Source organism: Streptomyces scopuliridis RB72 (assembly GCF_000718095.1).
GTDB classification, from domain to species: Bacteria; Actinomycetota; Actinomycetes; order Streptomycetales; family Streptomycetaceae; genus Streptomyces; species Streptomyces scopuliridis.
Map to the genome: position 1 here is coordinate 1 of NZ_JOEI01000003.1, position 114,329 is coordinate 114,329.

Annotated in this window: 101 protein-coding genes, 4 tRNA genes and 3 pseudogenes (1 of these 108 running past the window's edge); 57 read left to right on the forward strand and 51 right to left on the reverse strand. The window is 69.2% G+C overall.

Annotated features, from left to right (window positions below):
* Positions 1-129: 129 nt before the first annotated feature.
* The 5 genes from IF11_RS0103235 to IF11_RS0103255 form a co-directional block, all read right to left on the reverse strand.
* A complete protein-coding gene (locus IF11_RS0103235; protein ID WP_030349854.1) occupies positions 130-609 on the reverse strand; it encodes an NUDIX domain-containing protein in 480 nt (159 codons plus the stop codon).
* Between the two features lie 52 nt (positions 610-661).
* On the reverse strand, positions 662-1,555 hold the full coding sequence (locus tag IF11_RS0103240) for a LysR family transcriptional regulator (protein WP_030349855.1): 894 nt from the start codon (positions 1,553-1,555) through the stop codon (positions 662-664).
* 253 nt (positions 1,556-1,808) lie between these two features.
* Positions 1,809-2,951 (reverse strand): cystathionine gamma-lyase, encoded by a 1,143-nt coding sequence (locus IF11_RS0103245; RefSeq protein ID WP_420894547.1) that lies wholly within the window; start codon positions 2,949-2,951, stop codon positions 1,809-1,811.
* Entirely contained in the window at positions 2,948-3,472 is a 525-nt protein-coding gene (locus tag IF11_RS0103250; RefSeq protein ID WP_030349857.1) for a low molecular weight protein-tyrosine-phosphatase, read from the reverse strand. The genes IF11_RS0103245 and IF11_RS0103250 overlap by 4 nt, the downstream gene beginning before the upstream one ends.
* A gap of 8 nt (positions 3,473-3,480) precedes the next feature.
* Positions 3,481-3,861 carry a phage holin family protein gene (locus IF11_RS0103255; protein ID WP_030349858.1) on the reverse strand — a complete coding sequence of 127 codons (381 nt, stop codon included), beginning with the start codon at positions 3,859-3,861 and terminating at the stop codon, positions 3,481-3,483.
* A 15-nt stretch (positions 3,862-3,876) separates the two neighbouring features.
* On the opposite strand from IF11_RS0103255, the gene IF11_RS0103260 reads away from it, so the two are divergent.
* From IF11_RS0103260 to IF11_RS0103275, 4 genes are all read left to right on the forward strand, one after another.
* On the forward strand, positions 3,877-4,194 hold the full coding sequence (locus tag IF11_RS0103260) for a cupin domain-containing protein (RefSeq protein ID WP_030349859.1): 318 nt from the start codon (positions 3,877-3,879) through the stop codon (positions 4,192-4,194).
* A gap of 195 nt (positions 4,195-4,389) precedes the next feature.
* A complete protein-coding gene (locus tag IF11_RS0103265; protein WP_030349860.1) occupies positions 4,390-4,614 on the forward strand; it encodes a DUF5326 family protein in 225 nt (74 codons plus the stop codon).
* Between the two features lie 302 nt (positions 4,615-4,916).
* Complete coding sequence (locus IF11_RS0103270) at positions 4,917-5,687, forward strand: IclR family transcriptional regulator (protein ID WP_030349861.1); 771 nt, start codon at positions 4,917-4,919, stop codon at positions 5,685-5,687.
* A gap of 101 nt (positions 5,688-5,788) precedes the next feature.
* On the forward strand, positions 5,789-6,223 hold the full coding sequence (locus IF11_RS0103275) for an SsgA family sporulation/cell division regulator (RefSeq protein ID WP_030349862.1): 435 nt from the start codon (positions 5,789-5,791) through the stop codon (positions 6,221-6,223).
* A 22-nt stretch (positions 6,224-6,245) separates the two neighbouring features.
* Here IF11_RS0103275 and IF11_RS0103280 read toward each other — a convergent pair whose 3' ends face one another.
* Positions 6,246-7,658, reverse strand: coding sequence for a YibE/F family protein (locus IF11_RS0103280; protein ID WP_206300561.1), 1,413 nt, complete (start codon positions 7,656-7,658; stop codon positions 6,246-6,248).
* Between the two features lie 209 nt (positions 7,659-7,867).
* Here IF11_RS0103280 and thiC point away from each other — a divergent pair, with 209 nt between their 5' ends.
* Positions 7,868-9,694, forward strand: a complete 1,827-nt coding sequence (gene thiC / locus IF11_RS0103285; protein WP_030349864.1) for a phosphomethylpyrimidine synthase ThiC — start codon at positions 7,868-7,870, stop codon at positions 9,692-9,694.
* A 68-nt stretch (positions 9,695-9,762) separates the two neighbouring features.
* Here thiC and IF11_RS0103290 read toward each other — a convergent pair whose 3' ends face one another.
* The 3 genes from IF11_RS0103290 to IF11_RS0103300 all read right to left on the reverse strand — a co-directional run bounded on the left by IF11_RS0103290 (position 9,763) and on the right by IF11_RS0103300 (position 13,353).
* A complete protein-coding gene (locus IF11_RS0103290; RefSeq protein WP_030349865.1) occupies positions 9,763-10,608 on the reverse strand; it encodes a membrane protein in 846 nt (281 codons plus the stop codon).
* A gap of 147 nt (positions 10,609-10,755) precedes the next feature.
* Positions 10,756-11,871 carry a metallophosphoesterase gene (locus tag IF11_RS0103295; protein WP_244888223.1) on the reverse strand — a complete coding sequence of 372 codons (1,116 nt, stop codon included), beginning with the start codon at positions 11,869-11,871 and terminating at the stop codon, positions 10,756-10,758.
* 369 nt (positions 11,872-12,240) lie between these two features.
* A complete protein-coding gene (locus tag IF11_RS0103300) occupies positions 12,241-13,353 on the reverse strand; it encodes a LacI family DNA-binding transcriptional regulator (RefSeq protein WP_030349867.1) in 1,113 nt (370 codons plus the stop codon).
* Positions 13,354-13,722: 369 nt separating this feature from the next.
* Here IF11_RS0103300 and hisC point away from each other — a divergent pair, with 369 nt between their 5' ends.
* The 5 genes from hisC (at position 13,723) to IF11_RS0103325 (ending at position 23,123) form a co-directional block, all read left to right on the forward strand.
* On the forward strand, positions 13,723-14,817 hold the full coding sequence (hisC, locus tag IF11_RS0103305; RefSeq protein ID WP_030349868.1) for a histidinol-phosphate transaminase: 1,095 nt from the start codon (positions 13,723-13,725) through the stop codon (positions 14,815-14,817).
* A 260-nt stretch (positions 14,818-15,077) separates the two neighbouring features.
* Complete coding sequence (locus IF11_RS0103310; protein ID WP_030349869.1) at positions 15,078-16,586, forward strand: cytochrome ubiquinol oxidase subunit I; 1,509 nt, start codon at positions 15,078-15,080, stop codon at positions 16,584-16,586.
* A 14-nt stretch (positions 16,587-16,600) separates the two neighbouring features.
* Positions 16,601-17,596, forward strand: coding sequence for a cytochrome d ubiquinol oxidase subunit II (gene cydB / locus IF11_RS0103315; protein WP_030349870.1), 996 nt, complete (start codon positions 16,601-16,603; stop codon positions 17,594-17,596).
* Between the two features lie 110 nt (positions 17,597-17,706).
* A complete protein-coding gene (cydD, locus tag IF11_RS0103320) occupies positions 17,707-21,399 on the forward strand; it encodes a thiol reductant ABC exporter subunit CydD (RefSeq protein ID WP_030349871.1) in 3,693 nt (1,230 codons plus the stop codon).
* 20 nt (positions 21,400-21,419) lie between these two features.
* Positions 21,420-23,123 (forward strand): sensor histidine kinase, encoded by a 1,704-nt coding sequence (locus IF11_RS0103325; RefSeq protein ID WP_030349872.1) that lies wholly within the window; start codon positions 21,420-21,422, stop codon positions 23,121-23,123.
* 49 nt (positions 23,124-23,172) lie between these two features.
* On the opposite strand, the gene IF11_RS0103330 is transcribed toward IF11_RS0103325, so the two are convergent.
* Positions 23,173-24,108: a Cof-type HAD-IIB family hydrolase gene (locus IF11_RS0103330; RefSeq protein WP_030349873.1), complete on the reverse strand. Its 936-nt coding sequence runs from the start codon at positions 24,106-24,108 to the stop codon at positions 23,173-23,175.
* A 173-nt stretch (positions 24,109-24,281) separates the two neighbouring features.
* Here IF11_RS0103330 and IF11_RS0103335 point away from each other — a divergent pair, with 173 nt between their 5' ends.
* Positions 24,282-25,181 carry an LLM class flavin-dependent oxidoreductase gene (locus IF11_RS0103335; protein WP_030349874.1) on the forward strand — a complete coding sequence of 300 codons (900 nt, stop codon included), beginning with the start codon at positions 24,282-24,284 and terminating at the stop codon, positions 25,179-25,181.
* A 73-nt stretch (positions 25,182-25,254) separates the two neighbouring features.
* On the opposite strand, the gene IF11_RS0103340 is transcribed toward IF11_RS0103335, so the two are convergent.
* From IF11_RS0103340 to IF11_RS0103360, 5 genes are all read right to left on the reverse strand, one after another.
* Entirely contained in the window at positions 25,255-25,809 is a 555-nt protein-coding gene (locus tag IF11_RS0103340) for an RNA 2'-phosphotransferase (RefSeq protein WP_030349875.1), read from the reverse strand.
* Between the two features lie 132 nt (positions 25,810-25,941).
* Positions 25,942-26,898, reverse strand: a complete 957-nt coding sequence (locus IF11_RS0103345) for a MerR family transcriptional regulator (RefSeq protein ID WP_030349876.1) — start codon at positions 26,896-26,898, stop codon at positions 25,942-25,944.
* Positions 26,899-26,900: 2 nt separating this feature from the next.
* Complete coding sequence (locus IF11_RS0103350; RefSeq protein ID WP_030349877.1) at positions 26,901-27,824, reverse strand: metal-dependent hydrolase; 924 nt, start codon at positions 27,822-27,824, stop codon at positions 26,901-26,903.
* Complete coding sequence (locus IF11_RS0103355; protein WP_051745449.1) at positions 27,821-29,620, reverse strand: SDR family oxidoreductase; 1,800 nt, start codon at positions 29,618-29,620, stop codon at positions 27,821-27,823. Before IF11_RS0103355 ends, IF11_RS0103350 begins: the two co-directional genes overlap by 4 nt.
* Entirely contained in the window at positions 29,617-30,447 is an 831-nt protein-coding gene (locus tag IF11_RS0103360; protein WP_030349879.1) for a M24 family metallopeptidase, read from the reverse strand. Before IF11_RS0103360 ends, IF11_RS0103355 begins: the two co-directional genes overlap by 4 nt.
* 232 nt (positions 30,448-30,679) lie before the next feature.
* Here IF11_RS0103360 and IF11_RS0103365 point away from each other — a divergent pair, with 232 nt between their 5' ends.
* From IF11_RS0103365 to IF11_RS0103390, 6 genes are all read left to right on the forward strand, one after another.
* The gene (locus tag IF11_RS0103365) at positions 30,680-31,696 is read left to right on the forward strand and encodes an ABC transporter ATP-binding protein (protein WP_051745451.1); all 1,017 of its coding nucleotides are present in this window, start codon (positions 30,680-30,682) and stop codon (positions 31,694-31,696) included.
* A complete protein-coding gene (locus tag IF11_RS0103370; protein ID WP_030349881.1) occupies positions 31,686-32,597 on the forward strand; it encodes an ABC transporter permease in 912 nt (303 codons plus the stop codon). The genes IF11_RS0103365 and IF11_RS0103370 overlap by 11 nt, the downstream gene beginning before the upstream one ends.
* Complete coding sequence (locus IF11_RS0103375; protein WP_030349882.1) at positions 32,594-33,505, forward strand: ABC transporter ATP-binding protein; 912 nt, start codon at positions 32,594-32,596, stop codon at positions 33,503-33,505. The genes IF11_RS0103370 and IF11_RS0103375 overlap by 4 nt, the downstream gene beginning before the upstream one ends.
* A gap of 25 nt (positions 33,506-33,530) precedes the next feature.
* On the forward strand, positions 33,531-34,250 hold the full coding sequence (locus IF11_RS0103380) for an ABC transporter permease (protein WP_030349883.1): 720 nt from the start codon (positions 33,531-33,533) through the stop codon (positions 34,248-34,250).
* A 290-nt stretch (positions 34,251-34,540) separates the two neighbouring features.
* Positions 34,541-35,236, forward strand: a complete 696-nt coding sequence (locus IF11_RS0103385; RefSeq protein WP_030349884.1) for a hypothetical protein — start codon at positions 34,541-34,543, stop codon at positions 35,234-35,236.
* A 300-nt stretch (positions 35,237-35,536) separates the two neighbouring features.
* Positions 35,537-35,621 (forward strand) — tRNA-Ser (locus IF11_RS0103390).
* Positions 35,622-35,626: 5 nt separating this feature from the next.
* Here the strand turns inward: IF11_RS0103390 and IF11_RS0103395 are convergent.
* From IF11_RS0103395 to IF11_RS0103435, 9 genes are all read right to left on the reverse strand, one after another.
* A complete protein-coding gene (locus IF11_RS0103395) occupies positions 35,627-36,421 on the reverse strand; it encodes an HAD family hydrolase (protein WP_030349885.1) in 795 nt (264 codons plus the stop codon).
* Between the two features lie 92 nt (positions 36,422-36,513).
* The gene (gene serS, locus IF11_RS0103400; protein ID WP_030349886.1) at positions 36,514-37,791 is read right to left on the reverse strand and encodes a serine--tRNA ligase; all 1,278 of its coding nucleotides are present in this window, start codon (positions 37,789-37,791) and stop codon (positions 36,514-36,516) included.
* A gap of 605 nt (positions 37,792-38,396) precedes the next feature.
* Positions 38,397-39,332 carry a prephenate dehydratase gene (gene pheA / locus IF11_RS0103405; RefSeq protein WP_030349887.1) on the reverse strand — a complete coding sequence of 312 codons (936 nt, stop codon included), beginning with the start codon at positions 39,330-39,332 and terminating at the stop codon, positions 38,397-38,399.
* A gap of 73 nt (positions 39,333-39,405) precedes the next feature.
* Positions 39,406-40,665, reverse strand: coding sequence for an iron uptake transporter deferrochelatase/peroxidase subunit (gene efeB, locus IF11_RS0103410; RefSeq protein ID WP_244888224.1), 1,260 nt, complete (start codon positions 40,663-40,665; stop codon positions 39,406-39,408).
* 84 nt (positions 40,666-40,749) lie between these two features.
* The gene (locus IF11_RS0103415; protein ID WP_030349889.1) at positions 40,750-42,717 is read right to left on the reverse strand and encodes a copper resistance protein CopC; all 1,968 of its coding nucleotides are present in this window, start codon (positions 42,715-42,717) and stop codon (positions 40,750-40,752) included.
* A gap of 14 nt (positions 42,718-42,731) precedes the next feature.
* Positions 42,732-43,226 carry a copper chaperone PCu(A)C gene (locus IF11_RS0103420; RefSeq protein ID WP_030349890.1) on the reverse strand — a complete coding sequence of 165 codons (495 nt, stop codon included), beginning with the start codon at positions 43,224-43,226 and terminating at the stop codon, positions 42,732-42,734.
* Positions 43,223-43,903, reverse strand: coding sequence for an SCO family protein (locus IF11_RS0103425; protein ID WP_037726954.1), 681 nt, complete (start codon positions 43,901-43,903; stop codon positions 43,223-43,225). Before IF11_RS0103425 ends, IF11_RS0103420 begins: the two co-directional genes overlap by 4 nt.
* Positions 43,904-44,046: 143 nt before the next feature.
* Entirely contained in the window at positions 44,047-44,703 is a 657-nt protein-coding gene (locus IF11_RS0103430) for a YcnI family copper-binding membrane protein (RefSeq protein WP_051745487.1), read from the reverse strand.
* 213 nt (positions 44,704-44,916) lie between these two features.
* Complete coding sequence (locus IF11_RS0103435; RefSeq protein ID WP_037726956.1) at positions 44,917-45,744, reverse strand: hypothetical protein; 828 nt, start codon at positions 45,742-45,744, stop codon at positions 44,917-44,919.
* Positions 45,745-46,050: 306 nt separating this feature from the next.
* Here IF11_RS0103435 and IF11_RS0103440 point away from each other — a divergent pair, with 306 nt between their 5' ends.
* Positions 46,051-46,506 (forward strand): ATP-binding protein, encoded by a 456-nt coding sequence (locus IF11_RS0103440; protein ID WP_030349894.1) that lies wholly within the window; start codon positions 46,051-46,053, stop codon positions 46,504-46,506.
* A 68-nt stretch (positions 46,507-46,574) separates the two neighbouring features.
* Here IF11_RS0103440 and IF11_RS0103445 read toward each other — a convergent pair whose 3' ends face one another.
* The gene (locus IF11_RS0103445) at positions 46,575-48,056 is read right to left on the reverse strand and encodes an aminopeptidase P family protein (protein ID WP_030349895.1); all 1,482 of its coding nucleotides are present in this window, start codon (positions 48,054-48,056) and stop codon (positions 46,575-46,577) included.
* Between the two features lie 95 nt (positions 48,057-48,151).
* Positions 48,152-49,690 (reverse strand): PP2C family protein-serine/threonine phosphatase, encoded by a 1,539-nt coding sequence (locus tag IF11_RS0103450; protein WP_030349896.1) that lies wholly within the window; start codon positions 49,688-49,690, stop codon positions 48,152-48,154.
* 627 nt (positions 49,691-50,317) lie between these two features.
* Here IF11_RS0103450 and IF11_RS0103455 point away from each other — a divergent pair.
* Both IF11_RS0103455 and IF11_RS41840 read left to right on the forward strand, forming a co-directional pair.
* Positions 50,318-51,001, forward strand: a complete 684-nt coding sequence (locus IF11_RS0103455) for a bifunctional DNA primase/polymerase (RefSeq protein ID WP_030349897.1) — start codon at positions 50,318-50,320, stop codon at positions 50,999-51,001.
* A 467-nt stretch (positions 51,002-51,468) separates the two neighbouring features.
* Positions 51,469-51,888 carry a hypothetical protein gene (locus IF11_RS41840; RefSeq protein ID WP_051745453.1) on the forward strand — a complete coding sequence of 140 codons (420 nt, stop codon included), beginning with the start codon at positions 51,469-51,471 and terminating at the stop codon, positions 51,886-51,888.
* Positions 51,889-52,092: 204 nt separating this feature from the next.
* On the opposite strand, the gene IF11_RS0103465 is transcribed toward IF11_RS41840, so the two are convergent.
* The 3 genes from IF11_RS0103465 to IF11_RS0103475 form a co-directional block, all read right to left on the reverse strand.
* Positions 52,093-53,058, reverse strand: coding sequence for a DUF5926 family protein (locus tag IF11_RS0103465; protein WP_030349899.1), 966 nt, complete (start codon positions 53,056-53,058; stop codon positions 52,093-52,095).
* A gap of 319 nt (positions 53,059-53,377) precedes the next feature.
* Complete coding sequence (locus IF11_RS37645) at positions 53,378-54,064, reverse strand: ATP-binding protein (RefSeq protein ID WP_051745455.1); 687 nt, start codon at positions 54,062-54,064, stop codon at positions 53,378-53,380.
* A 76-nt stretch (positions 54,065-54,140) separates the two neighbouring features.
* Positions 54,141-55,046 carry a glycerophosphodiester phosphodiesterase gene (locus tag IF11_RS0103475; protein ID WP_030349901.1) on the reverse strand — a complete coding sequence of 302 codons (906 nt, stop codon included), beginning with the start codon at positions 55,044-55,046 and terminating at the stop codon, positions 54,141-54,143.
* 216 nt (positions 55,047-55,262) lie between these two features.
* Here IF11_RS0103475 and IF11_RS0103480 point away from each other — a divergent pair, with 216 nt between their 5' ends.
* On the forward strand, positions 55,263-56,837 hold the full coding sequence (locus IF11_RS0103480; RefSeq protein ID WP_030349902.1) for a S1C family serine protease: 1,575 nt from the start codon (positions 55,263-55,265) through the stop codon (positions 56,835-56,837).
* 46 nt (positions 56,838-56,883) lie between these two features.
* On the opposite strand, the gene IF11_RS0103485 is transcribed toward IF11_RS0103480, so the two are convergent.
* Both IF11_RS0103485 and IF11_RS0103490 read right to left on the reverse strand, forming a co-directional pair.
* Positions 56,884-58,308, reverse strand: coding sequence for a cation:dicarboxylate symporter family transporter (locus IF11_RS0103485; protein ID WP_051745457.1), 1,425 nt, complete (start codon positions 58,306-58,308; stop codon positions 56,884-56,886).
* 323 nt (positions 58,309-58,631) lie between these two features.
* Entirely contained in the window at positions 58,632-59,375 is a 744-nt protein-coding gene (locus IF11_RS0103490) for a DUF4232 domain-containing protein (RefSeq protein WP_030349904.1), read from the reverse strand.
* A gap of 481 nt (positions 59,376-59,856) precedes the next feature.
* Between IF11_RS0103490 and IF11_RS0103495 the strand changes: the two genes are divergently transcribed.
* Positions 59,857-61,986, forward strand: coding sequence for a WD40 repeat domain-containing serine/threonine protein kinase (locus IF11_RS0103495; protein ID WP_030349905.1), 2,130 nt, complete (start codon positions 59,857-59,859; stop codon positions 61,984-61,986).
* Positions 61,987-62,493: 507 nt separating this feature from the next.
* Here IF11_RS0103495 and IF11_RS43395 read toward each other — a convergent pair.
* The 3 genes and pseudogenes from IF11_RS43395 to IF11_RS0103505 form a co-directional block, all read right to left on the reverse strand.
* A pseudogene (locus IF11_RS43395) lies at positions 62,494-62,834 on the reverse strand (IS3 family transposase); the annotation flags it as partial.
* Positions 62,835-62,881: 47 nt separating this feature from the next.
* Positions 62,882-63,136, reverse strand: a pseudogene (locus IF11_RS43105) (DUF3987 domain-containing protein); the annotation flags it as partial.
* 228 nt (positions 63,137-63,364) lie between these two features.
* The gene (locus IF11_RS0103505; protein ID WP_240627518.1) at positions 63,365-63,826 is read right to left on the reverse strand and encodes a hypothetical protein; all 462 of its coding nucleotides are present in this window, start codon (positions 63,824-63,826) and stop codon (positions 63,365-63,367) included.
* A gap of 228 nt (positions 63,827-64,054) precedes the next feature.
* Between IF11_RS0103505 and IF11_RS0103510 the strand changes: the two genes are divergently transcribed.
* On the forward strand, positions 64,055-64,516 hold the full coding sequence (locus IF11_RS0103510; protein ID WP_030349908.1) for an NUDIX hydrolase: 462 nt from the start codon (positions 64,055-64,057) through the stop codon (positions 64,514-64,516).
* 76 nt (positions 64,517-64,592) lie between these two features.
* Here the strand turns inward: IF11_RS0103510 and IF11_RS36330 are convergent.
* Both IF11_RS36330 and IF11_RS0103525 read right to left on the reverse strand, forming a co-directional pair.
* A pseudogene (locus tag IF11_RS36330) lies at positions 64,593-64,881 on the reverse strand (UTRA domain-containing protein); the annotation flags it as partial.
* A 345-nt stretch (positions 64,882-65,226) separates the two neighbouring features.
* Positions 65,227-65,544, reverse strand: a complete 318-nt coding sequence (locus IF11_RS0103525; protein WP_133243178.1) for a hypothetical protein — start codon at positions 65,542-65,544, stop codon at positions 65,227-65,229.
* Positions 65,545-65,737: 193 nt separating this feature from the next.
* Between IF11_RS0103525 and IF11_RS0103530 the strand changes: the two genes are divergently transcribed.
* Positions 65,738-65,824 (forward strand) — tRNA-Ser (locus IF11_RS0103530).
* Between the two features lie 162 nt (positions 65,825-65,986).
* Here the strand turns inward: IF11_RS0103530 and IF11_RS0103535 are convergent.
* Positions 65,987-66,742: a GntR family transcriptional regulator gene (locus tag IF11_RS0103535; protein ID WP_030349910.1), complete on the reverse strand. Its 756-nt coding sequence runs from the start codon at positions 66,740-66,742 to the stop codon at positions 65,987-65,989.
* A 78-nt stretch (positions 66,743-66,820) separates the two neighbouring features.
* On the opposite strand from IF11_RS0103535, the gene IF11_RS41850 reads away from it, so the two are divergent.
* The 4 genes from IF11_RS41850 to IF11_RS0103555 all read left to right on the forward strand — a co-directional run bounded on the left by IF11_RS41850 (position 66,821) and on the right by IF11_RS0103555 (position 68,895).
* Entirely contained in the window at positions 66,821-67,099 is a 279-nt protein-coding gene (locus IF11_RS41850; protein WP_030349911.1) for a hypothetical protein, read from the forward strand.
* Between the two features lie 526 nt (positions 67,100-67,625).
* Positions 67,626-67,850, forward strand: a complete 225-nt coding sequence (locus tag IF11_RS39900) for a hypothetical protein (RefSeq protein ID WP_106979095.1) — start codon at positions 67,626-67,628, stop codon at positions 67,848-67,850.
* Positions 67,847-68,590: a GntR family transcriptional regulator gene (locus tag IF11_RS0103550; RefSeq protein WP_030349913.1), complete on the forward strand. Its 744-nt coding sequence runs from the start codon at positions 67,847-67,849 to the stop codon at positions 68,588-68,590. Before IF11_RS39900 ends, IF11_RS0103550 begins: the two co-directional genes overlap by 4 nt.
* On the forward strand, positions 68,587-68,895 hold the full coding sequence (locus IF11_RS0103555; protein WP_030349914.1) for a hypothetical protein: 309 nt from the start codon (positions 68,587-68,589) through the stop codon (positions 68,893-68,895). The genes IF11_RS0103550 and IF11_RS0103555 overlap by 4 nt, the downstream gene beginning before the upstream one ends.
* A 158-nt stretch (positions 68,896-69,053) precedes the next feature.
* Here the strand turns inward: IF11_RS0103555 and IF11_RS38390 are convergent, their stop codons facing one another.
* From IF11_RS38390 to IF11_RS0103560, 4 genes are all read right to left on the reverse strand, one after another.
* A complete protein-coding gene (locus IF11_RS38390; protein WP_078490403.1) occupies positions 69,054-70,994 on the reverse strand; it encodes a DUF3732 domain-containing protein in 1,941 nt (646 codons plus the stop codon).
* Entirely contained in the window at positions 70,991-71,497 is a 507-nt protein-coding gene (locus tag IF11_RS40665) for a three component ABC system middle component (protein WP_133243177.1), read from the reverse strand. Before IF11_RS40665 ends, IF11_RS38390 begins: the two co-directional genes overlap by 4 nt.
* Positions 71,494-72,678 carry an ABC-three component system protein gene (locus tag IF11_RS40670; RefSeq protein WP_133243176.1) on the reverse strand — a complete coding sequence of 395 codons (1,185 nt, stop codon included), beginning with the start codon at positions 72,676-72,678 and terminating at the stop codon, positions 71,494-71,496. The genes IF11_RS40665 and IF11_RS40670 overlap by 4 nt, the downstream gene beginning before the upstream one ends.
* A gap of 483 nt (positions 72,679-73,161) precedes the next feature.
* Complete coding sequence (locus tag IF11_RS0103560; RefSeq protein ID WP_030349915.1) at positions 73,162-73,626, reverse strand: NUDIX hydrolase; 465 nt, start codon at positions 73,624-73,626, stop codon at positions 73,162-73,164.
* An 18-nt stretch (positions 73,627-73,644) separates the two neighbouring features.
* On the opposite strand from IF11_RS0103560, the gene IF11_RS0103565 reads away from it, so the two are divergent.
* From IF11_RS0103565 to IF11_RS0103620, 12 genes are all read left to right on the forward strand, one after another.
* Positions 73,645-74,424, forward strand: a complete 780-nt coding sequence (locus IF11_RS0103565) for a GntR family transcriptional regulator (protein WP_030349916.1) — start codon at positions 73,645-73,647, stop codon at positions 74,422-74,424.
* A 139-nt stretch (positions 74,425-74,563) separates the two neighbouring features.
* Entirely contained in the window at positions 74,564-74,923 is a 360-nt protein-coding gene (locus tag IF11_RS0103570) for an SCO3933 family regulatory protein (protein ID WP_030349917.1), read from the forward strand.
* Positions 74,924-74,925: 2 nt separating this feature from the next.
* A complete protein-coding gene (locus IF11_RS0103575; RefSeq protein WP_030349918.1) occupies positions 74,926-76,278 on the forward strand; it encodes an FtsK/SpoIIIE domain-containing protein in 1,353 nt (450 codons plus the stop codon).
* 80 nt (positions 76,279-76,358) lie between these two features.
* Positions 76,359-76,544 carry a hypothetical protein gene (locus IF11_RS0103580; protein ID WP_030349919.1) on the forward strand — a complete coding sequence of 62 codons (186 nt, stop codon included), beginning with the start codon at positions 76,359-76,361 and terminating at the stop codon, positions 76,542-76,544.
* Complete coding sequence (locus tag IF11_RS0103585; RefSeq protein ID WP_030349920.1) at positions 76,544-77,209, forward strand: DUF2637 domain-containing protein; 666 nt, start codon at positions 76,544-76,546, stop codon at positions 77,207-77,209. The genes IF11_RS0103580 and IF11_RS0103585 overlap by 1 nt, the downstream gene beginning before the upstream one ends.
* An 18-nt stretch (positions 77,210-77,227) precedes the next feature.
* Positions 77,228-77,413 carry a hypothetical protein gene (locus tag IF11_RS0103590; protein WP_030349921.1) on the forward strand — a complete coding sequence of 62 codons (186 nt, stop codon included), beginning with the start codon at positions 77,228-77,230 and terminating at the stop codon, positions 77,411-77,413.
* 5 nt (positions 77,414-77,418) lie between these two features.
* Entirely contained in the window at positions 77,419-77,610 is a 192-nt protein-coding gene (locus IF11_RS0103595) for a mobile element transfer protein (protein WP_030349922.1), read from the forward strand.
* 12 nt (positions 77,611-77,622) lie between these two features.
* Positions 77,623-77,778 carry a hypothetical protein gene (locus IF11_RS39905; RefSeq protein ID WP_098894951.1) on the forward strand — a complete coding sequence of 52 codons (156 nt, stop codon included), beginning with the start codon at positions 77,623-77,625 and terminating at the stop codon, positions 77,776-77,778.
* A gap of 27 nt (positions 77,779-77,805) precedes the next feature.
* On the forward strand, positions 77,806-78,120 hold the full coding sequence (locus IF11_RS0103605) for a hypothetical protein (RefSeq protein WP_030349923.1): 315 nt from the start codon (positions 77,806-77,808) through the stop codon (positions 78,118-78,120).
* 87 nt (positions 78,121-78,207) lie between these two features.
* Positions 78,208-79,614: a replication initiator protein RepSA gene (gene repSA, locus IF11_RS0103610; RefSeq protein ID WP_030349924.1), complete on the forward strand. Its 1,407-nt coding sequence runs from the start codon at positions 78,208-78,210 to the stop codon at positions 79,612-79,614.
* 2 nt (positions 79,615-79,616) lie between these two features.
* The gene (locus tag IF11_RS0103615) at positions 79,617-79,838 is read left to right on the forward strand and encodes a helix-turn-helix domain-containing protein (protein ID WP_030349925.1); all 222 of its coding nucleotides are present in this window, start codon (positions 79,617-79,619) and stop codon (positions 79,836-79,838) included.
* On the forward strand, positions 79,838-80,998 hold the full coding sequence (locus IF11_RS0103620; RefSeq protein WP_030349926.1) for a tyrosine-type recombinase/integrase: 1,161 nt from the start codon (positions 79,838-79,840) through the stop codon (positions 80,996-80,998). Before IF11_RS0103615 ends, IF11_RS0103620 begins: the two co-directional genes overlap by 1 nt.
* Before the next feature lie 41 nt (positions 80,999-81,039).
* On the opposite strand, the gene IF11_RS0103625 is transcribed toward IF11_RS0103620, so the two are convergent.
* Complete coding sequence (locus IF11_RS0103625) at positions 81,040-81,261, reverse strand: hypothetical protein (protein ID WP_240627665.1); 222 nt, start codon at positions 81,259-81,261, stop codon at positions 81,040-81,042.
* Positions 81,262-81,784: 523 nt separating this feature from the next.
* On the opposite strand from IF11_RS0103625, the gene IF11_RS0103630 reads away from it, so the two are divergent.
* A complete protein-coding gene (locus tag IF11_RS0103630) occupies positions 81,785-82,450 on the forward strand; it encodes a histone deacetylase (RefSeq protein ID WP_206300652.1) in 666 nt (221 codons plus the stop codon).
* Positions 82,451-82,665: 215 nt separating this feature from the next.
* A complete protein-coding gene (locus IF11_RS0103635) occupies positions 82,666-83,793 on the forward strand; it encodes an asparaginase (protein WP_030349929.1) in 1,128 nt (375 codons plus the stop codon).
* A gap of 29 nt (positions 83,794-83,822) precedes the next feature.
* Here the strand turns inward: IF11_RS0103635 and IF11_RS0103640 are convergent, their stop codons facing one another.
* A complete protein-coding gene (locus IF11_RS0103640) occupies positions 83,823-84,764 on the reverse strand; it encodes a bifunctional DNA primase/polymerase (protein ID WP_030349930.1) in 942 nt (313 codons plus the stop codon).
* A 325-nt stretch (positions 84,765-85,089) separates the two neighbouring features.
* On the opposite strand from IF11_RS0103640, the gene IF11_RS0103645 reads away from it, so the two are divergent.
* The 3 genes from IF11_RS0103645 (at position 85,090) to IF11_RS0103655 (ending at position 88,381) form a co-directional block, all read left to right on the forward strand.
* Positions 85,090-85,404: a hypothetical protein gene (locus tag IF11_RS0103645; RefSeq protein ID WP_030349931.1), complete on the forward strand. Its 315-nt coding sequence runs from the start codon at positions 85,090-85,092 to the stop codon at positions 85,402-85,404.
* A gap of 437 nt (positions 85,405-85,841) precedes the next feature.
* Positions 85,842-86,507, forward strand: a complete 666-nt coding sequence (locus IF11_RS0103650; protein WP_078490407.1) for a SigE family RNA polymerase sigma factor — start codon at positions 85,842-85,844, stop codon at positions 86,505-86,507.
* 227 nt (positions 86,508-86,734) lie between these two features.
* On the forward strand, positions 86,735-88,381 hold the full coding sequence (locus IF11_RS0103655) for a long-chain fatty acid--CoA ligase (protein ID WP_030349933.1): 1,647 nt from the start codon (positions 86,735-86,737) through the stop codon (positions 88,379-88,381).
* A 180-nt stretch (positions 88,382-88,561) separates the two neighbouring features.
* Here IF11_RS0103655 and IF11_RS0103660 read toward each other — a convergent pair whose 3' ends face one another.
* Both IF11_RS0103660 and IF11_RS0103665 read right to left on the reverse strand, forming a co-directional pair.
* A complete protein-coding gene (locus IF11_RS0103660; RefSeq protein ID WP_030349934.1) occupies positions 88,562-93,001 on the reverse strand; it encodes a hybrid sensor histidine kinase/response regulator in 4,440 nt (1,479 codons plus the stop codon).
* 377 nt (positions 93,002-93,378) lie between these two features.
* Entirely contained in the window at positions 93,379-93,894 is a 516-nt protein-coding gene (locus tag IF11_RS0103665) for an SSI family serine proteinase inhibitor (protein WP_030349935.1), read from the reverse strand.
* 256 nt (positions 93,895-94,150) lie between these two features.
* Between IF11_RS0103665 and IF11_RS0103670 the strand changes: the two genes are divergently transcribed.
* Both IF11_RS0103670 and IF11_RS0103675 read left to right on the forward strand, forming a co-directional pair.
* Positions 94,151-94,241 (forward strand) — tRNA-Ser (locus IF11_RS0103670).
* Positions 94,242-94,485: 244 nt separating this feature from the next.
* Positions 94,486-94,558: transfer RNA gene (locus IF11_RS0103675), tRNA-Arg, on the forward strand.
* A 243-nt stretch (positions 94,559-94,801) separates the two neighbouring features.
* On the opposite strand, the gene IF11_RS0103680 is transcribed toward IF11_RS0103675, so the two are convergent.
* The 3 genes from IF11_RS0103680 to IF11_RS38400 are packed head-to-tail and all read right to left on the reverse strand — an operon-like array spanning position 94,802 to position 96,834.
* Complete coding sequence (locus tag IF11_RS0103680) at positions 94,802-95,953, reverse strand: HTTM domain-containing protein (protein WP_106979097.1); 1,152 nt, start codon at positions 95,951-95,953, stop codon at positions 94,802-94,804.
* A complete protein-coding gene (locus IF11_RS38395; protein WP_420894552.1) occupies positions 95,943-96,389 on the reverse strand; it encodes a DUF5819 family protein in 447 nt (148 codons plus the stop codon). The genes IF11_RS0103680 and IF11_RS38395 overlap by 11 nt, the downstream gene beginning before the upstream one ends.
* Positions 96,277-96,834, reverse strand: coding sequence for an ice-binding family protein (locus IF11_RS38400; protein WP_420894553.1), 558 nt, complete (start codon positions 96,832-96,834; stop codon positions 96,277-96,279). The genes IF11_RS38395 and IF11_RS38400 overlap by 113 nt, the downstream gene beginning before the upstream one ends.
* Positions 96,835-97,414: 580 nt before the next feature.
* On the opposite strand from IF11_RS38400, the gene IF11_RS0103690 reads away from it, so the two are divergent.
* From IF11_RS0103690 to IF11_RS0103735, 10 genes are all read left to right on the forward strand, one after another.
* Complete coding sequence (locus IF11_RS0103690) at positions 97,415-98,884, forward strand: FAD-binding oxidoreductase (RefSeq protein WP_240627509.1); 1,470 nt, start codon at positions 97,415-97,417, stop codon at positions 98,882-98,884.
* 111 nt (positions 98,885-98,995) lie between these two features.
* Positions 98,996-99,547 (forward strand): hypothetical protein, encoded by a 552-nt coding sequence (locus IF11_RS0103695; protein WP_030349939.1) that lies wholly within the window; start codon positions 98,996-98,998, stop codon positions 99,545-99,547.
* Positions 99,548-99,962: 415 nt separating this feature from the next.
* Positions 99,963-100,850 carry a DUF2797 domain-containing protein gene (locus IF11_RS0103700; protein ID WP_030349940.1) on the forward strand — a complete coding sequence of 296 codons (888 nt, stop codon included), beginning with the start codon at positions 99,963-99,965 and terminating at the stop codon, positions 100,848-100,850.
* A gap of 17 nt (positions 100,851-100,867) precedes the next feature.
* Positions 100,868-101,857 carry an amidohydrolase family protein gene (locus tag IF11_RS0103705; protein ID WP_037726962.1) on the forward strand — a complete coding sequence of 330 codons (990 nt, stop codon included), beginning with the start codon at positions 100,868-100,870 and terminating at the stop codon, positions 101,855-101,857.
* 90 nt (positions 101,858-101,947) lie between these two features.
* Positions 101,948-102,703, forward strand: a complete 756-nt coding sequence (locus IF11_RS0103710; RefSeq protein ID WP_030349942.1) for a response regulator transcription factor — start codon at positions 101,948-101,950, stop codon at positions 102,701-102,703.
* Positions 102,700-104,583 (forward strand): sensor histidine kinase, encoded by a 1,884-nt coding sequence (locus IF11_RS38405; protein ID WP_078490408.1) that lies wholly within the window; start codon positions 102,700-102,702, stop codon positions 104,581-104,583. Before IF11_RS0103710 ends, IF11_RS38405 begins: the two co-directional genes overlap by 4 nt.
* 25 nt (positions 104,584-104,608) lie before the next feature.
* Positions 104,609-106,012, forward strand: coding sequence for a bifunctional glycosyltransferase family 2/GtrA family protein (locus IF11_RS0103720; protein ID WP_078490409.1), 1,404 nt, complete (start codon positions 104,609-104,611; stop codon positions 106,010-106,012).
* Complete coding sequence (locus tag IF11_RS0103725; RefSeq protein WP_030349945.1) at positions 106,009-108,225, forward strand: glycosyltransferase family 39 protein; 2,217 nt, start codon at positions 106,009-106,011, stop codon at positions 108,223-108,225. Before IF11_RS0103720 ends, IF11_RS0103725 begins: the two co-directional genes overlap by 4 nt.
* A 163-nt stretch (positions 108,226-108,388) precedes the next feature.
* Positions 108,389-109,930, forward strand: coding sequence for an MFS transporter (locus tag IF11_RS0103730; protein WP_030349946.1), 1,542 nt, complete (start codon positions 108,389-108,391; stop codon positions 109,928-109,930).
* Positions 109,931-110,125: 195 nt separating this feature from the next.
* Positions 110,126-110,977 carry a TetR/AcrR family transcriptional regulator gene (locus tag IF11_RS0103735; RefSeq protein WP_051745460.1) on the forward strand — a complete coding sequence of 284 codons (852 nt, stop codon included), beginning with the start codon at positions 110,126-110,128 and terminating at the stop codon, positions 110,975-110,977.
* Positions 110,978-111,014: 37 nt separating this feature from the next.
* On the opposite strand, the gene IF11_RS0103740 is transcribed toward IF11_RS0103735, so the two are convergent.
* The 3 genes from IF11_RS0103740 to IF11_RS0103750 form a co-directional block, all read right to left on the reverse strand.
* Positions 111,015-111,479, reverse strand: a complete 465-nt coding sequence (locus IF11_RS0103740) for a PPOX class F420-dependent oxidoreductase (RefSeq protein WP_030349948.1) — start codon at positions 111,477-111,479, stop codon at positions 111,015-111,017.
* Positions 111,480-111,668: 189 nt separating this feature from the next.
* Positions 111,669-112,550: a YceI family protein gene (locus IF11_RS0103745; RefSeq protein ID WP_030349949.1), complete on the reverse strand. Its 882-nt coding sequence runs from the start codon at positions 112,548-112,550 to the stop codon at positions 111,669-111,671.
* 179 nt (positions 112,551-112,729) lie between these two features.
* Positions 112,730-114,329 carry the 3' portion of an MFS transporter gene (locus IF11_RS0103750; protein WP_478212515.1) on the reverse strand. It continues 857 nt past the right edge of the window, so 1,600 of the gene's 2,457 nt are visible here — the last part of the coding sequence; its start codon lies off the right edge, out of view; its stop codon occupies positions 112,730-112,732.

Below are 114,329 nucleotides of genomic sequence, written 5' to 3' on the forward strand. Positions count from 1 at the left end.
CGCGAACTACAGACCCTCCTCGCAACCTGGACCGGCGCCTGCCCCACCTGCCACCGCGACATACCCACAGCAACACCAACCTGACCAAGCACTACTAGGGCCCAAACCGGCGTGGCCGGGCCGGTGGTCTCAGCCCAGGTCGGGGGCGTGCATCGCGCGTACGCCCTCGATATTGCCGTCCAGGTAGTGCCGTAGCGACAGCGGTACGAGGTGGACGGCGGCGATCCCGACGCGGCTGAAGGGCACCCGCACGATCTCGTACTCCCCGTAGGGCTCCTCGATCTCGGGGCCGTGCCGTAGCGAGGGGTCCATCGACGCCAGCCGGCAGACGAAGAAGTGCTGCACCTTGACGCCGGTCACGCCGCCGTCGGCGATGTGTTCCACGGTGTCGACGAAGCAGGGCACCACATCCATGATCTTGGCGCCGAGCTCTTCGTGTACTTCGCGGTGGAGTGCGTCGACGACGGTGGTGTCCGTCGGCTCCACCCCGCCGCCGGGGGTGAGCCAGTAGGGATCGACTCCCGGCTTGGTGCGTTTGATCAGGATCAGTTCGTCGCCGTCGAGCAGGATGGCGCGTGCGGTGCGCTTGACCACGGGCCTTTCGGTCATGGGAAGAGGTTCGCCCGGGATTCCCCTTCTGAAACTCCCGCCGGTTCTTCCCTCACCACTCCTCCGCGGCGCGCAGCAGCCATTCGTGCGCCCGCGCGACCGGGGGCAGGGTGAGCGTGCCGGTGCGTACGACCAGGAAGTAGGTGCGCAGCGGGGGTACGGGCGGGTCGAGCAGCGCGACCACTTCTCCGCGTTTCAGCGCCCCTTCGCAGAGGTAGCGGGGCAGTACGGCCAGTCCTGCACCCGCCGCCGTGCATTCGAGGACGGCTCGCAGGTCGGGGGCGATGACGGTTCCTGCGGCGGCCGGCTGGGACTCGAAGACGGTCGCCCAGTAGCGGGAGACGAGCGGGAGGGACTCGTGCACCTCCACCACCGGCAGCTGCTCCAGCACCACCTGCCCCTCGCGCAGCACGTCATGGCCGAGCCGGGCGGCCCAGCGGGGTGCGGCGATCAGTACGTGTTCCTCGTCGCAGAGCGGAGTCGAGGTGAGCAGTCCGCCGCGTGGCCGGGCCGTGGTGATGGCCAGATCGTGGTGTCCGGCGGCCAGGCCCTCCAGGGTCTCTTCGGGGCTGCCGAAGAAGGAGGTGCGCAGGGCGAGGCCCTGGGTGGTGAGCGGGGTGAGCGCTGGCAGAGCGCGCAGGGAGGTGAACTCCGGTGGTCCGGCCAGGTGGAGCGTCCTTATGCCGGATTCCTCGTCGAGTCCGGTCTCGGCGATCTCGACGAGCGCGTCGAGATGGGGCGCGGCCCGCTGGGCGAGTTCGTCGCCGATCGTGGTGGGGGTCACGCCGCGGGCCTGGCGCAGGAAGAGCGGCCGGCCGAGCTGTCGTTCCAGGGTTCTGATCTGGCCGGTCACCGCGGGCTGGGAGAGGCCGAGCAGCGCTGCGGCGCGGGTGAAGGAGCCCGCGCGGTGCACGGTGACGAAGGTACGCAGCAGGGCCAGGTCCATGTTCCCGCTCTCCCGTCTTGAGCCTCGGCCCCCGCGGCAACTCCGGACAGTCAACTATAAATAAGTCGATAGGTCGCTGTCGCTACTGTGATTGGACACTGACGCAGAGTCAACTAGCCTTGGGCAAATGGTTCTCCGCGCGTGGAACCTGGGACGGTCCGAGCCATGAGGGGGGAGGCTCGGACCGTCCGCCCGGAGGACCCGGAGGACCCGGAGGACCCGGAGGGATGGGTGGAGCGGCGTCACGTACCCGTCAGGAAGCCGCCTCGTCCAGGGCCCGCAGCACGTCCGCGACCAGGTCTTCGGGATCCTCGGCCCCGACGGAGAACCGGATGAAGCCCTCCGGTACGGCGTCGCCGCCCCACCGTCCGCGCCGTTCCGCCGTGGACCGTACGCCGCCGAAACTCGTCGCGTCGTCGACCAGCCGCAGTCCGTCCAGGAAGCGCTCGGCCCACTCCCGGTCGGGGAGCACGAACGACACCACGGAGCCGAAGCGCCGCATCTGCTGGGAGGCGATGCGGTACGAGGGGTCGCCGGGCAGACCGGGGTAGCGCAGCCCGTCGACGTCGGCGCGTGCCTCCAGCGCCCGCGCCAGTATCAGCGCGCCGGCGCACTGCCGGTCGACGCGCAGCTGGAGCGTGGCCAGTGAGCGGTGCGCGAGCCAGGCCTCCATCGGCCCGGGAATCGCCCCGACGACCTTGCGCCAGCGCCGTACGCCCGCCGCCAGCTCCGGATTCCCGCTGGTGACGTGGCCGAGCAGGATGTCGCCGTGGCCGGTCATGCCCTTGGTGTCACTGGCCACCGAGAAGTCTGCGCCCAGTTCCAGCGGCCGCTGGCCGAGCGGCGTGGCGAGGGTGTTGTCGACGGCGACCAGCGCGCCCGCGGCGTGCGCTTCCTTCACCAGCCGCCGGATGTCGCAGACGTCCAGGCCGGGGTTGGACGGTGTCTCGATCCAGAGCAGCCGCGCCCCCTCCAGGACGCGCAGCTGGGCATCGGCGGCGGTCGGCGCGGTCCGTACCGTCACGCCGTACGCCTCCAGACGTTCCCGCAGCAGCGGCAGGGCCTGATAGCCGTCGTCCGGCAGGACCATCGCGTCACCGGCCCGCAGCTGGGAGAAGGCCACCGCCGAGATCGCGGCCATCCCGGAGGCGAAGACGACGGTCTCGACCGGCTCCCCGGGTGCCTCCAGCTCGCTGATGGCGCGTTCCAGGTGGGTCCAGGTCGGGTTCTCGTCCCGGCCGTAGGTGTACGGTCCTGTCGGCTCGCCCGGCAGGTGGTAGTGGGCGGCGAAAACCGGTCCTGGCAGGGTCGGTTCGTACTTCACGGGGTCGGGCAGCCCGGCCCGTACCGCTCGGGTGCCGTCCCCGATGTTCATGCCGTCTCCTGGGTTGTTCATGCGGCCTTCCCGATCGCGTTCCGTACGGTGGCGAGCAGACCTTCGCTCGCCGCTTCCGCCATCTCCAGGCATTCCTCGAAGTCGGCGTTCCCTCCGTAGTACGGATCGGGCACGCCGAGACCGCCGGACGGTTCGTCCGGGACGTCGGGGGAGAGAGCGAGGGAGTGGTCGTAGGAGCGCAGCAGGTGCACCTTCGCCGCGTCCGCGGGTGTCGGTGCGAGGCGCCGTAGCTCGCGCAGATGCCCTTCGTCCAGTGCGATCACCAGGTCGAGCCGTGGGAACCACGAGGCGTGGAACCGCCGCGCGGTGTGGTCGCTGTCGTAGCCGTGCGCGTCGAGTACGGCGACGGCGCGAGGGTCGGCGCTGTCGCCTTCGTGCCAGCCGTCGGTGCCCGCGCTGTCCGCCTCGACCAGGCCGTCGAGGCCGGCTTCCGTCAGCCGTGCGCGGAAGACGGACTCGGCGATGGGTGAGCGGCAGATATTGCCGGTGCAGACGAAGCAGACGCGATACGGAGAGGTCATGGGGCCGCTCAGTCCTTGCCGTCGGGGAGCACGACGTTCAGCGCCCACGACACGATCGAGATGACCAGGCCGCCGAGCACGGCCGTCCAGAAGCCGTCGACATGGAAGCTCAGGTCGAGCTTGTCCGCGAACCACGAGGTCAGCAGCAGCATCAGGGCGTTGATCACCAGCGTGATCAGCCCGAGTGTCAGGATGAACAGCGGCAGTGTCAGCAGCTGCACCACCGGCTTGACTATGAAGTTGACCAGGCCGAAGAGCAGTGCGACGAGCACCAGCGTCAGGACCTTCTTGCCGGTGCTGTCGCCGGTCAGGGTGATGTTCTGGATGAGCCAGATCGCGACTGCCAGGGCGCCCGCGTTGGCGATCGTCTTGACTAGGAAATTCTTCATGTGTCTGATCGTGGCATGAAGGCATTCCGACTGGATGAGCTGGAGGCGGAACGTGCCGCCAACGACGGGGCATATCTGCAGTTTGTGCGGGAACGCAACATGTCTGTGGGCCTGTACGCGCTGGACGCCGGAGCGAGTGACCCGCAGCAGCCGCACCGGCAGGACGAGGTGTACTTCGTCGTGAGCGGCCGCGCCTCGCTCACCGTCGGGATGGAGACCACGCAGGTCAGCCGCGGAAGCGTGGTGTACGTGCCGGCCGGAACCGCGCACAAGTTCCATCACATCACCGAGGATCTGCGGGTGATGGTCGTGTTCTCCCCGCCCGAGGGCTGACCGCCGCCCCTCCGCCCCCTGTCCCTCCCCTCGTCCCCGCCCCACCGCCCCCGTCCGCCTCCCGACCCTCAGGTCCGCCTCAGGGTCGGATCAGGGGAGATCGGGGGCCGCGGGGCCTCCGCGAGCGCTTCCGCACCTCTAGCATCGAAGGAGTAGGACGGATACTCGGGCTCTCGGCGAAGCGAGGTAAGGACGATGGCGGTTCGGGACGTACTCACAGGACTGCCCTGGTGGGTGAAGTGGATCGCGGTTCCCGTGATCGTCCTCGTCGTGTTCGGCGGACTGATCACGGCGGTCATCTCGATCGTGGTCGGCCTGCTCTTCAAGGTGCTGATCCTGGTGGCTCTGGTCGGTGGACTGGTTTATGTCGTACGGAAGTTCATGTCTTCCTCGTCCTCCTCGTCGCGCGGCGACTGGTAAGGGGCCCGCGCAGCGGGCGCGGCTCGAACGGCCGTTAGCCCGCGCGGGGGAAAGGTGAAGGGGAAACCATCCCTCGCCCCGGGCTGCCCCTAGAGTGGCAAACCACTGCCGCGCCCTGGGAAAACACCATCCACGATCGCTCTGACCATTGGGTTGTGCGACTTTTCTGGGCGGGACCTCAAGGTTCCTCGGGTCCGCCTCAAGGTTCCTTCGGTTCCTCGGTTCCCTCAGGGGTGCGGCGGGCGCGCGGGGGCGGCCCCCGCGGGCGGGCTCTCGCCCGTCAGCACGCCTGGGGGTGACCTTTGGCCACAGCTACACGTACCGCAGCCCCAACTCTGATCGGTTCGGTACAGCGAGCGCTGCGACTGCTGGAGTCGGCGGGCTCTCATCCGGACGGGGCTCCCGCGAAGCAGCTCGCACGCGAGGCCGGACTCCCGCTTCCCACCGCCTACCATCTGCTGCGCACGCTGGCGCACGAGGGCTATCTCCGCCGCGAGAAGGGCGTCTTCGTACTCGGCGACGCCGTACAGCGGCTGGCACACGGCGACGGCCCGCAGAATCGTCGCAGCAAGATCACCGAGTCGCTCGTCCGGTGGCACGACGCGACCGGCGTCCCGGTGTACTTCGCGGTCTACGACGACGGTGAGATCGATCTCGTCTCCGTGGCGGACAGCCCCGCGGCCCCGGCGGTCGCCGACGGGGCGGACATCCGCGAGACGGGGCACGCCCACGCGCTCGGGCAGTGTCTGCTCAGCCGGCTCGACGCGGAATCCCGCCACGATCACCTCGACCGCTATCCCGTCCGCCCGCTCACGCCCTACTCCGTGCCGGACCGCGGGACGCTGCTGGAGCGCCTCGGCTCACTGGGGCCGGCCGAGCCGGTGGTGGAGCGACAGGAATACCGGCTCGGCACCGTCTCCGCGGCCGTACCGATCGAGGCCGGAGCCACCGCGGGCGCCGTGGCCATTTCCGTACCACTCCATCAACAGGAACGACTGCTCCCGGCGATCGAACGGTTACGCATAGAGATGGCGTCGCTGGCGAGCTCCCTCGCCTTCTCTATCAGTATCTGAAAAATTACTCCTTGTGATCTGCTAGCGCTTACAGGACGATTGCGTCAAGAGGGTCCACGGGATCATTCCCAGCCACTGCTTCATCTACTCCGGAGTACACGATGCGCGAGTCGGTCCAGGCCGAGGTCCTGATGAGCTTCCTCGTCTCCGAGGAGCTCTCGTTCCGAATCCCGGTGGAACTCCACTACGAGGTGAGGGATCCCTATGCCGTGCGGATGACCTTCCATCTGCCCGGCGATGCCCCTGTGACCTGGACTTTCGGCCGCGAGTTGCTGCTCGACGGAATCAATACGCCCAGTGGGGACGGCGATGTGCATATCGCGCCGACCACGCCGGAGGACCTCTCCGACGTCCATATGCGGCTCCAGGTCGGCGACGACCACGCGCTGTTCCGGGTCAGCGCGGCGCCGCTGGTGGCCTTCCTCGACCGTACGGACCGGTTGGTTCCGCTTGGTCAGGAGCGCACGCTCAGTGACTTCGAGGGCAATCTGGAGGAGGCGCTCGGCCGCATCCTCGCCGAGGAGAACGCCGGCTGACCGGCCACCCGGCTCCGCGCCGTCACTTCTTGCGCCGGCGTCCCCTGCCACCGAGCTTGCGGGCCAGCGCGTTCTGTGCGGGCAGCGAGGGGGTCGGCGCGGATTCCGGCCCAGGCGCTGAAGCCGGGCCGGGGCCCGGGCCCACGGGTGCCGGGTACGGTGCCGCGGCGGGCGTCTCCGGGGCCTGCCGGTCGGCGGAGACCACCAGCGCCGCGAGCGCCGTCGTGACCGGCACGGAGGCGACCAGACCGATCGAGCCCACCAGGGTCCGGACGATCTCCTCCGCCACCAGCTCGCTGTTCGCGACCGTTCCCATGCTCGACTGCGCGATCGAGAAGAGCAGCAGAAGCGGCAGCGCGGCGCCCGCGTAGGCGAGGACGAGCGTATTGACCACCGAGGCGATATGGTCCCGGCCGATCCGGATCGCCGCCCGGTAGAGGGCACGTGGCCCCATGGTCGGATCCGCCTGACGCAGCTCCCAGACCGCCGAGGTCTGGGTCACCGTCACATCGTCCAGCACGCCGAGCGAACCGATGATCACGCCCGCCAGCAGCAGACCGCTCATATCGATCTCGGGATACAGGCCGTGGATCAGACCGGTGTTGTCGTCGGTGTTGCCGCTCAGACTCGCCCAGCCGATGAAGACCGACCCCAGCAGTCCGATCAGCAGCAGCGAGATCAGCGTGCCCAGGACCGCGACCGAGGTACGCGCCGTCAGACCGTGGCAGAGATAGAGGGCGATCAGCATGATCGCGCTGGCTCCGACGACCGCCACGATCAGAGGGTTCGATCCCTGCAGAATCGCGGGCAGGATGAAGAGCGTCAGAATGGCGAACGAGGCGATGAGCGCGACCAGCGCCATGACACCGCGCATCCGCCCCACCACGACCACCGCGAGCGCGAAGATCCCGGCCAGCAGCGTCAGCGGGAACTTACGGTCCACGTCCGTCACGGAGTACTGGAGATCCCGGGGCGCATCGGGTGCGTATGCCACCACGACACCCTGTTTCACGTGAAACTGCCGCGGCGCGTCCGGCTGGACGACCTCGACGAAGGTCCGTCCCTTCTCCTTGCCGGTCGTGACCTCGACCGTGGCCTTCTTGCACTCCCCGGTCTCCGCCTGCTCCGCCTCGCGCCCCTGGGGCTGTGTGGTGTCGCCGGTCGACGGCAGCTGGGAGGCGTTGACGTCCTTGCAGTCGACCCGCTCGATCCGTACGACCTGGCCCTGTTCTGTCTGCCGGTCGAAGCCCACACCGGTGCGCTCGTGTGCCGGGGTGCCGCCCGGCCAGAGCACGGCGAGGCCGACGGCCACGGCGGCCGCGAACGGGATCAGGACCGCCGCGATGACCTTGCGGAGGTGCTGGGAGACCGGAGCGGCGGGCCCGTGGCTGTGCGAGTGGCCGTGCGCTTCGTGAGTCTGCTGGGGAGGGGTCACCGACCGATCATCGCAAGAAGGAAGGGGCCCTCTGTTCAGCACGCCGGATATGACGCTAGCGTGGAGGCAACCTTTGCACACGCGGGAGCTCGGAGCACCGGGCTGAGAGGGCGCTGACTGTGTGGTCCCGGGGTCATTCCCCCGGACACCTGCGCTGCGCCGACCGCTGAACCTGTTACCGGGTAATGCCGGCGTAGGGAGTAGGTCTCATGACCGTTCAGGACGCACATCCGTCTGCCTCCGACTCGGGGAATCCGAGCGAGACCGGAAAGTCCATCGGCTGGCACAAGGGATATGTCCAGGGTTCGCGCCCGGACCTCCAGGTGCCGGTCCGCCAGGTGCATCTCACCAACGGCAAGGACGTGACGCTGTACGACACGTCGGGTCCGTACACCGATCCCGGCGTCGAAACCGACGTACGCCGTGGTCTCGCACCGCTGCGCGAGAACTGGATCATCGGTCGCGGTGACACCGAGGAGTACGCGGGCCGGCCGGTCCGTCCCGAGGACGACGGGCTCAAGCACACCTCACCGCGCGGGGGGCTGCTCCGGAGCGGATCGACCGATCTGCGGGGCCTCGACGCGGTCTTCCCCGGCCGGCCGCGCCAGCCCCGGCGGAGCCGGAACGGGCAGCCGGTGACCCAGCTCGCGTATGCCCGTCGCGGTGACATCACCCCGGAGATGGAGTACGTCGCGATCCGCGAGAACGTGTCCCCGGAGGTCGTCCGCGAGGAGATCGCCGCCGGGCGGGCCGTCCTGCCGGCCAATGTCAATCACCCGGAGATCGAGCCGATGATCATCGGCAAGCGGTTCCTGGTGAAGGTCAACGCCAACATCGGCAATTCCGCCGTCACTTCCTCCATCGAGGAGGAGGTGGAGAAGATGACCTGGGCGACCCACTGGGGCGCGGACACGGTCATGGACCTCTCCACGGGCCGCAATATCCACACCACCCGGGAGTGGGTGCTGCGCAACTCCCCCGTCCCCATCGGCACCGTCCCGCTGTACCAGGCGCTCGAAAAGGTGGATGGCAAGGCCGAGGAGCTGACCTGGGACATCTACAAGGACACGGTCATCGAGCAGGCCGAGCAGGGCGTCGACTACATGACGGTGCATGCCGGAGTGCTGCTGCGGTACGTGCCGCTGACGGCCCGTCGCAAGACGGGCATCGTCTCGCGCGGCGGTTCGATCATGGCCGCCTGGTGTCTCGCGCACCACAAGGAGTCGTTCCTGTACGAGAACTTCGAGGAGCTGTGCGAGATCCTCGCGGCCTACGACGTGACGTACTCCCTGGGTGACGGTCTGCGGCCCGGGTCCATCGCGGACGCCAACGACGAGGCGCAGTTCGCCGAGTTGCGCACGCTGGGCGAGCTCAACTCGACCGCGAAGCGGCTGGGCGTACAGACGATGATCGAGGGCCCGGGGCATGTCCCGATGCACAAGATCAAGGAGAACATCGACCTTCAGCAGGAGATCTGCGAGGAGGCGCCGTTCTACACGCTCGGCCCGCTGACGACCGATGTGGCCCCGGCGTACGACCACATCACCTCCGGCATCGGCGCGGCGATGATCGCGTGGTGGGGCACGGCGATGCTCTGCTACGTCACTCCCAAGGAGCACCTCGGCCTGCCGGATCGCGATGATGTGAAGACCGGTGTCATCACGTACAAGATCGCGGCCCATGCGGCGGATCTCGCCAAGGGGCATCCGGGGGCGCAGGAGTGGGACGACGCGCTGTCCGATGCCCGGTTCGAGTTCCGGTGGGAGGACCAGTTCAATCTGGCCCTCGACCCGGACACGGCCCGGGAGTTCCATGACGAGACCCTGCCGGCCGAACCGGCGAAGACGGCGCATTTCTGCTCGATGTGCGGCCCCAAGTTCTGCTCGATGAAGATCTCGCAGGACATCAGGCGCCGGCACGGCGGCGAGATGGAGTCGGCCGGGATGGAGTCCGCCGAGATCGAGGCGGGCATGGCGGAGAAGTCCAAGGAGTTCGCCGCGGCGGGCAACCGCGTGTATCTGCCGCTCGCGGACTGAGTAAGCATCCGTCGCCGGGGCGCCCGTCGCGAGGCGCTTCCGCGGTGGGACCGCGCACCGGCCGGGGGCTACTCCGGCCGGTGTTCCGGGCCGCCGAAGTCGGGGCTGGAGAAGTCCGGGCTGCTGAACGTCGGGCGCTGGCCGGCGGTCGAGCCCTCGTCCGGGCTGGAGAAGTCGGGGCGGCTGTAGCCGATCTTGGGCAGGTGCTTCACCGGCTGCGCAGGGCGCGGTGCGGGCGGTGCGGCCGGAGTGCCGGCGCTCGGGGCGGCCAGCGCGGCCCGCAGGAAAGGCAGGATGCCGCGCTCCAGCAGGGCCTGGCGCCAGGCTTCCCGCGCGCGGGCCACCTCGTCGGGCAGCTCGCCGCCCCACGGTTCCTCGGCGGGAAGCTGGGTCGCGGTGTTGCGCAGTGCCGTGACGAGCAGGCCTATCGCGGCGACCAGGATGCCGACGACGGTGACGGCGGTGAAGAACCACCCGACCGCGACCAAGCTGCGGGCGAAGGCGGGCGGCGGGCTGAGCGCTTTGAGGAGGTAGCCGACAAGCAGGAAGATGACCGCCGCGGTGCCGCCGAGGACCGGGGCCAGCACGGTGATGACGGCCGCGAGCCCCGCCCCCGCGTCCGGAGTCTCGCTCCCCGACGCGGGCGAGGCGGCGTCATGGACCGACGAGGAGGAGGGCGCCGGTGAGCGGAATTCCTCGCGGATCTTCGCGAAGTGCTCGTACTCGGCGGCGGCGGACGAGGTGATCAGCGCCGTGGCGCTCAGGGCCATCGTGCGCAGCTGCTCGCTGTTGAGCCGCTGTCCGGCCGCGGAGAGTTCCGCGTCGTCGTGTGCCTGGCGCAGTGCCTCGTCGAGGATCCGCTCGAAATCCGCGCGATCCTCGCTCAGCAGATGTGGAGCGCTGTTCATGTGCATCCCCCGATGCTCCGTAGGGCCGGTTCGCCCGTGTGGGACGGGCAGTTGGCGGAAACGGAGGAGAGCCTGCTACGGATAAGGCGATGGTAGAGCTGTTGTGGCGGGGCGTGACAGGGGGTTTCGGGAAATCACCTGTCACACATTGATTCAGTTATCCAGCGGAAGCTGTACGACCAGCAGCTTTCCCGCCATGGTGACGCCGCCGTCCATGGCGATGGCAAGTCCATCGGCATATACGTGCGGCCCTTCCACTACCGGGCCTGTGTCGCCTTCGTCGTCCGAAGCGTCTTCTGTACCGACTTCGCCGAGCAGATAGGGAATGGGGCTGTGTCCGTGGACGACGCGCTGTCCGCCGTACTGGGAGAGCAGTTCGCGTACGGCCTGCGGCCCGCCGTCGTCACGGAACGCGAAGCGTTTGGTGAGTTTGCGGAACAAATCCCAGCATTCGTCGGCGTCATTGCGGGTGAGGATCTGATGGACGGTGTCGTTGACGTCCTCAATGGTGGAGCCATAGTCGAGATAGGCCGTCGTGTCGGAGTGCATCAGCAGATGCTCGTCCTCCTCGACGACCGCGTCGAGCCGGGACATCCATTGCAGATGGACATCCTGGAGGCGCTCCATATCGGTCCGCTGGCCGCCGTTGAGCAGCCAGGCGGCCTGGAAAGTGGCGGTGCCCGCACCTGAGTTGACGGGCGTGTCGCCGAATCGCCTGGCGCCGATGAGCAGCAGTTCGTGATTGCCCATCAGGGCCTTGCAGTAGCCGCCGGCCGCCGCCGCCTCGGCGGAGAGCCGCATGACGAGGTCGATGACTCCGATGCCGTCGGGGCCGCGGTCGGTGAAGTCGCCGAGGAACCAGAGCCGGGCGTTGTCCGCCGCCCAGTGGCCGTCGGCGTCGATGAGGTCCTGCGCGGCCAGCGCGGCGAGGAGTTCGTCGAGATAGCCGTGGACATCGCCGACGACGTAGAGCGGGCCGCGGCCGTCGGGTGTGGACGGCTCCACGGGGTCGACCCGCACCTGGACGGTGTCCCCCCGGTTGATCACCGGGAGGTCGCGTTCGGTGGGGGTGTAGCCCTCGGGCGGTTCGTGGTCCGGGAACGCGTTGCCGGGATGCCCTGACGGGCCGTCGGCCGGGGGGCCTGACGGTCCGGGCTCTCCGGACTGCACGGGAACCTGCGCGTACGGCGGTACGCGGAAGTCGCGCAACGTCGCCGTCCGCACCACGGGTCCCTCGCCGGCCCCCTGTGTCATCGACCCCTCCACCACCGTCGCGCCGCCGTACACCTCTCGGGCCCGCCGGACTGGATGGGGGTGAGCCCATCGCAGGTAGGACGAGGTCCGTGGTGTCGTGCGCCCATCATAGGAACGCCGCTCCCGCTCTGTGACGCACCAGGGGGGAGAATTCGGCGGGACCTCGGGTTCCACGGCTGTTTTCACGCCGATCGCCCGAAATGCGAGAAGGTCTGGTCCTTCTTCCGGCCTCTTCGGCGGCGAGTCTCCGGCACAGTCCGGTGGATTCCCGGGGCCGTTCGGCGAGTCGTCGGGACCGTACGGCGGCTCGACGGGCCGCCCGACAGGTCTTCGGGACCGCTCCACGGGCCCGGGGACCGTACTGTCCATCGCCTCGGCCTTCGGTCAGTCGCCCGCGGGGGACCTGGGCGCGCTGACCGTGGTGCGCGGCGGCCGCCGTTGGGAGGAGGTCCGGATGATCAGTTCGGTCGGTATCACCTGCTCGACCGGCCGGCCGGTGTCGATTCCCTCGATGGCGTCGATGAGGAGCTGGATGACGGCGGTGCCGATACGGCGTGGCTTGAGCGAGAGCGTGGTGATGGGCGGTTCGGTCGCGGCGTACACCGTGGACTCGCTGCAGCAGACCAGCAGCAGATCCTCGGGGACGCGCAGCCCGTACCGCCGGGCGGCGGCGAGCAGGTCGGTGCCGTTGGGGTCGAAGAGCCCGTAGACGGCGTCGGGGCGGTCGGGGCGGGCCAGCAGCCGGTCGGCGGCGACGGCCCCGGCGCACGGGTCGTGGGCGGGGTAGGACTCGTAGACCGGGTCCTGGCCGACGCGCTCGCACCAGTGCAGATAGGCGGTGGTGGAGAGCCGGGTGTAGGTGTCCGTGGTGGTGCCGGTGAGCAGGCCGATCCTGCGTGCCCCGGCCGCGGCGAGATGGTCGAGCAGTTCGAGGACGGCCGCCTCGTGGTCGTTGTCGACCCAGGCGGTGACGGGGAGGGTGCCCGCGGGCCGGCCGTCGGAGACGACGGGAAGGCCCTGGCGGACGAGTTCGGTGACGACCGGATCGTGGTCGGAGGGGTCGATGACGACGGTGCCGTCGAGGGCGACGTTCGACCAGACGTCATGGCGGGAGGTGGCGGGGAGGATGACGAGGGCGTAGCCGCGGGCGAGCGCGGCGGAGGTCGCGGCCCTGGCCATCTCGGCGAAGTAGGCGAACTCGGTGAAGGTGAAAGGTTCATCCCCGTATGTGGTCACGGTCAGGCCGATAAGTCCTGACTTGCCGGTACGGAGGGTTCGGGCCGCGGCGGAAGGCCGGTAGCCGAGGCGCTCTGCGACTTCTCGGACATGGCGTCTGGTGGCGTCGGGTAACCGTCCCTTGCCGTTGAGCGCGTCCGAGACAGTCGTGATGGAGACACCGGCTGCGGCGGCTACGTCCCGGATGCCCGCCCGACTTTGCCGGCTTCCCCGGCGGGTTGTGTCCGTCCGGCTCACCTGGTGTTTCCCTGCTGCTGTCATGGCGAGCCGATAGTAGGGCGCTGAGGGGCGGTGGGGCCGGTCGCATATGCACCCGGCAGCAGGCACGTTTCTGCATGATCAAAAATAGCCAACGAGCTTGGAAGTCAAGGAGGTTGGTGGGTTTCGCATTGGTCTGCCATGCAAGGAGCGGCATGGACCTGTCGAAGGGTCCATGTTTCGAAGAGGTCTCAACTCACCTCTACGGGGGATGCGCGCCACGGCGCAGGCCACCGGCGCGCGGCGGGAAGGCGAGCGCGCCCCACTCCTGCGGGCTTTCCCGGTGCCCGCCATTCGCAGGGGCCGCGAATCCTCATAAGGTGAGCAGTATTGAAGATGTAAGGACCCGTGAACGGCCGAGGAGGACCTGCGGTGAGCGAGACGAGCCCCAAGCTGCGTGCCGAGCTGGACGGCATCCCCACGTACAAGCCGGGCAAGCCCGCCGCGGCCGGCGGACCCGTCGCGTACAAGCTGTCCTCCAACGAGAACCCCTATCCGCCGCTTCCCGGGGTCATGGAGCAGGCGATCTCGGCCGCGGGTGTCTTCAACCGCTACCCGGACATGGCGTGCACCGGCCTGATGAACGAGCTGGCCGACCGTTTCGGGGTGCCCGTCTCGCATCTGGCCACCGGCACCGGTTCGGTGGGCGTCGCCCAGCAGCTGCTTCAGGCCACCGCGAGCGCCGGTGACGAGGTCATCTACGCCTGGCGCTCCTTCGAGGCGTACCCGATCATCACGCAGATCTCGGGCGCCACCTCGGTCAAGGTGCCGCTGACCGCGGGCGAGGTGCACGATCTGGACGCGATGGCCGAGGCGATCACGGACAAGACGCGGCTGATCTTCGTCTGCAACCCGAACAATCCGACCGGCACGGTGGTGCGCAGGGCCGAGCTGGAACGTTTCCTGGACCGGGTGCCGGGTGATGTGCTGGTGGTGCTCGACGAGGCGTACCGCGAGTTCATCCGGCCCGCCGAGGGCGAGGGCGGTGGGGTGCCGGACGGGATCGACATCTACCGGGACCGGCCGAATGTGGCCGTACTGCGTACCTTCTCCAAGGCGTACGGGCTGGCCGGCCTGCGGGTCGGCTTCGCGGTCGCCCATGAGCCGGTCGCCGCCGCGCTGCGGAAGACCGCGGTCCCGTTCGGTGTGAGCCAGATCGCACAGGAGGCGGCGGTCGCCTCGCTGCGCGCCGAGGACGAGCTGCTGGGGCGGGTCGGTTCGCTGGTCGCCGAGCGGGAGCGGGTCTACCGGGGGCTGGTCGGACAGGGCTGGACCGTGCCCGAGACGCAGGCCAATTTCGTATGGCTGCGGCTGGGCGCCCGCACGCTGGACTTCGCCGCGGCCTGTGAGGCGGCCGGCGTGGTCGTACGGCCGTTCGCGGGCGAGGGTGTACGGGTCACGGTCGGCGAGAACGAGGCCAATGATCTCTTCCTGCGGACGGCCGAGGCGTTCCGCAAGGAGATGTAGTCCGGCCGGAGCCGGATTTTTGGAGCGTGGGGCGGTCTCTTCGAGGCCGCCCTTCGGCGTCTCCAGGGGCCTCTCCGCACGCGTCCCGTGGGTCTCACCGTGGAGGGGACCCCCCACGCGAAGATCCGGAAGGCTGTGCGACATAATGCTTGTGAATGTGAACGCGTTCACAAGCGTGTCCCGGTTCCTGGCGTTACGCCCAGGGCAAATGGGGCAGGCCGCCGCTGTGACCACGGCGATGTGATGTAAGGAGAGATGACGTGGACCTCGCTCTGGCGCCGGAGACCCTGGCGCGATGGCAGTTCGGCATCACCACCGTCTACCACTTCCTCTTCGTCCCCCTGACGATCTCGCTCGCCGCGCTCACCGCGGGCTTGCAGACGGCGTGGGTGCGCACGGAAAACCCGAAGTACCTCAAGGCCACGAAGTTCTGGGGCAAGCTCTTTCTGATCAATATCGCGATGGGTGTCGTCACCGGCATCGTGCAGGAGTTCCAGTTCGGGATGAACTGGTCCGACTACTCGCGGTTCGTCGGAGACATCTTCGGGGCCCCGCTCGCCTTCGAGGCGCTGATCGCCTTCTTCTTCGAGTCCACCTTCATCGGGCTGTGGATCTTCGGCTGGGACAAGCTGCCGAAGAAGATCCATCTGGCCTGTATGTGGATGGTCTCGATCGGCACGATCCTCTCCGCGTACTTCATCCTGGCGGCCAACTCCTGGATGCAGCACCCGATCGGCTACCGGATCAACAAGGAAGCCGGACGGGCCGAGCTCACCGACTTCTGGGCGGTGCTCACCCAGGACACGGCGCTCACGCAGTTCTTCCACACCATCACGGCGGCCTTCCTCGTCGGCGGCGCCTTCATGGTCGGGATCGCGGCCTTCCATCTGGCCCGCAAGCGCCATATCCCGGTGATGCGGACCTCGCTGCGCCTCGGCCTGATCACCGTCATGGTGGCCGGACTGCTCACCGCGGTCAGCGGCGACACCCTCGGCAAGGTCATGTTCAAGCAGCAGCCGATGAAGATGGCCGCGGCCGAGGCGCTCTGGGAGGGCGAGGCGCCCGCGCCGTTCTCCGTGTTCGCGTACGGGGACGTCGACAAGGGGCACAACGATGTCGCCATCGAGATCCCCGGGATGCTCTCCTTCCTCGCCAACAACGACTTCAGCTCGCATGTCCCCGGCATCAACGACATCAACAAGGCCGAGCAGGAGAAGTTCGGCCCCGGCGACTACAAGCCCAATATCCCCGTCGCCTACTGGGGATTCCGCTGGATGATCGGCTTCGGCATGGCGTCCCTGGCCATCGGTATGGTCGGGCTCTGGCTGACGCGCAAGAAGTTCCTGCTGCCACCCGCCTTGCGAACCGGCGAGGACGAAGTGCCGAATCTGGTGCTCTTCCGGAACAAGGCGCTCAGTCCGAGATTCGCCAAGTGGTACTGGATCACCGCGCTCTGGACGCTGCTCTTCCCGCTGATCGCCAACTCCTGGGGCTGGATCTTCACCGAGACAGGACGCCAGCCATGGGTGGTGTACGGAGTGCTGCGCACCGCCGACGCCGTCTCCCCCGGCGTCTCCCAGGCCGAGGTGCTCACATCGATGATCGTCTTCACCCTGCTGTACGCGGTCCTCGCGGTCATCGAGGTCAAGCTGATGGTCAAGTACGTCAAGGCCGGGCCGCCGGAGCTCACGGAAGCCGACCTCAACCCGCCCACCAAGATCGGCGGCGACCACACGGACGCCGACCGGCCGATGGCCTTCTCGTACTGAGGAGTTGAGGAGCAATGGAACTCCACGACGTCTGGTTCGTCCTGATCGCCGTCCTCTGGACCGGCTACTTCTTCCTTGAGGGATTCGACTTCGGCATCGGGATCCTGACCAAGCTGCTGGCCCGGAACCGCAAGGAACGACGGGTCCTCATCAACACCATCGGGCCCGTCTGGGACGGCAACGAGGTGTGGCTGCTGAGCGCCGGAGGGGCCACCTTCGCTGCCTTTCCCGACTGGTACGCCACGCTCTTCTCGGGCTTCTATCTGCCGCTGCTGCTCATCCTGGTCTGTCTGATCGTGCGCGGTGTCGCCTTCGAGTACCGGGCCAAGCGGCCAGAGGAGAACTGGCAGCGCAACTGGGAGAACGCGATCTTCTGGACCTCCCTGATCCCCGCGGTGCTGTGGGGTGTCGCCTTCGGCAACATCGTGCGCGGCGTGAAGATCGACGCGCAGAAGGAGTACGTCGGCACCCTCGGTGATCTGCTCAACCCGTACGCGATCCTCGGCGGGCTGGTGACCCTGGCCCTCTTCACCTTCCACGGCACGGTGTTCGCCGCGCTGAAGACGGTGGGGGACATACGGGTCAGGGCGAGGAAGCTGGCTCTCGGTCTGGGAGCGGTCACCGCCGTACTGGCGCTCGGCTTCCTGATCTGGACCCAGGCGGACAACGGGGACGGCAAGAGCCTGGTCGCGATGGTCGTCGCCGTGGCGGCGCTGGTCGCCGCCATCGGGGCCATCGCGGCGGGGCGTGAGGGGTGGTCGTTCGCGCTCTCCGGCGTGACGATCGTGGCCGCGGTCGCGATGCTCTTCCTGACGCTCTTCCCGAACGTCATGCCATCCTCGCTGAACGAGGCGTGGAGCCTCACGGTGACGAACGCCTCGTCGACCCCGTACACGCTGAAGATCATGACGTGGTGCGCGGGGATCGCGACCCCGGTCGTGCTGCTCTACCAGGGCTGGACGTACTGGGTGTTCCGCAAGCGGATCGGTACGCAGCACATCGCGGAGTAGCCACGGCGCCGGCGCCGGATCGTGCGGCACCGGACCACACCGCGTCGGGTCACTCGGCGTCGGGCGCGGGCAAGGCAGTAGCGGCAGAGCAGTAGGAGTAGGTGTTTCACGTGAAACCAATCGACCCCCGTCTGCTCCGGTATGCCCGGGCCACCCGCTTCTTCCTGGTGGCCGTGGTCGTCCTCGGGGTGGCCGGCGCGGGGCTGGTCATCGCTCAGGCGATGCTCATCGCCGAGGTGGTCGTCGGCGCGTTCCAGCGCGGGTTCGACGGCTCCGACCTGCGTACTCCTCTGCTGCTGCTGGTGGCGGTCGCCGCCGGGCGCGGTCTGGTCTCCTGGCTGACCGAGCTGGCCGCCCACCGGGCGAGCGCCGCGGTCAAGTCGGAACTGCGCGGACGGCTGCTGGAGCGGGCCGCCGAGCTGGGCCCGGGGTGGCTGAGCGGGCAGCGCATCGGTTCGCTGGTCGCGCTCGCCACCCGCGGGGTCGACGCGCTGGACGACTACTTCGCGCGGTATCTGCCGCAGCTGGGGCTCGCCGTGGTGGTGCCGGTGGCGGTCCTGGCCCGGATCGTCACGGAGGACTGGGTCTCGGCGGCCATCATCGTGGTGACCCTGCCGCTGATTCCGCTGTTCATGGTGCTCATCGGCTGGGCCACACAGGCCCGGATGGACCGTCAGTGGCGGCTGCTGTCCCGGCTGTCGGGCCATTTCCTGGATGTGGTCGCCGGGCTGCCGACCCTCAAGGTCTTCGGCCGGGCCAAGGCCCAGGCCGAGTCGATCCGTACGATCACCTCGGAGTACCGGCAGGCCACCCTGCGTACGCTGCGGATCGCCATCCTGTCGTCGTTCGCGCTGGAGCTGCTCGCGACGCTGTCGGTGGCGCTGGTCGCCGTCACCATCGGGATGCGGCTCGTCCACGGCGAACTCGATCTGTACACCGGGTTGGTGGTGCTGGTCCTCGCCCCCGAGGCCTATCTGCCGATCCGGCAGGTGGGAGCGCAGTATCACGCGGCGGCCGAGGGACTGTCGGCGGCCGAGGAGATCTTCACGGTCCTGGAGACCGAGCCTCCGGCCGGCGGTACGGGAGAGGTGCCGGGCGCGCTGCGGCTGGAGCTGGACGGGGTGACGGTCCGCCATCAGGGGCGTACGGAGCCCTCGTTGGACGCGGCCACGCTGACGGTCGAGCCGGGGGAGACCGTCGCTCTGGTCGGCCCCAGCGGTATCGGCAAGACCACCCTGCTCAATGTGCTCCTCGGCTTCGCCGCACCCGACGAGGGCCGGGTGCGGGTGGACGGCCGTGATCTGGCCTCCCTCGACCTGGAGCGCTGGCGCGAACGGATCGCGTGGGTGCCGCAGCGGCCGTACCTCTTCGCCGGGACGATCGCGGAGAACGTACGGCTGGCCCGGCCGGACGCGGACGACGCGGCCGTACGGGACGCGCTGCGGGACGCGGGGGCGCACGACTTCGTGGCGGCGCTCCCGGACGGCCCGGACACCGCGCTCGGTGAGGACGGGGCAGGGCTCTCGGCGGGCCAGCGGCAACGGCTCGCGCTGGCCCGCGCCTTCCTCGCCGACCGGCCGCTGCTGCTGCTCGACGAGCCCACGGCGGCGCTCGACGGCGAGACGGAGGCGGGCATCGTCGAGGCCGTGCGACGGCTGGCGGTGGGCCGTACGGTGCTGCTGGTCGTCCACCGGCCCGCACTGCTCGCGGTGGCGGACCGGGTGGTGACTCTCGCGGAGCGGGCGCGGCCCCTCGAACGTACGGCGGGATCCGCGCGGCCGGAGCTGCCGGCGCCCGTGGCGCAGCCTCTGACGGCTTTGGCTTCCATGGCCTCGGTGGGGTCGGCGATCGAGGAGTCCGGGCCCGGGCTCGGACTCGGCGACCTCCCCGCGCTGCCTCAGTCCGGCGAAGAACGCGTCGTGCCCGCCACCTTCGGCTCGGCGGACAGCGGACACGCGACGGACGGCGGAGGCAGCGGAAACGACGGAGTCAGCGGAAACGGCGGAGGACGCGGGGACGGCGGGAGCGCCGCGGCCCGGACTCCGCTCGCGCGGATGCGGGCCGCCGCCGGTGCGCTCCGTGGCCGCTTCGTACTCGCGCTGGTCCTCGGGAGCTGCGCGCTCGGCTCCGCCGTCGGGCTCATGGCGGTGTCCGGCTGGCTCATCTCGCGCGCCTCCGAGCAGCCGCCCGTTCTCTATCTCATGGTCGCGGTGACGGCGACCCGCGCCTTCGGCATCGGGCGGGCCGTCTTCCGGTACGCCGAGCGGATCGTGTCGCACGACGCGGTGCTCAGGATGCTCGCCGACCTCAGGGTCTCCGTATATCGGCGGCTGGAGCGCATCGCGCCCGCCGGGCTGCGCGAGACCAGGCGCGGCGATCTGCTGTCCCGGCTGGTCGCAGATGTGGACGAACTCCAGGACTACTGGCTGCGGTGGCTGCTCCCGGTCGGCTCCGCGCTGCTCGTCGGGGTGGGCGCGGTCGGATTCACCGCGTGGCTGCTGCCCGAAGCGGGCGCCGTACTGGCCTCGGGGCTGCTCGTCGCCGGTGTGGGCGTACCGCTCCTGAGCGGTGCCTGCGCCCGCCGGGCCGAGCGGCAACTCGCCCCGGCCCGGGGACAGCTGGCCACCCATGTCGCCGATCTGCTCGGCGGCATCGCCGAGTTGACCGTCGCGGGCGCGCTGACGCGCCGGACGCGGCGAACGCGGGAGGCCGACGGGACGCTGACGGCCATCGCCTCCCGCGGTGCGAGCGCCAACGCGCTCGGCGGCGGGCTCTCCGCCCTGGTCTGCGGACTGACCGTCGCCGCGGCCGCGTACGTGGGGGTCGGGGCCCTGGCGGACGGACGGCTCGTGGGCGTCGAACTGGCCGTGGTCATCCTGACCCCGCTCGCCGCGTTCGAGGCGGTCACGGGGCTGCCGCTCGCCGTGCAGTACCGGCAGCGCTCGCGGCGCAGCGCCGAGCGGGTGTGCGAGGTGCTGGACGCGCCCGTACCCGTACGGGAGCCCGAGCGGCCGGCCGCCGCTCCCGTATCGCCGTTCCCGCTGGAGGTGCGCGGGCTGTCCGCGCGGTACCCGGGGCAGCGGCGGGACGCGCTCAGCGGCTTCGATCTGACCCTGACCGCCGGGAAGCGGGTCGCCGTCGTCGGGCCGTCCGGTTCGGGCAAGACGACGCTGGCTCAGGTACTGCTGCGCTTCCTGGACGCGCGCGAGGGCGGCTGCCGGCTCGGCGGTACGGACACGGCCACGCTCGACGGGGACACCGTCCGGCGCTTCATCGGCCTGTGCGCGCAGGACGCGCACCTCTTCGACAGCTCCGTGCGGGAGAACCTGAGGCTCGCCCGCACGGACGCGACCGAGGACGAACTGCGTGACGCCCTGCGCCGGGCCCGGCTGCTCGACTGGGTCGACGCCCTGCCCGCCGGACTCGACACCCTCGTCGGCGAGCACGGCGCGCGGATCTCCGGCGGCCAGCGGCAGCGGCTGGCGCTGGCCCGCGCACTTCTCGCCGACTTCCCCGTGCTGGTGCTGGACGAGCCCGCCGAACATCTGGACCTGGCGACGGCCGACGCGCTGACCACCGATCTGCTGGCGGCGACCGAGGGGCGGACGACGCTGCTCATCACCCACCGTTTGCAGGGCCTGGACACGGTTGACGAGGTGATCGTCCTCGACGGTGGTCGCCCCGTACAGCGCGGCTCCTACGCCGAACTGGCCGCCGACGAGGGGCCGCTGCGCCGGATGCTGGAGCGGGAACGCGCCGGAGACCTGCTGGAAGCCCAGAAGTCGACTTTCCCTGGCAAATAGGACTTATTAGGCTCAGGGGCATGGACGTGCCCGAATCCAAGGACCCCCTCGAAGCCGCCACCCGCGCGGCAACCAGCCTTGAGGGCCTGTCCGCCGAGACCGCCGCGCGCGTGCCGCAGCTGCTGGAGGCGATGTGTTCGGTCGGCAGCGGTCTCGGGCAGCACTCCACGCTCGACCGGATCTGTGAGACCGCGGCCGAACTCGCCGGCGCCCGGTACGCGGCGATCGGCGTGCTCGACGAGGAGGGCGAGGGACTCTCCGACTTCGTGACCTACGGGACCGACGAGGAGGTGGCCCGGCGGATCGGGCGCAGACCGGACGGGCGGAGCGGTCTGCTCGGCGCGCTGATCCGGGCCCCCGACCCGATCCGGCTCACCGATCTGACGACCGATCCACGCGCCGCCGGATTCCCGCCGGGGCATCCGCCGATGCGGACCTTCCTCGGTGTCCCGATCCGCGTCAGGGACAGGACGATCGGCAACTTCTATCTGGCGGAGAAGGCGGGCGGCGGCGAGTTCAACGACAGCGATCTGCGTCTGTTGCGGGTGCTCGCCACCGAGGCAGGGGTGGCCATCGGCAACGCCCGGCTGTACGAGGCGGCCCGGCAGCGCGAACGGTGGATCGACGGCTCGGTCGCCATCACCACCGCCCTCCTCTCCGGCGGCGACGCCGACGACGCGCTCTCCGTCGTCGCCGAACAGGCCCGCAGACTCTCCGATTCGGCCATGGGCGCGGTGATGCTGCGCGCGCGGAGCGGCGGCCTGGAGGCCGTGGCCGTCTCCGCCGACCATCCGGTCATGCGAGTGGGCTCCCTCGTTCCGGCCGAGGCCCCCGCCGCCGCGGCGCTGCTGGCCGGCGAATCCGTCTTCGTGGACGACGCCGCCACCGATCCGCGCCTGGTGACCAGGCTGGCCTCCGAGTTCGGCCCCGTCATGCTGCTGCCGCTGCGTACCGACGGACGGGTGCTCGGTGCGCTGGTGATGCCGCGCGCGCGGGGCGCGCGCCCGTTCAGCCAGCGGGAACGCACACTGGCCAGGCAGTTCGCCTCGCAGGCGGCGCTGGCCCTGATGATGGCCGAGGCGCAGCGGGACCGGGAGCGGCTGGCCGTACTGGAGGACCGCGACCGGATCGCCCGTGACCTCCACGATCTGGTCATCCAGCGGCTGTTCGCCACCGGGATGACGCTGGAGCGGGCCCAGCGCGGAGAGGTGGCGCCCGAGGTGCACCACGGCATCGACAAGGCGGTCGCGGAACTGGACGTGACGATTCAGGAGATCCGTACGGCCATCTTCGCGCTCCAGCAGGGTCCGGCCGAGGCGCCGCCGGGGATGTGTACCCGGGTGCTGCGAGAGATCAATATGGCGGCCGTACCCCTGGGCTTCCGGCCCGCCCATCGCTTCGTCGGCCCGGTCGACTCCATCGGCGAACTCGCCGGGAAGAACCTGATCGCAGCGCTCCGGGAGGCGCTTTCCAATGCCTTCCGGCACGCGCACGCCACCCGTATCGAAGTCGTTGTCGACTCCACGGTCCGGCTGCCCGACGGCAGGCACGCGGTCCGGCTGTCGGTCGCCGATGACGGGGTGGGCATTCCGGAGGGCGGGCGCCGCAGCGGGCTGCGCAACCTCAAGCGACGGGCGGAGTCGCTGGGCGGATCGAGCAGGTGCGAGCAGGGAATCGGGGAGGACGGGCGGGGTACGACGGTGGTGTGGGAGGTCCCGCTGTAGGAAGCCGTGTCTACCGCCGCTCTTCCTCGTGGGCTTGGTGCTCTTCCGCTCAGTGCCCGTCTGCCCGGCGGCGGGCCACGAGCTGCTCGATGACGATCGCGACGCCGTCCTCGTTGTTGGTGACCGTACGTCCGGAGGCGGCGGCCAGTACGTCCGGGTGGGCGTTGGCCATCGCGTACGACGTCCCTGCCCAGGTCAGCATCTCCAGATCGTTCGGCATGTCGCCGAAGGCGACGACCTCGTCGGACGAGATGCCCCGCTGGGCGCAGCAGAGCGCGAGCGTGCTGGCCTTGCTGACCCCCGGGCCGCTGACCTCAAGGAGCGCGCTCGGGCTGGAGCGGGTGATGGTGGCGCGGTCGCCCACCGCCGTACGGGCCACGGTGAGGAAGCCGTCGGGTGTCAGGTCGGGGTGGTGGGCGAGCAGCTTCACCACGGGCGCGGCGGAGTCGTCCTCCGCCTCCTGGTCCTGGTCTTGTGCCTGTCCCTGGATCTGTCCCTGGACCTGGACCTGGACCTGGAGGAGCTTTTCCGCGGCGGCGATGGTCGCGCCCGGATCCTGGTGGAACGGCGGATACGCCGGCTCGTAATGGATGCCGGTGGTCAGTTCGACGGCGAAGGTCGTACCGGGCGCGGCGTCGCGCAGTGCCTGGACGACGGCCAGGGCGGTGTCGCGCTCCAGGGGGCGGACCTGCAACAGCTTTCCGCCGGCGTGCAGATCGACGACCGCGGCGCCGTTGGCGCAGATCGCCATGCCGTGGCCGTGCACATGCTCGCTGACGACATCCATCCAGCGGGCCGGGCGGCCGGTGACGAAGAAGACCTCGATACCGGCCTGCTCGGCGGCGGCGAGCGCGGCGATCGTACGGTCCGAGACGTACTTGTCGTCGTGCAGCAGGGTGCCGTCGAGATCGGTGGCGATCAGCCGGGGTCTGGCGGGAAGCGGGGAGTCGTCGGGCGCGGGCGCGGGTCCATGGGGCGAGGTCACGCGTCCATTCTCCCGTACGGATACGCACGGGCGTGCGGAGGGGCGCACATCTGAGTGGGCCCGGGTGTCCGCTCACGGCTCCGTGCCCGGCCGGACGTGCGCCGCCTGTGGTCCGGCGTGCGCTCGGAGACCGGCTCGACGTGCCCTGTGGACGCACCCGTATCGTCAGGGGCATGCGTCTGAGTACCGTGATCCTGCCCGTCCGCCGCTGGCACGACGGAGGCCGTGACGAATGGCTGCGAGCCGAGCGGCTCGGTTTCCATACCGCGTACACCTACGATCATCTGTCCTGGCGTACCTTCCGCGACGGGCCTTGGTTCGGGGCGGTGCCGGCGCTCACCGCCGCTGCCGCAGTCACCGAGCGGCTCCGGCTGGGCACCCTCGTCACCTCGCCGAACTTCAGGCATCCGGTGACGCTCGCCAAGGACCTGATCTCGCTGGACGATGTCTCGGACGGCCGGATCACCCTCGGGATCGGAGCGGGCGGCACCGGCTTCGACGCCGCGGTGCTGGGGCAGGAGCCATGGACGCCGAAGGAGCGGGCAGACCGCTTCGCCGAGTTCGTGCCGCTGCTGGACCGGCTGCTGACCGAGGACTCCGTCACGTACGACGGGACGCACTACTCGGCGGTCGAGGCGCGCGACATCCCCGGGTGTGTGCAGCGGCCCCGGCTGCCCTTCGCGGTGGCGGCCACCGGGCCGCGAGGGCTGAAGCTCGCCGCCCGGCACGGTCAGGCATGGGTGACGACGGGGGATCCGAAGCTGTTCGAGACGGGTACGCCGGAGCAGTCGCGTGCCGCCATCAGCGGGCAGATCGACCGGCTGGGCAAGGCCTGCGCGGAGATCGGGCGGGAAGTGTCCGAGGTGGAGAAGATCCTGCTCACCGGCTTCACCCCGGACCGCGACGGCCCGATGGAGTCACTCGACGCGTTCGTGGACTTCGCGGGCAGGCACTTCGAGCTGGGCATCACCGAGATCGCGGTGCACGCCCCCATCCCGGACTCGGAATTCGCCGCCGACCAGCGGGTTTACGAACGGATCGCCACCGAGGCGCCGGCCCAGCTCCGGCGGTAGCGCTCGTCCGGGGGTTCGGCGGGGTTTCGTCCGAGGCCGGGTCAGCGGTCGGTGGGTGGTCAGCCGCCGGCCGTCAGCCGGGGAAGCGCAGATACCGCGGCGGTACGGAGTCGGTGAGCCAGACGCCATTGGCGCTGACGTGGAACACCAGCCCGTCGCGGTGCATCGCTCCCGCGTCCACCGGCAGGACGACGGGCCTGCCGCGTCGCGCACCCACCCGCGTCGCGGTCTCGCGGTCGGGCGAGAGATGGACGTGGTGGCGGTCCATGGGACGCAGCCCCTCGGCCCGGATCGCGTCCAGGTTGCGGGCGACCGTGCCGTGGTAGAGGTACGCGGGCGGTTGTGCCGGGGCCAGCTCCAGATCGACGGTGACGGTGTGGCCCTGGTTGGCGCGGATCCGGTCGCCGTCGATGGTGAAGCGCCGCTTGTCGTTGACGGCGACCACATGGTCGAGTTCGGCACGGCTCAGCCGGAAGCCGTGCGCGGCGGCGGCGGTCATCAGCTCGTCGACCGGCACCCAGCCGTTCGCGTCGAGGGTGATGCCGATCCGCTCGGGCTGGTGGCGCAGGTGTTTGGCGAGGTACTTCGACACCTTCACCATGCGACGTTCGTCGGATACTCCGGTCATCGCAACAGCGTGACCGGTGGTGTTCTCCCGCGCCACCCATTTCAAAATGCTGACGGTCCGTAGGTTTGATCCACAGTCAACTCGGTTTATCCACAGGCTATTTGGTGAATCTGTGGACAACTGGCTGGCGATTTACCCTATTTGGTTAATTTGACTGCTTTGTCTGTGGGTTGAGGTGAGGTCGTCCAAGGTCCTTGCCTGGACCTCGCGTTCGGTGGCCGCGGCGACAAAGGCCGCCACCCGCTCGCGGCCAACCAGGTTTTCCACAGCCCGGATCGTGTCGGCGGGCAGTGGCACGGACGGGGTCCCCGACTGGTCCGAGGGCGGGGCGCCCACCGCCAGATGCCGCTCAAGGTGGCGGGTGGCGAACAGCCTCATCGCACGGGCCAGTTCGGCATCGACCGACTGCTGCGCCAGTGGTCGCATCCGGCGCACCAGCGCGGCGGCCGCTGCCGCGTCCGCGTCCGTCGGCGGCCGGTGGCCGAGATAGCGGGCGAAGACATGCTCGGTGGTGAACTCCAGGAAACGGGAGGCGATGTGCTCGACCTGGCCGCGAAGCTCCCGCAGATGCCCGGAGATTGCGGGCAGCGGAACCCCCGCCGCGTGCAACTCCGCCGCCACGGCCAGCTCCTGAGGACTGGGGACGAGGAAGGCGTCGTCCCGGCCCGGGATACGCTCCAGCACGCCCAGCTCCAGGGCCTCCTCGATGGCCGCGTCGTTGCGTGCGCCGCCGAACCGTTCGTCCAGCTCCGCGCGCGAGATTCTGGCCGCCTCCTCGTCGGTCCATGGTCCGCGCACCTCGGCGACCAGCCCGAGCACCCCGCCCAGCCCGCGCCCGGTGTCCCAGGCCTCCAGCAACTCCTTGATGGAGGCCAGGGTGTAGCCACGGTCCAGCAGATCGGCGATCTGCCGCAGCCGGGCGAGATGGGTGCCGTCGTACACATTGGCCCGGCCGCGCCGCTCCGGCCTGGGCAGCAGCCCCCGGTCCTGGTAGGCGCGGATCGTACGGACCGTGGCGCCGCTCGCCTGCGCGAGCCCCTCGATCCGGTACTCGGCGCCGGGCGCGGACTCCGGAACGGACCCGGACATACTTACCCCCTTCGTCCCAGGGCCGCGCGGCCCACCGCGCCCGCCGCCGCACGCGCCGCCGGCGAGGTCGCGAGATAGTCGACGGCCTTGCGCAGCGAGCCCTCCTGGGAGGGATGGTACGAGCGCCGGAAGTAGCGGGGTATCGCCGAGCCGAGCTCCCTCCAGGTGGGCAGCAGACCCTTGTCGACCGCCCTGTTGTGCTCACGCAGTGAGTAGCGCGACCGGCCCGCGAGCTGGGGGTCGTGCCGGATCAGATACGCGGCGCCCCAGGCCCACAGCCACAGCAGTACGGGCGCGGTGACACACATCGTCACTATCCGCCGGGCGTACCGCGCCGGATCGGAGCCGCCGCAGTGCTGGTACATGTCGAACGCCACCGCCCGGTGCTCGATCTCCTCCGCGCCGTGCCAGCGCAGCAGATCGAGCATGACCTCGTCGGCGCCCGCGCGGTCCAGTCCCTCCGCGCGCAGCACCCAGTCGCCGAGGACCGCCGTGAACTGCTCGATCGCCGCGATGAACGCCAGCCGGTAGAGGAGCCATTTCCCGGCCGGGAAGGGTATCCCCCAGGGCGGCTCCTCGCCGAGCAGCCGCTCGAAGAGGAAGTCCACATGCCGGGTGTACGCGTCGGTGTCCAGCCGCTGCTCCGCCAGGTGGTTCAGCACATAGGAGTGCTGCACGCTGTGCGTGGCCTCCTGTCCCATGAAGCCCTTGACGTCCTGGAGCAGCCGCGCGTCGGTGACCAGCGGAAGGCCCTCCTTGAAGACCTTCACGAACCACCGCTCGCCCGCGGGCAGCAGCAGATGCAGCACATTGACGACATGCGTGGCGGTGGGCTCGTCCGGTATCCAGTGCAGAGGGGTCTCACGCCAGTCGAACGAGACCCGGCGCGGCACGATGGGGTGCCGCTCGTCCCTTTCGGCGTTCACAGCGGCGGCTCCACCCGTGCGAGCGCGCGCAGCGCGCCTGGCGCGAACCGGGACAGCAGCCGGGCACCGCGCGCCTCCGGAGTGACCGGCACCACGGCCTGGTTGCGTACGACGGCGCGCAGTACGGCGTCGGCGACCTTCTCGGGCGGGTAGTTGCGCAGACCGTACAGCCGGGACGTCTTCTTCCTGCGGCGCTCCTCCTCCTCGACGGAGACCCCCGTGAAGTGCGCCGTGGAGGTGATGTTGGTATTGACGAAGCCGGGGCAGATCGCGGAGACCCCGATGCCCTGCCCGGCCAGTTCGGCCCGGAGGCACTCGCTGAGCATCAGCACCGCCGCCTTGGACGTGCTGTACGCGGGCAGCGCTTTCGAGGGCTGATACGCCGCGGCGGAAGCGATGTTGACGATATGACCGCCCTGGCCGCGCTCGGCCATCTGCTTGCCGAAGAGCCGGCAGCCATGGATGACGCCCCAGAGATTGACGTCCAGGACCTTCTTCCAGTCCTCGGCGGTGGTGTCGAGGAACGCTCCCGACAGCCCGATCCCCGCGTTGTTGACCAGCACATCGACGATGCCGTACTCCGTGGCGACCTTCTCGGCGAGCCTCTCCATCGCCTGCCCGTCGCCGACGTCGGCCGGCTCGGCCCAGGCGTCCGGGGCGCCGATCAGCCGGGCCAGCTCCGCGGTTCTGGCCGCCCCCTCCGCGTCCCGGTCGACCGCGACGATCCGCGCGCCCGCCTCGGCGAACGCGAAGGCGGTGGCCCGGCCGATGCCGCCGGCCGCGCCGGTGACGAGCACCAGCTGTCCGCCGAAGCGCTCCGCGTACGGCCCGCTCGGCGCCGCGCCGCGGTCCGGAAGCCCGCCGTCCTCGTGGGCCATGACGAAGTCGCCGATCCAGGAAGCCAGTTGGTCCGGGCGGGTGCGCGGCACCCAGTGCTTGGCGGGCAGCGTGCGCCGTACGAGGTGCGGAGCCCACTGCTCCAGATCGTCGTAGAGCCGTTCCGACAGGAAGGCGTCGCCGGTGGGCGTGATCAGCTGCACCGGGGCGTGCGCGTAGGCGTCGGTGCGTGGTCTGCGCAGCCGGGCGCGGACGTTGTCCCGGTAGAGCCACGCGCCGTGCGCCGCGTCCTGCGGCAGCGAGGACGTCGGGTACGTACCGCCGGGGATCTTCTCGATCCGCTGGAGGATCTTCGGCCACCGCTTGCCGAGCGGTCCGCGCCAGGCCAGCTCCGGCAGCACGGGCGTATGCAGCAGATAGATGTACCAGGACTTGGCGCCCTGCCCGAGGAGTTGGCCCGCCCGGCGCGGAGTGGGCCGGGCCGCCCGCTGCTTGATCCAGTGCCCCAGATGATCGAGGGAGGGTCCCGACATCGAGGTGAAGGAGGCGATCCGGCCCTCGGTCCGCGCGACCGTGACGAACTCCCAGGACTGCACGGAGCCCCAGTCGTGGCCGACCAGATGGACCGGCCGGTCCGGGCTCACCGCGTCGGCGACCGCCAGGAAGTCGTCCGTCAGCTTCTCCAGCGTGAAGCCCCCGCGCAGCGGGACCGGCGCCGTCGATCTGCCGTGGCCCCGTACGTCGTACAGCACCACATGGAAACGGTCCGCGAGCCGACCCGCGACCTGGGACCAGACCTCCTTGCTGTCCGGATAGCCGTGCACCAGCAGGACGGTCGGCCGCGCCGGATCGCCCAGCTCGGCGACGCACAGCTCGATCCCGCCCGTACGCACCCAGCGCTCCCGCGCGCCCGCCAGGCCCGTGTCCGTACCGCCGGCCCCGCCCGCTCCGTTGCTCATACGGCCTCCGCCCAGCGCCGCACATGCGGCAGATCGTCATCCAGCCAGAACGCGCTCTGCTCCGGGTCCCGGGAGTCGGTGACCACCAGGATCTCCTCGAACTTCGCGCCGGTACCACGGAATCCGAGGTGGGGTTCGACCGCCCACAACCCCGGCTTCGGCGGGTGATCGGAGAATCTGTACGGGCTCCACAGCGGCGACCAGCCGTCCCGGTGGCCATGCAGGGCGTCGCCCGCCAGCCCCTTGAGCGACTGGGTGCCGAAGCCGAACACATGGGGCGACCAGCGGCGCTCCTTCACCCGGTCGATCTTGTGGGCGATGACACCGAAGGGATACGCGCGATGCCGGTTGGCGTATCCCTGCCGCACCATCAGCCGGTCCACGTCCTCGTAGATCTCCCGCAGCGAGCGCCGCTCGCGCACCTCCCGCAGGATCAGCTCGCGGTGCGCCTCAAGGTCGGCGAGCAGTTTGCCGTGCAGCCGGTTCGGCCCCAGACAGCCCGAGTAGCCCACATCGGCCGTGAAGCCGCGGTGGACCGGCGCCAGATCGAGGATGAACGGCATGCCCGCTTCCAGCCGCCGGCCGGTGGGAAAGAACTGGAGCGGTATCCGGAAGCCCGCGAACGCCGTACGGTCCCCGAACCACGCGAAGGGCAGATGGAACCAGTCGCGCACACCACGGGCCCGGAGCCACTCGCGCTGCATGCGCGCCGCCTCGCGCTCGGTCACCCCCGGCCGCAGCCGCGCGGCGACCGCCTCCGCGCACGCGTACGCCAGGCGCTGCACCTCCTTGAACCCCCGCAGCTCCGCGGTCCGCGCGTCCGTCACTGCGTCGCCTCCCACCCGTCCCCACCCCGTTCCGTGTGCGGTACGTGTTCGTAACGTGACACTGATGAATGTGACAATGGTTGGCGGCGACGTCAAGGGGCGGGGCGTTCCTGTGGATAACCTGCCGGTGGCCAGGGTCCCTACGGGTTCCCTACATCTGGAGGCTGACATGGATACAGCCGCCTGGTCTGACGCTCACCGCGACCCGCGCCACTACCGTCGAACCGTGACTGTGATCGCGACAGAAAGCCTGAGCAAGCGGTTCCCCCGGGTGACCGCGCTTGACCGGCTCTCCTTGGACATCGGACCGGGTGTGACCGGTCTGGTGGGTGCCAATGGAGCCGGCAAGTCCACCATGATCAAGATCCTGCTGGGTCTGTCCCCCGCCACGGAAGGCCGGGCCACGGTGCTCGGGCTCGATGTCGCCACCAGCGGCGGCGCCATCCGCGAGCGCGTCGGATACATGCCCGAGCACGACTGCCTGCCGCCGGACGTCTCGGCCACCGAGTTCGTCGTCCACATGGCGCGCATGTCCGGACTTCCGCCGACCGCGGCCCGCGAGCGGACCGCCGACACGCTGCGCCATGTCGGCCTGTACGAGGAGCGCTACCGCCCCATCGGCGGCTACTCGACGGGCATGAAGCAGCGCGTCAAGCTCGCGCAGGCGCTGGTCCACGACCCCCAACTGGTCCTCCTCGACGAGCCGACCAACGGTCTCGACCCGGTCGGCCGCGACGAGATGCTGGGCCTGATCCGGCGCGTCTATACCGATTTCGGTATCTCCGTACTGGTCACCTCGCACCTCCTGGGCGAGCTCGAACGCACCTGTGACCATGTCGTCGTCATCGACGGCGGAACGCTTCTGCGCTCCAGTTCCACCAGCGACTTCACCCAGACCACCACCACCCTCGCGGTCGAGGTCACCGACACGGACGCGCACCCCGACGGCACGCGGTCCCTGCGCGAGGCCCTCACCGCCGCCGGACTCACCCTCCACGCGGGCATGGAGGAAGGGCTGCCCGGCGCGGGCCACATCCTGCTGATCGAGGCCAAGGGCGAGGAGACGTACGACGTCGTCCGCGACACCGTCGCCGGGCTCGGCCTGGGGCTCGTACGGATGGAACAGCGCCGCCACCACATCGCGGAGGTCTTCCGCCCGCAACCGTCCGCCGAAACCGCCCCGCCGGACCAGGGCGCCGACGAGGCGGAGCACGCACTGCAGAAGGGAGGCGCCGGCGATGAGCACTGAGACCGAGACCGGTACCGGAACAGGCGCCGGAGCCACCCGGATCCACAACATCGGGTACCGCAACTACGACGGGCCGCGGCTCGGCCGCGCGTACGCCCGACGCTCCCTCTACTCGCAGTCCCTGCGCGGCGCGTACGGACTCGGCCGCTCGGCCAAGTCCAAGGTCCTGCCGATGATCCTCTTCGCGGTGATGTGCCTGCCCGCGGCGATCATCGTCGCGGTCGCCATCTCGACCAACCTCAAGGCGCTGCCGCTCGACTACACGCGCTACGCGATCTTCACCCAGGCCGTCATCGGCCTCTATCTCGCCGCCCAGGCCCCGCAGTCCGTCTCGCGGGATCTGCGCTTCAAGACCGTACCGCTGTACTTCTCCCGCCCGATCGAGCGGATCGACTACGTCCTCGCGAAGTACGGAGCGATGGCCTCCGCGCTCTTCGTGCTGACCGCGGCGCCGCTCGTCATCCTCTATGTGGGCTCGCTGCTGGCCAAGATGGACTTCGTCGACCAGACCAAGGGGTTCGGCCAGGGGCTGGCCTCGGTGGCGCTGCTCTCGCTCCTCTTCGGCGGGATCGGCCTCGTGATGGCCGCGCTCACCCCGCGCCGCGGCTTCGGTGTCGCCGCGGTCATCGCCGCCCTGACCATCTCCTACGGCGCGGTCTCCACCGTCCAGGCGATCGCCTGGCAGACGGACGCGCTCGGCGCCGTCAAGTGGCTCGGACTCTTCTCGCCGGTCACGCTCATCGACGGCGTACAGACCGCCTTCCTGGGCGCCACCTCCTCCTTCCCGGGCGAGGCGGGCCCCTCGGCCGGCGTGGGCGTGATCTATCTGCTGGTCGTCCTCGCGCTCGTCCTCGGCTCGTACGCCGTTCTCATGCGCCGTTACCGGAAGGTCGGGCTGTGACCACCATCAATATCGAGCACACCTCGCGCTGGTTCGGCAATGTGGTGGCCGTCAACGACGTCACGATGACGGTCGGCCCCGGCGTCACCGGCCTGCTCGGCCCCAACGGCGCGGGCAAGTCCACCCTCATCAATATGATGGCGGGCTTCCTCGCCCCTTCCACGGGCACCGTCACGCTCGACGGGGAGCAGATCTGGCGCAACGAGTCCGTCTACCGGCAGATCGGCATCGTGCCGGAGCGGGAGTCGATGTACGACTTCCTCACCGGTCTCGACTTCGTCGTGGCAAACGCCGAACTGCATGGACTGGGCGCGAAGGCGGCCCGCGCGGCGCTCGCCACGGTCGAGATGGAGTACGCGCAGGACCGCAAGATCGCGACGTACAGCAAGGGCATGCGCCAGCGTGTGAAGATGGCGTCCGCGCTGGTGCACGACCCGTCGGTGCTGCTCCTGGACGAGCCGTTCAACGGGATGGACCCGCGCCAGCGGATGCAGCTGATGGATCTGCTGCGGCGTATGGGCGCCACGGGCCGGACAGTCCTGTTCTCCTCCCATATTCTGGAGGAGGTCGAGCAACTCGCCTCGCACATCGAGGTGATCGTGGCCGGCCGCCATGCCGCCTCCGGTGACTTCCGCAAGATCCGCCGCCTCATGACCGACCGGCCGCACCGCTATCTCGTACGGTCCAGCGACGACCGCGCGCTCGCCGCCGCGCTGATCGCCGACCCGTCGACGGCCGGTATCGAGGTCGACATCGCCGAGGGCGCCCTGCGCATCCAGGCGGTCGACTTCGGCCGCTTCACCGAACTGCTGCCGCGGGTCGCCCGTGAGCACTCCATCCGGCTGCTCGCGGTCTCGCCCTCGGACGAGTCCCTCGAATCGGTCTTCTCCTACCTCGTAGCGGCCTGAGCGGCCTGAAAGGAGCTGTGACGTCATGTACAACCCCACAGTCGCCCGGCTCACCTACCGGGCCCTGCTCGGCAGGCGCCGGGCCGCGATTCTTTTCGTACTGCCCGCTCTGCTGATCGTCATCGCGGCGGCCGTCCGCGGGTTCAACGGAGTGGACGACCAGGTCGCGTCGGACGTACTGGGCGGCTTCGCCCTGGCCACGATGGTGCCGCTGATCGGCGTCATCGCGGGGACGGGCGCGATCGGGCCCGAAATCGACGACGGCTCGATCGTCTATCTGCTGTCCAAGCCGGTGAAACGGTCGACGATCATCTTCACCAAGCTGATCGTGGCGATCGCCGTGACCATGGCGTTCTCCGCGATCCCCACCTTCATCGCCGGATACATCCTGAACGGCAACGGCCAGCAGATCGCCATCGCCTATACGGTGGCGGCGCTTGTCGCCTCGATCGCCTACAGCGCGCTGTTCCTGCTGCTCGGCACGGTCAGCCGGCACGCGGTGGTCATAGGACTCGTCTACGCGCTGGTCTGGGAGACCCTCTTCGGCAGCCTGGTAGCGGGCGCGCGCACGCTCAGCGTCCAGCAGTGGTCCCTGGCGCTCGCCCAGAAGATCGGCGACGGTACGACGATCACCTCTGACGTCGGACTGCCGCTGGCGGTGGTCCTGTTGGTGGGTGTCTCGGTGGTCGCGACCTGGTACGCGGGCCAGAAACTGCGGACGTTGACACTCGCGGGCGAGGAGTGAGCCGAAGGCTCCCGCTTGCCCCGTCGTCCGACGTACGCCCCCTTTACGCCGCAACCCCTGCCCGATGGGTAGGGGTTGCGGCGTAACTGTACGCTTATCGGCTCGTTGTTCGGGGTGCGTGGAGGCAACTGGGATTCGTAGCGTCGAGCCTTTGTGAAACTGGGGATTACCGGTGCCGGATCGAAAGCCGCACCGGTCATTGAGTGAGTAGCCACCGTGAGCCGACCTCCGCCCCTGAAGCCCGGGGACAGGGCCGACCATCATCGGTTCTACAAGGGGAAGGCATTTTCATGCCACCTGAAGGTGCTCTGCTCGAATCGCGCACCCTGCGCGTCGAGCATCTGGGACGCGTCGACGTCCTCGACAAGATCAAGGCTCTGGTCATGCTCCCGGACGGGATTCACCTCCGCACAGAGGACCTGTCCCGGTACTTCGAAGTATCCACAGGCGTCATCAGACAGGTGACCGCACGGCACCGAGCGGAACTCGCAGAGAATGGGATGCGCGTGCTGCGAGGCTCTGACCTGCGACGATTTCATAGTGACATGGTGTCACTATGTAACGCGGACAAGGGGGAAAGTTATCCACAGGCGGTCACGCAGCTCACGCTCTACACCCGTCGCGCCGTCCTCAACATCGCGATGCTTCTTCGCGACAGTGACATCGCGCGGTGCGTCCGTACGTATCTCCTCGATGCCGAGGACGATCTGCGGAAGGGCTACGCCGACCTCGACCGGCGGGTCACCGACGTCGAGGCATGCCTCGGCGGGGTCGGGGTCGCGCTGCGGGAGCTGGGGCCGGTTCTGAACCGGATGTCGTACCGGCTCGACAGCCTGGACCGGCGGCTCGACGCCACCAACCGGGTTGTCGCCGCCATCAGTAACCGGCTGTGCGAGATGTCCGCGGACATCCACCGCGTGGACGCCAGGGTGGACGACGTCGTCCATCAGCTGAGGGATCTGCGTCGCGGGCGTAAGCGCCGCTGATCCTCTTCGGCCGGTCCGCGTCCGTCCAAAGGACATCCCAAGGACATCCCAAGGGCGGGCGCGGGCCGCGCCGCGGAAATTCGGTGGCGCCGAACCGCCCTGCCGGTCAGAGTAGTTGTGTCAGTACGCACAGAGACCGGGAGCGGAACGCGGCGATGACCGGGAGGCCGAGTCCGTCGAGTTCCCAGCGGGGCAGCACCGCGTAGGCACCGGAGTGGACATCACCACTCCGCGCTGCCGCCGGCGCGCTGCCCAGGGGCGGCCGCTTCGAGCGCGCATCCGCGCGGGCCGCCCCTCCCCGGAGGATTGGCCGAGTGGTAAGGCAACGGCTTGCTAAGCCGCAGTCGGGTGTAAGCCCGCGCGCGTTCGATCCGCGCATCCTCCGCCGAATCAGGCCCGGCTCTCGCCCAGCAGTTTCTCCAGCACCAGCGCGATGCCGTCGTCCTCGTTCGACGCCGTGATCTCGTCCGCCACGGCCTTCAGCTCCTCGTGCGCGTTGGCCATCGCCACGCCGTGCCGCGCCCAGCCGAACATCGGGATGTCGTTCGGCATGTCGCCGAAGGCGATCGTGTCCGCCGCCTTGACGCCCAGCCGGCGCGCCGCCAGCGAGAGTCCGGTGGCCTTGGTCAGGCCCAGCGGAAGGATCTCCACGACCCCGGCGCCCGCCATGACCACGTCCACCAGACTGCCGACCGTCGCCCGCGCGGCCTGCGCCAGCGCGTCGTCATCCAGCTCAGGATGCTGGATGTAGACCTTGTTGAGCGGCGCCGACCACAGCTCCGCCGGGTCGTCGACCAGCACGGTCGGCAGCGGGCCTTCCTGCAGCCGGTAGCCGGGGCCGACCAGCACATCGCCGTCGAGTCCGTCCCGGCTCACGGCCAGCGCGAGCGGGCCGACCTCTCCCTCGATCTTGGCCAGCGCCAGCCCGGCCAACTGGCGGTCCAGCGTCAGCGACGTCAGCAGTCTGTGCTCACCGGCGTGATAGACCTGCGCACCCTGGCCGCACACCGCGAGACCCTCGTATCCGAGGTCGTCCAGTATGTGCCGGGTCCATGGCACGGCACGTCCGGTGACGATGATGTGCGCGGCGCCCGCCGCGCTGACGGCGGCGAGCGCTTCACGCGTACGCCCGGAGACCGTGCCGTCCTCACGCAGCAGCGTGCCGTCCAGATCGGTCGCGACCAGCCTGTACGGGAACGACGGCCCCGAAGAGAGCGCGGAAGACGGCGCGGCAGACGGCGAGGACGCCGGCGCGGGCGCCGCCGAGGGGTCCGTGCTCACTTGGCGATCGGTTCCAGTGCCTCACGGCCGCCCAGATACGGGCGGAGCACCTCGGGCACCCATACCGAGCCGTCCGGCTGCTGGTGGTTCTCCAGAAGCGCCACGATCGTGCGCGGGACGGCGCACAGCGTGCCGTTCAGCGTCGCCAGCGGCTTGACCTGCTTGCCGTCCCGCATCCGGACGGAGAGCCGGCGCGCCTGGAAGCCGTCGCAGTTGGACGCCGAGGTCAGCTCGCGGTACTTGCCCTGAGTCGGGATCCACGCCTCGCAGTCGAACTTGCGCGAGGCCGAGGCGCCCAGATCACCCGTTGCCACATCGATCACCTGGAAGGGCAGCCCGAGGCCGGTCAGCCACTGCTTCTCCCAGTCCAGCAGCCGCTGGTGCTCGGACTGCGCCTCGGCCGGGTCGACGTACGAGAACATCTCGACCTTGTCGAACTGGTGGACCCGGAAGATGCCCCGGGTGTCCTTGCCGTACGTCCCGGCCTCGCGGCGGAAGCACGGCGAGAAGCCCGCGTACCGGAGGGGCAGCTTGTCCGCCTCGATGATCTCGTCCATGTGGTACGCGGCGAGCGGCACCTCTGACGTACCGACCAGGTAGTAGTCGTCCTTCTCCAGGTGGTACACGTTCTCGGCGGCCTGGCCGAGGAAGCCCGTGCCCTCCATGGCGCGCGGGCGGACCAGCGCGGGCGTGAGCATCGGGATGAAACCGGCCTCGGTGGCCTGCGCGATCGCGGCGTTGACCAGGGCGAGCTCCAGCAGCGCGCCGACACCCGTCAGATAGTAGAAGCGCGAGCCGGACACCTTGGCGCCCCGCTCGACGTCGATGGCGCCCAGCGCCTCGCCGAGCTCCAGGTGGTCCTTGGGCTCGAAGCCCTCCGCCGCGAAGTCACGGATCGTGCCGTGCGTCTCCAGGACGACGAAGTCCTCCTCGCCGCCCACCGGGACGTCGGGGTGGATGATGTTGCCGATCTGGAGGAGCAGCCGCTTGGCGTCCTCGTCGGCTTCGTGCTGCTCGGCGTCGGCGGCCTTGACATCCGCCTTCAGCTGCTCCGCCTTCCTGAGCAGCTCCGCCTTCTCCTCCGGGGACGCCTTGGGGATCAGCTTGCCGAGCGACTTCTGCTCGGAACGCAGCTCATCGAAGCGCAGGCCGGACGACCGGCGCCGCTCGTCGGCGGAGAGCAGGGCGTCGACAAGCGCGACGTCCTCTCCACGGGCGCGCTGGGAGGCGCGAACACGGTCGGGGTCCTCACGGAGCAGGCGAAGGTCAATCACCCCACCAGGCTACCGGTGCGCACTGACACCGCCCCACTCGATATCGACAGGCGCGCCCCTTTGTCCTAATTGCCGGAATTGGTAAACCTGTCGGGAAAACCTTCACCGGTTGCCCGGTGTTCGTCAATAAAGGGGCCGCAATTCCCCGGAACGAGGCATTCCGACGTCGCCACCTTGACTCACTTCCCTTGTGGGGCACGGGACTTGAGCCGGTCGCGGGCGTGCGTTGTCCACAGAAATGCACAGGGTTCCAGGGTTATCCACAGGCTGTGTGGGAGATCTGTGGATCGCTGGAGTGGCCGTCTTGAAAGCCAGGGCCGGTCCGGGGAATTCTCTTCTCAAACCCGCTTTACGCACTCATTCGGGTGGGAATTGCTCGCTCTAACGAGTTGATCACGGGAATTGAGGTGACGCGGAGGCTCTTGGCGCCCTGTGGACGGTCCGGGGGTGACAGGGGTGATTTGTCGACTGTGCGGGTCCGTGTTGTCGACTTGTCCCCAGGGTGGGGGTGAGCCTGTGGATAACTCTGCGGTACATCCACAGGCTCCTGGAGGCCGGACGGGGCCGGACAGGGCCGGACCGGGCTCCGCAGGCAGGGCAGGGCCTCAGGCGCGTCCGTCCTGGCTGCGAGCCAGCCAGTCCGACGCCTCGATGAACGCCGTATCCGAGGTCCCGGGCCGCAGCGGCCGCACATCGGCCGGGGACATCCCCGCCCGCGGGTACGAGCCGAGGAACCGCACCTTGGGACAGATCCGCTTCAGCCCCATCAGCGCCTCACCCACCCGCCGGTCCGAGATATGGCCCTCGGCGTCCACCGCGAAGCAGTAATTACCGATTCCCGCGCCCGTCGGACGCGACTGGATCAGCATCAGGTTGACCCCGCGCACCGCGAACTCCTGGAGCAGTTCGAGCAGCGCGCCCGGGTGGTCGTCGCCCAGCCAGATGACCACCGACGTCTTGTCCGCACCCGTCGGCGCCGCCGGGCGCGCGGGCCGGCCCACCAGGACGAAGCGCGTCTCCGCGTTCTCCGCGTCATGGATCTCGGTGACCAGGGGCTCAAGACCGTACGTCGCCGCCGCGAACTCACCCGCGAAGGCCGCGTCGAACCTGCCCTCCTGCACCAGCCGCGCCCCGTCCGCGTTCGACGCGGCCGATTCCCAGAGCGCCTCCGGCAGATGGCCCCGCAGCCAGTTGCGTACCTGCGGCTGGGCGACGGGGTGACCGGTCACCGTCTTCACATCCGACAGCGCCGTCCCCGGCCGTACGAGCAGGGCGAAGGCGATCGGCAGCAGCACCTCGCGGTAGATCATCAGCGGCTCGCCGGAGGCGAGTTCGTCGAGGGTCGCGGTGACCCCGCCCTCCACCGAGTTCTCGATCGGAACCAGTGCGGCCGCGGCCTCCCCGTTCCGTACGGCATCGAGGGCCGCCGGTACGGACACCATGGGGACGAGTTCCCGCGTGGCGGATTCCGGGAGCGTGCGGAGGGCCGCTTCCGTGAAGGTGCCCTCGGGGCCGAGATACGTGTAGCGCGTGGCCGACATAATGGTCACCCTAATGGGCCGACGGGACTCATGGATCCGGCCTCGTAAACCCCGAGGTGGGGGGCGTGCGGGCTCAGGACTCCAGGAGCCGCTGACCCACGTACTCCCCCTCCCGCGCGCCCCCGGGCACCGCGAAGAGACCGCTCGCCTCATGCCGGATGAACGCCGAGAGCGCGTCCCCCCGGTCGAGCTTGCGCTGCACCGGTACGAACCCCCTGAGCGGATCGGCCTGCCAGCAGACGAAGAGCAGCCCCGCGTCCGGTGTCCCGTCCGGCCCGATTCCGTCGTGGAACGAGAAAGGACGGCGCAGCATCGCGGCCCCGCCGTTGGCCTCCGGCGTCGAGATCCGGGCGTGCGCGTTGCTGGGGATGACGGGCTTGCCGTCCGGTCCGATCCGGTCCAGATCCGGATCGGTCGTCTCCGTACCGCCCGTGAGCGGGGCGCCGTCGGACTTGCGCCGGCCGATGACCTGCTCCTGCCTGGTGAGCGAGAGCTTCTCCCAGTCGTCCAGGAGCATGCGGATGCGCCGTACGACCGCGTAGGAGCCGCCCGCCATCCAGGACGGGGTGCCGGCCGCCGGGGTCGCAGGGACGAAGATCCGCCGGTCGAAGTCCGGCTCCGATGGCTTGGGGTTGCCGGTGCCGTCTATCTGGCCCATCAGGTTCCGGCTGGTCATGGCGTGGGGGGTGGCGCCGGGAGTGCGGTTGAAGCCGTTCATCTGCCAGCGCACCCGGGCCGCCGCGCCCGTGTCCTTCTGGAGCGCCCGCAGCGCGTGGAAGGCGACGAGCGCGTCGTTGGAGCCGATCTGGATCCAGAGATCGCCGTTGCTGCGTCCGGCGTCGAGATGGTCGGAGGAGAAGGCGGGCAGCGGATCCAGGGCGGCCGGGCGCCGGGCGGTGAGGTCCGTACGGTCGAAGAAGGTGCGGCCGAATCCGAAGGTCACGGTGAGGGAGGAAGGCCCCGCGTCCAGGGCGATGCCGGTGTCGTGGCCGCCGTCCGTTCCTGCCCCTGCTGCCGGGCCGCCCCCGGCCGGTTCACCGGCCATCAGCGTCCGTGCCGTGGCCGACCAGCGGCGCAGTAGTGCGGCGGCTTCCTTCCGTCCCGCGCCCGGGGCCAGGTCGAAGGCGATCAGATGGCCACGGGCGTGCAGGGGGGTGGTGATGCCGGGCTGGTGCGCGCCGTGGAAGGGGACGGAGTCCGTACCGACGCTGGTCAGCGCGGTCGCGGGCGCGGGGCGGCTCGCCGCGTACGCGCCGGCTCCGCCCGCCGCTCCGAGCGCGAGCCCGGTGGCGCCGGCGGCGCCCGCGGTGCCGAGCAGCCGCCGCCTGGAGATACCGGCGAGCGGGGCGTGGCCGGTTCCGTCGTCCTGGCCGCTGCGGTTGTCGTGGTCCTGCCGGGTCGTCTCGCTCACGATGGGTCAGCCGATCTTCACGTTCTTGTCGACGGTCGTCTGGTCGATGTCGGAGGTACGAATGGTCAGCTGGAGCTGCCAGTCGCCCGGCATCGGGATCTGCACGGCGTCCGCGCTCCAGTGTCCGGGCGCGACGTGCTCGGGGGTGATGGGCAGCGGACCGATCTGCTGGGCCGTGAGGGTGAAGGCGGCCTTCACCTCGGGCACGTCCAGCGGCTGTCCGTCCGGGCCGTCGACGTAGATGTGCATCGCGTTGGCGCCGGAGCGGCCGGGGTCGAGGGTGAGCCGTGCGGTGCCCTTGCCGTTCTCGCCGCCGGTGTCGAAGGGCAGCGTGAGGGCGACGGGGCCCTCTGACACGGGCGCGGTGGCGGCCGTGCCGCCGGTCGCGCCGGCTTCCTGCTCGGCGGTGCGGCCCGGCTCGGTGGAGGTCAGTACGGTCGTGATGGCGAGGAGCAGCACGGCGACTCCGGCTTCGGCCAGTACGGAACGGCGCAGTCCGATTCGTCCCGGATCGGCGTCGCGGATCCGCTTCTGGCGAGCAGTCGCCAGTGCCGCTTTCTGCCGTGCGAGCTGGGTAGCTCTCTCACTGTCACCAACGACGGTCGTCGCCGCGGCGGTCTCGGTCCCACTCCCAGTCTCCGATCCCGTCGCGGCCTCGGCCTCGGCCTTCGCCTCGTTTTCTGCCCCGGCCTCCGCCCGCTGCCCGAGCCGTCCCGTCCATCGCCGGGAGAACCAAGCGAGCCCGACCAGCACAGCGACGAGCCCGACCTTGACCAGAAGGAGCTGTCCATATGACGTGCCCCAGAGCGCCGACCACGATCCGACCTGACGCCAGGACTGGTAGAGCCCGGTCGCGGCGAGTACCACAACGCTGATGAAGGCGATGCGCGAGAAGCGCCGCACCGCCGCGTTCTCAAGGGAGGGTGCCCGGTAGAGGGCGACGAGCAGCGCGGTGAGCCCGCCGAGCCAGGTCGCCACCGCCAGCAGATGCAGGACGTCCACCGGCATGGCGAGACCGGTCTGGATCCCGGTCGAGGCGTGCTCGGCGAGCGCCCATGTCCCGGCGATCCCGGCCGCGACGACCGTGCCGCCCACGGCGAGTCCGAAGGTGAGGTCCTTCCTCTCCTTGCTGTTCTCCTCGCTCTCCTCCTCGTCCCGGGGCGTCCCGCGCTTGGCGTACGCGCCGAAGAGGACGGCGACGAACAGGGCGGCGGCGCCGAGCAGCAGCAGCCGGGAGACGAGCGCCGCTCCGGTCTTGGTGGCCAGGACGTCCTGGAGTCCGCCGAGGTCGAAGGCGTCGCCCAGCTTGCCCGAGCCGGTGTACGGGCTGCGCAGGAGCAGCAGGACGAGCGTGGCGGCGGTGAGGGTGAGCCAGCCCTGCACGACGAGCCGTTGCAGGGGACGGACGGACGCGCCGCGTGGCCAGCAGCCGAGGACGAAGGCCGCGCCGCCGACGAGGAGGATGAAACCGGCGTACGAGATGTAGCGCGCGATGTCGTAGAGGACGCCGACGAGTCCCCCGCCGGCTTCCTCGGCGGGCACGGCGGCCGTGGTCTTCGAAGGCGCTCCGATGGAGAAGGTGAAGGCGCCGGAGATGGGGTGGCTGTCGGCGGAGACCGCCCGCCAGGCCACGGTGTAGGTGCCGTCGGGCAGCCCCGCGCGGAGGTCGATGCCATAGGTGACGGTGCCGCCGCTGCTCAGGTCGCGGATCTTCCCGGTGTCGGCGCGCTTGTTGCCCGGATCGAGCACACGGATCGAGTTGTCGCCCATGGCGACCTGTTCGGAGAAGGTGAGGCTGATGTCCTTGGGAGCGGTGGCGACCACCGCCCCGTCCTCGGGGGTGCTCCCGGTCAGTGCGGCATGCGCCGACGCCGTGCCGGAGAGCACGGTGAAGACGGTGCCGAGAAGCACCGTGGCAACGAGCAGTAGCCGCACCAGCGGTGCGGATCCGAAGCGCGGGGCGGTGGCTGTCATGGTGTGTCAGTCCCTCATCGCTGGGCCGGGTTGTAGTTGATCTCCTTCACGGGAAGTTCGACCTTGATGGGGTCGGCCTTCTCGAAGTGCAGTTCAATGCCGACCTTCTGGCCCTGCTCCGGCTGCTGTTTGAGACCCATGAACATGATGTGGTTGCCACCACGCGCGAGGTTCAGTTCGCCGTCGGCCGGGATGTCGAAGGACTTCACCTTCCGCATTTTCTGGTTCTCGGTGCTGTGGATCGTGATGTCGTCGGAGATGTCGCTGGTGACCGACGTGAGCTTGTCGGCGGCGCCACCGCTGTTGGTGACGACGAGGAAGCCCGCCGCGAGATCGCCGACGGGGCGCGGCATATAGCCCCCGCTGACCTTCAACTGAGGTGCGTTGGCCGAAGGGTTGGCGGATGAGTCGGACGAAGAGGAGGAAGCGGATGATGCCGAGGAGCAGCCCGCCAGCGCCAGCGCGGCGGTCAGGCCGGCGGCGAGAGCGAGAGGAGCACGGCGGTTCACGGGGTCTCACCCTTGATGAGCTTCGGCAGGTCCTTGGCGTAGTCGTCCGAGGAGGCGTCCTCGCCATAGAGGACATATCCGCCGTCGGTCTTCGGTGAGAACGCGATGACCTGCGCGCCGTGCATCGAGACGACGGTGCCGTCCTTCTCCTTCTTGGGCGCGTCGATGCCGATGCCCAGCTGACGCGCGCCCGCCTGGATGGTGGGGAAGTCGCCGGTGAGCCCGACGAACGACGGATCGCCCGCGCTGGCCAGCCACTTGCCGAGTTCGGCGGAGGTGTCCCGCTCCGGGTCCGTGGTGACGAAGACGACCTGGAGCTTGTCCTGGTCGGCCTTGGGCAGCGATTTACGGGCGATGGCGATATTGCTGATGGTCGTCGGGCAGACGTCAGGGCAGTTGGTGTAGCCGAAGTAGATGAGCGTCGGCTTGCCCTTGGTCGCCTCGCGGAAGTCGTACGACTCCCCCTTGGTGTCCTTCAGGACGAGATTCGGCTTCTTGAACGGCGTGTCGAGCACGGTCGCGGCTTGGGTCTTCGGCTGGGCGGAGACATCGGCGATGGGCTTCGTGGAGTCGTCGCTGCCACCGCCGCAGGCGGTCAGGGTGAGTGCCAGGGCTGCGACGAGGGCGGCGGCGGAAGCCACTGTCTTCTTGCGGGAGGTCACTGTTTTCGTACGCATGGAGGTATTTCCTGGTCGTGGGAGTACGGGCACCGGACACGTGGGCCGGGGGATGTGTTTCCCGGCCTCGCGTGTCGCGGGCGCCTCGGGTACGTGGTGCCTAGTGCCGTGGTGTGCGGGGCCGTAGCGCGTGAGGGGGAGCGTCAGGTCGTACGGCGCCGGCCGGCCAGCACGGCGAAGGTCACCCCGGCGATACCGACGAGGATGCCGATGAGGCCGAGGGCACGGGCGGTGGTGTCGCTGGTGTCGGCGGAGGCCGGCTCGGCCTTCGCGTCGGTCCCGGCGGTGTCCTTCCCGGCCGAGGCGCCGTGCTCGTCCCCGGCGGCCGCCGTGAGCTTCAGCACGGGCGCGGGGCTCAGGGGCTCCGCCCCGCCCTCCTTGGGCTCCTCGATCCAGCGGACGACCTCCTTGTTGTCGTACGTCTGGATCGTCTTGAACACCAGTTGGTCGGCGTCCTCGGGGAGTTGTCCGACGGAGAGGGGGAACTGCTGGAACTGGCCGGGACCGATCTTGCCGCCGTCCGCGGTCCAGGTGACCTTCGACACGGCCTCGGTGATGGTGTTGCCGTGCATCTCCAGCGGCTTGGCGAGCTTGGTCTTGGCGACGTCGATCTTCCAGCCCGGCACGGGCTGCGGCATCACGGACGCCAGCGGGTGGTCGGCCGGGAAGTTCACCTCGACCTTGGTGGTGGAGGCGTTGTCGCGCTCGTTGGGGACCTTGAAGTTGATCGTCGCGTAACCGCCCTTGGCGGCCTCGCCCTGCGGCTGCACGCTCACATGCGCGGAGGCGGTGCCGGCCATCAGCAGAAGGGCGGTCGCGGCGATACCGCCGGCGACGGAGACGCGGGTGACGTTCTTTCCTGGGAACACAGAACACTCCACGGTGCGAAAGAAAGGAAGACAGAGAGGTGATCGGACGGGGATGCCGCGGCGGCGGTGCGCGACGGCAGCGCGACCTCACCCCGGTCCGTGTCCGATGTCCATCGGCGCGCGGAAGCGCGGAGGGGTGTCGCGTCAGGCTGCGAGAGCGAATACGGCCGGAGGGCCGCGTCTGATCACCGTGTGCTGGAGTGCCTCACCGGCCGGTGGCGGGGGAGTGCGGTACGAGCCGTGCCGGCGGGCGCGTGGCCGCGGCGCGGGTACGCCGGGCAGCCCGGCGCGCAGGGCCCGTACGAGGGCGAGAGCGGCGCGCAGGGCACGCAGCACCGCACTGTCGGTGACTTCACCGATGCCCTGTGTGGACAGTTGGGTGAGCCGGAGAAGCGCGAGATCCCCGCGGCGCAGCAGCCAGCCCGTCGCGAGGGCGGCGAGCAGATGCCCGAGCACCATGGGGAGGGAGGGCAGCAGCCCCTCGCCGGCGCCGGTGGCCGACGCGGCGGTCGAGGCGGCGGGGCCGAACGCGGACGCCATGTGCTGATGGGTGCCGGTCGTCGAACCCACCGGGCTGATCCCCGCGTTGGCGACGATCCGCTGTGCGTCGACCGCGCTGAGCGACGCGGGGCCCGGTCCGCAGACCAGCTTCGCGGCCATTCTGATCAGCGCGTCGTCCGTGCCCACCGGCACCTTGAGATGCTGCTGGCCGATGCCGAACAGGCTGTGCAGTCCGAGCTGACCACCCATCAGGGCGATGACGATGGAGCCGGTCGAGCGCGCGCGTCCGGCGAGCGGGGCGGCGACGGCGAACACTCCCAGGAAGCCGAGGAGCAGGGTCCACCAGGGGACCGGCGCACAGGCGGCCAGTACATGTCCCGTCGCCGACAGCACGACGCAGACCGCGGTGAACACCGCGGCCCTCAGCAGCCGCGGAGCGGCTCCGGCGTACGTACGGACGGGTCTGGACATGGCCGGGTCATCATCGCACTGCGGCCCCGGGCGCCGTAGGGCAGGTCCGGAAGGTCACCCTCTGCCCGAACTCTGCCCCATCCCTGCCCCACCCCAGCCCCATCCCCGTCCCCATTCCATCCCTGTCCCGCACACCTGGGCGCTCGGGTTCCATACACCGCGGTGTGCCGCGGACGCGTCCGCCGAATGAGGGTTATCACGTCAACCTCGTGCTTACGACCGGAGGCGCGGGGCAATACGTATCGGTATGTCGAGCCTCGATATGTCGAGCGCCGGTATGTCGAGCCGCAGCCTGGAGGCTGGAGCATGAGCATCTGGTGGTCTCTCCACTTGCGGCGCGAAGCCGCGAGCGTTCCGCTCGCCCGCCGCCTTCTGCTCGGCGCCATGGACACCGCGGGTGTCGACCCGGACATCTCCTTCGACCTGTCGGTCGCGCTCAGCGAAGCCTGTGCGAACGCCGTTGAGCACGGCGGGGACGAAGGGTCCGGCGAGCCCCCCGGGGCGTACCGGGTGACCGCGTATCTCGACGGGGAGAGATGCCGTATCGAAGTGGCCGACTCGGGCCCCGGCTTTCCCGCCCGGCGGGTGGTGCAGCGTACGGCCCCCGCGCCCGCGCTCACGGCCGAGAGCGGCAGGGGTCTGGGGCTGATCGAGCAGCTCGCCGATCATGTGCAGTTCGGCAACCGGCCGGGGCACGGCGCGGTGGTCAGCTTCGACAAGATCCTGAAATGGCGCGAGGGCGCCCTGCTCAGAGCCATGTGAGCTCAGAGCCAAGACGCCCTCCATCAGCCCCGGGCCCAGGGACCGGCCTCAGGGCACCAGCACCGGCCTCAGGCCTGCTTGAGCGCCGCCATCCAGGCCTCGACCTCGTCGGCCCGGCGCGGCAGTGCGGCCGACAGATTCCGGTTCCCGTCCTCCGTGACGAGGATGTCGTCCTCGATCCGGACGCCGATGCCGCGGTACTCCTCGGGCACGGTCAGATCGTCGGCCTGGAAGTAGAGCCCCGGCTCCACGGTGAGGCACATCCCCGGCTCCAGCGTCCCGTCCGCGTACGCCTCCCGGCGCGCGGCCGCGCAGTCGTGGACGTCCAGACCGAGCATGTGGCCGGTGCCGTGCAGGGTCCAGCGGCGCTGGAGGCCCAGCTCCAGGACCTTCTCGACCGGCCCCTCCAGCAGCCCCCACTCGACGAGCTTCTCGGCGAGGACCCGCTGCGAGGCGTCGTGGAAGTCGCGGTACTTCGCGCCCGGCTGGACCGCCGCGATGCCGGCCTCCTGGGACTCGTACACCGCGTCGTAGATCTTCCGCTGGAGCTCGCTGTAGCGGCCGTTGATCGGCAGCGTGCGCGTGACGTCCGCGGTGTAGAGGGTGTGGGTCTCCACACCGGCGTCGAGCAGCAGCAGATCGCCGGAGCGTACGTCACCGTCGTTGCGTACCCAGTGGAGGGTGGTGGCGTGCGGTCCCGCCGCGCAGATCGAGCCGTAGCCGATGTCGTTGCCCTCGACGCGGGCGCGCAGGAAGAACGTGCCCTCGATATAGCGCTCGCTGGTGGCCTCGGCCTTGTCGAGGATCTTCACGACGTCCTCGAAGCCCCGGACGGTGGAGTCCACGGCCTTCTGCAGCTCACCGATCTCAAACGCGTCCTTCACGGCGCGTGCCTCGGAGAGGTGGACACGCAGCTCCTCGTCGCGCTCTGCGGTGACCTTGTCGGTCAGAGCGGCCTCGATGCCGGCGTCGTGTCCCCGGACGTTACGGACGGGGCCCGTGGCGTCCTTGAGGGCGGCGGGCAGTTCGCGTACGTCCTTGGCGGGGATGCCGAGCAGCTGCTCGGCCTCGGTGAGCGAGTGGCGGCGGCCGACCCACAGCTCGCCCTGGCCGTGGAGCCAGAACTCGCCGTTCTCGCGGTTGGAGCGCGGTAGCAGATAGACGGTCGCGTCGTGCCCGTCCTGGCCGGCCTTCGGCTCCAGTACGAGGACGCCGTCCTGCGTCTGGTCGCCGGTGAGGTATGTGTACTCGGTGGAGGCGCGGAAGGCGTATTCGGTGTCGTTGGAGCGGGTCTTGAGGTTGCCCGCGGGGATCACCAGACGCTCGCCGGGGAAGCGCGCGGAGAGCGCGGCGCGGCGGGCGGCGGTCTCGGACGCCTGCGGGATCGGCTCCAGGCCGTGCAGCTCGGTGTCGGCCCAGCCTGACTTCATGTTCTCTGCGAGCTCATCGGACACGCCCGGGTACAGACCGTTCTTCCTCGGCTTGATGGCTGCTTCTTCTGCTTCAGGGGTCTCCGGCTCCGGGGTCTCCGGTGTGAGCTCCTCAGCCACGTCTACTCCTCATACGACTACGGATCTGGACCATCCTTTCCATCGTATGTGCGAGGGCGGAAGGGCCTCGGTTCTCTGTGAGGAATCCGTCATGATCACTCAAAGCGGGCGGCGAGGAGTACGAAGTCCTCGGCCGGTTCCGCGAAGCCGGCCGTCCTCGATCCGGCCGTCCCCGATCCGGCGGGCCCCGATCCGGGCGGCAGCAGGGCCCGCAGTACGTGGTCGGCGACCGCTCCAGGATCGTCCCTGGCGGTCGCGGGGACACTCGCGGCCGCCGTGTGCAGCCGGGCGAAGGCCCGGTCCATGGGCTCGCCCGTACGGCGCAGCAGTCCGTCCGTATAGAGCAGCACCGTTTCTCCGGGCGCGACCACCAGCTCCACGCTCGGCGCCTGCCAGCAGGACAGCATCCCGAGCGGCGCGGAGAGCGACGTCTCGACGAACTCGGTGCGCCGGTCCCCGACGACCAGCGGGGGCGCGTGTCCCGCTCCGGCCAGTACGAGCGTGCGCCGGGCGGGTTCGGCGTACGCGAAGAGCGCGGTGGCCGTACGCGCGGGCTCGGTCAGCCGCAGCAGCAGTTCCAGATCGGACAGTACGGCGATGGGGTCCTCACCCTCCATCACGGCGTACGCCCGCAAGGCGGCGCGCAGCCGTCCCATCGCTGCCATCGCACCGGGCCCGGAGCCGCTGACCGAGCCGACGGCGAGGCTGAGGGCGCCTTCGGGGAGCGGCAGCGCGTCGTACCAGTCGCCTCCGTCGCCCGCCGCGGTGCGGTGGCGCGCGGCGAGTTGTACGCCCGGCATCCGGGGCAGCCGGCCGGGCAGCAGCTCGTGGGTAAGGGCGGTCACGTGCGCGCGGGCCCGTTCCAGCTCCAGCAGACGGGCGAGGTGTTCGCCGGCGTAACGGACGTAGAGGCCGATCAGATGGCGCTGCCGTTCCGTCGGCTCGCCGGGTTTGTCGTACAACCAGACGGCGGCACCGAGCTTTGCGGGCTGAGGGGGCTCGCCCGGAGGTGCCGTACGGGGATCGCTCCCGGCGTCACCGGCCAGCAGCGGTACGGCGTAACTGGCGCCCAGGCCGAGCCGCGCCGCCACCTCGCGCTGGCGCGGGTCCGTCTCCGTACACCTGCCCGTAGCAGTACCTGTGCCTGTACCCGTACCCGTACCTGTGGCCGTACCCGTACCTGTTTCCGTACCCGCATCCGTATCGGCGAGCAGATCGGGGACAGCCACCGCTTCGGCCGGTCCGTCGGGGCCGTCGAGGAGTCTGCCGTACGAGGTGGCCCGGCGCGGCACGGTCTCCAGATGGCCGAGATCGGCGTGGCTGAGTCCGAGCCCGAGGGTGGAGACGGGCCCCAGACCGTCGGCCGGTTCGAACAGGACCAGACCCCGCCGTGCGCCGACCAGGGCGGCGCCGGCGCGCAGCAGTTCATGGAGCGCGCCGTCCAGGGAACGGGTCCTGGCCAGGCGTTCGGTGAGCTCATGGAGGGTGGTGAGATCGGAGACCCAGCCCGCCAGCCGGTCCTGGATCAGTGCGCCCGGCGCGGCCGGAAGGGCGTCGAGGGGCGAGGCAGTCTGCGTGGGGGCAGGGACCGTGGAGTCGATTCCAGCCACTTTCGGCATGTGCGGAGCGCTCATAGCAGCCGCCTTCCGAGACGGTGCATTTCACTCAATAGCATTGCAAACCCCCATGTCATTCTGCGCAGCTATCAATAGATCCACATCTACACGTACAGCTGATGTGATGTCCAGCATTGTCCTGGAGGAACGATGGGTGTCTGTGAGACGGTGAACTTGGCCAAAAAATGACCCTGGTGATGTGGTTTTGCGGTCGACTGAGGGCGCTCAACTGGGAGTCCTTCAGGGCTGAGTTCGAGTACGACCCGGGTGGAGCGTCATTCCGAACGTGATGGGTACGTAAACGGTGACGGACAGGGGCAGTTGGGACCGCCTCGGAACCTGCCGACGGGCTTGGGCGTCTTAACCGCCGTAGCCCGCACCCATCCCCCGGAGTGGCGGGAAGAGCACAGCGGTACGGCAGCGGGACAGTAAGCGCCATGCGCACGCCACCCCTCGCCACGCGTTTAATGAAGACAGTCCGAGTTCGGTTCAGGGACGGTGCGACGCACCCCGGACCGAGAAGGTCTGTCCATGCCTCGGGCAAGGGGCGGCCACGCGTCGAAATGTACGCACGGTGAAGTGATGCACACACATGGTGTCAGTGTCATGTGGACCTCGGCGTTCAACGGAAAGGAACGAGCGCTCATGCGCGAGATCCTCGGAAGGCGACGCAGGCTCCGGTTCCGGCGCAAAGGGAGGGCCGCCCAGCTCGACGCGGCGCTCACCTGCGCCACCGCGTGGAGATGGCCCGTACTGCCGGGTGCCGGACTCAAGTCGGCCGGCGGACGCGGGACGCGCGGCCAGGGCTGCGCCTGCCCCGACCTCGAATGCGTCGTGCCCGGCGCGCACCCCTTCGATCCGGGGCTGCTCGCCGCGACCACCGACGAGCGAATGGTGCGCTGGTGGTGGGGCAACCGCCCCACGGCCCCGATCGTGCTGGCCACCGGCGGCAGCGCCCCGTGCGCGGTGAGCCTGCCCGCCGTCGCCGGCGCGCGTGCGCTGGTGGAGCTGGACCGGATGGGCATGCGGCTGGGGCCGGTTGTCGCGACCCCGACCCGCTGGTCGCTGCTGGTGGCCCCGTACAGCCTCGAACAACTCGGTGAGCTGCTCTACAACAAGGACTGGGTGCCCAGTTCGCTGCGGTTCCACGGCGAGGGCGGCTATCTGGTGCTGCCGCCGTCCGAGGCGGCCGGCGGACAGGTGCGCTGGGAGCGGGCGCCTCTGGAGGGTTCTGCGGCGCCCTGGCTGCCGGATGTGGAGGCGGTCGTGGACGCGCTCGTCGAGGCGAGCACGAGCGCGCCGGACGGCGGCAGCAGGCTCGCCTACTGAGGGCTGGCCGTCGACTGCCCGGTGCTTGTCGGCCGGTGTTGGCGACGGTTTTCCGCGCCCCGGTCCGGTCTGATCCGGACCGGGGCGCGTTCACGCTCTGTCACTCGTACGGGTGCGAGTAGGGCCGAGTTGCGGGGGAATTGGGCGCGCGGGGTCCGTGGGCGCCTCATTCCGTCGATATCTTCGGCCCACCGTCAGCAATTCCCCGGCAGTGACAGGTGGGCCCCACCATGAATCTCCGCATGATCGGGCTCGCGGCCGTTGTGGTGTTCACCGCACTGCTGCCGCTCGCCGCCTCCGCCGGCCCCGCGGACGGTCCACAGTCCGACGCGGGAGCGACAATCGGCGCGGCCGGGCTCCTTGCGGATGCGAAGACGGGACTTTCGTCTGTGTCCGGAATTAAGGGGTCCGGGACAGCTGGGAGCGCTGGGAACGCTGTGACTGCCGGTACGCGTGGTACGGGCGCCGTGGCGCGTACGACCGAGCGATGCGGACCCGAAGTCGCCTCCCCCGAGGGAATCGAGGCGCAGACCTGCGTCCTGACCGCGGCGCGCGACAGGCCTGATACGTGGGCGCGTACGTACTACCGCAATGAGACGGGCGGCGAACTGCTCGCCGTACTGAGCCTGATGGGGCCGTACGGACGGACCGTACAGACCCGCTGCCCGATCCGGGCCGGTGACGAACCGGCGATCTGTGAGACACCGCGCGAGCCGTCCCGGGGCGAACACAGCGCGTACATGGCGGTGGCGGAGTTCTCCGCGCCCGCGAACAGTGCGAACGGCAGGAGCAGTGGGAACGGTGGGGAGATTGAGGGGAACGGTGCGGAGATCGAGCCGCTGCTGCTGAGGTCGGGGAGCAACTCCCCGGCCCCGGCGGATGGTTGACACGCCGGGGGCGTCCGAGAACGCAGACGCCCGGTCGCTGGCGACGGGGGATGCACCAGCGACCGGGCTTCTAGAACGGTAACAAGAGATCGGCGGTTAGCAAATTCGATCCGGTGTATTCGGACAATGAATTACCTGCCGGTAGAGGAAGTTGTGACAGGTGTCACCGACTTCAGTGGAACGCGTCACACTCCGTTGGGACTGTCAGCTCAGCGTCACCTGGCGGTTGGTGAGCCCGCCGCGCGCCCGGCGTTCGTCCCCGGTCAGCGGCGCGTCGACGGCGAGCGCCGCCGTGAGCCGCTCGGCGAACTCCGCCGCGGGCTTCTCGCACTCCTCCGCGCCCATCGCGCTCGGCAGGTCCCACACCGGCACCGTGAGCCCATGCGCCCGGAAGGAGCCGACCAGCCGGGTGCCCTCACCAAGGCTGGATGTGCCCGCGGCGTGCAGCCGGGTGAGCGCGTCGAGCAGCTTCTCCTCGGGGTACGGCATGACCCAGCGGAGGTGGTTCTTCTCCGGTGTCTCGCACCAGTACGCGGCGTCCGTACCCGAGAGCAGCGCGGTGGGGATGGCGGCGGCGTTGGCGCGCTCCAGGGAGGCGGTCACCTCCGCCGAGGCGTTCTGCGCGTCCGGCACCCAGAACTCGAATCCGGAGTGGACGACCGGCGTGAAGGCGGCGTCGGGGTCGAGCAGGTCCTGGAGGCGCGGGCCGTCGGCGGGTACGCGCTGGGCGGCTACCGGGTTGCCGGGCTCCGCTGTCAGCGCACGCCGGAGCGTGTCGGCGAGATCGCGGCTCAGATCACCGGACGAGGTGTCGTTCTGGAGCGCGAGCAGTACGGAGCCGTCGTCGCGGCGCAGCGCCGGCCAGGCCATCGGCAGGACCGTCGCGAGCGTCACGGACGGAACTCCCTCGGGCAGTCCGTCCTTCAGGGTCAGCTCGGCGGTCGCGGCGGGCACCAGCTCGCGAAGCGCGACCCAGTCGCACTCACCGGCGAGGCCCTCGAAGGGGCGCTGGACCAGCTCGGTCACGGCATGTGCGGCGGCCCGGCCGTGACAGGCCTTGTAGCGACGGCCCGAACCGCACGGGCAGGGCTCACGGGCCCCCACCACCGGAATCGGTCCGTCCTTGAGCTGAGCCTTCGCGGCCTTCGTCTGGGGGCGCTTCTTGGCCATGGTGTGGCTTTCTCCCGGTAGCGGCGATGCGGTGTCGGCGCGAGCCTAGCCGTACGGGGATTGCCGGGGGCGCGATGCGGTCGCGCGAATGGGCGAGACGGCGGGTCGGCGCGGCGAAGGGTTGACGAGGCGGAGAGTTGACGAGGCGGAGAGTTGACGAGGCGGAGAGTTGACGAGGCGGAGGCGCGGCGCGGCGGTGAGACCAAGAGGTTGAACAGGCCGGTCTCCCCGGTCCTCCCGTCAGCCCCTCCGTCAGTCCTTCGTCAGCCAGTCCTCCGTCAGTCCTCCGTCAGTCCCCGTCAGTCTCCGTCAGTCCGCGTCAGTCCCTGTCCTCCAGGACGTCCGCGAGACCCAGCCCGTCCAGTCCGTCCAGGCCCTCCAACGCGTCCAGCCCGTCCAGTTCCTCCAGGCCCTCGCGCCTCTCCAGCCCCGAGCGAGGGGATGTGACGCGCGTAGCGAAATTGTCGCGGCGGTGCCCTTCCGTAACGATGACCCACACCGTGACTTCTCCGGAGGCGCTGTCCCGTACCCCCCACTCCTGGGCGAGGGCCGTGATGATGTTGAGCCCGCGCCCGCCGCGCGCCGTGACCGAGGGGGTGGCGGGGATGGGCCGCGTAGGACCACCGCCGTCCGTCACCTCGACGGTCAGCCGGCCCGCCTTGTCGACGCGCCAGGCGGCACGTATGTCGCCGTCACCGATCTCCGCACGCCCCAGCGGTCTGCCGTGCCGGCAGGCATTGCTGAGGAGTTCGGAAAGGATCAGTACGGCGTCGTCCACCACCGAGTCCGACATCCCGCTGCGCCTCAACTGCTCACGCATCCGGTGTCGCGCTTCACCCACGCCCGCAGGGCCATGGGGCACGGCCATGCACGACGACGTGGGCACTTCCTGTGCCACCACAAACGCCACCCCCGAGACCTCCTTTGCCCCACGCCACGGTGTGGATGCCCCAATGGCCTGGACTGGAAACCGGCCAAGGGAAGGCCATTGACGCACTCGTGACATTCGAACACGGAACGAACGCGCCGGTGCACTCTTCGTCACTGTCCGTCAGTCGGAGCCGGGAAGAAGTCGGGAGATGTCAGGCAAGACGGCCCAGCTGGGACAGAACCTGTTTGGGGCGGTTGGTGATGATCGCCTCCACTCCGAGGCGGACGCAGAGATCGACATCTTCCGGCTCATTCACCGTCCAGACATGGACACGGTGGCCCGCCCTGTGCAGTCGGGCGATATATCCGGGGTGGTTACGGACGATCCGCATCCCGGGTCCCGCGATCCTGGCCCCGGCGGGAAGCCGTCCGTCGCGCAGCCGGGGTGAGACGAACTGCATCAGATAGACGGTCGGCAACTGGGGCGCGGCGGAGGCGATCCGGTGCAGCGAGCGCGCCGAGAAGCTCATGATCCGTACGGCCGACTCGCCGGGAACGGGTCCGCCCGGCGCGGACCGGCCCCGGAAGGACTCGCCCGGCGGCAGGCCGCCCAGGACGCGGCCGCCCCGCGTGGGTGCACCCGGGGCCCGGCCGCCGCGCGTGGGGTCGTCCAGTCCGAACCGCTTCAGCAACTGCAGCAGCCGCTCCTCCACCTGCCCGGCCCACCGGGTGGGGTGCTTGGTCTCGATGGCCAGCTGGATGGGGCGGTCGGCGTCCGCGACCAGTTCGAGCAGGCGCTCCAGCGTCAGTACGGAGGTGAACTCCGGGTCCCGCCAGTCCGGGCTCTCCTCGCTGTCCTTCCAGGAGCCGAAGTCGAGGGTCGCGAGATCGGCGAGTTCCAGGGCGGACACGGCGCCGCGGCCGTTGGAGGTGCGGTTCACCCGGCGGTCGTGGACGCAGACGAGATGGCCGTCGGCGGTGAGCCGTACATCGCACTCAAGTGCGTCGGCGCCGTCCTCGATGGCTTTCGTGTACGCGGCCAGGGTGTGCTCGGGGGCGTCCTCCGAGGCTCCGCGGTGGGCGACGACCTGGATGCTGTGCTGGCGTGCTTGAGTCACCGCGTCATGGTGTCATCGTGAGGGGGTAGGCGAGTGAACGGTTGGTGTCTCACGGCCGGTCGGTCCAGGTGCGTTCTTTTTGTCCGGAATAAAGGATGACGGGCAGACGCACAGGTCCTGCTTACAGTGGCCTGACGTGCTGTGGGAAAAGCTGACCGCAGACACTTGCACAGCGGACTCTTGCCGAAGACGACGTGGAACCGAGGAGAAAGAGCTGTGAGCACTGAGAACGAGGGCAACGCGGTCCCCGCCGCCCCGTCCGTACCTCCCGTGCCGGATGCCTCTCCCGAGGGCACACCCGCGTCCGCTCCGCGAGGGGCCGCGCCTGAGCCGGCTGCGCACGAGCCGGGCCCGGGTGAGCCGGCGCCGCCGACGGCCGACCAGGCGGGACATTTCCCCGAGTCCGCCCCCCAGCACCCGTCGCAGCCGCAGCCGCAGCCGCAGCCGCAGTCGCCTTCGCAGCCTCAGCCGCCGTCGCCGTCGCAGTCCGGTTCCGCGCCGGAGCACGCCGCCGCGCCGCCGCGTGCGGCCGACGCGGGCTGGCCCCCGCCGCCGCCCGAGTTCCCCTCGTACGGCGGAGCGTCGCACGGCGGTGCGTCGTACGGCGGAGCGGACAACGGCGGTCCCGCCTGGGGCGCGCCGGTGCCGGGACACGAGCCGCGGCCGCCGCGCAAGCGCCAGAGCGGGCTGATCACGGCCGTGCTCGTGGCCGCGCTGATCGCGGGCGGTGTGGGCGGCGGGATCGGCTACTGGGCGGCCGAGAGCAACGACGAGGGCTCGATCGCTTCGACGACGGTCTCCGCGGCGGACGCCCCGAAGGAGGTCAAGCGGGACGCCGGTACGGTCGCCTCGGTGGCCGCCAAGTCGCTGCCGAGCGTGGTCACCATCGAGGCGCAGGGCGGTAACGGCGAGGGCGGTACGGGCACCGGCTTCGTCTACGACAAGGAGGGCCACATCCTCACCAACAACCACGTGGTGGCCTCCGCGGCGAACGGAGGTGACCTCACGGCGACCTTCTCCAACGGCAAGAAGTACAACGCCGAGGTCGTCGGCCGGGCCGAGGGCTACGACGTGGCGGTGGTGAAGCTGAAGGAGGCGCCCTCCGGTCTGACCCCGCTCCCGCTCGCCAACTCGGAGCATGTCGCCGTCGGGGACTCGACGATCGCGATCGGTGCCCCGTTCGGTCTCTCCAACACGGTCACCACGGGCATCATCAGCGCCAAGAACCGCCCGGTCGCGTCGGGTGACGGCTCCGGTTCCAGCAACTCGTACATGAGCGCCCTCCAGACCGACGCCTCCATCAACCCCGGCAACTCGGGCGGCCCGCTGCTGGATTCGCGGGGCGCGGTCATCGGTATCAACTCGGCCATCCAGTCGGCGGGCAGCGGCGGCATGGGGCAGTCCCAGGCGGGCTCTATCGGGCTGGGCTTCGCGATCCCGATCAACCAGGCGAAGAACGTGGCAGATCAGCTCATCAAGACGGGCAAGCCGGTCTACCCCGTGATCGGCGCCACGGTCACGATGGCCGAGGGCGGCGAAGGCGCCACGATCTCGGCTCAGGGCGAGGGCGGCACCCCGGCCGTCGTCGCGAACGGCCCGGCCGCCAAGGCGGGTCTGAAGGCCGGGGACGTGATCACCAAGTTCAACGGCACCCCGATCGACAGCGGCCCCACCCTCATCGGCCAGATCTGGACCCACAAGCCCGGCGACAAGGTCACCCTGACCTACAAGCGCGACGGCAAGGAGTCCACGACCCAGGTCACCCTGGGCGAGCGCGAGGGCGAGAGCTGACGAGCGGGCTCGTGTCCGGAGGCCGGCGGTAGGGCGTGGCACACGCTCAACCGCCGGCCTGCGTCTTGGCGGGGGCCTGGTCAGGGCTACTGCCGGCAGACTCGGCGGTCACGGACTCATCCGTCACCGATTCGGCCGATTCGGCTGACTCGGCTGACTCGGCTGACTCGGCCGACTTGGCGGTCCAGGGGGTCCCTGACGTCTCAGGGGTCCCGGAGGTCTCAGGGGTCCCGGGGGTCAGAACGCGGCGGGCGAGTGGCAGGTCGAAGGCACCGTCCCAGCGCGAAACCACGAACACCGCCACGCAGTTGCCGAGCAGATTGACCACGACCCGCATCGAGTCCATGATCCGGTCCGCCCCGAGCAGCAGCGCGACCGCGCCCGCCGGGATGACCCCCAACGACGAGGCGGTGGCGGACAGGGCGAGGAAGGCGGAGCCCGGCACGCCCGCCATCCCCTTGCTGGTGAGCATCAGCACCAGTACGACCGTGACTTGCTGCCCCAGGCTCAGGTCCACGCCGACCGCCTGCGCGACGAACAGCGTGCCGACGGAGAGATAGATGGACGCGCCGTCGAGATTGAAGGAGTAGCCGGTGGGCAGCACGAGCCCCACCGCGTCGTCCCGGCAGCCCGCCTTGCGCAGCTTGTCCATCATGCGCGGCATCACGCTCTCGCTGGAGGCGGTGCCGAGCGCGAGCAGCAGTTCGGCGCGGGTGTAGCGGACGAAGTGCCAGAGGCTGACCCCGGTGAGCAGCCGCAGCGCGACCGCGAGCAGTCCGAGGAACAGCAGCCCGACCAGGTAGCAGACCGCGATCAGCTTTCCGTACGTCGTGATGACCTTCAGCCCGTACTGCCCGATCAGGCTCGCCGAGGCGCCGAAGACGGCCAGCGGCGCCAGCCGCATGACGTATCCCACGAGGGTGAAGACGACGGTCTCCACCTGCGCGACGGCGGGCAGGATGGCAGGCACCTTGGGCCCGAGATGGAGCAGCGCGGCGCCGGTCAGACAGGCCAGGACCAGCACCTGCAGGATGGAGTTCTCGGCGAACGCGCCGACGAAGCTGGTGGGCAGGGACTCCAGAACGAACTCGGAGGTCGACGCCAACTCGCCCCCGCCGGTCTTGGCGTCGATGGCGTCGGGGTTCAAGGTGGCGGGATCGACGTTCATCCCGGCCCCCGGCGACGCCAGATTGGCCGCGACGAGCCCGAGGACGAGAGCGAGCGTACTGGCGACCTCGAACCAGACCAGCGCCTTCACCCCGATCCGCCCGAACGCCCGCATGTCCCCCGCTTTGGCGATACCGGTGACCACGACGCAGAAGACCAGGGGCGCGATCATCGTCTTGATCAGGCGAATGAACCCGTCACTGACCCACTGCACGGCAGCTCCGCCGTCCGGCCACACCTTCCCGACCAGCACCCCGAGCAGCAGCGCGACGGCGACCTGAGTAAACAGCGAGGTACGGAGCAACGCGCCTGCGCGTCGTATCGGCACGAGACATCTCCCACGGGATCTTCTGTCATGCGGAATGAACCTTCCGCGGAGATCACTCTCAGGGAGACGGGCTTCGACCACATAAGAACGACGTTACGAACGCGCGCCGTCCCGTTACGCGAACCGACGAACCACGCCACCCCCGCCCGAACCACGACACAAGATGCTGTCCGCGCACCTGATCGCCGAGGACAAGGGCCCCGTCGGCAGTCGATGAGATCATGTTGCTCGGTGGCGGCGAGGTCGTTGAGGCGGCTCAGGAGGCGGCTCAGGCGTCCGTCCGTCAGTAACCGGTCCGTTCAGGAGCTGAAGGGAACGGCGTCCGCCGCGGAGGTGTGCCAGTTGGTGACGATCGGGTCTTCGACGGTGATCGTGCCGACCGGCAGGGAGACCGGGTTCGGGTCGTTGTCGCCGATGCCCACGATGATGCTGTCCAGTTCCTTGCCACCGTTCTGATTGGTGGTCTTCGGGTTCACTCCCGCGTAGGCGGTGGTTGACCCGCTCAGCGTGATCTGCTCGCCGACGGCCTGCTCAGCCGGTCCGGCCTGTGTGCCGTCGGATCCGAAGGCCACCGTCGGGAGTGCGGCGGGCAGAACACAGGTGATGCCGGGGTTGGCCTTCGCGATGACCAGGATGTAACCACCGGCCTGGGTCTCGGACTTGGTGCTCCAGGAAATGTCGTTGGCGCCACAGACCTGCCCGTAGCCGCTCTTGTCGCCGCTGCCGGACGAGCCGCCGCCGCTTTCCTTGCTGCCGCTGGTGCTGCCGCTGGTGCTGGTGCTGGTGCTTCCTGTGCTTGCGCTTCCGTTGTTCGTGCTTCCCTCGCTCGCCGTACCGGAGCCCTGGGAGGTGTCCGTGCTGGTGTTTTCCGCGGACGAGCCCGATGTGACGGTCGCGCCGGTGCCGGCGGAAGCCGAAGTGGAGGAGGACGCATTCTGCGCGGCACCCGCATTCGAGTCCTCGCCCTGGCATGCGGTCAGTGACAGGGCGGCGACGAGGACGGCGGCGGCCAGAGTGGTCGTGCGGATGCGGTGCTTACGCATGGTTCTTCTTCCCGTGTCGGTTGGATCGAGCCTTTTGCCCGCGCCGGACGGCGTACCGGCGGTGCGGTGGGGCTCGGGGGGAGACGGAAGCGTGGCGACGGTGAAGGACGCGTTCGCTGAGCGATGCGTGCTTCCCGGGCCGGTCCCGCTGTCTGGTCACAGCTTTCGGGGTGCACGGTCCAGGCCGCAACCACCCACCGCCGGAACGGGACGCTGGAATGATGAAACAGGCTCTGACCTGCGGAAAGCGCATGTCACTGGAACGGGGTACCGGGACATTCCGCGATGTGCAGGTCTGTTCGGGCGCGGCGGGTTCGTTTACGCTATCGCTCGCTCGGAGCGTCTCGGGCCTGGATGGGGTGGCCGGGTAGCCGGGTAGCCGGGTAGCCGGGTCATGGTGGGGAACCGCTGCGGTCCACCGCTGCGTGAAACGGTGGAGGACGCTACGTGCGTGGCAGACCAGCGAGGGGTGACAGCCGGCATGTCCCAACCGGGCTATGTTCCGCCCGCAGTTCCGCCCGTCAGAGGGGAGCGACCGGGGTGGCCGACAACCCCTCCGTCGCATCGCCCACTCGGGCCCGGTGATCCCGCCGAGGCCGGTCCGTATCGGCTGGAGGCGGTACTGGGCGCGGGCGGGATGGGCCGCGTCTACCTGGGGCGTACTCCGGCCGGCAGCGCGGTGGCGGTCAAGGTCGTCCACCGTGAATACGCGGGCGACAGGGCTTTCCGCACGCGCTTCGAGCACGAGGTGGCCGCGGCCCGGCGGGTCCAGGGCCTCTACACCGTGCCGGTGGTCGATGCGGACCTACGGGCTGACGAGCCCTGGCTGGCCACGGCCTACGTCCCCGGGCCGTCCTTGCAGGACGCGGTGGCCGAATACGGGCCGTTGCCGGTCGACGCGGCGGTGGGATTGATCGCCCGGGTGGCCGAAGCCTTGCAGTCCATCCACGCCGCTGACGTGATCCACCGTGACCTCAAACCCTCCAACATCCTCCTCACCGCCGAGGGACCCAAGGTCATCGACTTCGGCATCGCCCGGGCCGCAGACGTCACGTCGGTGACCGGCACCGGGATGCTCACAGGGACGCCCGCGTACATGGCGCCCGAATACATCAGGGGGCAGACCGTCACCGAAGCAGTCGATGTCTTCGCCCTCGGAGTCGTCGCCTGCTTCGCCGTCACCGGAAGGCCCGCCTTCGGCGTTGGCAGCCACCACGGCGTGACCTACCGCATCCTGGAACAGGCTCCCGACCTCGACGACTGCCCCGAACCCGTGCGGACCATCGCCGCCGGCTGCCTGGAGAAAGATCCGCGGCGGCGGCCCACCCCTGCCGAGGTCATCCAGCTCTGCCTGCCGAGGACCAGGACCGTCGTCAGCCCCGGGACCAGGACCGTCGTCAGCCCCGCACCGGGCCTTCACGACGCCGTCACCACACCGGCATCGCCTGCGACAAGGCAGGAACAAGGAGGGGGCGCCGCCCCCGGCGGTCCTGTGGCTCCGTCGGGCTCCGACACTCGGCCGTATCCCCCGAGCCCAGACCCCCACACCACACCCGCCCCGTCACTACCCGTACTGCTGGGCGGAGTCGGGATCCTCGTCCTCGTCGTCATGTTGGTTGCCGTCCTTCTTCCCGAGCACTCGGCCGACCGTGATACGCCGTCCTCGATCAAGCCCGTGGCCACCATCACCGAGGTTCTCCACCCGGGTAACGGCGTGGCGGTGGCGTTCAGCCCGGACGGCAAGACCATCGCCGCCGGCGGGGGCGGCAGGGTGGAGCTCCGGGATGTGGCCGACCGCAAGCTACGCGCCACCTTCACCCAGCGCGATAAATCCGGCAAAGCCGTGCTCGGGACCCCCTCTCTCGCTTTCAGCCCCAACGGCAAGCTGCTCGCCGTCGGCACGGGCAGCGGCGTGGTCGGACTGTGGGACGTGGCCAAGCGCCGGCAGGTCGGCCTGACCCACGGCGACCGCACCAAAACCATCGAGAGTGTGGCGTTCAGTCCGGACGGCAAGCTGCTCGCCACGGGAGGCGGCGACGGGGTACGGCTGTGGGATGCCGACAGCGGCAAAGAGCAGATCGGAGAAGTCGCCGTTCTGGACGACGAGGCGTCGATCGACCATGTGGCGTTCAGTCCGGACGGCCGGACGCTGGCCTCCGCGGGGTACAACTTCTTTCCCCCTGTCCCCAGCGAGGGTTACTCAGTGCGGTTGTGGGACGTGTCCGGCCGCAAAGCGCGCAAGACTCTCTACGACTCCAAGCAAATCTGGGGCGTGGCATTCAGCCCGGACGGCAAGACACTGGCCACCACTGACGAGGATTACACGGTGACGCTGTTGAACGTGGCCAGCGGCCGTCAGGAAGGCTCCCTCGTCGACGAGACCGACGCCCAGCTCCGTACCGTGGCGTTCAGCCCGGACGGCAAAACACTCGCTGTTGTCATGGGTGACGAGGTGTGGCTGTGGGACATGGCCGACCACAAACGACGCACCAGCCTGATCAGCGACCAAGAGAACGCAGATAACGTAAAAAGCGTTGTCTTCAGGCCGGACGGCCAGTTTTTGGCAACGATGACCTACGGCGGCACGGCACGGCTGTGGAAAATGCCGTGACCGCGGTGTCCGGCCGCGTCCGCGGTCGTTCAGGCGGTTTTCTCAGGTGAACGGCCCCGAACGACACACAGCGAGCCACCAACAGACTCGGAAAGACTGCGCCCGGCCACGGGGCCACCCACGCGCCGAGAGCTGAGTGGCGGGACCGGAACCGCGCTGCTTTCCGGGAGATCAACGAGTTCCATGAGGCCGCTCGGTCGGACCTCGGAGTGCAGGAGAAGGTCACCGGCGAGAACCATCCCGAGCGGGACCTCCTGCTTCCCTCCGCTCGCCGCGACGACGCTGCCTCTTCCTGATGCCAGTGCGGGGCGTACCTCGGCGGGTACGGCGGGTACGGCGGGTACGGCGGGTGCCCGTGGCACCCAGGTGGTGGTCCCATCAATGGCCCCGAGATCGACCTCGGCAAGGCCGTGCCAGGGCCGACGGGGTCTGACGGTGCCGATCGAGGCGTCGATGCCGGCCTTGAGGAGGTGTGCGGTGAACGCGAAAGAGGTGTACTGCCCCGCTGTCGCGGATCGTGGTGCGGATCTTCCTGCCGCGGCGGGCACCCTCCAGGCCCAGGTCGCGCATCAGCCGGGCGACCGTGCAGCGGGCTGCTTCGATGCCCTCACGGTGCGGCTGCCGCCAGACTTTGTGGACCCCGTAGAAACCATAGTTGTCCGCTTTGAACTCGTCGATGAATGCTACGAGCGCTTCGACGGCCGGTCGAGCTCCGCCGCTCCGATGCCCAGCTTCGCGGCGACCGCCTTCATCGCGGCCCACTCGGTCGGGTAGTTCGGGCGGATCTCCGCGACCATGCGCACCGCACGCTCACGAAGCTCGGGAGGGTAGGGGGACGGACGTGCCATGACTCGATCCGCTCAGGGAATCGACCCTCCATCAGACCCGGAGCGGTTCACCGTGACCCGTTCGGGGAGTGCGTAGAAGGTGTGCTGTGCAACAGGGTGGACAGGCGGGCGTGGTACCGCTGGGCGACGGTCTCGGGTACGGGGGTGGTGCGGGTCTTGCGGTAGCCGAGGTTCGAAGCGGGCAGCGCGTACAGGAAGCGGGCGAGCAGTCCTCGGTCACGGGCGCCGGGGGCGCCGGCCAGGTCTTGGAGGACGGCGGGCTGGGGCGTGATGCCGATGGTGAGCGCGGGCTTGTCGACGCTGGGCTGCTCGCGCGCTACGGGCCGCTAGAGGCCGCGACCACACAATTTTGTCGGTGGGCACCACGCCTCGGCCGGCACCGAACTGTATTGACCTGTCGGCCTGTTGAGATGGGAAGGGGACGGGTCCAATAGGAGCTGGTACTACAGGGGCACATCTGGTTGCGACCTGCGACCTGCGGCGATGCGGGTAAGCAGGCGCCGCATGCCTGACGTGTCCTCTAGTACTGACTAGCCGCGCATCGCGGTGCTGTAGACGTACAGGGCGATCACACCGGCGACGCAGGCGAGGATCACCCATGAACCGAAACTGGTGTGTTTCCCACTGCCTTTGGGCCGCGTTGCCTTCCCGGACCGCTTCGACCGCCCGGGCGCTGCACGTCCCGGCGCGACCGGCGCCACGTCGGCCGCTGCCTCGGCGAGCAGGCGGCGGCAGGTCGCGGCGAGCACGCCTGTACCGGCGGAGAGGGGCACCACGGCCTCCGAACGTGCCGGAGCGGTGGTGCCGCCGTCCAGGATGCGCCCCGCGCGTACGAGGACCTCGTCCCGGCCGCCCGTCGGGGCGAGGCTGATCCACCGCCGTACATGTTCGCCCCGGATGACCACACCGCCGGACCGCTCCCGGTACACGGTGTGTTCCCGCCACAACACCCCCGCCAACTCCCCGGCGACGTCTCTCAGTTGTACGCCCACGACCCCTCCCCCTCCGCCCTCCGGCGAATCGAACAAGCATCGCACTCTAGCGGTAGGCGCAGAGCGGGGGTCCAGCAGTCCCCCAGCAGCCGTGCCCGCCCAGGGGCACGGATCCAGCACTACAGGGCACATCAGGGAAGGGCCAGGCCGCAGAGGCGGCTACGCGGCCCCCCTCTAGCGATGTGCGGATCTTGGACGTTGGGATAGCGTCCGATGGGAGGTACGGGCATGAGTTTCCGGCTGGCGGCGTATGCCGTGTGCATCGAGGACGGGCGGGTGCTGCTCGCCCATCACGTCTCAAGCAGCTGGACTCTTCCGGGCGGCAGGGTCGAGCACGGGGAGGATCCGTTCGACGCGGTGACCCGGGAGGTTGCCGAGGAGACCGGCTGCGACGCGGTGGTGGAACGCCTGCTGGGCGTGGACTCAAGGGTGATCCCCGCCGCCGAACGCACCATCCCCGGCGGACCGGATCACCAGAATGTCGGCATCTTCTACCGGGTCCGCATCACCGGCGGCCAACTCCGGCCTGAGCCGAACGGAGATACCGCCGAGTCCGTCTGGACTCCGATCCCCGACGTCGCCGGCCTGCGCCGGTCATCGCTGGTCGACATCGGCCTCGCCCTGGTGCGGACCCTTCCGGCAACCGGCCACGTCGCTCCCGTCCCGGTCAGCGGTCTGATCCAGCACTGAGGCCACCAGCAACATCTCCCTGGCCCGCTTGACCCGTCATTAGGCTCACGTGATCGGCAGGACAGGCCCTAGTTGGTCAGTTCGAGACCGGCACCTCGTAGACGATTTCGCAGGTAGCGGCAGGGATGACGATGTCCGCGGTCTCCACCGGGCGGGAGTCGTCGCTGTAGTACGTCCGACGGATGCGTGTGACGAGTGCGCCGCGCTGTACGCCGAGGAGCGTCGCTTCGTCGGCGTTGGCCTGTCCGGGCTCCGGCTGTTCCACGACGTGGCTGACGGTGATGCCGATCTCCGCCATGCGGTCGACAACCCCCGCGCCGGCGTGCGGTCCGCCCTTGGGGCAGCACGATCAGCGTGCCGGATGTGATCGTGTCCTTACCCCAAGGACGGGCTGACCAGCTGGCCACGCGCCTCTCCGCTGCCGGGTTCAGCCCGCGTGTGACGGATCACGACGATCACACGCGCATCGAGATGGAGGTCGCGGACTCGGTCTCGGCCGGGTCCTGGCAGGAGCTCTTAGCGGTGCTGGAAGCAGCCGATCGGTTCGGGCTGGACGTCAGCAGCGCGGGCGGTCGCCTCGCATGGGCCGCCATCCGCAGAAATGCCCCCGTGACAGACGACGCCGTCCGGGGGCGCACTCATCAGCTATAGGGAGCTGATCAGCGTGTTCGACTGTATCCGCCGAGCTGCCGCATGGACCAGACGACAGCTCATTCCACCTTCATCGCGTCATCGCGGAGCTGTCGGAGGCCGAGCGGCAGCGGGGGCGGTCGTTCGAGCAGATCATGCTGCTCGGTGGTGACGAGGTCGTTGAGGCGGCTCACGGGCTGCACGCCGCGGTTCGCGCGATCGACTGGCAGGCGACCGGAAAGACCGCGGGCACCTTGGAGGAGTGGCGGGAGCGGGACCGTGTCGCCTTCCGGGCGATCAACGAGTTTCATGAGGCCGCTCGGTCGGACCTCGGAGTGCAGGAGAAGGTCACCGGCGAGAACCATCCCGAGCGGGACCTCCTGCTTGCCTCCGCTCACCGCGACGATGCTGCCCCCCTGACGCCAGTGCGCGGCGTTCCTCGGCGGGTGCGGCGGGTGCCCGTGGCAACCTGGTCTTGGTCCCGTGTGCGGCCCGTTTCCGGAGCCCACGGACCAGGGACGGACCAACGGCCCCCGCGACCGGCCGGGGCCGGTAGGCTGTAGCCGCTCCGTCGCTGGTGGGCGGGGCCGAGGTGGGTTGCCCGAGCGGCCTAAGGGAACGGTCTTGAAAACCGTCGTGGCAGCGATGTCACCGTGGGTTCAAATCCCACACCCACCGCAGGCGAGAGGCCCCCGACCAGTAAGTATGGTCGGGGGCCTCTGCCATACCTACTCCCTGCCGGGCACCGCTGTTCCCCCCGGTTTCCCGCTCTGTCGGGCACGGAAGGGGCACGCAGGGGGCACGGCTGGGCCACGGCTTTGGAGCTGCCTGGGCAGCTCGTCAGCGGTTGATCGGGATCTCGTAGACGATCTCGCAGTGCGCTGCGGGCACCACGATGTCCGCTGTCTCCACGGGTCGGCCGTCTTCGCTGTAGTACGACCGCCGGATGTGCGTCACGAGCGCGGCTTTCTGGATACCGAGTAGCGATGCTTCCTCGGCGGTCGCGTGCCTTGGTTCGGGCTGCTCCACTGCGTGGCTGATGGTGACTCCGATCTCGGCCATGCGGTTCACGACCCCGGCCCCCGCGTGGGGCCCTCCCTCGGGGAGAACGACGAGGGTTCCGCCAGTGACGGCGTACGGCTCCCAACTCGTCGACAACTGCACCGGCTTCCCGTCCGCAAGGAACTCGTACGTCGTACGTACGCACAGCTCGCCCTCGGCGATCCCGAGCCGCGTCGCGATCTCCGCCGGGGCCGGCACCTTCGCGTCGGTCCGGCTCTCCCAGTCGCCCTGTCGGCGAAGGGCCTTCATGTCCTGTCGGAACGGGGATCCACTGGGCTGCTCACGTGCCGACGACCGGACGACCCTCACGCGCTCCCGGGGCTCGGCGACGTAGGTCCCCGATCCGGCCCGGCCTTCCAGCACGCCTTGGGAGATCAGCAATTCCTGTGCCCTGCGCACCACGTTCTCGCCCACGCCGCACTCCTGGCCGATCTGGGCGCGGGATGGGAGACGGTCGCCCGGTTCCCAGACGTGCTCCGCGATGCGCTGCCGGAGTTCGTCGGCGATGCGGAGGTACGGCGGTTGCTCAGACATATGGAAAATCTAGTCCACTAGCTCTAATCTAGTTAACTAGCTTCACTGAAAGTGATCGCTGGCAACGGGGGGTGCGCTGTGTCCGCTTCGGGAGTGACCGCGGCGGCTATCGCCGCCCGCTTGTCTGCCGCTGGCCTCCGCCCGCGCGTGGAGGAGCACACCCGGTTCACGACGGTCGAGGCAGAAGTCCCGGACACGCTCTCCGCCGACTCATGGCGGGAGGTCCTGGACGCGGTGGCCGATGCCGATCGATTCGGGCTCGTGGCCACCAGCTTGAACGGCCGCACCTTATGGGCGGTCGTACGTAAATCGGTCCCCACGACAGGCGACGTCGGGGGACCGGGCTATCAGCGATAGGAGCTGAACAGCATGCTCAACCGTATCCGCCGAGTCATCTCGCGCACCAGAGCGCGGTGCTTCCCCAACGGTAGGCACCGCCGCCCCTTAACGCCCTCCCGGCCGCTGGCCCCCCTCACCTGCCCCGCGCTCACTGACGCTTCGACCGTTGCCCTGGGGCGGGCTCCGGTCGGCACGGTCCACCGTTACCCGCTGAGGGGAGAGGACGTCGCGCTTGTCCGTCCGTACCTGCTGGCGTGGGAAGAGCAGCGTGCACGGACGCGTACGGTACTCGTCGCCCCGCACCTGCTGGCCGATGCCTGGTCGGCCCTCGCGGGGGCCCACTGATGCCTCCCCGCCGACAACCGGACCCGACGGGTACGACTTCTGTCCCCTACCGCTCGATCGCCTGCTGGATCGGGACGCACCACTCCTGCATCGAGCCGTCTCCGCCTGCGACGACGGACGACGTGCCGGTGATCTACGAGGTGTGCATCTGCCCGTGCCATTCGACCCCGGACCCGTCCGTACCCGGGACGGTGATGGCATGAGGGTCCCAGCCCCCGGCGGTGCACTGGTCTCTTCCATCGAGGTCACTGCTGCCACCGTGCAGCGCGGCGACATCATCGAACTCGGCGGTCAGGCCTGCCGAGTGAGCGACCTCTTCCAGCTTCCCCAGGGGGCCAAGCAACTGGTCTTCGAGTCGGGCGAACTGCTGGCCATACACGCCCGTACCCGGCTCATCGCCCTGCGACTGCTGAGAAGGCGGTGACTGGATCCGTGCCCCGACGCCATCACGACATCGCCGACGACCTACGCCACCAGATCACGACGGGCAGCATCAAGCCAGGCGAACGCCTCCCGTCCGAAGCCGGCCTGGCCGCCCGCTACAGGGTCAGCACGGTGACCCTGCGACGCGCTCTCGCCGTGCTCCAGGCCGAAGGACTCGTCGAGAAGATCCACGGCAAGGGCAACTACGTCCGTCACCCCCGCCGCAAGATCATGTACGTCGGCGGCTGGGGCACGCTAGACCCCTGGACCGCCGCTGAGCCAACGTTGCGCATCACGGTTCGCAGCACCACGGTTCCGGCCTCCGTGCACCTGACGACGTTGCTGAAGGTGCCAATGGGCAGCCCTCTCACGGAGTACACCTGCCTCAGCCTTGAACAAGGGGCGCCGCACGGCCTGGCCCGCATCTACATCCCGCGCGACCTGGCCCCGGCCGGAGTCCTCAACGACGACTCCGCGTGCCGGGAAGGGGTCACCAGATTCGCCGTCCTGGGCCCGTCGCCGGCCACCATCCGAGAGACGGTCTCCGCCCGCTCTCCCACCCCAGACGAAGCGTCGGCCCTCCGGATCGGGAACAGCATGGCCGTTCTCGCGATCACGCGCATCGCCACCGACACCAACGGCCGCGTCGTAGAAGCCGCGCTCCTGGCCTTTCCGGGAGGCCGAGTTGACGCCGTCTTCACCGCCCACCACGTGCTCAACGAGAGGCCAACCCAAGGATGACGACCCCGAACGAACTTCGGCTCCTCCCATGGTCGGGCCCGGGGGACAAGCCCTGCTACCTGAGCACTGACGACCCGGACGGCTACATGTCCCGCCTCGCGGACAGCATCGAAGCGTCGCAACTCGGCACGGCAAGCGAACTGTTGGAAGAAGTCTCAGAGGCTCTCGACGACAAGGACACGTCCCTTGACGAGATGCGGTGCCTGGTCAACGAGTTGACCGGGGCTCTGCGGGACGTCTTCCGCATCGCAACGAGCCGCGGTCACCTCCGGGCAACGAGCGATCCGCGTGAGTCCGCCTATTGATCTACGGCCCCGCAGGCCCATGGCTCTGACTAGATCAGGTGCCATGGGCCTCTGGCTTTGCCGGCTGACTTCCGTCAACCTTGGACGGCATGAGGACTGCTTCGTCCCGGAGAAACTGGGCACTTAGCTCTGCCATGGGCTGGTGCGCCTAGAACTCATCACCAATCTTGAGGAATTAGCGCAATGCCATTTCTCCATTTTTCTCGAACGCAGTCTTGAAACCATTGCTCGTCGAAGTCGGCATGTTCGGCGATGATGATTTGGTAGGGTTTTTCAGCTCGACCTGCAGCGTCAATAATAAAGCGGAATGTATCGGCGATCGTATGTCTATCGCCTGATATTGCATCATTGTCTCTGTACTCAGAATCTGCTGGGAATCCGACCTGTGAAGGCTGGTCAAAAAACACAAATCCAGGAACTGGCCTGCTGTGTTTAGCGAACCATTCATGGAGCGCCATGTGTACCAGTAAGTGATAGGCGACCCAGCTTTGCCCACTGCCAATTTGAGGCATTGCTAGCGGCCCAGTCGGAGTATCCAGCACGATCTGCAGCTTCTTAATGTCGAGCCTCATGGGATCTGTCGAATGCTCGATTGGGAGTCGGCTGGACCAATTGGTCATCCGCTGGTTCAGTCGCGAAACGATTGAGTGCGTTCTATCGCGGATGACGTCAGAGTCGACTTCACTCTCAGCCGCTTCAAGCTGAATCTTCAGAGACTCAAGTTCTTGCCTGAGTAGTCGAAGACGCTCGTCTCCTCCAACACCCTCAAGGTAGAAGTCGATGCGACCAATTACGGTGGCCTGGACACTTTCCTGCAGGGCGAGATTTCGTTCGCGTTCGCTCGTCCGCTCTATTGATTCGAGTTGCGCGGAGTTGTTTCTGATTGCCTGCTGGCACTCATCGATCTCTCGCTTGAGGGTCTCCGCAAGGTCCTTAAGCCTAGGCGATTCAGACGAAACAGACCGAGGCATGTTATTCAGTGAGATAAAATGCTCACGAAGCCCCGCGACCTCCTCCCGGTGCCCCTCTACTTGGGATCCGCATAGTGGGCACCCGTCATTATCAGTGTCGGGGATTAGCTGTACAAAGGAAACCCTAGCCCGTTGCTCGCTAGCCTCCCTCTCGAAGTTTCTTCTATCACTTAGCACTGTAGCGATTGACTCAAGGGAGCTCTGAGCTCGTTTCGACCTGCTGCGGATTCGGTCGCGTTCCTCAAGTAGAGCTTGACGTGCCCTGTTGGAATTGCCGAGTTGCGCACCGTCAAGATCTCCGGATCTGGCGCTTGTGCTTTGCCGGAGGGCCAGAATGGTTCGCAATTCAGCCAGCGCATCGACGGTCAAAGAACCGTCATCCGAAGAGATTAGTGTGGTCAAACCTGCGTTTGCCGCCTCGGCCAGAAGCTGCTGGGCTCGCATGCCGCCGCGGTCAGCCGCTGCCTCAAGGTCAGCTACTTCCTTAGAAGTTTCCCTCACACGCTTCTTTAGTCGACTGATTCGACGCGCAACCCGCACGTCCTCCGCAGTAATGGCGCCTAGAAAGAACGGGAGCGTCTCGCGTATGGAGTTTGAGACGAAGGATTCGCCTTGGCGGTGGAAAAGTCGCTGCCGGCTGATGATTTCGTCCTGCTGCTGATAAAGGAAGAATGCCGCGTGACGCAAGGTTACAGCGTAGTTGGGGATTCCTTGCAGCTCGGAGTTTCCGGTATCCGGGAATTCAAGCAGTCGCGACAGAAGGCTAATGAGGCCGTCGACATTTGTGGTTTGCCCAAGGTCCGCATAGCTGGGGATGCTTACTGTCGATCCTTGCTTAATGAAAACTCGCTGTGATGATTGCGCCTTCTCTTCGGGCGCCTGCCTTGCTACAAAAACTTCGGAGTCATTCACTTGAAGATGGAGCGCGTACCATGACACGGTCTCAGTGATTTTTCCCCGAGGGACCTCGCAAGTTCCGCTACCGAGGCAGTAGTCAATGATGTCCGTAAGGGCAGTTTTTCCGGTCGCGGAATCTCCGGTGATGATGTTGACAGAATTTAGCTTTAGGGGAAGGCGTCGTTGTTTCCCGGTCCAGGAATAGAGCACAATTTCACGGATCTGCATCATCCTGCGCTGACTCCCCAGGTCGAAAAGATAGAAGCTACGTCACCGGATCTGGCGAAGCTTTTCCCTAGACGCTCGGCTACTTTGAGGATGTGTTTCACCTCAGCGGAGCCTTGTGACAGTGATACCAAATTTTTGATACTTCGCGCCGACGTCGCGGTAATTTTTGCGTCTCGCAATGTGAATAGATTAGCCTGCGCGCCCAGGATCAGCCCCTTTCTCACAGCCGGCGCCAGAGCAGGGGTGTTCGTTTGCAAGATCAAACGCTCTCTTTCGTGGGCTTCAACCCAGACTACAAGCGATGTTGCTTTGGTGAGGGGGAACGTGTCGCGAATCTGTTTACTCATAGCTGCGGGAACTACCAAAAATGCCAAAGAAATTGGCATTGGCTCATTTGCCTCGGTTTGGTAATATTCAGCAGACTTGCGGATGACAGCGGCAAGGAAGGCAGGATTGAAAAGAGCTGATTCTTCCTGGCTGGTGAACTGCTGAAGCCACTGGGTCATGCAGACTCACTCTCAAGTAAGGTTGCCAACCTCACTTCGAAGTCCGGATGCCATCCGACCTCTCGGTGGTCGGCGAGGCCATGATAGGTGCCCTGCATCACAAATGCCTCGCGGCACATATCGCGGATTCTGATGTCAGCTTCTTGTTCAACCCACTTATATAGCACCCGTGCGACTTTGATCTTTTCTGCTTCGGCGGCGGATTCTCCAATTTCCTCTCGCGATTCCCAGAATCGCACTCGCCAAGCCTCCTTCAGCCGGTCCTCGTAGCGAGAGAGTTCCCCCGGCGTCAGTAGGTCATCTCGGACCCATTCTGATCGCTGCGCAAAAGCTCGAATGTAGCAGGAAACAGCTCCGGCTAGCCGTGGTCCGGTGACATTAATTAGGTTGAGCTGGCGAACGAAATCGCTTTCCGCACCCTCTTCCTCGACGATATCAAAAATCTCCGGATTGATGGGAAGATTGTCGCGCCTAAACTCTTCCCTTATTAGTTCAAGCTCTTCCTGGATTTCGGCGACCGTAATCGGCGGGGCGGTTTTATCCTTAAGATGTTGAACGCATCGTTGGAACCACCAGCCTTCTAGTCGACGAAGAAAAGCTGGTCGCTTGTCCTCGGAGGCTGCGAAGTACAGCTTCTGTTGTAGTTCAGCTTCCAGGTCCTCCAGCAGAGGTTCGTTATCAACCACAATAAATGTTGAAACCAAGGCGGTTCTCTCCTCCGGTTTCAACTTGAGGAACATGCTGTAAACGTCTTGCTGCTTGTCGTTCTGGGAAGTCTCTGCAGTATTTGTTAGTATCTTTGTTGCCTCATTCAGATCTCGGCCACGGTCACGCAAAAAGTGCGCGGCTGATCCTTTTGCGGCCCTTCCCGTTGTGATCAGATAGCGAGACACGGGATTTTCATGCGAGAAGGAATGCCCGGGTGCTTGGTCTAGCCAAACCCTGAGAGTTTTCCAGATGTCAGCCGAGGCGTTAGGGATCGTGGTGGTCGGATCCGTGTGGTATTTCAGTTGCAGCAGTTCCGTCGGAGTCCCGGGAGTGTCGAAGCTGACATCGTCCAATTGTTCAATTCGAACATTTGCGCTTGATCCAGACTGGATTCGACTCAGGGCGGCGTGCAGTGCATATCTCGCCTGATATAGGTAGCCGAGCATGGATTCATTGGCAGAATAGTCGGCCATGCGGGCCCCCGGGTGAGTGCGAACAACAACATAAAGGGTTGCCAAGCTTAGCCTCGAAGATTACCCGTTGTGAAGCCGCTTGTACGGATTGATACGAGACAACCCGTGCTTTGGTGCGCTCATGTGCTCGACACGCTTGCAGAGAAGGTTGGTGGAGCGGGTTTGGCCGGTGTCCTGCCCGGTTTGGGGTCGAGCAGGATCAGGGGGCCGTACGCTGGCCGGCAACTCGGGCAGGCTGTGATCCTGCCCGGAATTTGAACGAGTGGCCCCCTGGTCCTGCTCGACGCGGGACCCGAACCGGGGAGGTGGCTAAAGCCGTGGAGCCAACCGCCCCAGCCACAGAGGGTGTCTCCCACTTCATGCCCGCAGCCGCCGAGCGCGCCGCCGGGCGCGGCCAGCCGGGGCGAAGACAGGAGGCAGGCCGCGCCGCTGAGGCGGCGCGCGCCCGCGCCGTGCGCGGGCCTTGATGAAGTAGAGAAAGTCTTATCCCGTTGGGATGAGCTGCTTGCCGTCGTGGCTCCGCACGTGAGGGCCGTTGTCGTCCAGGGCGTCCAGGAGGCGAACAGCGTAGACCTCGGCCATGCGCTCGCTGACCTCGTCGGGTGTGAGCCAGGAGACGGCGGTCGACTCGCTTGATGTGCGCTCCGTGCCGCCGGAGGGCTTGCAGCGGAAGACCAGAGCGACGATGCCTCGGGTCGTGTTCTTGTAGACGCCGGTGAGCTGGTCCACCTCGACGTGGATGCCTGTCTCTTCCCAGACCTCGCGGGCAACGCCGGCCTCGGGTGTCTCGTTGAGTTCGAGGATGCCGCCGGGGAGCTCCCAGGTGCCGTTGTCGGCTCGGCGGATCGCCAGGAGGCGGCCGTCCTCGCGCACCACTACTCCGGCGACGGACACGGAGTGCAGGGGAGTGGGTGCCGCTTCCTGTGGTTGACTCATGTAGAGGAGCATAGGAGGCAGGGAAGGACTATGGGAACTGCGGCGGGAGGGGCCGGTTCCGGTCCTCGGTATGTGCAGATCGCTGATGACCTCGTGCAGCAGATCCGGGCGGGGGTTCTCAAGGCCGGCGACATGGTGCCGAGCGAATCCGAGCTGGTGGACCGCTACGGCGTCTCCGGCGGGACGATCCGTAAGGCCATGGTCGAGGTACGAGCGAGTGGGCTCGTCGAGACCAGGCATGGCAAGGGCTCGATCGTGAAGAACCGGCCCCCCGTACGGCACCGCTCCTCCGATCGCTTCCGGCGCTCGCTCCGGCAAGGTGGCCAGGCGGCCTACCTCGCGGAGTCCGCACAGTCCGGCGCCACCGCGAAAGTCAGCGTCCTCTACATCGGCCCCATGGACGCGCCCGAGGATGCCGCCGAGCGTCTGGGGGTTCCCACCGGTACACAGGTATTGGCCCGCCGGCGCCTCTACTTCCGTAACGGCACGCCGGTGGAAACCGCCTCGTCGTACCTGCCCTGGGACGTGGTGAAGGAGATCCCCGAGCTGTTCGCCGAGAACCCCGGGGGCGGTGGCATCTATGCCCGACTCGAAGACCACGGGCATGAGTTCGCGGAGTTCGTCGAGACGCTGCAAGCGCGCCCGGCCTCGAAGTCGGAGGCGTCGGAACTGGCACTCAGCCCTGGCGCGCCCGTGGTTCACCTGATCCGGGAGGCCCGCACGACCGCGGGTCGGGTGGTCGAGGTGTGCGACACGCTCATGGCCGCTGACCAGTTCGTTTTCGAGTATCGGATCCCTGCCGACGACTGACGTCCGCTCAACTTCCCGCAACCCGTCGCGAGTTCTTCTTCGCGGCGGGTTGACTCATGTACAGGAGTCGGGCACTCTTCTTCATGTCACTCATATACATGAGTGACGGAGTTCAGCATCTATAGAGGAGTGATCCGCTGTGCGTCAGATTCCCGTCGACACCTCCAGCGCTGTCGTGATGGTCGCCAAGACTCCGCAGGTCAAGGTCCGTGACCGCCGCACCGGTGAGATCGCCACCGACATGGAGACCGGTGCTCAGCTCATGACCGTGGACGTGATGTTCGCGGCGAACGAGGAGGTGGAGATCCTGTCCGTCACCGTTCCGGAGCCTGGGATCACCGGTGAGCTGTCCATGGGTACGCCGGTCGCGCTCACCGGCCTGATCGCACGCCCGTGGGAGAACGACTTCAACGGTCAGCGGCGGCACGGCATCGCGTTCCGCGCGGTCGCGGTCACCTCGCTCGCCGACGTCGCCGCCGCAGGGTCGAAGGCGGCCTGATCATGACCGCCTTCACGGTCGCTCTGGTGCTGGTCGTCGCCGCTGCGGGTCTCCTGCGGTGGCGGCGGCCCGCCTGGTACTGGCTGGCCTTCGGGGTCACTCTGGCCGCGCTGCGGGTCTTGGTCCGGTACCGCTCGGTCATGGACGCGTGCGGGTTGACCGTTCCGCCGGCGCGGTGGCGGTTATCTCTGGCTCGGGCCACCAACCGGCCGATACCTGAGCCCCGCCCACCGCGTATCCGGCGGCTGCGGCCGACTCGCACCGGCCTGGTCCTCCGACTCAAGCTCCGTCCCGGGCAGGACGTCTTCGACATCGCCGCGGCCTCGGATCGGCTTCGGCACTCGTTCTCGATGTTCGGCGTGACCTCGCGTGAGGTGCGGTCCGGTGTCGTCGAGGTGCGGATGACCGGATACGACGTGCTCAAGCGGGTGCAGATGCCCGCTGAGACGGAGACCCGGGCGATGCGAGTACCGGTCGCCCTTCGGGAGGACGGGTCGGTGCACTACCGCGACTACCGCGCGATACCTCACGCCCTCACCCTCGGCGCCACGGAGTCCGGCAAGTCGGTCTACCAACGCAACCTGGTCGCCGGCCTTGCTCCTCTGGACGTTGCCCTCGTCGGCATCGACTGCAAGCAAGGGGTCGAACTCTTCCCGCTGGCGCGCCGGTTCTCAGCGCTGGCCGACAGCCCGGACACCGCTGCTGAACTCCTCGATGCACTCGTGGTGCGGATGGCTGACGTCTACCGCCTCATCCGTACCCAGCAGCGCATCACCGTCGATGTGCCGGACGCGGAGATCGCCGCCGACATCTGGGACCTGCCTGATGAGCTCCGCCCGACCCCGGTCGTCGTTTTGGTCGACGAGGTGGCCGAACTCGCTCTATACGCAACGAAGGAGGAGGAAAGGCGGCGGGACCGCATCATCACCGCCCTGGTCCGCCTCGCACAGCTCGGCCGCGCCGCCGGTATCTACCTCGAAATCTGCGGACAGCGCTTCGGCTCCGAACTCGGCAAGGGCATCACCATGCTCCGCGCCCAACTCACCGGCCGCACCGCCCACCGTCTCAACGACGAGACGTCCGCCAACATGGCCTTCGGCGACATCGCCCCGGACGCGGTCCTCGCCGCCATCCAGATTCCCGCCGAACTGCGAGGCCTCGCCATCGCGGGAGACGCGTCCGGCGGCTGGCACCGCATCCGCGCTCCGCACACCTCGCTCCGCCAGGCCGTGAACCTCTGCAACCGGTACGCCGACAGGACCCCGGACCTTTTAGAGCTGGCCTCTTTCCGGCCCACCACCGGCACCGCCACCGAGCTTGTGCCATCGGCGAAGGCCTCTCCGGCCACCGCCTGATCTCTCCCCCCACCCGGTAGGCGTGACCGTCTTCGCGCCGAGTCCCTACCACTGCCATGCCAAGAGAAGGGAGAACCGCCATGTGCCCCGACTGCGAGGACTTCGCCCGGACCGTGCTTCTGCTCGGTCAACTCGCTCTGTACGCCGACATGGCCGGCGCCGACCTCGACTTCGTGGACGTCGTCAGCCCGTCCCTCGCCGTGTCGCTGCCCGAGCCGCCGCCGGGCACGTTCCCGGAAGACTCCGACCCCGCTGAGGACTCCTGATGGGCGCCCGGCACGGTCTCCGGATCGACGCGGTGTTGATCCAGGCGGTCATCGCCGGAGCTCTGTCCTTCGCCCACCTGCACGACCTCGCCGCCGCGGCCGGACAGGACGGCTGGAAGGCATGGGCCTACCCGGTCAGCGTCGACCTGCTCCTCGTCGCCGCCTGGCGTCGGCTGCGCAGCGAGGGTCCGTCTCGGTTGGCCTGGTGCTGGTTCCTGATCGCCCTGTTCGCGTCGCTCGGTGCCAACGTCGCCACCGCCGGGTTCCTCGACCTGGCCGACCCGCCGGCCCCGCTCCGACTCGGCATCGCCGGATGGCCCGCACTCGCCTTCCTCGGTGGCACTCTCCTCGCCCACTCGTCGGGGAAGCCAGAGCCAGCTCCGCCAGCCGCCGTCACGGAGACGAAGGACGCCGGGCCGACGCGTGTGCCTGACGCCGCCCCGATCCCATCCCAGGCCGATGAGCCCCCTGCGACAAAGGCCCTGTCCTCGCCCCCGGCCCCGTCCCCGGATCCGCCCGTTCCCGCCGTGCTGATCGACCACGCCCGCAAGGTCGCCGACGAGTACCGCACCCGCACCGGATCACCGATCGACACCGACACCCTCCGCTCCCGCCTCGGCGTTCCGCCCCACCTCGCCGACGCCATCGCCGCCCGCCTCAGCTGACCGCAAAGGAGAACTGAGATGACCCACGATCCCGCCGACCTGACCCTGGCCGACTACCTCGATGGAGCGCGTGAGATGGCCGCAGCCGGAAGCCCCTTCCTCGCCCACCTGCTCGCCGAGGAAGCCGCACGACGGGTCGACGACCCGGCCACCGCCCGCAGCATCCGCGCCCAGTACACCGACCCGACGACCGACAGGGGCTGACCGGCATGCCCGCCCGCGACACCTTCCACTCCGTGATGCGTATCGGCCCCGTGCAGATCGGCACTCACCGCGACCGCACCGGCCGCACCGTCCACGCCGCCGTCTGCACTGCCGACCGCTGCGGCTGGTCCGCCGACTACTCCAGCCGGACCGCCGCCCAACTCGCCGCCCGTACCCACCGCTGCACCGTCCGTTAGGAGACAGCGTCCATGGACGTCCCCCTCTGGATCGCCCTGCTGGTCGTCGGCTACCTCGGCATCAAGCTCTTCCGCCCGCCGGCGTGGCTGATCTGCGTGCTCCTCCTCGGCGGCTACCTCCTCGCCGACAGCCTCTTCGCCTCCGTCATCGACACCGCCGTCAAGTAGCCCGCGCCCGGGAGAGGAGAACCACCCATGTTCCAGCCCAAGATCCCGACCATGCCGCAGCCCTCGGGCCTGGTCACCCCGCCCGCCGTCGTCCAGCCGACCACCATCACGCCGGGCACGCCTGCCCCGGCAACCGCCGCCGCCCCTGAGCCGTCCCGTCCGGTCGTACAGCTCACCCCCGGCACCGCGGTCGCGCTCGTCGGTGCCGGGACTGCCGTCGTCCTGGTCGTCGGCACCGTCCTGGTCTCGCTGCTCCTGGCGGTCGCCGTCACCAGCGCATCGGTCGCCGTCTGCGCGGTCGTCCTGCGCTCCCTGATCGCGTCCGACGCCAAACGCCGCTGACCGGCCCCCGGGCGGCCTCGATACCGCCAAGCATCCGCCGCCCGGGAGCCGTGCCCACCGATCGATCAACCGGAAGGAACCCCCAGCATGGCCCACCGGCCCTCACCCTCGAAACAGAAGCGGCCCATGCCCGCCCCACAGCTCGACCCGACCGTCCTCGGGGACGTCCTCCGGGTGGCCTCGGCCTCCGACTACACCCGCTGGGAGGACCAGATCCGCCGCACCGGCGGCTGTGCCGACCCCGTCCATCTGAGCGGCTGGGTAACCCACAAGGACAAGACCACCGGCGAGACCCTGCACCGCTACTCGACCGCGTACGAGCCGGGCGGGCGCCTCCGCATCGCCTGCGGCAACCGCCGTGCCTCCCGCTGCCCCTCCTGCGCCTGGACCTACGCGGGCGACACCTACCACCTGATCCGTGCCGGCCTCGCCGGAGACGACCGCCGCGACATCACCGCCGCCGTCCGCGACCACCCGCGCGTCTTCGCCACCCTCACCGCACCCTCGTTCGGCCCTGTCCACAACCGCCCCGACCGGGGCAACTGCCGGTGCGGTACGGCGCACGCCTCGGACTCCGGAGACCTGGGCTCCGCCCTTGATCCGGAGACCTACGACTACGCGGGCGCCGTGCTCTTCAACAACCATGCCGGGGAGCTCTGGCAGCGTTTCACCACCCGACTCCGCCGCGAACTCGCCATCCACGCAGGAATCCCACGCCGTGAGCTGGGCGACCATCTCCGCGTCTCCTTCGGCAAGGTCGCCGAATTCCAGAAGCGTGGAGCCCTCCACTTCCACGCCGTCGTACGTCTCGACGGCCCCGAGGGACCTCGTACGCCGCCGCCCGCGTGGGCCACGGTTGATCTCCTCACCGACGCTATACGCGCCGCAGCCGCGCACTCGTACACGTCGGTCTCTGTCCCGGCTGCCGGTGAACAGTCGGCCCGGACCTTCCGGTGGGGCCGACAGCTCGACGTCCGCCCGGTCAAGGCCTTCGGCGACGGTTCAGATGTCACCGAACAGGCTGTTGCCTCGTACGTGGCCAAGTACGCCACCAAAGCCGCCGAGAACACCGGCACCCTGGACTGCCGCATCGGCGAGCTCGCCGAACTCGACCGCCACCGCGTTCCCGATCACACCCGTCGGCTCATCACCGCATGCCGTGAGCTCGACAGCCTCTATCCGGATCGGCGCCTCTGGGCCTGGGCGCACATGCTCGGCTTTCGCGGCCACTTCTCGTCCAAGTCCCGCACCTACTCGACCACCCTCGGCGCCCTCCGCCAGGAACGCGCCAACTACCGCGCTTCACAGGAAGCGACCGTCCTCGGCCTGGCCGACCGTGAACCGGACACCCTGACGGACTGGCAGTACGTCGGCCACGGGCACACCCCCGGCGAAGGAGCTCTGGCCGCCACCATCGCCCGTGACCTCCAGACCAACCGCGAGACCGCCCGCGACGTACTGAAGGAGCGCACTGCCAACGAGGGGGAGTGGTGACCGTGGCGGACCGACTGCTCACCGTGAATCAGGTCGCCGAACGCCTCGGCACCGGTCTCCGCTTCCCTCGCCGGCTCATCGAGGAACGCCGCATCACGTTCGTCAAGGTCGGCCGACACGTCCGCATCCCCGAGAGTGCCGTGGAGGAGTACGTCAGTGCCCACACGGTGGCGCCGATCGTCCTGCGGCCCGCCTCGGCGTACCTGTACCGGAGGGCTGCCTGATGGCCGCGAAGCGTAAGTCCCGACGCGCCTTCGGTCGGATCCGGAAGCTGCCGTCCGGCCGGTTCCAGGCTCGGTATCCGGGGCCTGACGGCGTGCTGCGTGCCGCTGATCAGACGTTCGCGACAACGACGGACGCCGATCGCTGGCTGGCACGGAAGCGTATCGAGATGGAGGAGGGACGCTGGCTCGACCCCGCCGAGGGACGGACCACCGTCCGCGATTGGTCGGCACGATGGCTCACCGCGGTCTCCCCGCAGCTCAAGCACAAGACACAGGCGTCGTACCGATCCCTGATCAACTCGCTGATCGTTCCGGCGCTCGGTGACCGTGAGCTTTCCAGCCTCCGGCCGATCACCATCGTCGAATGGGTCGGTGCGATGAAGACCCGTGGTCTCAGCGCATCGCGGATCAGGCAGGCCTACCGGGTGCTCTCGCAGATCATGCGGGCGGCCGTCGACAACGAGATGATCGGGCAGACCCCGTGCAGGGGCGTGAAGCTGCCGCGCATGCCGCAGACCGAGCCGCATATCCTCACCCCGATGGAAGCCTCACGGATCGTGCGGAGCGCGACGAAACCGCATGACCTGCTGATCTCCTTGCTCGCCTACGCGGGTCTGCGGGTCGGGGAGGCGTTCGCGTTGCGGCGAGCGGACATCGACGTGTCCGGCGGCCTGGTCCTCGTCGACGAGAACCTGGCCGAAGCGAACGGCACCCTCGTCTTCGACACTCCCAAGTCCCATCAGAAGCGGGTTCTGCGGATCGGGCCGTCACTCGCGGCGCGGATCGGCCGGCACCTGGAGACGCTGTCGGGTGGGGAGGACGCCCTCCTCTTCGTCACGCCTGGCGGCAAGCCTCTGCGCTACAACCAGTGGCGCAAGGCGTACTTCGATCCCGCCGTGGCGACTGCCGGGCTCACTGACGTCACGCCGCACGACCTCCGGGCCTCGCATGGGACGTGGGTCGCCGACCGGTACGGCGTGATGACCGCCGCGCACCGGCTCGGGCACTCGAACGCGAGCGTTACCACTCGGCACTACGCCCGGCCGGTCGCCGGTCGGGATGAGCAAGTAGCGGAAGCGTCGGACTTCTGGCTCAACGGGCACGATCACAAGCGGACAGACAGAGGGCCCGAGGACGATGACGGATCCACTTCTGTCTGAACGTCGACGGGTTTGTAGGGGTGTCTCGTGAAGAGGCGCCCCTACTTCTCTTTGGTCTCCAGCTCTGTCGTGCGGCCCTTTTCCCAAGCCGTGAGCCAGCGCGAGTCCGCGTCGAAACCGTCGGGACGCTGGTGACCACAGGCCGCCGTGCGCCCTTCCTGGTCGATGACCTCGGCGCTGAAGCCGGCATTCACCCACACGCTGATGCCTTGGTCATGAACCACGACGTTGAACGGCGCTTCCTCAGCCTCCGCCTCGGTCACAACGGTGAACACCTCGCCAGGGCGCATCCAATGATCCGTTCCCCACGGCTCAACCCATACGCACAATAGGCTGTCCGTCTCGTTACCCACGCTCGTTCTTGGCACATCAGGAAGCTACCGACCGCATCATCGGTTGGACAGAGCCGATCAGCTGGACGGTTTCGGTTGGGGCGCGGAGAACCTGCTGGACCTGCTTGTCATGCGTAGGGGGCACGCAGGGGGCACGGTGAAAATGACGATGGCTCCGGCGCTGCGCTATCGCCCCTCTGAGCTGCGGCGGAAGCCGCCGATCAGCCGCCCGGCAAAAGGTCTTGAAAACCGTCGTGGCAGCGATGTCACCGTGGGTTCAAATCCCACACCCACCGCAGCAGGTCAGCGTAGGCGCTGGTCAGAAGGGGCGCTCCTCGGTGAGGGGCGCCCCTTCCGTGTTGGGCTGCGGCGGTGGGTGCTGGTTTCGGCGAGGATGGGTGTCCGTTGCGTTGAAGCGGCCGTGGCGCCGTGACTAGCGATCGGTGGATCAGTGATCAGCCCCCGCGTCATTCAGCGGCGAGAGAGCGGCAGCGCTCCGCCGGGTCAGGTCTGGTACACGTCGTACGGTTCCAATACGTGCCTTGAGCGGCTCTCGTACTACATCGTCGGCGGACGGCCGCCGGGTGCCGCCAGGGCGTATCCCGGGTGCAGGGACACGCGGCTGCCGAGGGTGTCCGTGCCTGTGGAGCTCGACGGCGTTATGTATTTCGCCACCGAGTCGCCCGTCTGGGGTGGCGGGAGAGCGTTCTACGATCCCGGCGTCAGGGGAAGGGTGTTGGCGAGGGCGCACCTTGTCTCGGTGGGGCAGTTCTCGGATATCGCGGCGCAGGAGATGTACCGGGAGCCGGGGGTTGACCTCGACCTCACGGAAGCGCTGAGCGAGGGGCGGGCGGTGCTCGGGGGTGGGCGGTACGAGGCGCTCGTTTGTCCGGGGGCGTTGGACGGGGTCCCGGTGCTTACCTTCACCGCTCCGTGGAGCGTGGACGAGTTGGAGTGGAACAAGCCTTCGGCGTCCTACGTCAGGGTCCTGGGCTCTGGTCTGCTTGAGGCGGGCGCCTGGGATGTGGACACCGTCGCGCGCTATCTCGCGGCGTGCCCGGGTGCGGCCGGCCGATGGACCGCGCGTGAAGTCGAGGAACTGATCGCCGAGTCCGAGTGAAGGGCGCCAGTCGCGGTCCCGGCTACGGCTGTTGAGCGGTCTCCTGGCGTCAGCATCGGGAAACGCCGAATTTACGGGGCGGGTCGTGGCGCGAAATGCGACTCGGTCACCTTTTCTCCCGGACCCTGATTGATCCATCCCATCAAGCATTCCCGGCACTCCCGGCGATCCCGGCAGCCCAGCCAGTCCTGTCGATCCCGGAGAAGGGGTGCGGTATGCGAGGAATTCTGCGTCGAACCGTCCTGCTGACGGCCGTGATGGCCCTGACAGCAGGTACGGCCGCCGCCGCCGAGCACAGCAAGGCGCCGGTCAAACGGCCCAAGGTCGCGGTCATCGGCACCGGCGGGACGATCGCCGGGGTGAGTAAGAGCCGGGTGGACTTCCAGGACTATCAGGCGGGCAAACTCCCCATTTCCGAGCTGGTGGGTGACCTCAAGCCCGAGGTGGACGGGATCGCGGACGTCTCCACCGTGCAGTTCGGCAACCAGGGTTCGAGCGGCTACTCCATAGCTGACTACCGCAGGCTGACCCAGACGGTCGACAACGCGCTGCGCTCGAACGACGCCGCGGTCGTCACCACCGGTACGGACACGATGGAAGAGTTCGCGTACTGGCTCGACCTGACCGTACGCAGCGACAAGCCGGTGATCCTCACCGGAGCGATGCGCCCGTGGACCGTCATCGGCACCGACGGTCCGGCGAACCTGTACAACGCCATCCAGCTCGCCGCCGGCCGTAAGACGACCTGCTTCGGCAGCGTCATCATGCTCAACGACGAGATCCAGGCCGCTCGTGAGGTCCGCAAGACGGACGCGCTGCGCATGGATACGTTCAACAGCGGTGCCAGCGGCGCCTTGGGCGTGGTGGACCAGGACCGCGTCCGGATCAACCGGGCGCCCGCGCGGGTCGACAAGTGCGGCAAGGCGAGCTGGAAGACGCCGTTCGACCTCGACAAGATCGTGGGCAAGGGGAAGAGCCTGCCGAAGGTGGAGATCGCCTACAGCTATCAGGACGCGGGCGGCGAGGCCATCAAGGCGTTCGCGGACTCCGGAGCGGACGGCGTGGTGACCGCGGGAACGGGCGCGGGCGGTATCTCTCCGGCCATGAGCAAGGCGCGTACCGAAGCGGCCAAGAACGGCACGGTGTTCGCCTCCACGACTCGTACGGGCAACGGGGCCGTCTACGACGACACGGCGGACGGCCGGCTCATCGGCGCGGCCGACCTCAGCCCGCAGAAGGCCCGCATCTTGCTTCTGCTCTCCCTCGCGGCTACCGATGACGTGGACAAGATGCGCGGCTGGTTCACCACCCTGGGTACGGCCGAGTTCAAGAGCCGCGGCTAAGTCCTGTCCGTCCGGACAGGACCTGGTCCTCAGGGGCCCGCGGTGAGGCGGGCGGCCGAGGCGATGGTCGCGCGGGCTTCGTGTTCGGTCAGGCCGGTGTGTACGGCGGCGTCGACGAGGGGTTCCGTCAGCGTCTCGCCGAAGCCGTGTTCGTACGCGCGGCAGGCGGCCCAGAACAGCCGGGTGTTGCGCTGGCCCGCGTGTGCCGCGCGTACGAACTGCACCAGGCCGTGGCCGCGCGCGGGCTGTTCCTGGGCTGCGCCGGAGCGGTGCCGGTGGTGCGGAGCACGCGTAGGGGGCGCAGGGGGTGTGAGCAGGCGCAGAAGGGCGCGAGGGCAGGGCGCGGGCGCCAGGCCGGCCGTACCGGGGGCCGGCCGGTAGGCGCCGCGCGCCGTGACCGAGCCGGGGCCTACGAGATAGCCGCCCGCGCCGCGTACGTCGATGCCGGGGGCGAGCCGGCCCGCGGAGTTCGGTACGACGACGTTCGGCGGGCCCGTCAGCCAGATGTGACGGCCACCGCTGGGGGTGAGGACCACCACGGTCTCCGGGAGCGTGAACAGATGCTGGAGAGCCAGCTGCTGGAGCGCTGCCACCGAGTCGGGGGGTGCGTCGAAAGTTGAGTCCGGGGCTGAGTCAGGCGCCGGTTCCGCGGCCGGTTCCGAGGTGACGTCCAGGTCTATGCCGATGAGGTGGTGCGGCGGCCTGCCACAGGCGATGCCGTAGCCGGTCGCCCAGGGCGCGGCGGCGAACAGGGAGCGTACGCCGGTGAGATCGGTGGTGGCGTCGTGCACGCCGTGGCCGGGACGCCCGCACTCGCCTCGGCAGAGAACCGGCTCGGGCTCGCCCCTGTGCGGTGAGCGCAGCGCGGGGAGCTTGGTGGAGGACAGCGGGAAGACGGGGAGCCCACGCTCGGCGGCGGACAGCGCGTGCGCGAGGGCCAGGGTGGCGGTGTGCCGGGCGGTGATGGCCATGGGTCTATGTTCGTACAAGCGTTCGAAGAAGGGAAGGGGGGTGGTTCGAGGCGGGAGGGTGAGGAGGCGCCGAAACGCTTCTTCCCTTGCGATGGAAGGGCTCGCGGTTCGGATCGCAACGTCCGGGCGAGGGCAGGTCGGGGCTTTGGGGGCGCATTAGGGGTTTATCGACATGTCCTCACGCTTGCGAGGGAATCAGGGGCTCCGGGGTGGTTCGCCGGGGATTCGGTGGGCAATTCTGAGGTCGCGACGTCGTCACCACGACCGAGACAGTCGGCCAACTGCCTCGGAACAAGCCGTACTTCTGGTTCCTGGAGGAAATGTCATGGCAAGCTTCCGTACCGCCCGTGCCTTCGCCGCTGTCGCCGCGCTGCCCCTCGCCGCCGCGCTCTTCACCGGGGTCGCTCACGCCGACAACGGCGCCTTCTCCGGTGCTGGATCGAACGCGACCGTGGCCACGATCAGCGGCAGTGGGGTGGGCGGAAACAACCTCGGCAACTCGACGACGACGCAGCAGGTAGCGACCGGCGAAGGGGCGTCCAATCAGAACAACACCGCGAATGTGATCGGCTCGGGCTTCACGACGATCGACCAGTCCAACGAGAACGTCGCGGTGACCTTCAACAACCTCTGGTGGTGAAGTACGGCCCGACGGGGGGCGTGACTGAGGGGTGAGGTGCGTTCTGCGCGGCGGTACTCCGGTGCCGTCGCGCAGGGCGTTCTCCGCGTTCTCCGCGTTCACCGACGTCTCGCCCGCGTCTCGCCGACGTCTCTCCGGTGTCTCCGCGACGCTGACGAGGGTGCGCGGCCTATGACCCCCGCGCGGCCGATGACCCCCGCGCGACCGCCGACGCCCCTGCGCGACCGATGCCCTTGCGTAAGCGACGGTCTTCGCGTGACCGATGCTCTCGTACGGTGGCGGATCCGTACTTCCCCGTGGGTGACCCTGACGGCCTCCCCGACCGCTCCTCCACCTACAGGAGGTGGAGCCAGCACCCTCACTACACCCTGAGGCGGAGACCGCTTCGGGACCTGGGGCCGATCCCCCGGGGTGGGCCTCGCTCCTAGCGTGGAGCCATGACCACGCCTGTCTGCACGAGCGCCTCTCAAGCCGCCAAGCCGGCCGCGCACTCGTCGTACCCGAGTCACCCGCCGGCCGCGCACAGCGCCCACGCGAGCCACAGTGCCCGCACCGGCCCCGCGAGCCACAGTGCTCACACCGGCCCCGCGGGCTTCTCGCCGTACCCGCCCTTCGCGTCGTTCTCCTCGTACGTACGGGCGCGGGGGCCCGTGCTGCTGCGTACGGCGCGCTCGCTCACCTCCAATCCGTGCGACGCGGAGGACCTGCTGCAGACGGCCCTCACCAAGACGTATGTCGCCTGGGACCGGATCGAGGACCATCGGGCGCTGGACGGTTACGTCCGCCGCGCCCTGCTGAACACCCGGACCTCGCAGTGGCGCAAGCGCAAGGTCGACGAGTTCGCCTGCGAGGAGCTTCCCGAGCCCGCCGGTCAGCCGGAGCCCGATCCGGCCGAGCAGCAGGTGCTGCACGACGCGATGTGGCGTGCGGTGATGCGGCTTCCCGACCGCCAGCGGGCCATGGTGGTCCTGCGTTATTACGAGGATCTCAGCGAGGCCCAGACCGCCGAGGTGCTCGGTGTCTCGGTCGGCACGGTCAAGAGCGCGGTGTCCCGCGCGCTCGGAAAGCTCCGCGAGGACCCGGAACTCTCGCCCGTCCGCTGATTGCGGCGTGTGCCTGATTGCGGGGCCCACGGGGCTTGCGGGGGCTGCGGGGCCCGCGGGGCTTGCGACAACAACCCCCGTGATTCCGGTCGGATCCCGGTAGGCCGAAGAGTTTGCCTTCCGGCCGTGCTTTCTACTCCCGGGTAGTGACATACCGCGCGGTACGTGCGCAGAATCTCCGCAACCGTTAACTGCCACGTAGCGCAAGCGCCCACCGGGAGGACGCCGTGCTGAGCACCATGCAGGACGTACCGCTGACTGTGACCCGCATCCTGCACCACGGGATGACCATCCATGGAAAGTCACAGGTCACGACCTGGACCGGCGAGAGCGAGCCACAGCGCCGCAGCTTCGCCGAGGTCGGCGGGCGCGCGACGCGGCTCGCGAATGCCCTGCGTGACGAACTCGGAGTCGTCGACGACGAACGTGTCGCCACCCTCATGTGGAACAACGCCGAGCATGTCGAGGCGTATCTCGCGATCCCCTCGATGGGCGCGGTCCTCCACACCCTCAACCTCCGGCTCCCGGCCGAGCAGCTGATCTGGATCGTCCGGCACGCGGCCGACCGCGTGATCCTCGCGAACGGGTCGCTGCTGCCGCTGCTCGCCCCGCTCCTCCCGCAGCTGCCGACCGTCGAGCACGTCATCGTCTCCGGTCCCGGCGACCGCGCGCTGCTCGACGGGGCGACCGTACGCGTGCACGACTACGACGAGCTGATCGCCGGCCGCCCCACCACGTTCGACTGGCCCGAGCTGGACGAGCGGTCCGCCGCGGCCATGTGCTACACCTCCGGCACCACCGGTGACCCCAAGGGCGTCGTCTACTCCCACCGCTCCATCTATCTGCACTCCATGCAGGTCAACATGTCCGAGTCGATGGGACTGACGGACATGGACACCACGCTGGTCGTCGTCCCGCAGTTTCATGTGAACGCCTGGGGCCTGCCGCACGCCACCTTCATGGCCGGCGTCAGCATGCTGATGCCCGACCGTTTCCTCCAGGCCGCCCCGCTCGCCGAGATGATCGAGCGAGAGAAGCCCACGCACGCCGCCGCGGTCCCCACCATCTGGCAGGGGCTGCTGGCCGAGGTCACCGTCCGCCCGCGCGATCTGACCTCGATGGCCCGCGTCACCATCGGCGGCGCGGCCTGTCCGCCCGCGCTGATGGAGGCGTACGACAAGCTCGGGGTACGGCTCTGCCACGCCTGGGGCATGACGGAGACCTCGCCGCTCGGCACGATGTCCAACCCGCCCGCCGGGCTCACCGCCGAGGAGGAGTGGCCGTACCGCATCACCCAGGGCCGCTTCCCGGCCGGTGTCGAGGCCCGGCTGGCCGGGCCCCGTGGCGACGTCCTGCCCTGGGACGGTGAGTCGGCCGGCGAGCTGGAGGTACGAGGTCCCTGGATCGCCGGGGCGTACTACGGGGGCGCGGGCGGTGAGCCGATCAAGCCCGCTGACAAGTTCAGCGAGGACGGCTGGCTCAGGACCGGCGATGTGGGGACCATCAGCCCGGACGGCTATCTCACGCTCACCGACCGCGCCAAGGACGTCATCAAGTCCGGCGGCGAGTGGATCTCCAGCGTCGAGCTGGAGAACGCGCTGATGGCCCACCCGGAGGTGGCGGAGGCCGCGGTCGTGGCCGTACCGGACGACAAGTGGGGCGAGCGGCCGCTCGCGACGGTCGTCCTCAAGGACGGGGCGACGGCCGACTACGCGTCGCTGAGGGAGTTCCTCGCCGGGACGATCGCGAAGTGGCAGCTGCCGGAGCGGTGGACGGTGGTGTCAGCGGTGCCGAAGACGAGCGTCGGGAAGTTCGACAAGAAGGTGATCCGCAAGCAGTACGCGGACGGGGAGCTGGACGTCACTCGGCTCTAGGACCGGACAGGGCCTGGCCGGGGAGCTGTGGTCGGTGCGGGGTCGTGCGGTACGGGGCGGCGGCGACCCGCACCGCACCGCCCCGACACCCACCCGTCCAGTGCCGCGACCGGCAATGTTTGCCCCGAAGGAGCGTGCGTGATGGGCGGCGTGACGGGGCAAAGCTTGCCGGGAGGGGCACTAGTTCGTCCCGATCTTCGCGAGCAGGTCCACGATCCTGGACTGCACCTCGTCGCTGGTGGAGCGCTCGGCCAGGAACAGCACCGTCTCCCCGGAGGCGAGCCGCGGCAGTTCCGTCCGGTCGATTCCCGCCGAGGTGTAGATCACCAGCGGCGTACGGTTCAACTGGCCGTTCGCCCGCAGCCAGTCGATGATCCCGGCGCGTCGGCGGCGTACCTGCATCAGGTCCATGACCACCAGGTTGGGCCGCATCTGGCTCGCGAGGTTGACCGCTTCGTTGTCGGTGGCCGCGCGCGCGACCTGCATGCCGCGCCGCTCCAGCGTCTCCGTCAGGGCGAGCGCGATCTCCTCGTTCTCCTCGATCAGCAGGACGCGCGAGGGGTGCTGTTCGCTGTCGCGCGGGGCCAGGGCCTTGAGGAGTACGGCCGGATCGGCGCCGTACGCCGCTTCGCGGGTCGCCTGCCCGAGACCCGCCGTCACCAGGACGGGGACCTCGGCGGCGACCGCGGCCTGGCGCAGTGACTGGAGCGCGGTACGGGTGATCGGTCCGGTCAGCGGGTCGACGAACAGCGCCGCCGGGAACGCGGCGATCTGCGCGTCGACCTCCTCGCGGGAGTGCACGACCACCGGGCGGTAGCCGCGGTCGCTCAGCGCCTGCTGGGTGGAGACGTCCGGCGCGGGCCAGACCAGCAGCCGGCGGGGGTTGTCGAGCGGCTCCGGGGGGAGTTCGTCGTCGACGGGCCGCGGCTGCGGGCGGTTGGCCACCTCGACCGCGCCGCCGGGGCCGTCCAGCGGCTCGGGGCCCTCGGCGCCCTCGTCGGGCGCTCCTATCGCGTACGAACGTCCCTCGGGATGGGCGTGGGGCAGGCGCGAGCCGCCCTGCGACGCGCCGCCGGCGGGGTGCGCGCCGGAGCCGGGGCCCGGGGCGGTCAGGTCGGGGCGTTCGGTGCCGTCGGGCGGGGTGCCGAGCTTGCGGCGGCGGCCGGAGCCGAGGGACTGAGGCTGGTTCGGGGCCTGGCCCGGAGCCTGGGCCTGGGGCTGGTTCTGGTGGTGGGGGAGCTGCTGCGCGAAGGGGACACCCTGGCCGAGGGTGCGCACGCTGTAGGCCCGCCCCTGTGTGGAGTCCGGCGAGACCGGCGCCTCTTCGGGCAGGGGCTGCGCGGGCGGGAGCGGCTGATGAGCACCGCGCCGGGGACTCGGTACGGCGGCGACGGCGGCGGACGAGGACGGCGGCTGGGCGGGAGCGTCCTCAGGTACGGCCCCGGGTGCCGGGGCGATACGGGCGGCCGGCGGGACCTGCGTGCTGCCGGTCGCGTTGCCCGTGGCGGGGTCGTCGGGCCAGCCCGGGGGCGGGGCCATCGTGCCGAAGCCCGAAGTCGTGGGCATCCCCTGGCCGTTGGACGCCGGTCCGGTACCGGATGCCGGGCCGGACGCGGGGTCCACGCCATGGCCGTAATCGTGGCCGGCGGCGGACCGGCCGGGCGGGGTCCGGTCGGGGCTTCCCCAGGCGTTCGGATTCGGGGCGTCCTCGGTCTCGGCGAACGCCTCCCTGCGCCGGGACGGCAGCGGGTGCGGCTGCGGCGGGGTGTGGTCGTCGTCCGGGTTCGTCCGTACGGCGTCATGGCGGCTCGGCAGGGAGCCGCCCGGCGCGGGTGGGGCGGCGGGGCCCTGACCAGGCCCTGGCGCGGGCGTGCGGTCGGCCTCGGCGGGCGGGAGTGCGAACGGGCTGCGCGCGCCCTCCGGCTCGGCGGGCACGGGGATGTGCCGCTCCTGCGCGGGGGCGAGCGCGCGCCGGGCACGGCGCCCGGCCGGTGGTGTCGGCTGAGCGGAAGGCATCGGCATGGGTGCCGGTGCCGGTCCTGGAACGGCGGCGGTCGGCGCGGCAGGAGCGCCGGGCGAGGCGGGTACGGCGACGCCGGCCGGAGCGGGCGGCGGTACGGGTGCGGATACGGGGGCGGCGGGCGCCATAGGACCGGCCGGAAGCGCGGGAAGCGCCCGCTGAGCCTGTCCGCCCTGTCCGCCCTGTCCGCCCTGGCCACCTGGTCCGCCCTGGCCTCCGTGCCGAGCCCGGCGCCCCGTCCCGGCGGCCTCCGTGGGGACACCCTGCGGCGGGACGGCCTGGCCCAGCGCCGCCCGTCCGGTCGGATGCGCGCCCTCGGCGGCGGTCACGACCGACCCTTCGGAGGGCGGGGCTGCCGGCAGCGCGACAGCGGACCCCGGGTTGGGCCCGGCGACACCCGGCCCGCCGACACCAGGTCCAGCGGCGCCCGGCCCGCCGGCACCAGGTCCAGCGGCGCCCGGCCCGCCGGCAGCCGCAGCAGCGTCGTCAGCGGGGCTCGGACGGCCACGCCGACGGCCCGTGCCACTGCCCCCGCCGGAGTCCTGCGCGGGGATCAGATCCTGCCGGACTCCCGGGCCCCCGAGACCGGCGCCCTCCGTCCCGGCCCCGGCCCCAGCCGTCCCAGCCAGAGCAGCCCCGGCCCCAGCCGTGCCGGCCGCGACCCCGGCTTCAGCCCCCGGCTCCGCCGCGCGCGCCCTGCGCCGTCCCGTAGGTTCCCCGGCGTCCTCCGTCTCCGTCGCGGACGCCAGGAACGCGTCCGTGGACGCCCGCCGCGCGCGTCGCCTGCCGCCGCCCGAAGTCCCCGCTCCCGCTCCCGTCCCGGCTACCTGCGCCGGCAGGGCGGGCTGTGCGGACCCCGGCATCCCGGCGGGCGGCTTGACCGTGCCCGCGCCCTCGCCCAGCGGCAGCTCCAGCACATACGCGCTGCCGCCCATACCCGGCATCTCGTGCGTCTGGAGCACCCCGCCGTGCGCCCGTACGATCCCGCGGACGATCGGCTCATGCACCGGATCGCCCCCGGCGAACGGCCCGCGCACCTCGATCCGTACGACATCGCCGCGCTGCGCCGCGGCCACCACGATCGTCGAGTCCACGTATCCGCCGCCCGGCACCAGCCTGGCCCGGCCCGTCGAGTCGACCCCGGCCACATCGGCGACCAGATGCGCGAGCGCCGTCGCCAGCCGGCCCGGGTCCACCTCGGCCTCGATCGGCGGGGCGTGCACCGCGAACTGCGCCCGGCCGGGCCCGATCAGCTCGACCGCGCCCTCCACTCCGGCCGCCACGACCCCGTCGAGCAGGGTGTTCGTCTTGATCAGCTGTTCCGTACCCGCGTCGAGCCGCTGATACCCGAGGACGTTGTCGACGAGCGTCGTCATCCGCGAGTAACCGGCGGCCAGATGGTGCAGGATCTGGTTGGCCTCGGGCCAGAGCTGTCCGGCCGGGTCGGCGGCGAGCGTGGTCAGTTCGCCGCGCAGCTCGACCAGCGGCCCGCGCAGCGATTCGCCGAGCACGGCGGTCAGCTGGGAGTGCCGGTCGGACGTCTCGCCGTACCGCTCCGTCAGCTCCTCGATCTCGGCCGCGTACCGGTCGCTGCGGTCCGCGAGCTCCGCCGCGTGCCGTTCTGCCGCCTCGTCCAGCTCGGCGCTCAGCCGCTCGGTGGTCTCCGCCAGCTCGGCGCGGAGGCGCGCGGTCGTGTCCGACAGCTCGGTGGTGAGGCGCTCCGTGGTCTCCGTCAGCTCCGCGGTGTGCCGTTCCTCCGCGGCGGCCAGCTCGGCGGCGTGCTGCTCGGTGAGTTCGTCGTACGGACGCCGGTCGGTGAAGGTCATCACGGCGCCGACGAGCTGATCGCCGTCCCGTACGGGCGCGGTCGTCAGATCGACCGGCACCTGCTTGCCGCTCTTCGCCCACAGCACCTGCCCGCGCACCCGGTGCTTGCGGCCCGACCTGAGCGTGTCCGCGAGCGGTGAGTCCTCGTACGGGAAGGGCTCGCCGTCCGCGCGCGAGTGCAGGATCAGCGGGTGCAGCTGGTGGCCGCCGAGATCGCTGGCGCGGAAGCCGAGGATCTGCGCGGCGGCGGGGTTGACGAGGACGACGCGGCCGTCGGTGTCCGTACCGACGACACCTTCCGAGGCCGCCCGCAGGATCATCTCGGTCTGCCGCTGCGAGCGTGCCAGCTCGGCTTCGGTGTCCATCGTGCCGGAGAGATCGCGTACGACCAGCATCAGCAGTTCGTCGCCGGTGTAGCTGTGCGAGTCGTTGTACGCGTCCCGGCCGTCCTCCAGGCTCGCGCTGGTCACCTCGGCCGGGAACTCACCGCCGTCCGTACGCCGTGCGATCATCCGCGTCGGCTTCGTACGGCCGCGCGCGTCGGCCGCTTCCGGGCGGCGCATCGAACCGGGGATCAGCTTGGAGTCGAACTCGGGCAGCAGATCGAGCAGCCCGCGGCCGACCAGCGCGGTGCCGGGGGTCTCGAACATCTCCAGCGCGATGGTGTTGGCGTTGACGACCGTGCCGTTGGCGTTGACGAGCACCAAGCCGTCGGGGAGTGCGTCGAGTATCGCCGCGAGGCGAGCAGCGCCTCGCGATGGCCTGCTGCTCACGACGACGCTTCCTCCCTGAACCACTGCACCTTGCGGACCGCGGCACCCATCTTGCCCCTCGGGTTCCGGCCTGTCACGGAAGGGAGTCTAAAGGCTGGGGAGCCGGCCGCGACGGCGGATGAGCGGGAGCTCTCGCAGGGGTTGTGTGCGAATGGCCTGTGCCAGTGGCCTTTCACGGGGCTTTCCGCACCTCGCAATTGCCTCATTGTGGGGTGTACTGCCCGACTGGGCGCGCCTGCTCCGACCGGGCCGGGGCAGGCGCCCGTACGAGCCGACACGCGGTCCGGCCGGAGCTGCGTGGGTATGTGGCGCCACGTGCGTGCGTGGGGCCACGTGCGTGCGTGGGGCCACGTGCGTACGTACGGACCGTGCGGGCCCTACGCCCGCGTGCTCGGCAGCACCGGCTCCAGCGTCTGCCAGCGGGCGATCTCGCACCCGTTCTTCCGGTTGAACGTGGCGTCGACGGCGTGCCCCTGCCAGGTGCCGGTGATGCGGGCCGTGGCGTCACCGCCGTACAGCATCGTGCACTGCGTGCCCTTCGCCACCGGCGCGAACGGATCCTTCTTCTCGCTCGCCAGCTGCGCCAGCCGGTCGCACGCGGCCCGCGCCTGCTGATGCGTTCCCCCGGCGGGCCGGCACTTCAGCCGGTACGTGCCGTCGGCGCCCCGGAGCCCGGAGTCCGCGACGGTGACCGTGAACTCGTCCGGAGCGTCTTCGGCCGGCGGCAGCGGTACGGGCGCGAGCCGCGTGAGCGTGCCGCCGGCGGACTCGGTGAAGGCGCCCGTGTCGGCGCGGGCCGAGGCGTCCGCGGAGGCGGCGGGCGCGACGGCGCCCAGCAGGGCGGCGGACGCGGCGACGGAGGCGGCGGCGGTGAGGACGAGGCGACGCAGCATGGAAGCTCCTGACGGGTGACGGGTGACGGGTGACGGGTGACGGGTGACGGGTGACGGGTGACGGGTGACGGGTGACGGGTGACGGATCCGGGGCCGGCGCCCCGCCCTCTCTAACGCGCGTCAAGCCCCGGCGTTGCGCACCCGGAAGCGCTTTGCTCTGTGGGCCACCCGCCTAGTACCGTGAGAAGCGATTGGTGACACCCCACCTGGCTGTGTCATCATCTGCACGCACCATCCGCGCCCGCGCGGGTGTGCTGGAGGCGTCGCCTAGTCCGGTCTATGGCGCCGCACTGCTAATGCGGTTTGGGTCTTAAAGCCCATCGAGGGTTCAAATCCCTCCGCCTCCGCGTGTTGATCACCGAAGCCCCGGCCCCACGGCCGGGGCTTCGGCCGTTCCGGCAGCGATGGTCCGTACGAGTGACCGCCCCCACGAATGATCGTCCGCCCGGACGCCGACGCGCGGTTCTGGGGTCGATTCTGAGGCGTTTTCGCAGGTCAGCGGTGGTCCGGCTAATGGATTTCACCTGGCGCCACAGGTCATGTAATGTTGTTCCCGCAACGCCGACCGGGAAGAAAAACCCGGAACGCCAAGCACTCGTAGCTTAACGGATAGAGCATCTGACTACGGATCAGAAGGTTGCAGGTTCGAATCCTGCCGAGTGCACAGCAGGCCGGAGGCCCATCGAGAGATCGATGGGCCTCCGGCGTTTGGCGTGCTCGCAGAGTTGGCCCGGTTACACCGCGGCCGTGCCGGCCCTCACCCAGGGCTCAGAGGCCGGGTTGGATTTCGACACGTCCTGATCAACGAGAGTGCGCGCGGCCGGTTTACTGCGAGGGGCCTGTGAAGCTCAGGGAGGACGCGGTCAGCGAGCGGGGCGGACGGACAGGCGCCAGTGATAGCCAACAATCAGCCTGTCCTCTGTACGACGGCAGGGCCGGGCTGCGGCGGGACGATCGCGGTGCCTTCACCTGATGAGCCCGGCTCGGTGGTCTCTGCCGGCCGAGGAGTGCGCCGCCACAGCTGCCCCAGGGACTGGTAGAAGCGGTCCGGGAGGAACGCGGCATCCGCGATGATCATCGCGCCGGAGAAGAGCGGTAGCCCCATGAGTACCGCGATGCCGATGTGCATGCCCAGCAGCATTGTCAGGACGGGGTACTTGAGCCGGCCGAACAGGACGAACGGGAAGGCGACCTGCAACAGAACGGTCAGGTAGCCGACGATGGCGATCAGCATCACGTGGCCGTCCGCCATGAGGGACAGCGCGGGCCAGGGCCGGAACAGATCGAGGTTCAGCACGTAGTGGAGAGCCGTGCCGTTGCCCCAGACGGCTCCCTGCACCTTGTACAGGCCGGCGGAGCCGTAGAGGATGCAGATCTGGGCGGCGATGACGAACATGCCGCAGTTGTGCAGGACAGTGACCAACGTCTTTCGCGCATTGCCGAGTTGACCCGTACGTCCGGTTCCGCGTGAGTCGGCCGGCCGCTTCGGCGCTCTGTCCCGGGAGGCTCGGAGCCGGGCCCTGCGGGCGTCGAGGGACCAGCGTCGGCCGCACGCGGTGAGGACGAGGTAGACGGTCATGAGGAGGATGAGGTTGTCTCCTCCGTCCGTCATGAAGATCGACCTGGCGTGGAACGAGGACACCACCACCGCGAACAGCACGGACACGGCTCTGGTCCGCCAGCCCAGCATGAAGAGTGCGGACGTCACGACGGCCAGCGCGTAGCAGACCTCGAAGTACGCCCTGCTGTCGGACAGTGTCAGGATGCTCGCCCATTCCGTCTGGTCGAGCAACTGCTTCGCCAGCGTGGGCGTCCACGCGGAACCCGGCCCCCAGATCTCGTCGCGGTGGGGGAACTCGCGCAGCAGGAAGACGAGGTAGAGCAGGCCGTACCCGATGCGCAGCACCGCCGCGGCGTACAGGGACACGGGCCGCTCGGTCAGTGTGGCCGAGAGAGCACCACCGGCCCGGTGGAGAAGCCGCGAGCCTTCCGTGCGCCCTCGTGGGCGGGAGCGGGGACGGGGTACGGATGCCGCGACCGGCTCCTGTTCAGTTCCCATCGGGGGTCACCTTCCACCAGGGGAGGACACGGATGTCGCTCGGCGCCGGTGCGGTCCTGGCCTCCGGGCGGCCGCCATTCGCTGTGGCGGGCGGGGCAATGGGCAGACTGGTGACGCGAAGTTGAATGGACTCGAAGGCACCACGGCGATGGGCGGCGACACGGTCCGCCGCGATATTGCGCAGATACTTCTGGATCATTACGGCGCGCTCCGAACGCGGCTCGTCATCGCTGCCGTGCAATTCGGTGTAAGAGGTCCAGGCCCGGCGCAGCATGTTCTGTGTCGTATGGCTTGGGAAAACGTTGTGCTCGACCGCTGAATCATCAACTGCGCTCAGATCGAACCATGTGCTCACCCGCACGGTGCCGTCCGCAGTGAGGTGCGCGGTTCTCGCCGAGATCTGCCGGTTGATTGACTCGGGTTCCGGTGCGAACAACCGCCAGTTCTGCTCGAACAACGGATAGACCCACGCGGTGACCTGCCGACTGCGGGCGGGTAATCCTGTTGGTGTCCAGCGACACCGAACCATTACGGGCCAGCGCCCGGCCGTCGATGCTCGCGTTCGTGGTCACCGTGATGGAGGTCAGGGCCATGATGGTGCCCACGAACGTGGTGCCGGTGCCCAGCGTGGCCGAGTTGCCGATCTGCCGGTACACATCGCACGGCGAAGCGCCGTTGATCAGGAGCACCCGGCTGGCGGACGCCGTGGTCAGACCCGAACCGACCTGGAACACCCGGACAGCGTTGGGGTCGCCCTGGGCGTCAAGGGTGAGGGTGCCGGTGAGCCCGAGCGTCGACGAGGCGGTGTAGACGCCCGGAACGAGGGTCAGACCACCAGCGTTTGCCGGAGGGAACCCGCTGATCGCCGTTCCCGGACTCACGCCGAGGTCTCCGGCCGAAAAAGTGCGCGACGATGCGGCGCATATGGTTGATCTATGTAAATTCACTATTCAGTCTCTATCCGAGGAAAGTGCCCTCGGGTGTGGCGTGAGCTGGATCGATCCATGGCTTGCGAGACTGGGTGATCGGGACTTCCTCGCCGCGTAAATTCGGAAGAAGCGTTACTTCTTCTGTGGATCGGGATCGGGAAGATCATCCCGCGATAACGTGGATCTTTTCGCAGTGGGTTCATTCGTCAGGGCGCGCGAGAATAAGTGTAATTTTCTTTTCGTCGTTCAGTTGGGTGAATTTTATTCGGAAACGCGACGGACGTCTCGTCGTCAGCTACGCCAGCGAGCATCGCTGGGGTCCTTCGCAAGGCGATGCCCGAGGCAAGTAGGCATTTTCCTCAATTGGCGTGTCGGGTGACACCATCACGATCTCTCTTGTTAATCTGCGGGCCCCAGAGATTGTCCACAAAGGATCGAACGCGCCAGCCGACGGAAGAGATGTGCCTCAGTCGAATGCTGGCGTATCCCGGTCGAGAGGATACGAAGCATGCAGGACTTTTCTCGTCGCGGAATGCTCAAGGCGACGGCAGCCGCCGGCGCTGGTGCGGTCGTTCTCCCGGGCATTGCGGCCGCAGAAGCCCCGGGCGCGAGCGCCGCGACCCGAGGGGCCGACGGTGCGACGTGCGAGCCGGCGCAACTCACCGGCCGCATCGTCCGTCCCAACGACCCCAACTACGCGAGTGCGAGCCTCGGCTGGGACGAGCTCTTCGTCCACTATCCGCTGGTCATCGTCTACGCACAGAACACCCAGGACGTGGTCAACGCCCTCACGTGGGCGCGGCAACACGACGTCGCGCTGCGGGTGCGGAGCGGCGGCCACAGCCTTGAGGGCTGGTCGAACGTGGACAACGGCATCGTGATCGACGTCAGCGAGCTGAAGTCGGCCCACATCGACACCGCCGCTCGCACCGCGACGGTCGGCGCCGGGCTCAACCAGTTGGAAGCGGTGACCACGCTCGCGAAGAAGAACTTCGCGGTGACGACCGGAACGGAGGGCAGCGTAGGCCTGGCCGGTGCGACGCTCGGCGGCGGTTTCGGCTTCCTCACCCGTTACCTCGGAATGGCCTGCGACAGCCTGATCGGCGCCGAGATCGTCGTTGCGGAAGGCGCCGACTGCGCCAAGGTCATCAGGGCGGATCTGAAGAACCATTCGGACCTGCTCTGGGCGCTCCGCGGGGCGGGCAACGGCAACTTCGGGATCGCCACGTCACTTACCTATAAAGTGGCTCCGCTGAAGAGCGTCACCTATGTGCAAGCGACGTGGGACGGCCTCGGGGACCTGCACGGGGTCTTCGATACGTGGCAGCGTACGGCGCCGGTCGCCGACGACCGCCTCGGCACCCAGCTCGAAGTTCACAGAAACCAGATCCTGCTTTTCGCGGTCCTCGCGGAAGGAACGCCTGCGGAGGCGAAGAAGCTGCTGGCCCCGATCCTGTCGGTCGGTCGTCCCAATGTCTCGGTGCAGGTCGGCAACTGGGGCGACGTATACGCGGGATTCCAGATTCCGACCGAGAACGAGCCCGCGAACTGGAAGTTCTTCTCGCAGTTCACCGACAAGCCGTTCCCGAGGAAGGCGATCAGCGTGATCGCCTCGTTCATGCGGGACGCGCCGACGGACGACACCAACTTCTTCACCCAGGCCTTCGGCGGAGCGGTCAGGAAGAGCCCCCGCGGTGGCACGGCGTTCCCTCATCGTGATGCGCTCTTCTACTCTGAGCCGGGTGTCGGCTGGGGGACCCGTGGAGAACCGGGCAGCGGCGACGAGCTGACCACGCAGGCCCAGACCTGGATCGCCGAGTTCAGCCAGGCACTGCGGCCCTACGTGAACGGCGCCTACGTCAACGTTCCGAACATCGGCATGCAGGACTGGGAAACCGCCTACTGGGAATCCAACTTCGACCGGCTGCGCAAGGTCAAGGCACAGTACGACCCCCGCAACGTCTTCCAGTACGAGCAGAGCATCCCGCCCGCGTCCTGCTGACCGACAGAGTCGCCCTTGGGCCCCGATGCCGGCCAGGGCACGGGGGTGTCCGGTGGATCTTGGCACGGCGGCCCTGATCTGCCTGACACTCCCTGGCTAGGATCCCCGCTCGTGGACACCAGGGGCGGGGATTCCTCACATCAGGACACGGACCGCGGTACGGCCGTGGAGTTCGTCTACCGGCCGACGGCCGCGGACTTCGAGGAAGCGCTCCGTGCGCGAGCCCGCCGGTCACCGGCGGGCCGGGCCCAGGCGCTCATGGCGCCGCTGATGGCGGCGATCGCCGTGTTCGTCTTCTCGGCCCTCCGCGATGCCACGCTGACCGTCTGGATCATCTCGCTGGTGCTCTCCGTGGCAATCGCGTCCTGGGGCACCGTACGAGGGCTGCGCGTCATGGCCCGCCGGATGTTCAGTGTCGTGGAGCCGTACGGGCAGTGCCACATGGCGGCCGACGAACGCGGTGCGGTCAGCACCGGCGAGCGGGTGTCCTTCACCATGGAATGGACGGTGTTCCGGGAGTATCTGGAGACGCCGGTGCTCTTCGTGCTGCTGGGCGGCGAACGCGCGGCCGGAGTCGGGGTACTGCCCAAGCGGGGCGCCCAGGACCCCGCGGACGTGGACCGGCTCCGGGTGATCCTGGACCGGAACCTGAAACGGCTTTAGACGGCTACGGGGACTCCTGCCGCACGGGCGGGGCGGCCTCGGATCGGGTACTCGTTCGTCAGCCCGCGGTCCTGTCCGGGGACTTGGCCGGGACACAGGCGAATCGGTCGGTGTCCACGGAGGATTCCTTCGTGGGACCGCAGAGTTCGAACGACCCGGTGCGTCGAGCCGATCACGTGGCATTCGACGCCGTGGGCCGCGAGGAGCTCCGGATAGCCGTCCACGCGCTTGATCAGTTCCGCGGCCGGGGCCGAGGTCTTGAACCAGGCGACCGCGTTCGGGTGCGGGTCGGGGTCGTAGACGTGCGGGTCGACGGTCCAGCCGACAGCTCCCCGCGCCTCGTCCCGACCATGTCGCCCGTGGCTGTCATCCTGCCAGTGGTGGCGGTGGCGTGGGTGATTCCTGAGGGAGCGGTATGGGGTGGACGTGCCGGGGGCTTCGCTGGAGCGAGGGGGCGCCCGTGCTCGGGTGGCGGCGGGACGCGGGCGGCGCGCGGCGGGAGAGCGTGCTGGAGTACGGGCGTGACCTGGGGTTTCGTGCCGTTGGGGCGCGGATGTGCGTCGGGGCGCGGGGGAATGGGTGTCCGCTCGGGGCGGTGATCGGCGGGCGCGGTACCGGTGGGCAGTGCGGCGAGTGCGCGCGGCTGGACCGGGCGCATTCCGTGGCCGCCGACACCATCGCCGATGATCCGCGGACGTACCGCGTCTATCTCGCCTGGTTCGGGCCCGGGATGGTGAAGGTCGGGATCACCGCCGAGGAGCGTGGGCCCGCGCGCCTTCTGGAGCAGGGGGCGGTCGCGTTCAGCTGGCTCGGGCGCGGGCCGCTGATGGCCGCGCGGCGGACCGAGGAGCTGCTGCGCAGGGCGCTGGGCGTGCCGGACCGTATCCCGTACGCGCGGAAGCGGGCCGTACGGGCCGCGCTGCCGGTGCCGGCGGAGCGGGTGGCCGAGATCGAGCGGCTGTACGTACGGGCGGTGGCGCTGGAAGGATGGCCGGGGTCGCTGGAGCGACTGGAGTTCGCGGCGGCCGACCATGCCGGGGCCTTCGGTCTGGACGGACTGGAGCCGGCCACCGGCGTGGTGGTGGAGCTGGTGGACGGCGGGTGCGTCGCGGGGCGGCTGGTGGCGGCCGCCGGGCCCGATCTCCATCTCGCCACCGCGGACGGCGGGATGCTGGTCCTGGACACCCGGCTGATGAGCGGGTGGGAGTTGACCGCGATGGCGGGCGGCGGCGGGGGTGAAGGCGCGGTCACCGTACCGGTCAGGGACGTGCACAGCGACGGGGTGCAGGACGGGCTCTTCTGAAGGGACGGTGGGCCGGTATGAGCGGTCACGCGGGTGAAGTAGAGGCCGTACGGCGGTTCCGGGAGCGGACAGGGCTCCCGGGCCTCATCGACGTACATACGCACTTCATGCCGGAGCGGGTCCTCAGGAAGGTCTGGGCGTACTTCGACGCCGCCGGGCCGCTCATAGGGCGGGAGTGGCCCATCTCCTACCGGCAGGAGGAGGACGAACGCGTCGCTCTGCTGCGCGCGTTCGGCGTGCGGGCGTACACCTCGATGCTCTACCCGCACAAGCCGGGGATGGCGCAGTGGCTGAACGGCTGGGCCGCCGGGTTCGCGGCGCGTACGCCGGACTGTCTGCGGACGGCCACGCTCTTCCCGGAGGACGGCGTCGAGGCGTACGTACGTGAGGCCGTCGAGGGCGGCGCGGGAGCCGGCGGCGCGGGAGAGGGCAGTGCTGGAGCCGACGGCGCGGGAGCCGGCGGCGCCCGGATCTTCAAGTCGCATCTCCAGGTGGGCGCGTACGACCCGAACGACGAGCGGCTCGACCGGGTCTGGGGGCTGCTCGCCGAGGCCGCCGTCCCGGTGGTGATGCACTGCGGCTCCGGCCCCGCGCCCGGCAAGTACACCGGGCCCGAGCCGGTGGGACGGCTGCTGGCGCGCCACCCCCGGCTGCGGCTGATCGTCGCGCACCTCGGGATGCCGGAGTACGTGGACTTCCTGGACCTCGCCGAGCGGTACGCGGAGGTCAGGCTCGACACGACCATGGCGTTCACGGACTTCAGCGAGAGCCTCGCGCCGTTCCCCGCGGAGGCGAGGGCGCGGCTGGCGGATCTGGGGGACCGCATCCTGCTGGGGACGGACTTCCCGAACATCCCCTATCCGTACGTCCATCAGCTGGAGGTCCTGGAGCGGCTGGGGCTGGGGGACGCGTGGCTGCGGGCGGTCTGTTACGAGAACGGGGCCCGGCTCTTCGGGATCGCCGACGCCCAGGGGGAAGGCCCGGGGGATCTGGACCGCGGCGTGTAGGCCCCGGGTGTATTGACCCGCAGCCGTTTCTCAGGGATTTCACAGGAAGCGAAAAGGTCAATCTCAGAGGCCGTCCCCAGGGTGAACAGCATGACCATCACCTCGCCCCGGGGGCGCACCGAAATGCTCAGGCCGGACGGGAGCCCCGTCCGCGTGCTTGTCGTCGACGACGAGACCTCGCTCACCGAGCTGCTGTCCATGGCCCTGCGGTACGAGGGCTGGGAGGTGCGCAGCGCCGGTGACGGCGCCGGCGCCATGCGGTCGGCGCGGGACTTCCGGCCCGACGCGGTCGTACTGGACGTGATGCTGCCCGACATGGACGGGCTGGCGGTCCTGGGCCGGCTGCGTCGCGAGCTGCCGCAGGTGCCCGTGCTGTTCCTCACCGCGAAGGACTCCGTGGAGGACCGGATCGCCGGGCTGACCGCGGGCGGCGACGACTATGTCACCAAGCCGTTCAGCCTGGAGGAGGTCGTGGCGCGGCTGCGTGGGCTGATCCGGCGGTCGGGCGCGGCGGCCGTGCGCAGTGAGTCGCTGCTCGTCGTCGGGGATCTGACGCTCGACGAGGACAGCCATGACGTCACCCGCGACGGGCAGTCCATCCATCTGACCGCGACCGAGTTCGAGCTGCTGCGCTATCTGATGCGTAATCCGCGCCGGGTGCTGAGCAAGGCGCAGATCCTGGACCGGGTGTGGTCGTACGACTTCGGCGGCCAGGCCAATGTCGTCGAGCTGTATATCTCCTATCTGCGGCGGAAGATCGACGCGGGGCGCCCGCCGATGATCCACACCCGGCGCGGGGCCGGCTATCTGATCAAGCCTGGTGAGCCGGGCGACGCCCCGCGATGAAAGGACGCAGGCGAGGGGTGACGAAGCGGCGCTGGTCCTTGCGGACCCGGCTCGTCGTGTCGGCCGTGACGCTGATCGCGATCGTCGGGACGGTGATCGGGGCGGTCACGACGATCGCGTACCGCTCGTATCTGTACGACCAGTTGGACACGCAGGTGCAGGCCATCGCCAAGCGGGCCGCGGGACCGCCGCCGGGAAAGGCGGTCGACAACGGCGAGAACGGCGTGGGGGACGGGTCGGGAAGCGGCGCGGGAAGCGGCGCGGGAAGCGGCGCGGGAAGCGGTACGGGGAAAGGTACGGGCGACGGCGACCGGCCGCCCGGCAACCTCCCCGAGGTCAAGGACCCACTGAAGATCGTCACGGGCGGCGGCGCGCCTGTGGGTACGGTCGGTGTCGAGCTGACGGCCGGCGGCTCGGTCGGCCGGGGGCTGATGAGCTCCCTGCAGAAGAACGAGAACACCTGGCCGCCGATCGCGGAAACGCCGCTCAGCGAAGCGCAGAAGGCGGCCATAGCGGCCGTCCCGCGGGACAGCGCGGCACACACCGTCACGCTGCCCGAGGGCGTCGACTACCGGGTCCAGTACGTCGTCGGCGTCAACGGCGCCTATCTCGTGGGGATACCGGCCGCTCAAGTGCAGGAGAGTCTCAACACCCTTGTGCTCGTGGAGGTCTGTGTCACCGTCGCCGGGCTGATCGCCGCCGGTATCGCGGGCAGTGCGCTCGTCGGCGTCGCGCTGCGACCTCTCAGGCGCGTGGCCACCACCGCCACCCGGGTCTCCGAACTGCCGCTGCACAGCGGTGAGGTGGCCCCGCTCGTACGGGTCCCCGCCGCCGAGGCCGATCCACGCACCGAGGTCGGACAGGTCGGTGCGGCGCTCAACCGGATGCTGGGGCATGTCGGGTCCGCGCTCGCGGCCCGGCAGGAGAGCGAGACGCGGGTACGGCAGTTCGTCGCCGACGCCGGCCATGAGCTCCGTACGCCGCTCGCCTCGATCCGGGGATACGCCGAACTGACCCGGCGCGGGCGCGAGGAGACCGGCCCCGACACCCGGCGCGCGCTCGGACGTATCGAGGCCGAGGCGGAACGGATGACCGGCCTGGTCGAGGATCTGCTGCTGCTGGCGCGGCTCGACGCCGGACGCCCGCTCTCGTACGAGAGCACTGATCTCTCTCCTCTGGTCGTGGATGCGGTGAGCGATGCCCATGCCGCCGGACAGGACCACCACTGGCGCCTTGAACTGCCCGAGCCGGACGAGCCCTCCGCCACGGTGTACGGCGACGCCTCCCGCCTCCATCAAGTGCTCGTCAACCTCCTCGCCAACGCCCGTACGCACACCCCGCCCGGCACCACCGTCACCGCACGCGTCCGCAGAAGCGATGGCGGGTACTGGGGCGGTGGACCGTGGGATGTGTGGTCGTCGGGCGTCTGGTCCTCGGTCGAGGGAGTCCCGGTCGAGGGAGTCCCGGTCGAGGGAGTCCCGGTCGAGGGATTCCCGGACGGTGGTGGATTGTCGGACGGTGGTGCGTTCTCGGGCGGCGGATCCTCCGTCGTCCTCGAAGTGCAGGACGACGGCCCCGGCATCCCGCCCGAGCTGCTGCCGCATGTCTTCGAACGCTTCGCACGCGGTGACGCGTCACGCTCCCGCGCGGCCGGCTCCACCGGCCTCGGCCTGGCGATCGTCCAAGCGGTCGTCACCGCGCACGGCGGGACCGTCACCGTCCAGAGCGTTCCCGGCCGGACCGTGTTCTCCGTACGTCTCCCCGGCCCGCCCGCCCAGGGGCAGACTCACCGCTCACACGGGCAACATCAGCCCCAGCCGCGCCCGTGGGGACCCGGCCGTGACTCACAGACAGGGCACAGCCTCACCACACTGCCGTGACAGCGCGCCTCGCGAATGTCGACCCATGCGAACCGACACTTCATGGGGCACACTCCCGGCCCGGGAGCATCTCCCGGTCGAGGTGACCGATGCCCCCGTACTTGACGTGACGATCCCCGTCTACAACGAGGAGCAGGACCTCGAACCATGTGTGCGGCGCCTGCACGAACACCTCGCCCGCACCTTCCCGTACAGCTTTCGCATCACCATCGCCGACAACGCCAGCACCGACCGGACCCCGCAGGTCGCGGCCCGGCTCGACACGGAGATCCCGGAGGTACGCGCGTACCGCCTGGAGCAGAAGGGCCGCGGCAGGGCGCTCCGTACCGTGTGGTCGCACTCCGACGCACCCGTCCTCGCCTATATGGACGTGGACCTGTCCACGGATCTCAACGCTCTCCTCCCGCTCGTGGCGCCGCTGATCTCGGGCCACTCGGATCTGGCGATCGGGTCACGGCTGTCCCGTTCGTCACGGGTCGTACGCGGCCCCAAGCGCGAGTTCATCTCGCGCGCCTACAACCTCATCCTCAAGTCCTCTCTCTCCGCGCGCTTCAGCGACGCGCAGTGTGGGTTCAAGGCCATACGGCGTGACGTCGCCCAGCGGCTGCTGCCGATGGTCGAGGACACTGGGTGGTTCTTCGACACGGAGATGCTCGTGCTCGCCGAACGCGCCGGACTGCGGATCCATGAAGTCCCGGTGGACTGGATCGACGACCCCGACAGCACGGTCCATATCGTCAAGACCGCGACCGAGGATCTCAAGGGCGTCTGGCGGGTGGGGCGGGCACTTGCGGTGGGCGCGCTGCCTCTGGACCGGCTGGCCAGGCCATTCGGGGATGACCCGAGAGACCGCCGGATCGGTGGGGTGCCCGGCGGACTCGCCCGGCAACTGGTCGGCTTCTGCGTCGTGGGCGCCCTGTCCACGCTCTTCTATCTTCTGCTCTACTCCGTCTTCCGTGCAATGGCGGGTCCACAACTCGCCAACGCGGCCGCCCTGCTGGTCTCCGCGGTCGCCAACACCGCCGCCAACCGGAGGCTCACCTTCGGGGTACGGGGCCGGGAACGCGCCGTACGTCACCAGGCCCAGGGCCTGGTCGTCTTCGCCATCGGACTGGCCCTGACCAGCGGTTCACTGGCGGCCTTGGACGCGGCCACGGGCACCCCCTCCCACTCCACGGAGCTGGCCGTGCTGATCGCCGCCAACCTCGCCGCGACGGTGCTGCGCTTCCTGCTCCTGCGCGCCTGGGTCTTCCCCGAGCGCCGTACGGACGACCTCCCGGCCCGCGACATCGCTCCGGCCTCGGCTACGGCCTCGGCTACGGCCTCCACTCCGGTCTCCACTCCCGTCTCCTCCGCCACAGCCACCGTTCCCGTTCCCGCCTCCGCTTCTTCCGACACCGCCGACCTCGACTCAAGGACCGCACGATGACCATGACCCTTCAGCCCGACGGGCCTCCGGCGACGGCGCACCATCAAGGCCATCGCGCCGCAGGCCGCGCCGTCCGCTTCTGGCGGGGCAGGGCCGAAGACGCCAGTTGGGTACGCCCGGCCCTGCTCGCCATCCTGCTGGTCGCCGGAGTGCTCCAGTTGTGGAATCTGAGCGATTCCGGTTACGCCAACTCCTTCTACTCCGCGGCCGTCCAGGCGGGCAGCGAGAGCTGGAAGGCGTTCTTCTTCGGCTCCTCCGACGCGGGCAACTCCATCACCGTCGACAAGCCCCCGGCCGCGCTCTGGCCGATGGCCCTGTCCGTACGGCTCTTCGGGCTCGGCTCGTGGCAGATCCTGGTGCCCGAGGTGCTGATGGGGCTCGGCACGGTAGCGGTGCTGTACGCCGCCGTACGCCGCCGCTTCAGCGCCGTCGCCGGACTGACCGCGGCCGTGGTGCTGGCGCTCACGCCCGTCGCCGTGATGATGTTCCGCTTCAACAACCCGGACGCGCTGCTCGCGCTGCTCATGACCACGGCCGTCTACTGCGTACTGCGCGCGCTGGAGGCCGGACGGACCAAGTGGCTGGTGTGGGCGGGGATCGCGATCGGTTTCGCCTTCCTGACCAAGACGCTCCAGGGGTTTCTGATCCTGCCGGCGCTGGCGCTGGTGTACGCGGTGTGCGCGCCCACGTCCGTACGGCGCCGGCTCGGCCAGCTCGCGCTCGCCGGTCTCGCGATCGTGGTCTCCGGCGGCTGGTGGGTCGCGATCGTGGAGCTGTGGCCCGCGTCCTCACGTCCGTACGTCGGCGGCTCCCAGACCAACTCCTTCCTTGAACTGACCTTCGGCTACAACGGCCTCGGCCGGATCAACGGCGAGGAGACCGGCAGCGTCGGCGGAGGTGGCGGCGGGGGCGGTCGCGGCGGCGCGACCGGAATCGGCCGGATGTTCAGCGAGTCCATCGGCGGCCAGATCTCCTGGCTGCTCCCGGCCGCTCTGCTGCTGCTCGTCGTCGGACTCGTGGTGACCCGGCGTAGCGCGCGTACGGACACGGCCCGCGCGGCGTTCCTGGTGTGGGGCGGCTCGCTGCTGGTGACCCTCGCGGTCTTCAGCTTCATGGCCGGCATCTTCCACGAGTACTACACCGTGGCACTGGCGCCGTACATCGCGGCCGTCATCGGCATGGGCGTCGCCGTGCTCTGGGAGGAGCGCGCCGGGATCCTGGCGTCGGTGGCGCTGGCGATCACCGCGGCGGGGACGGCGGTGTGGGCGTATGTCCTGCTCGGCCGGACCCCGGACTATGTGCCGTGGCTGCGCTGGGCGGTGCTGATCGGCGGTCTGCTGGCCGCGGTCGGGCTGCTCGCCGTGAGCAGGCTCGGCCGGCCGCTCGCGCTCGCGGCGGCGGGTCTCGCGGTCGCGGCCTCGCTCGCCGGGCCGCTCGCGTACACGCTGACCACGGTCAACACCGCGTACCGGGGCTCGATCATCACGGCGGGACCGGCCGTCGCCCGGGGTGGCGGTGGATTCGGCGGCGGCGGTGGGCCCCGCGGCGCCGGTGGCGCAGCTGAGGCAGGGATGATGCCTCCCGGTCAGCAGGCAGCGGGCCAGGCTCAGGGACAAGGCCAGGCTCAGGGACAAGGCCAGGCTCAGGGACAAGGCCAGGGCCAGGGCCAGGGCCAGAGGCAGGGCCAGGGCCAGGCGCAGGGGCAGGGACAGACCCCGGCCGCCGGCGGTCGGCGCCAGCTGCCGCCGAACGGCGCGCTGCCCCAGGGCGGCCAGGCCGGCAGGGGCGGTATGGGCGGCGGAGGCGCCATGGGCGGCCTCCTCAACGGCCAGACCGTCAGCTCCGAGGCCGAGGCCGCGCTCAAGAAGGACGCCTCCGACTACACCTGGGTCGCCGCGACCATCGGCTCCCAGAACGCGGCCAGCTATCAACTCGCCACCGAGAAGCCCGTCATGGCGATCGGCGGTTTCAACGGCAGCGACCCGTCCCCGACCCTCGACCAGTTCAAGCAGTACGTCGCGGACGGGAAGATCCACTACTTCCTGTCGAGCGGCGAGGGCAGCGACGGCGGGGGCGGCGAGGGTGGCGGTGGCGGCCGGGGAGGTGGCGGCTTCGGCGGTTCCAACTCCGGGATCTCCACATGGGTGGAGTCCACCTTCAAGAAGGTCACCGTCGACGGCGCGACCCTCTACGACCTGACCCAGGAGGCCTGACCCAGGAGGCCTGACGCAGAAAGTCTGACCCAGAAGGTCTGACCCGACAGGGGCCCGGCCGACGGGAGGGCCCGGCTGGCGGGGAAAAAACGCTATACGGCGTAAGGGAGACTCTTGTACGGTGTACGGCGACGGTTCCCGTACACCGTACAAGGAGTTCTCCATGACGGCGACAGCCGCCGAGCACCACACCGCCCCCGCACGTCACCCGCAGCGCTGGCTGATCCTCGGTGTCATCTGTCTCGCCCAGCTCACCGTGCTGCTCGACAACACCGTCCTCAGCGTCGCGATCCCGTCCCTCACCCGCGAACTGCACGCCTCCACCGCCGACATCCAGTGGATGATCAACGCCTACTCCCTCGTCCAGTCGGGCCTGCTGCTCACCGCGGGCAACGCCGCCGACCGGTACGGCCGCAAGAAGCTGCTGATCGTGGGCCTCGTACTGTTCGGGATCGGTTCACTGGCCGCCGGACTCGCCCAGTCCAGCACCCAGTTGATCGCCGCCCGCGCCGGAATGGGCGTCGGGGGCGCGCTGCTGATCACCACGACCCTCGCCGTCGTAGTCCAACTGTTCGACAACACCGAGCGCGTCAAGGCGATCGGCATCTGGTCGACCGTCAACTCCCTCGGCTTCGCCGCCGGTCCGCTGATCGGCGGAGCCATGCTCGACCACTTCTGGTGGGGCGCGATCTTCCTGATCAACATCCCCGTCGCGGTGCTCGGAGTGATCGCGGTCACCGCGCTCGTACCGGAGTCGAAGAGCAAGGAGGGCGACCGCCCCGATCTGCTCGGCGCGCTGCTCTCCACCATCGGCATGACCGCCGTCGTGTACGCGATCATCTCCGGGCCCGACCACGGCTGGCTCTCCGGTCAGGTGCTGCTCTCGGCCTCCGTCGGCCTGGTCGTTCTCGGCCTGTTCGTGTTCTGGGAGCTGCGCGTCCCGTATCCGATGCTGGACATGCACTTCTTCCGCGACCAGCGCTTCGTCGGGGCGGTGGCGGGGGCTGTGCTGGTCGCCTTCGGGATGACCGGCTCGCTCTTCCTGCTGACCCAGCATCTCCAGTTCGTTCTGGGCTACGGGCCGTTGGACGCCGGTCTGCGTACGGCTCCGCTCGCGGTCAGCGTCATCGTCCTGAACCTCGCGGGCGTCGGCGCGCTGGCCGTACGGAAGCTCGGCACGCCGGGCACCATCGCGCTCGGCATGGTCCTGGTGTCCGCCGGGCTCGCCGCGATCGCGGTGCTCGGAGCCCATGGTTACGGCGGGATGCTGCTCGGCCTGATCGTGATGGGCGCGGGTGTCGCCTTCTCCATGCCGGCCATGGCGAACGCCATCATGAGCGCGATCCCGCCGGAGAAGGCCGGGGTCGGCGCGGGCATCAACGGCACGCTGGCCGAGTTCGGCAACGGTCTCGGCGTCGCCGTCCTGGGAGCCGTGCTCAACTCCCGTTTCGCCGCGCTCGTCCCGGCGGCGGTGGGGGCCGCCTCGCTGCCCGCCGCACTCGCGGCGGCGGACGGGGAGGCGGAGCGGCTGAGCATCTCCGACGCGTTCGCGTCGAGCCTGGAGACGAGCCAGCTGGTCGGGGCCGTGGCCGTGCTGGCGGGCGGTCTGCTGGCCGCGCTGCTGCTGCGCAGGGCCGAGCGCGCGAACCCCACGCCGGCCTCGTCGTCGGGCTCCCCGTCCGACTCTGTGTCAGGGGCGGCATAGCATCGGAAGAGCGGCAGGCGTCCGGGCTCCGGCTCATCGGATGCTCCGGCTCATCGGATCACCTGGTCGTCGCCCCGGTCGTCGCCCCGGTCCCGGAGACGGACGGCCGGGGGCCTGAGCCGGCCGGGGGCCTGAGCCGGGCAGGGAAGTGGAGTCCGGCCGAAGCCCGGCCGGCGGGAACGAGGAGGCTCACCCATGGTGCCGGAAGCCGATCGCGCCAAGCGGCCGACCCGTACCAGCGTTTGGCTGGAGGGAAAGCCCGCGGGCCGCGGCCGCAGAAGCGAGAACTCGGACCATCCCGCCGGCCTGGACCGCGACCGCATCACGGCGGTCTCGGTACGGCTGCTCGACACGGAGGGCCCGGCGAAGTTCTCCATGCGGCGGCTGGCCGCGGAGCTCGGGGTGACCGCCATGTCCCTCTACTGGTACGTCGACACCAAGGACGACCTCCTGGAACTCGCCCTGGACTCCGTCTTCGGCGAGGTCCGGGTCCCCGATATGACGGACGAGGACGCCGACTGGCGCGACCAGTTGCGCGAACTGACCACCAGCTACCGGGAGGTGCTGGTCAGGCACCACTGGGTCTCGCCGCTCATCGGCAGATATCTGAACATCGGCCCGCACTCGATGGTCTTCTCGGCGGCTGTGCAGGCCGTCATGGCCCGGACGGGCCTGGCGCCGCACAGCCGGATGGGCGGGCTGGCGGCGGTCTTCCAGTTCGTGTACGGATTCGGCACGATCGAGGGCCACTTCGTCCAGCGCTGTGCCGACGCCGGGCTGACCCAGGACGAGTACTTCCGGCAGGCGATGGGCGCCATCAGTGAACAGCCGCGGTTCCAGGAGTCGTTCGGGGACGCGGACGAACTGATGGAGGCGCGTGGCGGCGATACGGTGGCGGAGATGCGCCAACGCGACTTCACGGTCGCGATCGAGCTCCTCATCGCGGGCATCGAGACGATGCGGGAGCGCGACCGGGCCTCCGCCGGGCCCCGCGCCGGGGCGGAGGACGGGCCCCGCGACCCGAGCGGGGACGGGGCCCAGGACTGAATCCGGGGACGGGGCCTACGTGACGGCCGGCCCTCTCCTACGAGACGAGACGGGCCGGGAAGCCGCCGGTGGCCAGCGGACTCCAGCGCTCCGGGGTGATCCGGATGATGGACTTCCCCTGCTTCACCATCGCCTCCCGGTACTCGTCCCAGTCAGGATGCTCGCCCGCGATGTTCCGGTAGTACTCGACCAGCGGCTCCACCGACTCCGGCGAGTCGATCACCTCGGCCGTACCGTCGACCTGGACCCACGGACCGTTCCAGTCGTCCGACAGGACGATCACGCTCACCCGCTCGTCCCGCTTGGCGTTCCGCGTCTTGGCGCGCTCCGGGTACGTGGAGACGACGATCCGGCCCGAGTCGTCGACGCCGCAGGAGAGCGGGGAGCCCTGCGGCCGGCCGTCGGAACGGGTGGTCAGCAGGATCGCGCGGTGCCTGGGGCGTACGAACTCCAGCAGCCCGGCGAGGTCAACGGCCGTATTCGTTGCGATATTCGGTGCCATGCCGCGCAGCCTACGACCTCGGAGCCCGCCCGCCGGGAACCACACCCCTCGCCTCAGGTACACCCTGCCCCAGCGATCACATCCCGCCCCGAGATCACACCCCGCCCCCGCAACCACACTCTGCCCCTGCAAGCACACTCTGCCCCTGCAAGCACACTCTGCCCCCGCAACCACACTCTGCCCGTGCGATCACACGCCCGGCAGGGACTCGCCCTGCACCGCCTGGATGTCCAGCTCCACCCGCAGCGTCGTCCCGATCGCCGAGATCCCCGCCTGCACCACCTGGTTGTAGTTCATGGCGAAGTCCTCCCGGCGCAGCTCCGTGGTCGCGCGGAAGGCCGCCCGTACCCCGCCCCACGGGTCGGGTCCGGTGCCCAGATAGCTCAGGTCCAGGTCCACTTCGCGTACGACGCCGTGCAGCGACAGCACTCCGTGCACCGTCCAGCGGTCCGGGCCCGCCGGGGTCAGCCCCGTACTGCTGTACGTGATCTCCGGGAAGCGCTCCACGTCCAGGAAGTCGGGCGACTTGAGGTGCTTGTCCCGCAGCGCGTTGCCGGTGTCGATGCTCGCCGCGCTGATCACCGCGTCGACGCGCGACGCCTCAACTCCGTACGCCCCTCCCGCGCTTCCCGAGCCCCCTGCGCTCCCCGCGCCACCCGGGGCTCCTGCGCCCTCCGAGATCTCGATCCGTCCCCCGAACTCCGTGAACCGCCCGCGCACGCTGGAGATCCCCAGATGCTGGGCCACCGCGCTCACCGCCGAGTGCGCCGGATCCAGGCTCCAGGCGCCCGGCGGCGGCAGTTCGACCCCGCCCTGCCTGGCCAGGACCACCGTGCCGACCTCGGCGCGCCCGCTCGCCGTGACCAGCGCTGTGGAGGCGACGGGCGCGTAACCGACGGCCGTCACGACCACGGTGTACGGGCCCGGCGCCAGCGCCGCGTCGGTCCGTACCGCGCCGTTCTCGTCGGCCCCCTCCCGCAGCACCTGCGTACCGCTCATATCGGTCATGGTCACGACCGCGTGCTGCACGGCCCAGCCGTCCCGCGTCCGTACCTGTCCGCGAAGTCCCATCCCGTTTCTCTCTCCCTCGGTCCCTCGGTCTCACAAGGAGCCGGGCCCCGGCCGGGGGCGGCAGGCCGTCCCCTGCCTGCCGCCCCCCGCCACCGGAGCCCGTTTCCGCACCGGACCGACGCGGCGCCCGCTACAAGCGCCACGCGGTCCGGGGGTTTCGACTAGGCCCTGTCCGGGACCTACTCGCCGGGGTGGGCGAGTTCGATGTCGTGGCCGTCGACCCCGCGGCCGGTGACCGTCAGCGAGCCCGCCACCGGCGGGTAGCCGGTCGCGATGACCGTGTACTCACCCGAGTCCAGGTCGGCGAAGGCGTACGCCCCGTCCTCCCCGGTCGTCGCCGTCGCGACCACGTTCCCGGCCGCGTCGACCAGCGTCACCCGGGCGTCGTGCGCCGGGCGGCGGGCCGCGCCGGCCCTGACCGTGCCCTGGACCAGGGCGCCGGAGAGGAGGACCGCCTCGACACGGGTGACGCCCTGGCCGCCTATCTCCACCGGCAGGGCCAGCGGACGGTAGCCGGCGGCGTTCACCGCGACGGTCACATAACCGGGGACCAGCTCACTGAAGCCGAACTCGCCCTGCTCGGACGACTTCCCGGTGGCCAGCACATCGCCGCGCACATCGGTCACGATCACCATCGCGCCCTCGATCGGGTACCCGCCGTCCGCGGCGCGCACGGCCCCGGTGAGGCCGCTCGTACCGGAGAGCAGGATGTCGTACGAGAGCGGTCCGTCCCCGACGACCACCGTGGACGCCTGCGGCTGGAAGCCGTCGGCGGAGGCGATCAGTACGTACGAGCCGGCGCCCGGCGCGTCCAGGACATAGCCGCCGTCGGACTGGGCGACCGAGCGGGCCAGCTGCCGTCCGGCCAGGGAGATCAGGGTGATGGCGGCGCGGGGCACCGGCGTGCCCTCGGAACCGAGCACCACACCCTGTACGGCGGTGCCCGGCGCGGGTGCCGCGAACGACGTTTCAGCCGAGCCGGCTGTCATGGTCCCTCCAGAAGCCGCTGCCGTTCCGGACACCGCCGCCACGGGCGCCGCCGCCAGGGACGGCGTCGTTTCGGACAGCGCGGGTATCGCGGCGGTCGTCGCGATCGGCGCGGCGGGGGCCGCGACCTCCGCCGTCTCACCGCCGGCCCGCGACTTCAGCGCGACCTCCTTGATGAACAGCGTCAGCAGCAGCGCGACCAGCGCGGCCGGTGCCGAGTAGAGGAAGACATCGCCGACGCCATGGCCGTACGCCACCTCCATGACCTGCCGCATCGGGGCGGGCAGCGTGTCCAGGTTCGGGATGCCGCCGCCACCGGTGCCGCCGTGGCCGAGGGCCGCGCCCTGCGGGCCCAGGTCGGCCAGACCCTCCTTGACGTAGTGCGTGACCCGGTTGCCGAGCACCGCGCCCAGCGCCGAGACACCGACCGCACCGCCCAGCGAGCGGAAGAAGGTGACGGTGGAACTGGCGGCGCCGAGGTCCTCCGGGGAGACCTGGTTCTGTGTGCACAGGACCAGGTTCTGCATCATCATGCCGACGCCGAGACCCATCAGGGCCATATAGATCGCCATGTGCCAGTACGGGGTGTCGTACCGCAGGGTGCCCAGCAGCCCGAGCCCTGCCGTCACCAGCACACCACCGCTGACCAGCCAGATCTTCCAGCGTCCCGTCTTGGTGATGATCATGCCCGAGACGGTGGAGGAGACGAACAGGCCACCGATCATCGGGATCGTCATGACACCGGACATCGTCGGCGACTTGTCGCGGGCCAGCTGGAAGTACTGGCTGAAG

What these genes read in the sequence shown, in the direction of transcription:
- IF11_RS0103490 (WP_030349904.1), bottom strand. Translation starts at nt 59,375, where the DNA reads ATGCGTAAGCACCGCATCCGCACGACCACTCTGGCCGCCGCCGTCCTC.
- IF11_RS0103430 (WP_051745487.1), bottom strand. Translation starts at nt 44,703, where the DNA reads ATGGCCGGCACCGCCTCCGCGCATGTGAGCGTGCAGCCGCAGGGCGAG.
- IF11_RS0103245 (WP_420894547.1), bottom strand. Translation starts at nt 2,951, where the DNA reads ATGAACAACCCAGGAGACGGCATGAACATCGGGGACGGCACCCGAGCG.
- IF11_RS0103455 (WP_030349897.1), top strand. Translation starts at nt 50,318, where the DNA reads ATGCGCGAGATCCTCGGAAGGCGACGCAGGCTCCGGTTCCGGCGCAAA.
- IF11_RS0103650 (WP_078490407.1), top strand. Translation starts at nt 85,842, where the DNA reads ATGACCACGCCTGTCTGCACGAGCGCCTCTCAAGCCGCCAAGCCGGCC.
- IF11_RS0103325 (WP_030349872.1), top strand. Translation starts at nt 21,420, where the DNA reads ATGGACGTGCCCGAATCCAAGGACCCCCTCGAAGCCGCCACCCGCGCG.
- IF11_RS0103240 (WP_030349855.1), bottom strand. Translation starts at nt 1,555, where the DNA reads ATGGACCTGGCCCTGCTGCGTACCTTCGTCACCGTGCACCGCGCGGGC.
- IF11_RS0103560 (WP_030349915.1), bottom strand. Translation starts at nt 73,626, where the DNA reads ATGCTCCTCTACATGAGTCAACCACAGGAAGCGGCACCCACTCCCCTG.
- IF11_RS39900 (WP_106979095.1), top strand. Translation starts at nt 67,626, where the DNA reads ATGAGGGTCCCAGCCCCCGGCGGTGCACTGGTCTCTTCCATCGAGGTC.
- IF11_RS0103465 (WP_030349899.1), bottom strand. Translation starts at nt 53,058, where the DNA reads ATGGCCAAGAAGCGCCCCCAGACGAAGGCCGCGAAGGCTCAGCTCAAG.
- IF11_RS0103255 (WP_030349858.1), bottom strand. Translation starts at nt 3,861, where the DNA reads ATGAAGAATTTCCTAGTCAAGACGATCGCCAACGCGGGCGCCCTGGCA.
- IF11_RS0103415 (WP_030349889.1), bottom strand. Translation starts at nt 42,717, where the DNA reads ATGACAGCCACCGCCCCGCGCTTCGGATCCGCACCGCTGGTGCGGCTA.
- IF11_RS0103640 (WP_030349930.1), bottom strand. Translation starts at nt 84,764, where the DNA reads ATGGCCATCACCGCCCGGCACACCGCCACCCTGGCCCTCGCGCACGCG.
- IF11_RS0103645 (WP_030349931.1), top strand. Translation starts at nt 85,090, where the DNA reads ATGGCAAGCTTCCGTACCGCCCGTGCCTTCGCCGCTGTCGCCGCGCTG.
- IF11_RS0103590 (WP_030349921.1), top strand. Translation starts at nt 77,228, where the DNA reads ATGACCCACGATCCCGCCGACCTGACCCTGGCCGACTACCTCGATGGA.
- IF11_RS0103720 (WP_078490409.1), top strand. Translation starts at nt 104,609, where the DNA reads ATGCGAACCGACACTTCATGGGGCACACTCCCGGCCCGGGAGCATCTC.
- IF11_RS0103555 (WP_030349914.1), top strand. Translation starts at nt 68,587, where the DNA reads ATGACGACCCCGAACGAACTTCGGCTCCTCCCATGGTCGGGCCCGGGG.
- thiC (WP_030349864.1), top strand. Translation starts at nt 7,868, where the DNA reads ATGACCGTTCAGGACGCACATCCGTCTGCCTCCGACTCGGGGAATCCG.
- IF11_RS0103380 (WP_030349883.1), top strand. Translation starts at nt 33,531, where the DNA reads ATGTACAACCCCACAGTCGCCCGGCTCACCTACCGGGCCCTGCTCGGC.
- IF11_RS39905 (WP_098894951.1), top strand. Translation starts at nt 77,623, where the DNA reads ATGGACGTCCCCCTCTGGATCGCCCTGCTGGTCGTCGGCTACCTCGGC.
- IF11_RS0103740 (WP_030349948.1), bottom strand. Translation starts at nt 111,479, where the DNA reads ATGGCACCGAATATCGCAACGAATACGGCCGTTGACCTCGCCGGGCTG.
- IF11_RS0103440 (WP_030349894.1), top strand. Translation starts at nt 46,051, where the DNA reads ATGAGCATCTGGTGGTCTCTCCACTTGCGGCGCGAAGCCGCGAGCGTT.
- repSA (WP_030349924.1), top strand. Translation starts at nt 78,208, where the DNA reads ATGGCCCACCGGCCCTCACCCTCGAAACAGAAGCGGCCCATGCCCGCC.
- IF11_RS40665 (WP_133243177.1), bottom strand. Translation starts at nt 71,497, where the DNA reads ATGACCCAGTGGCTTCAGCAGTTCACCAGCCAGGAAGAATCAGCTCTT.
- IF11_RS38390 (WP_078490403.1), bottom strand. Translation starts at nt 70,994, where the DNA reads ATGATGCAGATCCGTGAAATTGTGCTCTATTCCTGGACCGGGAAACAA.
- IF11_RS0103275 (WP_030349862.1), top strand. Translation starts at nt 5,789, where the DNA reads ATGCGCGAGTCGGTCCAGGCCGAGGTCCTGATGAGCTTCCTCGTCTCC.
- IF11_RS0103565 (WP_030349916.1), top strand. Translation starts at nt 73,645, where the DNA reads ATGGGAACTGCGGCGGGAGGGGCCGGTTCCGGTCCTCGGTATGTGCAG.
- IF11_RS0103680 (WP_106979097.1), bottom strand. Translation starts at nt 95,953, where the DNA reads ATGGGAACTGAACAGGAGCCGGTCGCGGCATCCGTACCCCGTCCCCGC.
- IF11_RS37645 (WP_051745455.1), bottom strand. Translation starts at nt 54,064, where the DNA reads ATGTCACGAGTGCGTCAATGGCCTTCCCTTGGCCGGTTTCCAGTCCAG.
- IF11_RS0103260 (WP_030349859.1), top strand. Translation starts at nt 3,877, where the DNA reads ATGAAGGCATTCCGACTGGATGAGCTGGAGGCGGAACGTGCCGCCAAC.
- IF11_RS0103235 (WP_030349854.1), bottom strand. Translation starts at nt 609, where the DNA reads ATGACCGAAAGGCCCGTGGTCAAGCGCACCGCACGCGCCATCCTGCTC.
- IF11_RS0103300 (WP_030349867.1), bottom strand. Translation starts at nt 13,353, where the DNA reads ATGACAGCAGCAGGGAAACACCAGGTGAGCCGGACGGACACAACCCGC.
- IF11_RS0103265 (WP_030349860.1), top strand. Translation starts at nt 4,390, where the DNA reads ATGGCGGTTCGGGACGTACTCACAGGACTGCCCTGGTGGGTGAAGTGG.
- IF11_RS0103335 (WP_030349874.1), top strand. Translation starts at nt 24,282, where the DNA reads ATGCGTCTGAGTACCGTGATCCTGCCCGTCCGCCGCTGGCACGACGGA.
- IF11_RS0103450 (WP_030349896.1), bottom strand. Translation starts at nt 49,690, where the DNA reads ATGAGCGCTCCGCACATGCCGAAAGTGGCTGGAATCGACTCCACGGTC.
- IF11_RS0103250 (WP_030349857.1), bottom strand. Translation starts at nt 3,472, where the DNA reads ATGACCTCTCCGTATCGCGTCTGCTTCGTCTGCACCGGCAATATCTGC.
- IF11_RS40670 (WP_133243176.1), bottom strand. Translation starts at nt 72,678, where the DNA reads ATGGCCGACTATTCTGCCAATGAATCCATGCTCGGCTACCTATATCAG.
- IF11_RS0103575 (WP_030349918.1), top strand. Translation starts at nt 74,926, where the DNA reads ATGACCGCCTTCACGGTCGCTCTGGTGCTGGTCGTCGCCGCTGCGGGT.
- IF11_RS0103355 (WP_051745449.1), bottom strand. Translation starts at nt 29,620, where the DNA reads ATGAGCAACGGAGCGGGCGGGGCCGGCGGTACGGACACGGGCCTGGCG.
- IF11_RS0103535 (WP_030349910.1), bottom strand. Translation starts at nt 66,742, where the DNA reads ATGTCTGAGCAACCGCCGTACCTCCGCATCGCCGACGAACTCCGGCAG.
- IF11_RS0103290 (WP_030349865.1), bottom strand. Translation starts at nt 10,608, where the DNA reads ATGCACATGAACAGCGCTCCACATCTGCTGAGCGAGGATCGCGCGGAT.
- IF11_RS0103495 (WP_030349905.1), top strand. Translation starts at nt 59,857, where the DNA reads ATGTCCCAACCGGGCTATGTTCCGCCCGCAGTTCCGCCCGTCAGAGGG.
- cydB (WP_030349870.1), top strand. Translation starts at nt 16,601, where the DNA reads ATGGAACTCCACGACGTCTGGTTCGTCCTGATCGCCGTCCTCTGGACC.
- IF11_RS0103510 (WP_030349908.1), top strand. Translation starts at nt 64,055, where the DNA reads ATGAGTTTCCGGCTGGCGGCGTATGCCGTGTGCATCGAGGACGGGCGG.
- IF11_RS0103725 (WP_030349945.1), top strand. Translation starts at nt 106,009, where the DNA reads ATGACCATGACCCTTCAGCCCGACGGGCCTCCGGCGACGGCGCACCAT.
- IF11_RS0103345 (WP_030349876.1), bottom strand. Translation starts at nt 26,898, where the DNA reads ATGTCCGGGTCCGTTCCGGAGTCCGCGCCCGGCGCCGAGTACCGGATC.
- IF11_RS0103340 (WP_030349875.1), bottom strand. Translation starts at nt 25,809, where the DNA reads ATGACCGGAGTATCCGACGAACGTCGCATGGTGAAGGTGTCGAAGTAC.
- IF11_RS0103595 (WP_030349922.1), top strand. Translation starts at nt 77,419, where the DNA reads ATGCCCGCCCGCGACACCTTCCACTCCGTGATGCGTATCGGCCCCGTG.
- IF11_RS38405 (WP_078490408.1), top strand. Translation starts at nt 102,700, where the DNA reads ATGAAAGGACGCAGGCGAGGGGTGACGAAGCGGCGCTGGTCCTTGCGG.
- IF11_RS0103605 (WP_030349923.1), top strand. Translation starts at nt 77,806, where the DNA reads ATGTTCCAGCCCAAGATCCCGACCATGCCGCAGCCCTCGGGCCTGGTC.
- IF11_RS0103620 (WP_030349926.1), top strand. Translation starts at nt 79,838, where the DNA reads ATGGCCGCGAAGCGTAAGTCCCGACGCGCCTTCGGTCGGATCCGGAAG.
- pheA (WP_030349887.1), bottom strand. Translation starts at nt 39,332, where the DNA reads ATGTCGGCCACGCGCTACACGTATCTCGGCCCCGAGGGCACCTTCACG.
- IF11_RS0103690 (WP_240627509.1), top strand. Translation starts at nt 97,415, where the DNA reads ATGCTCAAGGCGACGGCAGCCGCCGGCGCTGGTGCGGTCGTTCTCCCG.
- IF11_RS0103435 (WP_037726956.1), bottom strand. Translation starts at nt 45,744, where the DNA reads ATGTCCAGACCCGTCCGTACGTACGCCGGAGCCGCTCCGCGGCTGCTG.
- IF11_RS0103710 (WP_030349942.1), top strand. Translation starts at nt 101,948, where the DNA reads ATGACCATCACCTCGCCCCGGGGGCGCACCGAAATGCTCAGGCCGGAC.
- IF11_RS0103635 (WP_030349929.1), top strand. Translation starts at nt 82,666, where the DNA reads ATGCGAGGAATTCTGCGTCGAACCGTCCTGCTGACGGCCGTGATGGCC.
- IF11_RS0103665 (WP_030349935.1), bottom strand. Translation starts at nt 93,894, where the DNA reads ATGCTGCGTCGCCTCGTCCTCACCGCCGCCGCCTCCGTCGCCGCGTCC.
- IF11_RS0103580 (WP_030349919.1), top strand. Translation starts at nt 76,359, where the DNA reads ATGTGCCCCGACTGCGAGGACTTCGCCCGGACCGTGCTTCTGCTCGGT.
- IF11_RS0103425 (WP_037726954.1), bottom strand. Translation starts at nt 43,903, where the DNA reads ATGCGTACGAAAACAGTGACCTCCCGCAAGAAGACAGTGGCTTCCGCC.
- IF11_RS0103730 (WP_030349946.1), top strand. Translation starts at nt 108,389, where the DNA reads ATGACGGCGACAGCCGCCGAGCACCACACCGCCCCCGCACGTCACCCG.
- IF11_RS0103745 (WP_030349949.1), bottom strand. Translation starts at nt 112,550, where the DNA reads ATGGGACTTCGCGGACAGGTACGGACGCGGGACGGCTGGGCCGTGCAG.
- IF11_RS0103735 (WP_051745460.1), top strand. Translation starts at nt 110,126, where the DNA reads ATGGTGCCGGAAGCCGATCGCGCCAAGCGGCCGACCCGTACCAGCGTT.
- IF11_RS0103700 (WP_030349940.1), top strand. Translation starts at nt 99,963, where the DNA reads ATGGGGTGGACGTGCCGGGGGCTTCGCTGGAGCGAGGGGGCGCCCGTG.
- IF11_RS0103385 (WP_030349884.1), top strand. Translation starts at nt 34,541, where the DNA reads ATGCCACCTGAAGGTGCTCTGCTCGAATCGCGCACCCTGCGCGTCGAG.
- IF11_RS0103370 (WP_030349881.1), top strand. Translation starts at nt 31,686, where the DNA reads ATGAGCACTGAGACCGAGACCGGTACCGGAACAGGCGCCGGAGCCACC.
- IF11_RS0103705 (WP_037726962.1), top strand. Translation starts at nt 100,868, where the DNA reads ATGAGCGGTCACGCGGGTGAAGTAGAGGCCGTACGGCGGTTCCGGGAG.
- IF11_RS0103585 (WP_030349920.1), top strand. Translation starts at nt 76,544, where the DNA reads ATGGGCGCCCGGCACGGTCTCCGGATCGACGCGGTGTTGATCCAGGCG.